Origin of the sequence: Pseudarthrobacter sp. fls2-241-R2A-168 (assembly GCF_030209335.1) — a bacterium.
Lineage (GTDB): Bacteria > Actinomycetota > Actinomycetes > Actinomycetales > Micrococcaceae > Arthrobacter.
This window is the reverse complement of record NZ_JARVSG010000019.1, coordinates 56,976-151,502: the sequence shown is the minus strand read 5'-3', so window position 1 is coordinate 151,502 and position 94,527 is coordinate 56,976. Positions and strand designations below refer to the sequence as shown.

Below are 94,527 nucleotides of genomic sequence, written 5' to 3'. Positions count from 1 at the left end.
TGACCTCTGGGTTATGAGCCCAGCGAGCTACCGAACTGCTCCACCCCGCGTCGCAAGAACTACTTTACCGGGAGGTGAACAGCAGGCCAAATCGGGAGGGCGTGATCTCCGTCTCGCCGGCCCGGCACCCGCTCCGAAAGGAGCGGGTGCCGGCTGCCGTCGTCGGAATCAGTACCCGTCCATCAGCTGCCCGGCGAAGGCGACGGCGTGGCTTCCGGTGTCGCCGAGGACGCCGGGGCCGGGGTGGCCTCAGGCGCGGCCACAGGGATCTTCGCCTCAGCCTGCACGGCCTTGTCCAGGGCCGCCGAAAGCCGCTTCTGTGCCTCGCCGTAGCCGGCGAAGTCGCCACCGGCCAGCGCGGACTGGCCGGCCTTGATCGCAGCGTTCGCTTCGTCCAGTGCAGCCTTCAGCTCAGCTTTGGCGTCCGCTCCTGCCGGAGCCGGAGGTGCTCCAGGTTCGGCGGGCGTCTGGCCGTTGTTGTCCGAGTCGCCTGCGGCTGCTCCGGAATCGCCACCGAAGAGCTGCTTCAGCGCCTCATCCAGGGTGGGGGCAAAACCGACCTTGTCGCCGAAGGCCACCAGGACGCGCTGCAACGTGGGGTAGGACGTCTCACCGGTGGACTTCAGGTACACCGGCTGGACGTAAAGGATGCCGCCGCCGACAGGAAGCGTCAGCAGGTTGCCGTTGAGCACGTCCGATGCGCCCTGGCGGAGCAGGTTGAGGGCCTGGGACACAGTGGGATCGGAGTTGAACTTGTTCTGCGCCTGGCCGGGGCCAGGGACCTGGATCTCAGGCGGAATCTGCAGCAGCCGCAGCTTGCCATAACTGTCGGCCTTCACGCCGGCCTGGTTGCCGGCATCGGAATCGGCAGCAAGGAAGCCGTAAAGAACGTTGCGGGCGTTTCCGTTGACGATCTGTGGAATGTACGACGACGTCAGCTGGAAAGCGGGCTTGTCCTGGTCCGGCATCTGCAGCGACATGTAGAACGGCGGCTGCTTGACGTCGGTGTCCACGGTGGGATCCGCCGGCACGCTCCAGGCGTCGTTGGTCTTGTAGAAGCTGGATGGATCAGTGACGTGGTACTGCCCCAAGAGCTGGCGCTGGACCTTGAACAGGTCCTCCGGATACCGGACGTGGCTCATCACATCGCCCGACATCTCCGAATACGGCTTCAGCGACGAGGGGAACACTTTCTGCCAGGACTTCAGCAGCGGGTCCTGGTCATCCCAGGCGTACAGGGTGACCGAGCCGTCGTAGGCATCCACCGTGGCCTTGACCGAGTTGCGGATGTAGTTGACCGTGCTGTTGGGCAGCGCGACGGCGCGTCCCGACGTGGTCTGCGTATCCTCGGTGGCGTTGGAGAGTTGCTCCTGCTGCGAGTAAGGGTAGTACTGGCTGGTGGTGTAACCGTCCACGATCCACTTCACGCGTCCGTCCACCACGGCAGGGTAGGCGTTCCCGTCCACGGTCAGGTAGGGGGCCACCTTCTCCACGCGCTCACGGGGATTGCGGTCATACAGGATCTGGGACTCAGCGTTGACGCCGTCCGAGAGCAGCAGGTCCGAGGACTGGAACTTGATGGAGTAAAGCACCCGGTTGAAGAACGTCCCAACGTTGGGGCCGCCGTTGCCTTCGAAGGTGTACTGGGTCTCCCCCTCCCCTTCGCGGCCGGAGGGCCTGTCCTGCTCACGGGCCGGGGCACCGTCCGGGCCGCCTACAATCGAGTATTCCGGCGATGACTCACCGAAGTAGATCCGGGGCTGGTAGGTCGAATCATCACCGAGCACACCAGTTGAGGGAATGCCCGACTGCAGGAAGTCCGGCTTGCCGTCCACGGTGAATTTGTTGCCCTTGGCTGCCACCACACCGTAGCCGTGGGTGTATACCACGTGCTGGTTCAGCCAGCCCTGCTGGTTGGTGGCCACGTTGGTGGGGTTCAGTTCACGGACCGCGATCACAGTGTCCTGGATCTTGCCGTCCACTTCGTAACGGTCCACGTTGAGGGCGTCGGGGAACTGGTAATACGGCCGGTACTGTTCCAGCTGCGAGAAAGCGTCCGAGATCAGGTTCGGGTCCAGCAGCCGGATGTTGGCCGTGGTCTGCGCGTCCGGTGCGAGGGCTCCGGTGCTGGCGGTGTTGGTGGCGTCATACCGGTTCACCTGGATGGCATCGAGGCCGTAAGCCTTGCGCGTGTTGTCGATGTTGCGCTGGATGAATTCTTTTTCCAGTGTCTCTTCCGACGGACGCACCTGGAACTGCTGGATCACCCAGGGGTAGACACCGCCGGCCAGGATGGACGTGATGACCAGCATCGCGGTGCCGATGACGGGCAGGCGCCAGCGGCCGATGACCGCGGCGACGATGAACAGGATGGCAACCAGCGCCGCTGCCACGGCGAGGATGGCCTTGGTGGGGATGACAGCGTTGACGTCGGTGTAGAGGGCACCGGCCCAGCGGCCGCCGTTACTCTGCACTGCTGAATAACGGTCCAGCCAGAAATTGATGCCCAGGAGCACCAGGAAAGAAGCACCAGCGACGGCGATGTGGATCTGGGCGGCGCGGCTGGTGAAGATGCCCCGCTCCATGAGCCTGATGCTGCCGTACAGGTAGTGGGTGAGGATTCCGGCGATTCCGGCGATGACCACCACGCTGATCAGGAATCCTGTGATGAAGCCGAGGAACGGCAGGGTCATCAGGTAGAAGCTGATGTCCAGGTGAAATTGCGGGTCCTGCTCGCCGAAGGGCTCCTGGTTGAAGAAGAGGAGGACCTTTTGCCACTGGCTGGCGGCGGCGCTGCCGGCGAACAGGCCGAAGAGGACGGGCAGGCCCACCATCACCACGCGGCGGACCGGTTCCAGCTGTGCCTGGTAACGGTTGAGGTTGTCCCGGATTTCAGAGTCCGGCGCGTACACCGGACGGGACTGGTATGCGATGCGGATGGCGAAGAAGACTGCCAGGAACATCACGGCGAATCCGCCCAGGAAAATGCCGATCCTGGCCAGGTTCTCGGTGACGAACACTTCGATGAAGCCGAGCTGGCGGTACCAGAGGACGTCGGTCCAGACGTTTGCGAAGAAGATGAAGCCCACAACCACCAGGGCAACAACGATCAGGGTGGGCGTCAGCGCGCCGCGTCTTGAAGGGGGTTTACCTGTGGACATGGTGCTGGCGGGTCGGGACAAACTCGGTACCTCATAGCTGGTCGGTCAGATGATGCGTAGCGTGCGTGCGAGCGACGTCCTTACCGGTCAAACGCTGGTTCAGCCGTCATAATTGCCACGAGTGGCGGTAGAGCTTAGTTCCTGCCCAGTCTAGTTGGTTGTGCACGCCGGAAGGCCGGACGTGTCCTGGCCGGACCCGGCGAGTTCGACGGCGTGCCTCGCCTCTGCGAGGTTCCCGACCTTTATCACCTGCAGGCCGTCCGGAACATGCCCCACCACTTCCCCGCAGTTGGCGGCGGGGGCCAGGAACAGCGTGGCTCCCCCGGACCGTGCCCCTTGCATCTTCTGCCCGATACCGCCGATGGGGCCCACAGTTCCGTCCGGGGTGATGGTGCCGGTCCCGGCAATGTGTTTGCCGCCGGTCAGGTCGCCCGGGGTGACGGTGTCGATGATGCCGAGCGAGAACATGAGCCCCGCGCTGGGCCCTCCCACTTTGTCCAGCGAGATCTTCACGTCAAAGGGGAAGGTGAACAGGTATTTGAGCATCACGCCAAGGATGAAGCGGCCTTCGCCGTTGTCCTTGGGCGTAATGGCCTGGCTGACCTCCTGGCCGCCCCGTTCCACCACCACTGTGGCGGGCGCGCCTTTTCCTGCCGCCAGTTCCTCCTGGATGACGGCCAGGGAGGTGATCTCCTTGCCGTTGATGGTTTTGAGGATGTCCCCCGGCTCGATCTTCCCGGCCGCGGCGGAGTCATTGGACAGCCCTGCCGCCTGCAGCTGCTGCCCGAAGGGAATGTCCAGCTCATTAAGGGCGGACGCCACCGCGTTCTCCTGTGACGTGGTCATGGCCACCGAGCTCTGCTCCTGCGCCTCTTCCTTGGTGGTGCCCGTGGGATAGATCATTTCCACGGGATACACCGCTTTGGAACGGTCAAGCCAAGCGGAGAAAGCGCCCAGGATGCTCACCGGCCCGTTGGGACCGCCGTCGACGTAGACGGTGGTCAGGTCAAGGTTTCCGGCCGCCGGATAGGTTTCCCGGCCGGTGACGCTGATGACAGGGCTTCCCTGGTTCTGGCCCAGCGTGTTGAATGTGGGGCCGGGAGATTCAATGACATAGGGCACCGGCAGTGTTCCCGCGGCAATGCCCAGGCCGAGGGCGGCCATGCCGGCCACCATCATAGCGGAGACCTTTGGATGCCGGCGGGCCGGTTCAGTGAGTCCCGCGTCGGCGGGTGGGAACTGTCCTGACGGCGCACCCTCAGGTGCGCGGCCGGCGTCGTACTCATCTTTTTCCGCCTGCCAGGGGCCGGGCTGGAGGTCGGCAGCGTGGTCCTCTGAAGGGTGGCCGCCACGGGTTGTAGTCACTGGACCAACACTACGCGGTGCCCGGCGGCGGCAGTTCTTTGCCTACAGCGAACGGTAACGCGGTGCGGCAGACAGCCGACCGGCACCGGGGTACCGTGAAGGTTGAGCACCAGTCACACCGACGATCGGCGGGATCATGACCTCTAACCCACTTAATCCGTCCAACGGCGACGATACCCCCAAGGACCCGTTGACCGAGATGCTGCAAAACCTGATGGGCGGCAAGGGGATGGAGAATTTCGACCCCGCCGAACTGGCCAAGGCAGCCGGCCTTCCCAATGACCCCAACCTGCTGGCCCAGATGTTCTCCCAGGTGCAGGCCATGATGAGCGCGCCGTCCGAGGGGCCCGTGAACTGGCAGCTTGCCCATGAGAATGCCCGGCGGGTGGCAGCATCCAGTGCCGATCCGTCCGTGACCACACAGCAGTCCCGAGAGGTGGACGAGGCGCTGCGGCTCGCGGAGCTGTGGCTCGACCCCGTCACCGATCTTCCCGCCACCGGCCTGATCGGCCGGGCATGGTCCCGCGCAGAATGGGTCGAGGCCACATTGGGGACCTGGAAGAGGCTCACCGAGCCGGTGGCAAACAGCATCGCCAACGCGCTCTCCTCCGCCATGACGGAGCAGATGCCTGAGGAAATGAAATCCATGATGGGCGGGGCATCATCCATGCTCCAGAACATGGGCGGCGCGATCTTCGGCATGCAGCTGGGACAGGCCATCGGAGCCCTCTCCCAGGACGTGGTCAGCTCCACCGACATCGGCGTACCACTTGCCGACCTTGAAATGGCCCTTCTGCCCGTGAACATCGCCGCCTTCGGCGAAGGGCTCTCCCTGCCCGAAAACGACATCCGGCTCTTCCTCGCCGTCAGGGAAGCTGCCCACGCACGGCTCTTCGTCCAGGTCCCCTGGCTCCGGGGCCACCTGCTGGGCGCGATCGAGGCCTACGCCCGCGGCATCCACATCGACACGTCCCGGATTGAAGAACTGGCCCGGGACCTGGACCCCAGCAATCCGGAGGGCATCCAGGAAGCCCTGTCGCAAGGCGTGTTTATGCCACAGCGGACGCCTGCCCAGGACCAGGCGCTGGAGAAGCTCGAGACGGCGCTGGCCCTCGTGGAAGGCTGGGTGGACGAACTGACCGCCGCGGCCACGGACAAGGTGCTGCCGTCCGCCGGTGCGCTGCGCGAAACCGTGCGGCGCCGCCGGGCCACGGGCGGGCCGGCAGAGCATGCTTTCGCCGCTTTGGTGGGGCTGGAACTCCGACCCCGCCGGTTGCGGGAGGCCGCAACACTCTGGGCCACTTTGAAGGAAGAACGCGGCATTGAAGGCCGGGACGCGATCTGGCACCACCCCGACCTCCTGCCCACCGCTGAGGACCTGGACGATCCGAAGGGCTTCAGCGGCCGCCGCAAGCTGGCCGAGGCCAGTGACAGCGAAGTGGACGACGCCCTGCAGAAACTGCTGAGCGGCGGGTTTGACGCTACCCCGGCCGACGGGACCGAAGAGCCCGACAGCGGGGCGGCCGACGGCGGCGGTGACGTTGAGTCCGACGGCGGAGCCGAAGGTGGGCAGGGCGGAGCCGAAGGTGGGCAGGGCGGCCAGGATGGCCCCGACGGTGCGCCGAAAAGCTAAGCCGGCCTAGTCGGCGTCGTCCGTCCACGTTTCGCCGGACAAGGTTTCGCCGGGCCTCGTTTCGCCGGACAACGTTTCGCCGGACCAGGGCGCCTGCGCGGGTCCGGCGGCGCCGGCAACATCCGGCGTCCCGCTGTCCTTGAGCCCGCGTGCCATGGCGAAGGACACACCTTCCAGGAAGGCCTTCGCCCGTGCCGTCTCCGGATAGGCCTCGAGGAGCTTCCAGAACGCCGCGTTGTGCCCTGCCACCAGGAGGTGGGCGAGCTCGTGGAGCAGGACGTAGTCGATGACCCACTGGGGCATGGGACGCAGTTTGTCCGAAAGCCTGATGGTGCCTTCCGCCGGGGTGGCGGACCCCCAGCGGGAGTTCTGGTTGCTGACCCACCGCACCGACGCCGGCTTCGACCGCCCGCCGAGGTACCGTTCGGACAGCTGGGCGGCATGCGCGGCCAGGGCCGCATCCGAGGCCGGGCGTTTCCGGCCGGAGGCTGCGCGGCGCTCCCCCTGCTTGTGCAACTTGGCCAGCATGCGCTGGACCCATTCCCGTTCCTGGGCGGCCGTGAACCGCGCCGGGATGGCCACCACTGCCGTCCCGTTTTCCCAGAAAGCGGCAACCGTCCTGGTGCGGCGGGCAGAGCGGCGGACTTCAACGGGAGCGCCGTCCGCTGTGGTGATCACAGCGATGTGCTTTCGATAAGGACCCGGAGGACGTCTTCGCCGTAGCGTTCCAGCTTGGACGGTCCTACACCGGCAAGTGCAGCGAGTTCCTCCAGTGAGGATGGCTTTGCTTCGGCAATTGCTGTCAGCGTGGCGTCGGTGAACACCACAAAGGCGGGTACGTCGGCGGACAGGGCCGTTTCACGACGCCACGTCCTCAGGGCCTCGAAGGTCTGTTCCTCGTAGCTTGGGGGGCAGGAGTTGCAGCGCCCCACCTTCCGCTCGGCGCCCGTGCTGAGCATGCTGCCGCAAACCCTGCAGACTGCCGGGGCAGCAGCCTTGCGGCGCGGTGCCGGGCCTTTCCCGCGCGCACTGGAGCTGGCGACTGAATCGGGACGCAGCCCGTCAAGGAACCGGGAGGGCTTGCGGTTGGCCCGGCCGCCGGGGGTGCGGGCCGTGGACCAGGACAAGGAGAGGTGTTCGCGGGCCCGGGTGATACCCACGTAGAGAAGCCGGCGTTCCTCATCCACTGCTTCGGGCGAGTCGGCGAAGGAGATGGGCATGAGCCCTTCGCTGAGTCCCACCAGGAATACCGCGTCCCACTCCAGGCCTTTGGCGGCATGCAGGGAAGCCAGGGTGACGCCCTGCACCGTGGGGGCATGCTGGGCCAGCGAGCGTTCCTGGAGTTCGTTCACAAATTCAGCCAGCCCGAACTCCGGACCCCGCGACTGGACGAGTTCATCGGCGAGAGCCACCAGAGCCGCCAGGGACTCCCAGCGTTCCCGGAGTGCACCGCCGTTGTGGGGCGGTGAATCCGTGTAGCCGAGCGAGGCCACGATATCGCGGACCAGCTGGCCGAGCGGGTCGGGAGCCTCAGCGGAGACGGCGCGGGTGGCCGCGCGCAGCTGCAGGATGGCGTCGCGCACTTCCTTGCGGGCAAAGAAGCGCTCTCCCCCGCGCAGCTGGTAGCCAATGCCGGCAGCGGCGAGGGCCTGTTCGTAGGCCTCGGACTGTCCATTGGTGCGGAAAAGGACCGCCACCTCGCTGGCCGGGGTGCCGGCGTCGAGCAATGCCTTGATCTTCTGCGCAACAGTTGCGGCTTCCGCTTCGTCGTCCGAGCACTCGGTGAACTGCGGCGCAGGCCCGGCGGGACGCTGGGCCACGAGCTGCAGAGGGGCTGCCCACGCGGCGTCGGCCACGGGGCCGCCGCTGCGCCTGCCGGCGAGGAGATCGTTGGCGAGCTTCACTACCTGCGGAGTGGAGCGGTAGTCCCTGATCAGCTTCACTACATTGGCCTGCGGATAACGGGCCTTGAAGTCCAACAGGTGCTTCGGCGAAGCACCTGTGAAGGAGTAGATGGTCTGGCTAGCGTCCCCCACCACGCACAGCTCGTCCCGGCCGCCCAGCCAAAGCTCAAGGAGCCGCTGCTGCAGCGGGGAGACGTCCTGGTACTCATCCACCACAAAGTGCCTGTACTGCTCGCGCACGGTGGCAGCAACCTTCTCGTCCTCCTGCAGGATGCCCACGGTGATCAGCAGGACATCTTCGAAGTCGATGACATTGCGGTCTGTCTTGACGTCCTCATAGGACTGGAAGACCCGGGCCACGGCGGTGAGGTCAAACCCTCCGGGGGTGCCCCTGTCCTGCGCATTCTCGAGGTAGTTGGCGGGGGTCAGCATGGAGACCTTGGCCCATTCGATTTCCGAGGCAAGATCACGGATGGACGCCCTGTCCGTGCTCAACCGCAGCCGGCGGGCAGCCTCGGCGAGCATCTGGGCCTTGTGGTCCAGCAGGTTGGGAAGTGTCCCGCCAACGGCCTGCGGCCAGAAGAACTGCAGCTGGCGCAGTGCCGCGGCGTGGAACGTGCGGGCCTGGACGTTGCCTGCCCCGAGGTCGCGCAGCCGGCTGCGCATTTCAGCGGCTGCGCGCGCCGTGAAGGTTACGGCCAGCAGCCGCTGGGGCGTGTAGACCCCCGAGTGGACACCATAGGCGATGCGGTGGGTGATGGCGCGGGTCTTGCCGGTGCCGGCGCCGGCAAGGACACACAGCGGCCCGTTCAGTGTGCTGGCCACCTCGCGCTGTTCGGCGTCCAGGCCGCCGAGGATACGGTCCTCCAGCGATGCTGCGCTGTCAAAATTCTGTGTAGTCACTTTGCTGCTTTTTCGTCTCGACTACCGCGTGCTGGAGTCTGATGGGTAGATATGCTTCAGGCGCCTGTCAGGTCCTGAATGCGTCCGCCGAACCAATGCTCGATGAGGGAGCGGGCAATGGACAACCGGCTGGAGATGGTGATCTCGCCGGCGAGCACGGCTTCCTGGAGTTCCTCCCGAGTGAACCAGCGCGCCCTGGTGACCTCCACGCCGTCGGGCGTTGCCACGGCGTCTTCGGTGACGGCAGTAAATCCAAGCATAAGGGAGGCCGGGAACGGCCACGACTGCGAGCCAAGGTACTGGCACGCAGTTACCCTGACCCCAACTTCTTCGTGGATCTCCCGGACCACGGCCTGTTCCAGGGACTCCCCCGGCTCCACAAAACCTGCGAGCGTGGAAAAGTTCTTTGCATCACGTGCTCCGCCGCCGCCCAGGAGCAGGCGGCCGTCCGGGCCCACGACGGTGACGATGATGGCAGGATCGGTCCGCGGGTAGTGCTCGGAGGAATCCGCCGGGCAGCGCCGCACCCATCCCCCCGCCTCGACGTCTGTGGGGGTGCCACAGCGCGGGCAGTGCGTATGGGTGGCGTGCCAGTTGGTGATGGCGCTGGCTTCGACAAAAAGCGCCGTGTCTGTGGGGGTGAGGCCGGCGGCCACCTCGCGGAAGCCTGCCCAGGCAGCATTTTGAGGAATCCCGGCCGTCCCCGGTTCCACTGCCTCCGGCAGGACGAACAGCAGCAACTCGGTTCCAGGGGGAAGCTCCGAGTCCGGCAGGGCTGAGCCCAGGTAGACCGTCAACTGTGGGGCCGCATCTGCGGCGGCAAGGGCAGCGTGCAGTTCGCGGGCGTTCGGCAGGTACAGTCCCCCATCGTGGACCAGGCCCTGCCGGCCGGAAAGGACCACCGCCTTGGTGTCCGTTCCGGCAAGGAGTTCCTCCACCATTCCCGGCCGTGCCCGGGCCACCGATCCGCGGTCCACCAGCGCAGGCGGCACCGGGAGGACCGTGTCCATCAGGTGGTTCGCCGGCAGCCGGGCAGCTTTGCCGAGGTGGACCGGTGTGGCAGACTCCGCGTGGCTCATGTGTCCACCGTACTGACTGGGACCGACAAATGGATATTTGGGGGCGGCCGCCTGCTGCTCCAGGCTGCCTGGCCTGACCGGATTTGGACTCTATCTGAAGACTCGCCGTCCCCGGACCGGGGTCTTGGACTGCGCGCAATCTACCGTGGAACAGTGAGAAGAAAACCGATTGAACTGGCAGCCGTAGCAACAGCGGCAGTCCCCGGACTGACCCCAACGGCCGTTAGCTCTGCGCCGGATGATCCCGCCGACTTCGACTCCGCCCTGCTGCTCGATTCCGAGGGCAAGCGCTGGCGCGTCCGTTCGCCCCGGCATGCAGAGGCCAGCGCCAGGCTTGAAACGGAATTTCTTGTGCTGCGGGCCTTTGCTCCGGGCATCCGTGCCGAACTTCCCTTCCTGATGCCCACTGTGGCAGGCAGTGTGCGGCTGGGGACCCTGAGCACGTTTGTCTATTCGCACCTGGCCGGAAGCACGCGCAGCGTCGAGGAACTCACCGCCGGGCCGGATGTCCTGGCCCGCGAAATCGGTGTGGCCCTTGCTGCCATCCATGACCTTCCCCGTTCGCTGGTCAGCAATGCCGACCTGCCCGTCTACACCCCCAACGAGTTCCGCCAGCGCCGGCTCAATGAACTGGACCAGGCCGCCACCACCGGAAAAATCCCGCCGGCCCTGCTGCTGCGCTGGGAACATGCCCTCGAAGACGTGTCGCTGTGGCGCTTCAACCCCAGCGTGGTGCACGGCGACCTCCACGAGGACAACCTCCTGGTGGAAGGCCAGCGGGTCACCGCCGTGACCGGCTGGACCGACTTGAGGATTGGCGATCCGGCTGATGACTTCGCCTGGCTCGTTGCCTCCAATGAGCAGGACTTTGTTGATGCGGTGCTGGATGCCTACACTTCCAGCCGCAGGGATACCCCGGATAACCATCTGCTTCGGCGCGCAGCGCTGTCCGCCGAGTTCGCCCTGGCCCAGTACCTCGTGAAGGGCATCGCCTCGGATGACAGCGGCATGATCGCTGAGGCTGAGGACATGCTTTCAACCCTGGCCCGGGACATCGAAGAGTACGGCGGGCAGCCCATCAGTGTTGAGCCGCAGCCCGCGGCGACCGCCCCGGTTGGCGGCGGTACCGCTGCCCCGGCTGCCGGGCCGGAGCCTGTGGTGAGGGCGGCCGACGCCGGTCCAGCCGGTGCGGTGCCCTCCGTTACGGTGGTGCCGCTGCCCGTCCCCGCCCCGGTCCTGCCGGCGGTCCACGTCACCCCTATTCCGGTGGAGCCGCCGGCCGGGGTTGCCAGCGCAGACGCCGCCGTTGACGGTGGGGCCGGGAAGGACAACGGCGACCGGGGCCAGGAGGATCCTGGCACCACAGCTGAAGCCGCTGCAGGGCCGGACGATACGTCCACGGCGGCGATCTCCATCGTCGATCCCACCAGGAATTAGGGCGGCGCCGAAGGACTGAGGGCTGCGCTGACGATCCGCTCCAGCTCGCGGGCTGATCCGAGATCGTGTGGCCTTACCACCTCGTTGTCTGCAACGTAGAAAAAGGCGGCCCGCACCTCCTCCAGCGGTACATCCTTCAGCCGCGCCCAGGCCAGCCGGTACACGGCAAGCTGCACGGCTTTCGTCTTCAGTGCGCCAGCGGAGGGCCGCCGTCCGGTTTTCCAGTCCACCAGGTCCCACCTGCCGTCGGCATCGCGGAACACTGCATCAATCCGCCCGCGCACCACAACATCTCCCACGCGCGTCTCCACCGGCACTTCGACAAAGGCCGGTGACCGGTTTGCCCAGGGGGACGCCTTGAACGTTGCCACCATGGCGTCCAGGTCATAGGCGGCGTCGATGTGGTCATCGGAACCGGGAGCTTCGTCCAAGTCGAGCATGCCTGCAGCGCCGAAGTATTCCTCCACCCATGAGTGGAAGGCCGTTCCCTTCCGTGCTGACATCCCGGGTTCCCGCGGCACGGGCCTGCGGAGCCTCCCCAGCACTGCAGTTGCGTCCTCCCGCAGCTCCACCAGTGTGGAGGCGGAGATGTGGCCCGGAAGGTGCACATCGCGGCCGGCGGACCTCCTGGACCGGCGTTCCAGCAGCAGCGCTGCTTCCCGTGCCCATCCCCGCGCCACCCCGCTGAGCTGCTTGCTCTCGGATGTGTCACCGTCCTGTTGCGCCGCCCCGCCGAGAGCCGTAGAAGGCTCCTGTCCGTGGTGTTCCAGTGCGGCGAGCACCTTGGCTGCTGCGGCCTCCATGGCCTCGCGCCGTCCGGAGGACAGGCGCAGGCGGTCCCCTGTGCGCGGATCCACCGGGCCCTCGAGGGGATCGTAGGGCCAGCCGGCAACTTCCGTCTCCAGGGTCAGCGGGCTGGACTCCGGCAGGGAAGCTTCATCCTGCGACGCCGGATGGACTACCGCGGCAGGAGCCTTGCCGCCAGCAACAGTTGCCAGCGGCTCGAGCTCGGCAAGGAACGGCGACATGTCCGCCCGCCCTGCCCGGGATCCGACCCACGCGGAGCTCGATACCCACAGCACGTGCTTGGCCCTGGTGTACGCCACATACGCAAGGCGGCGTTCTTCCGATTCCCCGTGGGCCTGGACCGCGGCCTTGAATTCCTTTTCCGCGTCCAGCCAGCCCTTCTGGTCCGGCTGGTCGAGGTCCCACTGCGGAAGATCTGCCCTGTCGCCACGGAGCGGCCAGGGCAGGGCGGCCGAGCCGCTGCTCCAGCGGGAGTCCCTGTCGCTGGGAAAGGCCCCCGCATTAAGCCCCGGAACAAAAACGACGTCCCATTCCAGGCCCTTGGATGCATGGACCGTGAGGAGTTGCACGGCTTCGCGGTTGACGTCGGAGGCCGGCGCTTCCAGCCCGTTTTCCTCCGCAGCCGCAGCTTCCAGCCACGACAGGAAAGCCAGGATATCCACCCGCTGGGACGTCCGCAGGAACCCGGCGGCTGCGTCCTGGAACGCATCGAGGTTGCGGCGGGCCTGGTGGATGCTGATGCCCGGCCGCGCCGCCACCTCGATGTCCAGCAGCATGGCGCGCTCCACTTCACCCAAAAGGGTGGTGAGGTCATCGCCGAGGTAGCCCCGGAGCTGCCGGAGCTCGGCCGACAGGCGGGCAAGCCGGCCGCGCGCGGCACCGCTGAGCGAACGGCCGTGGGCAGACGTCCACCCCTCCCGCGGCAGCCAGTCCAGGGCTTCCACCAGGCTGGCACCGTCCGTCAAGTCCCCCTCAAGGACGGCGTCGCTGCCGTCGTCGGGCTGCTCGTTCATGGACCGATCGTTACCAGTCTGCACGGCCGGCTGCCCGCGCCGGCGCGCCAACTGGCTGGACCAGTCCCGCAGGGCCATCAGGTCAGCCGGACCGATGCGCCAGCGGGCACCGGCAAGGAGCCGCATCAGGGAATCGGATCGGCCGGGGTCTGCGAGGACACGCAGGGTGGCCACCAGGTCTACGATCTCCGGGGTGTCCAGGAGTCCGCCAAGCCCCACGATTTCGTAAGGGATACCACGTGCCTCAAACTGGCGCCGGACGGTTTCCATCTGGGCGCGGCGGCGGCACAGCACGGCGATGGCCGGGGGCACGGGCGTACCGTCCGGCTTCAGCTCAAAGTCCGTTACCCGGTACTTGAGGACGTCGTCCGCCACTGCGGCCGCTTCGTCCACATCGGTGCCGAACCGCCCCAGGACCACAGTGCCGTCGACGGCGTACGGGCTGGGCTGCAATGGCGGGACGTCAGCGGCTGCCGTCCCGCCTCCGCCGGGTGCGCTGCCCCCGCCGGCCGGTCCGCGCGCTGCGGCTGCCTTACCCAGGGACTCGGACATCACGTTTGCTGCCGACAGGATGGACCGCCCGTTCCGCCAGGCTGTGGTCAGGTAGGACGTGGGTGCCGGAGCCCAGTTCCCGGGTGCATCCGCAGGTCCGGTGCGCACTGGGAACTCTCGGACGAAATGGAAGAGCTGCCCCGCCGACGCCCCGCGGAAACCATAGATGGACTGGTTCGGGTCGCCCACCGCAGTCACCGCATGGCCGCCGCCGAAGAGGCGCGAAAACAGCACCAGCTGCGCGTACGAGGTGTCCTGGAATTCGTCGAGCAACACCACTTTGTAGCGTTGCCGTTCCATCTGTGCCGCCAAGGGAACATCCTGCGCCACCTTGGCTGCGAGCGCCACCAGGTCGCCGAAGTCCAGCGCTCCCCGCGCCCGCTTGGCCGCCGCGTAGCGGCCCACCATGTCCGCCACGCTGGCCCGGGTGCGCAGCATCCCGGCAAGCTCGGCCGCCGCCTGGGGAGGGTTCTTCTTTTTGTCTGCCATATACGGAAGGGACTCAAACTCCGAAAGCCGCGCCATCAGCCAGGCTTCCACGTCCTCGGGCTCCTGGAGGTGCTCCGCGCATTCGCCGGCGAGTTGGATAACGGCCTTGACCAGGGTGGATTTCGCAGCGCGGAAGTGGGTGTATTCGCCGTCGTATGCTTCCACCACTTCGCTGGCCAGCTGCCACGCCTGCGCGCCGCCGAGGAGGACCACGTCCCGTTCCACGCCGAGCCGCAGCCCGTAGTCGGACACGATGCCGCTGGCGAAGGAATGGTAGGTGGACACCTTGGGTTCCAGCGAATCGCTGGAGACCGGCTGCTGAGGGAACAACCGGAGCCCGCCGTCCTGGCCGGCCAACCGTTGCAGGGATGCCAGCTTTGCGCGTATCCGCGAGGCCAGTTCGCCGGCGGCCTTCCGGGTGAACGTCACGCCCAGTACTTCCTCCGGCCGTACCCAGCCGTTGGCGACCAGCCAGACCACGCGGTCAGCCATCGTGGCTGTTTTGCCCGACCCCGCGCCGGCGATGACCAGCCGGGGCGTCAGCGGTGAGCTGATGATGGCGGACTGCTCCGGCGTGGGAACGTTTTTCTCCCCCAGCAGCCCGGAAAGCTCTTCCGGGGTGAACCGCGGTTCGGGAACACCAGGCCTGTCCACGTTTGGATCCGGGCTCATTCCGTAACCTGCCTTCCCCGCACGCACAAAGGACACACTTCCGGCAGCCGGCAGCCATGGCCGCCGTGGCTCCCCTTGGAGGGGTCATGCCTGGCTTCGAATGTGCTGCCGCCCATCACGGCAGCGGCCTCCGTCACCATGTCCATGGCCCAGTTCTCCTGCGGATCCAACGGATCCTGCTGTTGGATGGCGGGACTCTTGGCCCCGGTCCCCAGCTGGGCAAGGACTGCGCCGCCTGGAATATTTGGGGCACTGCCCTCCCCGTTGTCGAAGCCCCCTGCGAGGACCGCAGCCTGGTAGGCGCCAAGCTGCGGATGAGCGGACAGCTCCGCCTTGCCCGGCTGGCGCTTACCGGTTTTGAGGTCCACGATGACCAGCCTGCCTTCACGGTCGATTTCCAGGCGGTCCACCTGCCCCCGAAGGACCGCTGCCCGGGCCGGGCCATCATCAACAGCCACCTCCGGGAGGGTCACATCAAAGTCCTGTTCCACGCCCAGCAGGCTCCGGCCCTCACTCCTCATCACCAGCACGTACTGGGCAAGCTTCCGCACCATCGCTTCCGCGCGCTGGTAATCCAGCCGGCCCTCCCAGTTGTCCTTCATGCCCAGGGCCGGCCAGCGGCGGACCAGCTCGGCCACATACTGTGCCCCCGATGCATCCGGAAGTTCCTGGGCGATGGCATGGACAAGCGTGCCCAGGCTCCTGGCGAAGTCGGTGGCGGCCTCACCTCCGGCGGCCTGCACGAACCAGTCAAGCGGGGACTTCCGGACTGTCTCCACCTTCGACGGCGACACAAACACCGTTCCGCCGGCCGGAACCACAGCTGCGGACGACGTCAGCGGCGGCAATGCCCACCAGCTGTCCGGATGCGCACCGGGGACCGGCGGCTCCGCAGCGGCCAGCCCCGCGAGGACCTTCACCGCTTCAGCAGCCTCAGCTTCATGCCTTCCGTCCAGCTGGGCATACTGCCGGAGTTCGGCCACGAGTGCCCGCAGGGTCATGGGACGTTCCACCGGTGTGAATGCCCTGCCTTCCTGGCCCGGATCCAGCGGAGCCACGTAGTCCAGGAACGAAGACGGCTGATCGTCTTCGGAGGAGACGGCGGTGCAGATCAGGAGTTCACGTGCCCGGGACACGGCCGTGGAAAAGCTGCGCAGTTCGTCGTAGCGGATATCCCGGAGCCGGCTCAGCGGGTCCCGCTGCATCGCATAGTCAACTCCATGCTCCACCGCATCGGCGTAGAGGGTGCTGCCCAGAAGCTCGCCGCGGAGCCGGGTATTGGGCCACACACCTTCCTGGAGGCCGGCCACCAGGACTACCGGCCATTCCCTTCCGGCTGCGCTGGCGGGCGTCATGAGCTCGACGGCGTCATCCACCTGGGCCCTGGCAGCCAGTGTGTCCATGGGGAGTTCCTGGTTCAGCAGGTATTCCAGGAACTGCTCCGGTCCGGCACCGGGCACCTGGTCGACGTAGCGCTCCGCTGTGTGGAACAGCGCCATCATGGCATCGAGATCGCGGTCGGCGCGGGCTCCGTGCGGTCCGCCCGCGAGCGCCGTCTCGGTCCAGGCGGCAGCCAGGCCGGTGGAGTTCCACAATGCCCAGAGCACTGACTCGGCGTTGGCGCCCGGTTCGGCGGCGGCCTGGCGGCCGGCTTGAATCATGCGTGCCGTGCGGCGTGCGGCCCGACCCTCCAGGCCAAGGGTGGACAGGGCACCGGGCTCCAGGAGGGCCTCAACGAGCAAGGTATCGCTGGCGCGTCCGCCTCCCCCCAGCAGCTCTTCGCGCCTCAATGATTGCCGCAGCCGGCGCAACTCGATGGAGGTGGCGCCCCCCACCCGCGACGTCAGAAGGGATACAGCCGTTTCGGGGGTCAGCAGGTCAGGATCGAGGGCAACGGCGAAGGCATCCAGCAGCGGACGCACTGCGACCTCATCCCGGACGGCAGATTCCGCTACCGGAACACGGACGGGAATCCCCTGGCCGGACAGATACCGCTGCAATTCACTGACCTGCGCCCCGTTCCGCACGATCACTGCCATCTCGGACAGGTCCCGGCCGTGGTTGATGTGCTGGTCAAGGATCCGCTGGGCAACGTACCTGAGCTCGTGCACTGGGGACGGCACAAGGTGGGCCTCCACCGCTCCGTGCGGCCGGCCCTGCACCGGCTCGAGCTGCCTGGCCAACTGTCCTCCGGCCCGCTGGGAAATCCGGCCCGCAACCCCCAGCCACGCTTCGGTCAGTTCAGGGGCGTGCCTGTGCGCATATCGGAGCGGACGTTCCAGGACCGGAATGCCCGGTGCGAGCAGCCCCGGCAGTTCCGCGACCAGGTCCGGCCGGGCTCCGCGGAACCCCTGGACTACTGTGTCCGGCGACGAGGCCACGTAGCAGTCCTGCCCACGGGCGATGTCCGCCAGCAGCTCGAAGACAGCGGGGTTGGCTTCCTGGACATCATCCACCACGATCAGCTGCAGCCGCGCACGCTCGGCGGCGAGGAAATCCGGGGCATCCTGGAAGACCTGGCGGGCAGCTGTAATGATGCCGGCAGGATCAAAAGCCTCAGGCATCCGCAGGTCAAGGACATCCCGATACTCGGCGTACAGAGCCGCGGCAGCCGACCAGTCCGGCCTGCCGCACCGCCGGCCAAGGTCCGCGAGGTCACCGGCGGTCAGGCCCGATTCGATAACGCGGTCGAAGAGCTGGCGCACCTCGTGCCGGAAACCCCGTGTTTCCAGCGCTCCTGCGAGATCGTCAGGCCAGGGCAGTTCCAGTCCCGGCAGGCGGTGGCCTTCAAGGAGTTCCTTGATGATGAGGTCCTGCTCCGGTCCGGAAAGGAGCCGGGGCGGCCTTGCGAGCGGCAGCACACCCTCGGCCTTGGCCCGGCGGATCACGTCAAAGGCATAGGACGCCCACGTCCGGGCGGGGGTGGTGCTGAGGCTTCTGTCGAGCCGGGCCGTGAACCGGTCCCGGAGGGAATCAGCCGCGAGCCTGCTGGGAGCCAGGATCAGTATCCGTTCGGGATCCAGGCCGTCGCGGGAGACCCGTGTGACTGCCGCTTCGATGAGGACAGTGGATTTACCCGTTCCGGGCGCTCCCGGAACCAGCACCGGCCCGGACCCCTGGGCCACGTCAACAGCCGCCTGTTGATCGGGCGTCAGCGACGGCGCCTCGGCATGGAGGTGCCGCGGCGGCAGCAACCTGAGGCCCGCAAAGCCCGGCGCACCCTGGCGCCCTGCATCCGCAGCCAGGGCGCCGTCGTCGTGCACGGCGCCCGGAAACGCATCGAATCCGGTGCCGGAATCTGCCGGTTCACGGTACTCGTCAAGCGGATCTGTAAAAGGAACTGTTACTGTCACGCCGACATTCCATCATCAGCCACCGACAATTGCCGGAGCGCGCGCTCAAGCTGGGCCGCAATTGTGTCGATGTGCTCAAAGTCTCCATCATTCGGGGCCCATCGCGCAGCTGCCAGGTCCACGCGCCAGGAGCCTTCCCCCGTTCGCAGGTAGGCCTCATAAGCGCCGCGGAGGGGGGTTCCCTCCTGCCGGTAGTGGCGGAGCGCTTCCGCACCATGGCCTTCGGGCGCGTGTCCGCTCGCTTTGAGGATCCGCCACCAGGGAACGCCACTGCCGTAGTGGCTCATAACCGAGCCAACCTGCCTGGGCCCGCCCGATCCCAGGAGTTCGGCGACGTCACCGTACGAGACTGCGGACCCCGGCGGTACCAGCCGCACGATGGCCAATACCGCCTCCACATACTCAATCCGCATTGATCCAATCTATCGGCAGTGGCGCTCCCGGGAATTGTCGGCGGTCCCCCTTAGCGTGGATTCATGAGCACCTGGAACACCCTCCCCCGCGCAGCCTTCGACCTCGAAACCACCGGACGCAACTCGCGTGCGGCCCGAATTGTCACCGCATCTGTCACAGTGGTGGACCACCAGGGCGACGTCATCGCGGAGCATGAGTGGCTGGCGGATCCGGGCGTCGACATTCCCACCGAGGCCAGTGACGTCCACGGCATCACCACTGAGCAGGCCAGGCGCGACGGCCGGCCGGCCCATGAAGTGACCCAGGAACTCGCGGCCGTACTCCAGGCCCTGTTCGACGACGGCGTCCCCGTCATCGCGTTCAACGCCAGCTACGACTTCACCGTGCTCGCGGCCGAATCAGCCCGCTACGGGGTGCCGCAACTTACCCGGTTTCCGGTCCTGGACCCGTACATCATGAACAAGCAGGTGGACCGCTACCGCAAGGGCAAGCGCACCCTCACGGCGTTGTGCGAAGAGTACGGTGTGGTCCTGGACAATGCCCACACGTCTGCTGCGGATGCCCTGGCAACACTGCGGGTCCTGGACGCCATGGCCGGCAAGTTTCCCAAACTCAGCATGCCGGCCAGTCAGCTGCACCAGCTTCAGGTGGATTGGGCTGTGAGCCAGGCCGAGGACTTCCAGGGCTACCTGCGCAAGACCAAACCCGCTGCCGTTATTGAGGGCGACTGGCCTGTACTCCCGCCGCAGGACGCCAGCACCGGCGGTTTTTAGCCAGGCCGGCCGATTCCCACAGAGATATCAGTCACATCGCTTCATAACCGGGCGGAATTCTTCACCTCAGGATTCGCTGGGCAGGCTGCTCTTAAAGCAGCTGCAAGCAGCTCGGAGAGCTTATCCGAACTTTATTCGGCCTTTCTGCGCTGCTGGCTCCTGATTATTCAGCCCACGGCCGCAAAAGGGCGAAGTGAGACAATTTAGTTTTGCGGTCACCCCTGCCCTGGCCCAGCTTGACCAGCACCGGGCAGGTGCCAGGCGCCACCAGCGCAGCCTTGCGGCCCGGTTGACTTATGACTCAATGAAAGCGACTACCTGATGAAAATCAAAGCGATGAAGTGGCTGACAACCGCTCCCGTGGCAATCGCCCTGGCGGTTTCCCTGGCAGCGTGCGGCTCAGGATCCGCCCAGCCGAGCGGCACCCCCACGGACGCCCTCGCCGGCAGCGACCAGCAGACGCTGGACAAATACACCACCGCCAGCGTTACCCCGGTGGACCAGATCGACAAGACCAAGCTGGGCCTGAACACCGAAGGCAAGCTCGAGGTGGGCACCCTCTCGGACGCCCCGCCGAACATCTTCATTGACCCTTCCGGCAAGTTCACCGGCTACGACAACGAACTGCTGCGCGCCATCGCCGGCAAGCTCGGCCTTGAGGTCGAATTCGTTGCCACGGACTTCTCTGCCCTGCTCTCCCAGGTTTCCACCAAGCAGTTCGACGTCGGGTCCTCCTCCATCTCCACCACGGACGCCCGCCGCCAGAATGTTGGATTCACCAACGGCTATGACTTCGGCTTCATGGCCGTGGTTGCCAAGACCGACAGCGGCATCAAGGGTTTTGCCGACCTGAAGGGCGATCTGCGCATCGGCGTGGTCCAGGGCACCGTCCAGGATGACTACGTCACCAACACCCTCAAGCTTGAGCCGATCCGTTTCCCGGACTACGCCACTGTTTACGCCAACGTGCGCAACGGCCAGGTGGACGCCTGGGTGGCCCCGTCGCAGCAGGCCACCGGCCAGGTCAAGGAAGGAGACGGCACCGCGATCGTCGAATCCGTCGTCAACACCCAGAACTTCACCGCCTACGCCGTGGCCAAGGACAACCAGCCGCTGATCGACGCGCTGAACTCCGGCCTGGACGCTGTCATCGCCGACGGAACCTGGACCAAACTGACCAAGGAATGGTACCCGGACCGCGAGATGCCGACTGACTGGAAGCCGGGCAGCAAGGCCGCCACGGTTCCCCAGAGCTGATTGAGCCGGGACGTTTATGGATCTCTTGGACCAGCTGGCTGACACCTTCTTCAACTGGGAGGAAATGGCCAAAGTCATTCCCGCCCTGCTCATGGTGGGCTTGCCCAACACCCTGATCCTGGCCGTTGCCTCCGGCATCCTCGGCTCCCTGCTGGGGCTGGGGCTGGCCATGATGGGTATCTCCCGCAATGCGGGAGCCCGTTGGGTGGCACGCATTTACACCGACATCTTCCGCGGCCTCCCGGCCATCCTGGTGATCCTGGTGATCGGGATCGGGCTTAGCCCCATTGCCCGGGAAATCACCGGGTCCCGGAACCCTTACCCGCTGGGCATCCTTGCCCTGACGCTGATCGCGGCCGCCTACATCGGTGAGATCTTCCGCTCCGGCATCCAGAGCGTGGAGAAGGGGCAGTTGGAGGCCTCGCGGGCGCTGGGTTTCAGCTACGGCAGTTCGATGCGCCTCGTGGTGGTGCCGCAGGGCATCCGGCGGGTCCTTCCCGCGCTGGTGAACCAGTTCATCTCGCTGCTCAAGGATTCCTCGCTGGTGTTCATGCTCGGCCTCGCTGCTTCCGACCGGGAAATCTTCCGGATCGGCAACGACGCCATGGCCAACACGGGCAACCTCTCACCGCTGGTGGCAGCCGGTGTGCTGTACCTGATCCTGACCGTCCCGCTCACCCACTTCGTGAACTTCATCGACAACCGGCTGCGTACCGGCAAGCCGGAAAAGAAGGAACCGGATGAGCTGGCGGCACCTATCGGCAAGGGGGCACAGGCATGACGGAATTCGCTTCCGGAACCCTGACCGGCAAGAACCTGCACCTCTCGTTCGGGCACAACCACGTCCTGCGCGGCATTGACCTGCACGTGGAGAAGGGCACCACAGCCTCCGTGATCGGCCCGTCCGGTTCCGGCAAATCCACGCTCCTTCGGGTGATGAACCGGCTGATCGAGCCGGACCAGGGCGATATCCTCCTCGATGGCCGTTCGGTCCTGAAGGACAATCCGGATGAGCTCCGGCAGCGGATCGGCATGGTGTTCCAGCAGTTCAACCTGTTCCCGCACAAGACGGTGGTGGACAACGTGTCCCTGGCGCTGCGGAAGCTGCGCAAGCTGTCCAAGGACCAGGCCCGCGCCGAAGCCTTGGAGCAGCTGGACCTGGTGGGCCTGAAGCACAAGGCTGAAGCCCGTCCGGCGAACCTCTCCGGCGGCCAGCAGCAGCGCGTTGCCATCGCCCGCGCACTGGCCATGAAACCGGAGGTGATGTTCTTTGACGAGGCCACCTCCGCGCTGGACCCCGAACTGGTCAAGGGCGTCCTGGCGCTGATGACCGACCTCGCGAAGGGCGGCATGACCATGGTGGTGGTGACCCACGAAATGGGCTTCTCCCGCAATGTGTCGGACACCGTGACATTTATGGACGCCGGCGTGGTGGTGGAGTCCGGTCCGCCCGAGAAAATCTTCAGCGCCCCGGAAACCGGGCGCCTCAGGGGCTTCCTCTCGGACGTCCTGTAGTTCTGATTCCGAAAAGAAAATCCCCGGTTGCGGAATGCAACCGGGGATTTCTTTTATCTCCACCGAGATGGCATTTAACGGCAGTTCCACGCTGCGGGACTACCGTTAAGTGCCATCTCGCGGGAGAGGAGCGGACGACGGCGGGACTCGCCCGGGTGTTTACCCCTGGGCGGCTGCGGCAGCCTTTGCCGCGGCGGGCAGGGCGTCGAAGATCCGGTTCATGGCGGCGTCGTCATGCGCGGCGGACAGGAACCAGGCTTCGAAGACGGACGGCGGCAGGTAGACGCCGGATCCCAGCATGGAGTGGAAGAACGGCGCGTACCGGAAGGTTTCCTGCGCCTGGGCGTCGGCGTAGTTGTGGACTCCGTGGGCCGAGGTGCCGAACGCCACAGAGAACAGGTTCCCGGCGAACTGGATGGAGTGGTCCACCCCGGCGGCGTCCAGGGCATTGGACAGTGCGGAGGACAGCTCCAGCGAACGAACGTCGATGAAGGAGTAGACATCCCGGGTGGCGTGGGTCAGCGTGGCCACGCCGGCGGCCATCGCCACGGGGTTTCCGGACAGGGTGCCTGCCTGGTATACGGGGCCTGTGGGGGCGAGGTAGTCCATCACGTCGGCACGGCCGCCGAGGGCCGCCGTCGGCATTCCTCCGCCGATGACTTTGCCGAAGGTGAGCAGGTCCGGCGTCCACGGCTCGGCCGCATCGGCTGCGCCGCCGGTCAGTCCCCAGTAGCCGGAGTAGCCGGTGCGGAAGCCGGTGAGGACCTCGTCCACGATGAGCAACGCGCCGTGCTCCCGCGTGATGCGGGACAGCCCAAGGTTGAAGCCTTCCTCCGGCGTGACCACACCCATATTGGCCGGCGCGGCTTCGGTGATCACGGCGGCGATGTTCGGGCCGTGGGTGGCGAACGCTTCCTTGACGGCCGCGAGGTCGTTGTACGGCAGCACCAGGGTTTCCGCGGCCGTAGCCTCGGTAACACCGGCGGAACCGGGCAGGGCGAGGGTCGCCACGCCCGAGCCGGCAGCGGCGAGCAGGCCGTCCAGGTGGCCGTGGTAGCAGCCGGCAAACTTGATGATGAGGTTGCGGCCGGTGAAGCCGCGGGCCAGCCGGACAGCCGTCATGGTGGCTTCGGTGCCGGTGGAGACCATCCGGAGGCGTTCAACGGCGGGTACGCGCTCTTTGACGATTTCCGCCAGGTTGGCCTCATCAGGGGTCGATGCGCCGAAGGAGAGGCCGCGGTCCACGGCGGCGTGGACGGCCTCCAGCACGGCGGGGTGCGCGTGGCCGAGCAGCGCCGGGCCCCACGAGCAGACCAGGTCCACGTATTCCTTGCCGTCGGCGTCGGTCAGGTACGGGCCTTTGGCGGAGACCATAAAGCGCGGCGTCCCGCCCACGGACCCGAAGGCGCGGACCGGGGAGTTGACCCCGCCCGGCATCAGCTGGCGGGCGCGGTCGAAGAGTGCCTCGTTGCGAGGATTGCTGGAAGTCATGGTTCCTATTCTCTCAGTTTGCCGGCTGGCTATCGGCGGCCAGCAGTTCTGCCACCCGGGGCATCACCTGCGTACCCAGCAGCTCGATGGAGCGCATCATCGCCGAGTGCGGCAGCGGGCCGTTGCTGTATTTGAAGTCGAAGCGGTCCACGCCCAGGTTCTGCTTGAGCTGGACAATTTTTTGCGCCACCGTTTCCGGCGAACCGACATAGAGGGCACCCTCGGGAGCGCACAGGGCCTCGAACTCGCCCCGTCCGGCGGGTCCCCAGCCGCGTTCGGCTCCGAGCTTGTTCCGCAGCTTCAGCCAATGCGGGAAGAGTTCCTCCCGGGCCTGTTCGTCGGTCTCAGCCACGTGCCCCGGGGAGTGGGTGGCTATTTGCTGCATGGGGTGGCCGTATTTGGCCATGGCGTCCCGGTACAGGTCCACCAGGGGCCGGAAACCGCGCGGCTGCCCGCCGATGATCGCGAAGATGATGGGGTAGCCGTACTGCGCGCAGCGGAGCACGGATTCAGGGGTTCCGCCCACGCCGATCCAGGTGGGCAGCAGGTGGTGCTCCAAGGGCGGGTATACGCTCAGGCCGGCGAGGGCGGGCCTGGTGCGGCCTTCCCAGTGCACCGGCTGCTGTGCCCGGACCTTGTCGAACAGTTCGAGCTTCTCCTCAAACAGGACCTCGTAGTCGGCGAGGTCCAGTCCGAACAGCGGGAAGGATTCGATGAAGGAGCCCCGCCCCAGCATCACCTCGGCCCGTCCGTTGGAGAGCGCGTCCACGGTGGAGAATCTCTGGAACACCCGGATGGGATCATCGGAGCTCAGCACCGTGACGGCCGATCCGAGGCGGATCCGGGTGGTCCGGGCCGCGGCTGCCGCCAGGAAGACCTCGGGCGCGGACACCGCGTAGTCCTTGCGGTGGTGCTCCCCTACCCCAAAGGCGTGAAGTCCGACGGCGTCCGCCAGTTCCGCCTGTTCCAGCAGCTGGCGCAGCACCCGGGCATGCGGCTGCGGGCTGCCGTCCGGGTTCTCGCCAACGTCGCCGAAGGTGTTCAGCCCCAGCAGGATCCGTTGCGGGCCAACGGGCGCTGTGGGGCTGGCCGGGACTTCAGTCATCAGGACTCCTTCAGCCAGCCGGCCAGTTCGGCGGCCCAGTAGGTCAGGACCATGTGGGCCCCGGCGCGGCGGATGCCCAGCACCGATTCGGTGATGGCGGCGCGGCGGTCGATCCAGCCGTTGGCGGCGGCTGCCTCGATCATCGCGTACTCCCCCGAGATCTGGTAGGCGGCCACCGGTACCGGGCTCATGGCGGCCACGTCGGCAACGATGTCCAGGTAGCTCATGGCGGGCTTCACCATCACCACGTCCGCTCCCTCGGCGAGGTCCAGTTCCACCTCCCGGAGGGCTTCGGTCCGGTTGCCGGCGTCCATCTGATACGTCCGCCGGTCACCCTTGAGCTGCGAGTCCACAGCTTCGCGGAACGGACCGTAGAAGGCCGAGGCGTACTTGGCGGCGTAGGCAACAACCGAGGTGTTGGTGTGCCCGGCCTGGTCCAGCGCTGACCGGATGGCGGCTACCTGGCCGTCCATCATTCCGGAGGGGCCCAGCATGTGGGCGCCGGCGTCGGCCTGGGCCACTGCCATCCGGGCGTAAATCTCAACGGTCCGGTCGTTGTCCACGTAGCCGTCGGCGTCCAGCACCCCGCAGTGCCCGTGGTCCGTGAACTCGTCCAGGCACACGTCGCTCATGATCACCAGGTCATCGCCGACCTCCGCCCGGACATCCCGGATGGCCTTGTTCAGGACCCCCTCAGGATCAAGGGAGGCAGTGCCCTCCGCGTCCCGGGTTTCGGGGATGCCGAACAGCATGATTCCGCCCAGGCCCAGCTCAACGGCTTCCGCCGCGGCCCGTTTCAGCGTGTCAGTGGTGTGCTGCACAACGCCCGGCATGGACGTGATCGGGTTGGGCTCAGCCAAGCCTTCACGGATGAACGCGGGAAGGATCAGCTCGGCGGGCGCCAGCCGGGTTTCAGCTGTCAGCCGGCGCATGGCCGGGGTAGTGCGCAGGCGGCGGGGGCGTTGGCTCGGAAATGTCATGTTCGACGTCCTTCACGTTGTCTGTGGAAAGTGTTTGTACCCGCTGGCGGATGTCCGCAACCTGCGGCCCACCGCCGTCATCCCGGGGCGAGCGCCGTCTCGACGGCGGCTACGAGCCCCTGCGGCGTGGGCTCTGCGGCGATGGCCGCTACAGAAAGGCCAAGCGCGGCGGCCTGTTCCGCCGTCGACCGTCCAATGGCCACCAGCCGGCAGCCGTGCAGCGGCGAGAGCGCATGGATCCGCCGCACCGCGCTGGGCGAGGCGGCCACCACGGCGTGAATTTGTCCGGCTTCGATTTCCGCGGCCGCTGCTTCCGGCGCCAGCAGGGAGTACGACGGCGGCACCTGGCCGGGTCCCCCGTCCTCCGCCGGGATGGCGAGCCTGCGCTCCGCTGCCGCCGGGTAATCAACTGTCCGGTAGGCGGTGACCGCCGTGACGAGGCAGCCTGCGGCCGTCAGCCCTTCGGCGAGCCGGGCCGGTGCGATGTCCGCCTGGGGCAGCAGGACCTTCCCGGCACCGGCCGGCCATACTTCAAGGAGCCCCGCCGCAGATTGTTCGTCCCTGGGCGTCAGTTCCACCGGCAGGCCGGCTCTTTCCAGGAGGTTCCGGGACGCCGGCCCCACGGCTGCGATCCGGGTGCCGGCAGGAATCCACTGCCGCAGGCTGAGGCCTCGTTCGGCCGCCTTGGCCAGGAGTACGTGGACTGTGGTGGCGCTGGTGACCACCAGCCAGTCGAAGGCACCGGCGCCCAGTGCATCGCAGGCCACGTCCAGTGAATGCTGGTCCGCGGCGCGTTCGAAGTCGATCAGCGGCAGCAGCACCGCCTGCGCGCCGGCTTCCTGAAGGGCCGCCACAAGAGGCAGCGAACGTTCCGGGCTGCGGGTGATCAGGACCCGCACTCCATCAAGCGGTTTGCCAGCTGGCGTGCCGGGACTGGAACCGCTGCCTGATGCGTTTGCGGGCATACTCATGCCTCCTCTGGAAGGGGACTCCTGACGGGGCGGAAAAGCAGTCCCATGGCGGGCTCAGGAAGCCTGCAGGTCTGCAATGTCGGCGGCACCGGCGGCCAGGAGGACCTCAGCGAGTTCGATGCCCAGCAGTGTGGCGCCCACTTCCGTCAGGCCGTCGGTTGCCCGCTTGTCCCTTACTGAAGCGGTGCCGTCCACGGCGCACACTACGGCTTCGAGGTGGAGCATGCTGCCCTTGCGGTAGGCGTACGCGCCCACGGGTGCCGCGCACCCTGCCTCGAGGCGGGCCAGCAGTGCGCGTTCGGCAGTGACAGCCAGCCGGGTGTCCGGATCATCCAAGGCGGCCAGTGCCTGTGCCAGGACTTCCTTGGAGCCTTCTGCAGAGCCCGGCCGGGGCGGGGCGTCGGCGGTGCGGCACTCGATGGCAAGCGATCCCTGGCCGGCGGCGGGCAGCATGACGTCTGTTTCGAGGAACTCGCTGACGGCGTCCAGCCGGCCGATGCGTTCCAGGCCGGCGGCGGCCAGCACTACAGCATCGAGGTCGCAGGACTTTCCCGGAACCACCTCGGAAGTGGCGTTGCCCGGCAGCCCGGGGACCCTGCCCAGGCGGGTGTCCACGTTGCCGCGGATGTCCTTGATGTCCAGGTCCGGGCGGGCGGCGCGGAGCTGGGCGGCCCGGCGGGGTGAGCCCGTCCCTACCGTCGCTCCGGACGGGAGATCGGCAAGCTTGAGCCCGTCACGGGCGCACAGGACATCGCGGACGTCCACCCGCTTCGGGGTGGCCGCCAGGCTGAGCCCCACGGCGGCGCCGGTGGGCAGGTCTTTGAGTGAGTGGATCGCCACATCGCACTCGCTGCGCAGCAGCGCGTCGCGCAGGGCGGCGACGAAAACGCCGGTGCCGCCCATCTGCGACAGGGAACCGGTGAGGACATCGCCGTCGGTCCTGATGTGGACGAGTTCCACCGGGAAGCCTCCGACGGCGGCCAGCTGGTCCGCCGTCTGCTGCGTCTGGGTGAGTGCTAGTTTGCTGGCGCGGGTTCCGATGCGGACCGTCACTGCTGCGGCGCTCCCCCGGCAGTATTGGAAGCGGCGGCGCCTGCCTGGCCGGCTGCGGCTTCACCCGGGTACGGGTCGTGGCCCGTGCCCACGGTGGTGTCCGCACCGGCGATGGTTGGCTTTTCGCCGCGGAAGTTTGCGCAGCAGCCTGGCCGGCAGACGTCGTACCAGGGCCCGAGGGAGGTGACGGCAGGACGTTCACTGATGTTGTTGGCCACCGTCCGCTCGGAAATCAGGTCCACGAGGCCGTTGACGAACTTGCGGTGCGTGCCGGGTGTGGGCACGCGGGTGGCGGCAAGGCCAAGGTCGGCGCAGGTTTCCAGGGCTTCGGTATCCAGGTCCCAGACGACTTCCATGTGGTCGCTGACAAACCCGAGCGGCACAATAACAATGCCCTTCACGCCCTGCCCGGCCAATTCCTCGATGGCGTCGTTGATGTCCGGCTCCAGCCAGGGCACGTGCGGGGCGCCGGAACGGGACTGGTACACCAGGGACCAAGGTGCGGTGAGGCCGGATTCCTCTTCGACACGCTGCATTACTGCGGCAGCGGTGGCCAGGTGTTGGGCCACGTAGGCCGAACCCTCGTCGAATTCGCGCGGTTCGCCCTCTGACCGGCCTGCAGCCTCGGCGTCCCGGGTGGGGATGGAGTGGGTGGCAAACAGGATCTGGACCGGCGCGTCCGGGGTGCCGGCGGCGGCGAGCTGCTCGCGGACGGAGGCCAGGCCGGCGGCAGTGCCCTCGATGAAGGGTTCCACGAAGCCGGGGTGGTCGAAGTACTGGCGCACCTTGTCCACCTCGAGCCTGCCGTCCAGGCCGGTTTCGGTCAGTGCCATGCCGATGTCCTCGCGGTACTGGCGGCAGCTGGAGTAACAGGAGTAGGCACTTGTGGTGACCATCAGGAGGCGGCGGTGCCCGGCGTCGTACGCATCCTGGAGGGTCTGCGGGATGTAGGGGGCCCAGTTGCGGTTGCCCCACAGCACGGGAAGGTCGATTCCGCGGGCGGAAAGTTCGGCCTCGAGGGCTGCCTTCAGTTCACGGTTCTGCTGGTTGATGGGGCTGATGCCGCCATTGGCGCGGTAGTGGTGTGATACTTCCTCGAGGCGCTCGTCCGGGATGCCGCGGCCGCGGGTGACGTTGCGGAGGAAGGGGATGACGTCCTCCTGGCCCTCGGGACCCCCGAAGGAGGCCAGCAGGACGGCGTCGTAGTTCTTTGGCGCCATTCGTCCTGCCTCGGTGACGGGGTTCACCGCCGTAATTTCGGCCGGTTCACGCGCTTCGAGCGGGCTCATGCGAGCACCTCGGCGACCTCTGCGGCCGAAATGCGGCGGCCGGTGTAGAACGGAATTTCCTCGCGGACGTGGTTTCGGGCCTCAGTGGCGCGCAGGTGGCGCATGAGGTCCACCAGGTCCACCAGCTCGGGCGCCTCCAGGCCCAGGATCCACTCCCAGTCGCCCAGGGCGAAGGAAGAGACCGTGTTAGAGATGACCTGCGGGAAGTCGCGGCCCAGCAGGCCGTGGTCGCGGAGCATCTTGCCTCGCTCGGCCTCCGGCAGGATGTACCACTCGTACGAGCGCACGAAGGGGTACACGCAAAGCCACTCGGCCGGCGCGACGCCCCGGGAGTATGCAGGAGTGTGGTTCTTGGCGAACTCAGCCTCGCGGTGCACACCCATGGCTGACCAGACAATCTCGGTTCCGGCGAACAGCGTGCTGCGGCGGATGTCCCGGATGGCCTGCTGAAGGGCTTCAGGCTTGGGTCCGTGGAGCCACACCATCACGTCCGCGTCTGCACGCATGGCCGAAACATCGTAGCTGCCGCGGTGTGTCACTCCGCCCTGGGCCAGCCGTTCCAGCAGCGCTTCAAAGTCCGTGGCAGCATCAGCGCTGCGGATCAGGGTTTCGGAGCGCTTGAAGACCGTCCAGAGGGTGAAGAACTGCTCGGCTGATTCTTCGGTTTTAGTGACAGATTCGGCAGAAGTGTGGCTCATGGTTACAAGTTTGCCCCTTCATACCCGCCAAGTCGAAACCAGCGAGTTCTACACAGCGTAGAAGTGCTTAATGTCACATGCCCGCCCGTTTCCCTCCGGGCCGGGGGCCGGTCCTAGGGATTCCGCAGGCGGAAAAAGACCAGCCCCGCAGCCCCGGCCACTCCCACCAGTCCCGAGCCCAGCCAGACCAGTGCGCTCTTGGGCTCCGCCTGCGTATTCAGCTCTGCATTGCTCCGAACGCTGCTGGCCTGGGTGGCTCCATAGGACGGCGTCCACTTCGAATCGGGCTGCGGCACTACATAGAGCGGCGCCTGCGCGGCTGTTGCCGCACTGGAGGCAGTCCCTGCGGTTGCCTCGGTTCCTGGCTGGCGGTTGGCGGTCCCGGGAAGATCCGCTGGGCCTGATCCGGCCGGGCTGGGCTGCTCTGCCGTGGCTCCGGCCGCACCCGCCGGAGTTTCCTGTGCATCAGGAGCTTGCCCGCCGGGGGCAGGCACGGCAGGGGCAGCAGCTGACGGGGTGGCAGCAGCAGGCGTCCCTGGCGCCGGGGTTCCGGCGGCGGAAGATGCCGGGGCGGGGGCCTGGGCGGAGGAAGCGGGAGACGCAGAAGGTCCCTGCGGCGCGGCGGAGCCCGAAGGAGCGGACGTGGCAGGCCGGGTGGCCGTCGGAGTGCTGGACGTTGGAGCGCCCGCCGTCGGAACGGGTGAGGGCTTAGTGGTAGTCGCCGGCGCCGACCTCAGATTGGGCGACAGTGTGGCGGTGATGGCCGGAAGGAGCGCCGAGGGAACGGCCGAGACTGAAGCGGAGGCAGTGGCTGCCGCACTTGCATCAGGGGTGCCGTTACGGGCGGCGCTGCGGCTCTTGTCGCGGTTCCGCCCGGCTGCGTCCCCTCGCGCCTCGGCAGACTGCGCCGTCAACGGGACCACCAGCGGAAGGGATGCTGTGTCCACGGCCGGAGCCGCAGGGTCGCCGGGATCGCCTGTTCCTTCCTTGGCTTGGGACGCCGCGACGCCTGTGGACAGAACCAGTACCGCTCCGATTGCCGCGGCTGCAGCGCCGCGCCGGATTCCCCCATGGATACCAGTCCGGGACATTGAAAGCTCGGACTTGTGTTGAACCATAGTCATCGACCCTAACGATGCCCCGAGGGGAAATGAAAGCCGGCGAAAGCCCGGAACGGCGGCCACCGGGAGGTCCGTGAAAGGGACTCGCCGGGCTGACCAGTAACAACGTTCAGGCAGTGAGCTTCCGGATCTGGTCTTTTGTGTCGGATACCACTGCGGCGAGTCCGTTGCCCGCAACCCAGCCACCCACCAGGGCCAGGCCGCCGGCTGCGGTGCAGGCTTTCCGGATCGCGTTCACCCGCGCACGGTGCCCGACGGCGGCAAACGGCAGGGACCCGGGCCACCGGACAACGTCCCAGTCCACAACGTCCTGCTGGCTGATCCCAACGCCCAGCAGCGCCGAAGCGTCGATCAGTGACGCGGCCAGGAGCTCGTCATCGGTATCAAGGCCGGGGGGCTGGTTGCCCGTCCCCTCGACGCGCCCGTATGAGAGCCGAAGGACATGCCGTCCGGGACCCGCGGCTTCCGCGAGCCAGTCCCATTTGCCGGTCGCGTGCGTCAGGGCCTTGGCCCGGATGCCGGGTGTCTGGGGCGCAACGAGGATGCCGGTGCCGCGCGGACGGCTGTCCAGCTCAGGCTTGTCCAGTACCAGCGTGACAAGCTGCACGTCGGGCCCCGAGCCCGGCTTCTTGCCCGCGATGGAGGGAACCGCTGGCTCCAGCAGGCCGACCGCGGCCGGACCATCGACGGCAACTGCCAGCAGGCCGGCGTCGTACGTCTTTCCGGCGGCCTCCACGCGCCAGCCTTCCGCTGTCCTGGCTACGGACACAGCACGTGCGCCGGTCAGGAGCGTGACGTCCCGGGCGCGGAGATCGCCGACCAGCGCGGTGACCAAGGTGTGCATGCCGCCTTCCAGGCCGGCGACGGCGGAACCTGCCTTGGCGGGTCCGGCACTGTTGCGCCGTTGGGCGGCTACGGCGGCGGCCAGCGAGCCGTGCTTGCGGAGTCCGTCCCGGAGTCCCGGTGCCACCATGTCGACGTCGAGCAGGGCGGGATCGGCTGAGTGGACGCCTCCCACTACCGGCGCCACGAGACGCTCCAGGACCCGGCCGCCCATCCTTGCCTTCACCAGCGCGGCCACGCTGACAACGTCCGCGGCCGCGCCTGCGGAGACGGGCAGGATCCTGTCCAGCGACGCCCGCAGGGAACCAAGCAGGCCCAGGGTGCGGCGTACTTCCGGGTCCCACGGGTTGGCGGGGATGCCCAGGACACCGGTTTTGGGAAGTTCGCGGGGTCCGTCCGGGAGCTGCACCCAGGCGCCGCCGGGCCGAGGCTGGACGACCCTGCTGGAAAGGCCGAGTTCGCCGGCCAGGGCGGCGACGGCGTCGGAGCGGGTGGCGAAGGATTCGGCCCCGCTGTCCAGAGTAAGGCCGGCAACCGAGTGGCTGCCCACGCAACCACCCCACTCCTGGCCCGCTTCAAGGACGGTTACCCGGTGCCCGGCGGCGGCCAGTTCCCGGGCGGACAGCAGCCCTGCGATCCCCCCGCCCAGCACCAGGGCGTCCACGGTCCCGGCCTTGTTGGCATCCAAAATTTACTCCGGGGAAATGGAGTGGATGAGCTCTACAACCCGGGTCAGGACGGCAGGGTCGGTTTCCGGAGGGACGCCGTGGCCCAGGTTGAGGACGTGGCCCGGAGCCGCTGAGCCTGCCTTGATGACAGCTCTCACGTGGGCCTCGAGGATCTCCCACGGGGCGGACAACAGGGCGGGGTCGATGTTGCCCTGCAGGGGGACGGACCCGCCGAGCCGGCGGTTGGCCTCATCCAGCGGAAGGCGGTAGTCGACCCCCACCACGTCCACGCCCACATCGCGCATGGCCACCAGGAGCTCGGAGGTTCCAGTGCCGAAGTGGATCAGCGGCGCGCCAAGGTGCCGCACATGGTCGAGAGCACGCGCGGAGGCAGGGGCTACGTACTTGGTGTAGTCGGCCAGGCCCAGGGAGCCCGCCCAGGAGTCGAAGAGCTGACCGGCGGAGGCACCCGCCTCGAGCTGGGCGCGGAGGAACATCCCGGAGGCGTCAGCAGCCCAGTCGGCCAGCGCGCTCCACGTTTCGGGGTCAGCGTGCATCATGGTCCGCGGCCCGAGGTGGTCGCGGGAGGGCTTGCCTTCCACCATGTAGGCCGCCAGGGTGAAGGGGGCCCCGGCGAAGCCGATCAGGGGTGTTTTGCCGAGTTCGGCCACCGTGAGACGCACAGCTTCCCGGATGGGTTCCAGCGCCTCCCACGTCAGCTGCGGCAGAGCGGCAACGTCAGCCGCTGTCCGCACCGGCTTGTCCAGGACCGGGCCGACGCCGGGAACAATGTCCACGCCCACGCCGGCCAGCTTGAGCGGAATAACAATGTCGGAGAAGAAGATGCCGGCATCGACGTCATGGCGGCGGACCGGCTGGAGCGTGATCTCCGACGCCAGTTCCGGGCGGAGGCAGGAGTCCAGCATGGCGATGCCTTCGCGGACCTTCAGGTATTCCGGAAGGGAGCGCCCTGCCTGCCGCATGAACCAGACGGCGCGCCTGGACGGCTTGCCGCCCCGGTAGGCCGTAATCAGCGGCGAGTCAGCCGTGCGGCCGTCCATGAGCGGATGGTCTGCGGCGAGGGCGCCGGCAGCGGACATGGCAGGGCTGGAAGTCATGCCTCCGATTGTGCCCAATAACGGCGTCAAAAGATAACGACAGGCTGTCACCCTAAAGCCCACTGCCCGCCCCGTGTCAGGAATCACAGGCCCCGGCTGCCGCTCCCGGGCCGGACAGTTGTTCTACCGCGGAACGAAAAAGCTATGATTGACCTGCTGTGGTTCTTTTTTCATTGGTGGCTACACACGCCGACATCGATCTTGAGACCGTTGCTCAGTTGAGCAACGGTGCTTCGGAGATCGCCACATCCGCCCTCTCCGGATCGCCGGCAGTGACGGGTGCGGTTGTCCTTGCCACCTGCAACCGGTACGAAATCTACGGCGAGGCCCCCCATCCGGACGATGTGGAAGCCGCACGCGCCGCCCTCGTTGCCCAGATCAGCGAAGCCAGTGGACTGAGCGAACCGCTCGTCTCGCGCTCCTTCAGTACCCGCACAGGCCCCGAAGTCACCCAGCACCTCTTCGCGGTGAGCGCCGGACTGGACTCGGCCGTCGTCGGCGAACGCGAGATCGCCGGCCAGGTGCGGCGCGCGCTCATCACCGCGCAGCACGAAGGCACCGCGAGTTCGGGCCTGGTCCGGCTGTTCCAGGCCGCGTCCAAAACGGCCAAGGACGTGGGCGCCCAGACTGCCCTCGGATCCCGGGGCCTGTCCATCGTCTCTGTGGCCCTCGACCTCGCCACCGATCTTTCGGAAAACCCTGACTGGACCACCAAAAAGGTGGTGGTCTTCGGGACCGGCGCCTACGCCGGCGCCACCATGGCGCTGCTGCGTGAGCGTGGCTGCACCGACATTTCCGTTTTCTCCTCCTCCGGCCGTGCCGAAGGGTTTGTAGCCACTCGCGGGGGCACCGCCCTGGACGAAGAGTCTCTCCGGCCGGCCGTGGCCGCCGCGGACGTCATGATCGGTTGCAGTGGTTCGGATACCCGGGTTGAGGCGGACGAACTGGCCCTGGTCCGTGCAGATTCGCCCCAGCCGCTGATTGCCATTGACCTCGCCCTCACCCATGATTTTGACCCCGGCGTCGGGGAGCTGGACGGTGTGGAGCTGCTGACCCTGGAGTCCGTGCGCCTTGCCGCGCCGCAGGAACAGGCAGAGTCCCTGGCCCAGGCAAGCGGCATCGTCAGCGGTGCTGCCAAGGCCTTCGAGCAGGAGCGGGAGGCCCGGTCCGTGGACTCCGCGATCGTTGCCCTGCGGCGGCACACCATGAACGTGCTCGACGCCGAAATGGAGAAAGTCCGCGCCCGGCACGGCTGCACCGCTGCTGCCGAAGAAGTGGAGTTCGCCCTCCGCCGCATGGTCAAGCAACTGCTCCACGTCCCCACCGTCCGCGCCCGCGAACTGGCCGCCAATGGCCAGCAGGACGAATACGTGGCCGCACTGGAAGCGCTCTACGGCATCACCGTTGAGCAGCCCGCGGCCCGCGCAGTCCCCCAGGCGGAGTGCCCGGTGGACCATAGTGACATCGGCCGCGAAACGGCCTGACCACCCCAGGCGACCCTCTCACCTAATGCGCCTTTTTTACCAACGCTCTCTCACTTGATGCGTCTTTTCCGTCAGCGCTCTCTCACTTGATGCGCCCTCTTCAGCGATCCTCTCTCACTTTCCTGAGGAAAGTGAGAGAGCGTCCTTCGAAAGGGCACCTTAAGTGAGAGAGCGTTCCTAAAAAGCAAGCGTTAACTGAGAGAGCGTTGCTGGTTTGGGGGCCTCAGTAGACGGGCTTGTGGGGTTCCACGTCGCGCACCCAGGCAAGGATTCCGCCGTCGAGATGGCTCACCCGCTGGTAGCCCGCCTTTTGTGCCGCGGCCAGCACGTTGGCGGACCGGGTGCCGGCTTTGCAGTGGAACACAATCTCTTTGTCCTGTGGAAGCTCATTCCACGCCTCGCCGGCCAGGATCCGGCCCTGCGGGATCAGCGTGGCGCCGTCGATCCGGACAATGTCGTACTCCCCCGTTTCCCGCACGTCCACCAGTTCGAAGTCCTTCAGCCCCGCCTTCCGCGAAGCGAGCATGGTGGCCAGCTGCGTGGGCGTGACGGTGTGTTCGGTATCCGACGGGGCCGCCGGCGTGATGCCGCAGAATGCCTCGTAATCCGTCAGCTCCGTGATGGGCGCGGCCGCGGGGTCTTTCGACACACGGATCTCGCGCCAGCTTCCGCCCAGGGCGTCAAAGAGTGCCACGCGGCCCAGCAGTGAACGTCCGACGCCGGTGATCAGCTTTACTGCCTCCGTCACCATCAGCGATCCCACGGCGGCGCAGAGCATGCCGAACACGCCTCCCTCACCGCATGAGGGCACGGAGCCTGCCGGCGGCGCCTCAGGGTAGAGGTCGCGGTAGGTGGGGCCATGCTTCTCCCAGAAGACACTCACCTGGCCATCGAACCGGAAAATTGAACCCCAGACGTAGGGCTTGCCCAGGACGGCGGCGGCATCGTTGACCAGGTAGCGGGTGGCGAAGTTGTCGGCGCCGTCCAGGATCAGGTCGTAGTCGGCGAACAGCTCCAGGGCATTGCCGGCATCGAGCCGGACATTATGCAGCCGGACGTCCACCAGGGGGTTGAGGGCGGCAATGGAGTCCCGTGCCGACTCGATTTTGGGCCGGCCCACGTCCGCTACCCCGTGGATGACCTGGCGCTGCAGGTTGCTGAGGTCAACGGCGTCGTCGTCGATGATGCCCAGGGTCCCCACTCCGGCCGCGGCGAGGTACAGCAGCGCCGGTGACCCCAGCCCGCCGGCACCTATCACCAGCACCTTTGCATTCTTGAGCCGCTGCTGCCCCAGCGCGCCGATCTCGGGAATGATGAGGTGCCGCGAGTAGCGTTCCACCTCGGCAGCAGTCAGCTCACCGGCCGGTTCAACCAGCGGATCCAGTGAAACTGTTGAAACATTTGCGGTGAATGTCGAAGCCATACTTCAATGTATGCCCCGGGATACCGCCGGGTCATATTACCCCGAAGTAGAGTGGGGGTAACAGCAAGGGAAAGAAGGACAACTGTGGTCCATGAAGCACGGGCCGGCCGCCCGTCCGCAGCCGAACCGCACACCGCCCCGCGCCCCGCCGGGCAACGGTCCGCCCGGCTTCCCAGGGACGAAAGACGCGCACAGCTCCTTTCCGCAGCACAGGAAGTTTTTGTGGCCAATGGCTACCACGGAGCGGCCATGGACGAGATCGCAGAGACCGCCCACGTCAGCAAACCCGTCCTCTACCAGCACTTCCCTTCGAAGCGTGAACTGTACCTGGCCCTGCTGGAAAGCCACCTGGCGTCCCTGACCGAGCTGATGCTGGGGGCCCTGAACTCCACCACGGACAACGATGAGCGCGTCCAGGCCGTCATGCGGGCCTATTTCCAGTTCATCGCCAATGATGACCAGGCCCACCGGCTGGTGTTCGAATCGGACCTGATCAATGATCCCGATGTCAGCTCGCGGCTCGAAACCTTCAACCGGACCTTCGCCGATGCCATTGCCCGCGTCATCGCCGAAGACACCAAACTTCCGCATCTGGAAGCCGAACTGCTGGGCCGGGGGCTTGCCGGCATGGCCCAGGTTAGTGCGCGTTACTGGCTCGAAACGGATGGAAACCTGGACCTCGATGTGGCCAGCGACCTCATTTACCGTTTAGCTTGGCGCGGAATCTCTCGCTTCCCCAAAGAGTCCTAGACTACAAATAAGACATAACCGAGAAACGTGAACTGGCTGGGAGGCCCCCTGTGGAAGTAAAGATCGGCGTTCAGAACGTTGGCCGCGAAATTGTGCTCGAGTCAAACGAGGACGCAGACTCCGTGGCCAAGGTTGTCGAGGAAGCCATCAGCAACGGCGGTGACCTGCGCCTCAAGGATGACAAGGGACGCCTGATCATTGTTCCCGGCAAGGCCCTGGCATACGTGGAAATCGGCGCCGAAGAACAGCGCCGCGTAGGTTTCGGCCAGTTCTAGCCGCTGCCGTCCGGGCAGGGCGGTTATTTACGAGGAGGGCCATGCTTTCGCTGACCATCGTGGTGCTGGTGACAGCCGCCGCAGGTTTCATCGTCTGGGCCAACGACAAACGCCACACCAAGTACGGCGTTGGCCTACCCGCAGGCGTTGCCGTTGGCGTGGGAGCGTTGAGCTGGATCAGCCTGATGGCCGCCGGTTTAGGCTACCGTCCGGGGCTGACCTGGATGCCGTGGGTCCTGCCCATGGTGCTCGGAGCAGCGGCGGCCGTGGCTGCAGTCATCTTCCTGGGCCGCGTCCGGGCCAAGCGGGATCTGGAACGGCTCACCGCAATCCTGCGGCTCTAACGGCAGAACCCCAAAGTAAACGCCGGTGACCACTGCCCTGGGCAGTGGTCACCGGCGTTTAAGCGCGAGGCATGATCAGGCGCCTGCTGGATACTTCGCAGGCTCCGCAACGGCATGGACCGCGGCAGCGGCCTCACTGACAGCCTCAGCCGCCCCGACGTCGCGCGCCGTTACCTCTCCCCCGGCGTCATGGGAGGTGTAACGGAGGAACACCCTGTTGTACCGCCAGTCCAGGTCCGGGTGGTGGTTTTGTTCTTCGGCCAGGCGTCCGACGGCGGCAATCAGCTCAAGCGCCGCAGCCGACGTCGGCACTTTGTACACGGTGAGGAGGGCGCCGTTGTGGTAGCGCCAGTCGGGCAGGACGGCCAGGGCATCCTCGAGCCGCTCAGGTGAAAGAACGTCGTTGCCGGCCATGACTGCTCCTTTGTTCCGTTGCGCTGGCCGGCAGCCCGCTCGCTGGAAGGGCTACAGGAACTCGGCCCGGCCTTCCATGGCCGATGACGCCAGTGCATGTTCCCGGCGCGGTATCCTGCCGGCCGCTTTCGCCAGCCTACCGGCGATCACCGCGTGTTTGAAGGCCTCCCCCATGAGGGCAGGCTTCTGGGCGCGGGTCACCGCCGTGGCCAGCAGGACAGCGTCGCAGCCCAGCTCCATGGCCAGGGCCGCATCCGAGGCAGTGCCGATGCCCGCGTCCAGGACCACCGGAACCGAGGCCCGGGACACAATCAGTTCGATGTTGTGCGGGTTCAGGATACCCAGGCCGGTACCGATAGGTGATCCGAGCGGCATCACCGCAGTGGCCCCGAGGTTCTCGAGCCGGAGGGCAAGGACAGGATCGTCGTTGGTGTAGGCGAACACTTTGAAGCCCCGGTTGACCAGCTGTTCCGTGGCGTCCACCAGTTCGACGGCGTCCGGCAGGAGCGTCTGCTCGTCCGCGATGACTTCCAGTTTCACCCAGTCGGTTTCCAGTGCCTCGCGGGCCAGCTCGGCCGTGAGCACGGCGTCCCGGGCGGTGAAGCAGCCGGCGGTGTTGGGCAGCACCCGGATGCCGTGGTCCACGAGCAGCTGGAACAGAGAGCCTGTCTCCGCCGTCGAATAGCGGCGCATGGCCACCGTGGTCAGGCTTGTCCCGGAGGCGAGGAGCGCAGCGCCGAGGCCGTCCAGGCTGGGTGCGCCCCCCGTGCCCATGATGAGCCGGGATTCCAGTTCGACGCCCTCAATGACCAGCGGATCGTGGAGCGCGGCAGAGGTTGCAGCAGTGATGGTTTCGCTCATGGGTCAGCCTCCCTGCACAGCCGTGACGAGTTCGACCTCGTCGCCGTCCGCGAGCGCAGTGGCGAACCACTGGCTGCGCGGAACTACCTGGGCGTTGTGCGCCACGGCCACACCGAGCTTCTGCCCATCCGTGGCCTGCCCGTCTGCACCGAGGGGACGGCCGGTGACCTGGCTGACGAGTTGGGTGATGGAAGCACCATCCGGCACGGGGTGCGGGGTTCCGTTCAAGGTGATGTTCATACTGATTCCTTTGTGGGCGGTTGGTGGCTCAGGCGGCCGGTTGGGAAGCGGGTAGTCGCGGCGGGTGTGGCGTTGAAGCGGGCCGGGTTGAAGGGTGCCCAGCGGGGATCCTCGCGGCCGTCCAGGAGGTCCCGGCAGACGGCGGCTGCGGCCGGCGTCAGGTGGACGCCGTGGCGGAAGAACCCGGTGGCCACGATGAGGCCGGGGACGTGTCCGGCCTGTCCCGCAATGCCGTGCGTTGTGGGCACGCGCCCCAGCAGCGGGGCATTGTCCGGGGTTCCGGGCCGGGCGCGGGCGGTGCATTCCAGCAGTTCGAGTTCGGCGACGGCGGGAACCAGCACCTGCGCGTCGCGCAGGAGCTGGTAGACGCCACCGGCGGAAACGGCATGCGCAGTAGCCGGCGCGTCTTCGCGCTGGGTTGCCCCAATGACCACGGTGCCGTCCCGCCGGGGAACGATGTACACCGGAACGCCGTGGACCAGTCCGCGGACGGTGGAGGTCACTAACGGCTGCAGGTGCCGGGGCACGGCGAGCCGCAGGATGTCCCCATAGACGGGCCGCAGCCGAAGGTGCAGGCCTTCCGGGAGTGATTGAAGTTCTGCCGCGTGCAGCCCGTTCGCCACCACGGTCTCTGCGGCCAGGATGGTTCCCCCGCAGGCCAACTGCACGCCGGCAACGGCGCCGTCCTGCCACAGCAGCCCTCGTGCTTTGTCCGGCACCGAGTAGCCGTCGACGGCGCCTGCTACAGCTGTGCCATCGCCCCCGGTCCCGCTGTGGGCACCCTCGCCACTGGTCCTGTTCGCGTCACTGCCGCTGCCGTGTCCGCCGTGGCCGGCGAGCGCCTGGCGCAGGCAGTCCACCAGCAGCCGCGGATCCACCTGGTGATCGGCCGGGGTGTCCAGCGCGCAGGCGATCGCCGGGCTGAGCAGTGGCTCCCGTTGACGGGCTTCGCGGACGGTGAGCGGTTCCACGGTGAGGCCGTTGGCCTGCTGTACTCCGCGCAGGTCCATCAGTGCCCGGCGGTCAGCGGCGTCGGCACCCACGGCGAGGGTCGGCGTCGTGATGTATCCCGGATCAGCACCCGATGCTGCGCGGAGCCCGGCAATAAAAGCGGGCCAGCGCGTCGAACTATCCAGCATCAGCTCCAGAAGGCCCTCCTCCTGATAGTGCAGTTCGCTGACGGGGGCGAGCATTCCGGCGGCCGCCCGGCTGGCCCCGGAACCCGGTGCGTCGTCGATGAGCACCACGGAGCGCCCCGAGCGTTGCGCCTCCCAGGCGATGCCGTGGCCGATCACTCCGCCGCCAATGACGGCGACGTCAGCCCGGATGGTGCCGCCGGCGGGCGCGGCCTGTTGTTCCGTTGCGCCGCGGCCAGATAGTGCACCCATGTGTCTCCTTCCCTACGCCGGTACTAGCCGGATCAGGTCAAGCGGTCGGCTCTGACGCCCTCTCAGCCCGGCGCTTTGTGACAGCTGCCGCGGGCTCCCGCAGTACGAGGCAAGTGTAGAGGAACTAGGCTTGCCCCCATGAATGTGTCCCACACTCCTGCCGCCGGCACCGATGTCCTCAGCACCACTAAAATCAGCAACGGCCTCAGCTCCGCGCGCCTATACCTCTGCACGGATGCCCGCAAGGACCGCGGCGATTTCGGGCAGTTCGTGGATGCCGCTTTTGCCGGCGGCGTGGACATCATCCAGCTCCGGGACAAGACCATCGAGGCCGCAGAGGAGCTGGAACTCCTGGCCGTGCTGAAGGAAACCGCGGAGCGCCACGGCCGGCTGTGGGCTGTCAACGACAGGGCTGACATAGCAGTGCTGTCCGGCGCTCCGGTGTTCCACATCGGCCAGAAGGACCTTCCCCTCGCTGCCGCGCGCACCCTGCTCAACGGCAACGCAGCCATCGGACTGTCCAGCCATGCACCTGAGCAGGTGGACGCGGCTCTCTCGGCAGCGTCCGGACCCGCGGGGCTGGACTACTTCTGCGTGGGCCCCGTGTGGGCAACGCCCACCAAACCGGGGCGGGCCGCCGTCGGGCTTGAGCTGGTGAAGTACGCTGCCGCGGCGGCCAGTGCTGCGGGACAGGAAGGACAGCCCGACGCCGGTGTCCCCTGGTTTGCCATCGGCGGCATCGACCACGGCAACGTTGAGCAGGTAGTGGAAGCAGGCGCCCGCCGCATTGTGGTGGTCCGGGCCATCACGGAGGCGGACGATCCCTCGGCCGCCGCCGCATCGCTCCTCGCAGCCTTGGATGCCCCCGGTTCCTGAGGCTGTCCGGTCTCCGGCGATACGGTTCACTGACCATCCGGTCCGCTGACGCCCGCTACCCTGGTTTTACCGTGCGCCCTTCCCGGCCCGGATGCCTGCATTATCGCCGGAATTCGAGTTAGGCTGATTTTCGTGTCACACCATCGGCTGGCTCCCAACGTCCACGAGCACAACAACGCGCTCGAGGCGGCGCTCAGTGCGCTGCGGACCGAACTGGAGCTGCCTGGCGCCTACCCTGACGACGCCGTGGCGGATGCCAAAGCGGCCGTCGAATCCCTGCAGCTGCCCGCCTACGACCTCACCGCCGTCGAGTTCGTCACCATTGATCCCGCCTCCTCCACCGACCTGGACCAGGCACTGTTCATCGAGCCCGACGGCGACGGGTACCACGTGCTCTACGCCATCGCCGACGTGCCCGCATTCGTCACGCCCGGCGGACCGTTGGACGCGGAAACAAGGCGCCGCGGACAGACGTTCTACGCCCCCGACGGGCGGATCCCGCTGCATCCGGAAATCATCAGTGAACAGGCCGGCAGCCTCCTTCCGGACCAGGACTGCTCTGCATTCGTCTGGGATTTCCGCCTGGACAGTGCCGCGGAGGTCACGTCCGTCGCCGTCAGGCGGGCCCGTATCCGCAGCCGGGCCAAGCTCAGCTACAAGGGCACGCAGGCGGAACTGGACGCCGGAACGGCTCCGCCGGTGCTGAAGCTCCTTAAAGAGGTGGGGCTCAAGCGCGTGGAACTGGAGCGTGCCCGCGGCGGCGCCAGCCTGAACATGCCCGACCAGGAGATCGTCCAGCTGCCCGACGGCGGCTACCGGATCGCTGCTGCTCCCCAGCTGCCCGTGGAGGACTGGAACGCCCAGATCTCGCTGATGACCGGAATGGCAGCGGCCCGCCTCATGCTCACGGGAAAAGTGGGCATCCTGCGCACCATGCCATCGCCCGATGAGCGCTCGCTGAACCATTTCCGGCTGCAGACCGAAGCCCTGGGCAAGCCCTGGGACGGTGAAGTCAGCTACGGCGAGTACCTGCGGAGCCTGGACCCCACCGATCCCCGCCAACTGGCCATCATGCACTCCGCCGGGATGTTGTTCCGCGGCGCTGCCTACACGGCCTTTGACGGGTCCGTGCCCGAAGATGCCGTCCAGTCCGCCATCGGCGCCGCCTATGCGCACACCACTGCCCCGCTGCGCCGCCTGGTGGACCGCTTTGTCCTGGTCATCTGTGAGGCGTTGAGCAACGGCGGCAAGGTACCGGGCTGGGCACGGGATGCCCTGCCAACGTTGCCGGAAATCATGGCCGGATCCGACCAACTGGCGTCGCGGATGGAGAAAATGGCCCTGGACACTGTGGAGGCGGCCCTGCTGGTCAACCACGTGGGCCAGGAGTTCGACGCGATCGTCATTTCCGGTTCCAAGCCCCAAAAGGACAACGGGAAAAACGGCAACGGCAAGAACGGGAACGGCAACGGGAACGGCGGTTCGGGGACCATCCAGATCGCGGACCCCGCGGTTACGGCCCGCTGCGCCGGCGAGCTGGAGCCCGGAACAAAGGTCCGCGTGCGCCTGGTCTCCTCGGATATCGCCACCCGGGAAGTCCATTTCGAGCTGGTCCAATAGCAGCACTGGGGCGGTGTTGAAGGCCCAAAGCCGGTATTTGGGCTCCCTGCCGCTAGACTGAAGGAGTAGAAATGGATGCCCGGTCGTTGATTTCCTTGATTTGAAACCAACAAACCCGCCCCTACGCGATCTTGAGATTTACCCGTTGGTCACCAGTGCCAGCATTTAGATAGCCCGCGATCGGCTTCCACTGGAATTGCTTGTGCGCCCGAGCGTGCTCCGGAACAGCCTTACGGCAGGCCCGTTGAGCAGGCAGCGCCAATGCCCAAATGAATAAGGAAACTCCCCAGTGAGTGAATTGCATACCCACCAGCTCCTGACCGACGAGTCCGGCACCGAAACCATCGAGCCCGAAGAAACCATCATCTCGGATGAGAAGCCGCATGAGATCGCGGAAAAATCCTTCGCGGACTACAACGTGCGTGCCGACATCGTGGAATCCCTGGCCGACGCCGGAATTACACACCCGTTCCCCATCCAGGCCATGACCTTGCCGGTGGCCCTGTCCGGCCACGACATCATCGGCCAGGCCAAGACCGGTACCGGCAAGACCCTCGGTTTCGGCATCCCCGCGCTGCAGCGCGTGGTGGGCCAGGACGATCCCGGTTATGACAAGCTCGCGGTCCCCGGTGCGCCGCAGGCCCTGGTCATCGTTCCTACCCGCGAACTCGCAGTCCAGGTGGCCAATGACCTGCAGACCGCGTCGCGGAAGCGCAACGCCCGCATTGCCACCATCTACGGCGGCCGCGCCTATGAGCCCCAGGTGGAAGCCCTGAAGCAGGGCGTAGAGGTTGTGGTGGGCACTCCTGGCCGCCTCATCGACCTCTTCAAGCAGAAGCACCTGAGCCTGAAAAACGTCAAGATCGTCATCCTGGACGAGGCCGACGAGATGCTGGACCTCGGCTTCCTGCCCGACGTCGAAACCCTCATCGCCGCAACGCCGGCCGTGCGCCAGACCCTGCTGTTCTCCGCCACCATGCCCGGCCCGGTCATCGCCATGGCCCGCCGCTACATGACCCAGCCCACCCACATCCGTGCCGCGGACCCGGAGGATGAAGGCCTGACCAAGCGCGACATCCGCCAGCTGATCTACCGCGCGCACAGCATGGACAAGATCGAGGTGGTGGCCCGCATCCTCCAGGCCAAGGGCCGCGGACGCACCATCATCTTCACCAAGACCAAGCGCACTGCCGCCAAGGTGGCCGAGGAACTGGTGGACCGCGGGTTCGCCGCCGCCGCCATCCACGGCGACCTCGGCCAGGGCGCCCGCGAGCAGGCCCTCCGGGCCTTCCGCAACAACAAGGTGGACGTCCTCGTGGCAACCGACGTCGCCGCCCGCGGCATCGACGTCGACGACGTCACCCACGTCATCAACTACCAGTGCGTCGAAGACGAAAAGATTTACCTGCACCGCGTGGGCCGCACCGGCCGTGCCGGCAACAAGGGCACCGCGGTCACCTTCGTTGACTGGGACGACATGCCCCGCTGGGGACTGATCAACAAGGCCCTGGGCCTGAGTGTCCCGGAGCCCGTGGAAACCTACTCCTCCTCGCCGCACCTCTTCGAGGAACTCGATATTCCCGTGGGCACAAAGGGCCGCCTGCCGCGTGACAAGCGCACCCTGGCCGGCGTGGACGCCGAGGTCCTCGAAGACCTGGGTGAGACCGGAAAAAAGAACAGCCGTGGCGGCCGCGACGCAGGTCGTACCCGCGACGGCCGTGACCGGGACAACCGCGGCCGTGAGGGCCGTGGCGGAAACCGCGAAGGCGGCCGCACGGGCGGGGACACCGGCCGCTCCGGTGAGCGCCGCCGTCGTACGTCCGATGCGGCCGAAAGCCCTGCCGCCGCCGGTGAGGCCCCCGCCGCCACCGAAACGGAACAGCCCTCGCGGACCCGCCGCCCGCGGACGCGGACCCGCCGCCGCAACGGTGAGGTCGTGGCCGGCGACAAGGCCGCACAGCCTGGCAGCACCGAGGCCTAAACCCCTTTATGACTGACACTGTCTGGGCGCCGGACGGCAGCAGCCTGGTGGTTCACGCGGACAACGCGGACTTCCTCCCCTCGCTGCCGGACGGCGCCTTCACACTGATTTATGTGGATCCGCCGTTTAACACCGGCCGGCCGCAGCAGCGCCAGCAGACCACCATGGTGGCCAATGCTGAGGGCACAGGCGACCGGCTGGGCTTTAAGGGGCGCTCCTACGACACCATCAAGGGCGCGCTGCACCGCTACGACGACGCGTTCAGTGATTACTGGTCCTTCCTCGAGCCGCGGCTCGTGGAGGCGTGGCGCCTGCTGGCCGACGACGGCACCCTGTACCTGCACCTGGACTACCGCGAGGTGCACTACGCCAAGGTGATGCTCGATGCGATCTTCGGCCGGGAATGCTTCCTGAACGAGATCATCTGGGCCTATGACTACGGCGCCCGGGCAAAAAACCGGTGGCCCACCAAGCACGACAACATCCTGGTGTATGTGAAAAACCCGGCGAAGTACCACTTCGACAGCGCCGAGGTGGACCGCGAGCCGTACATGGCCCCGGGGCTGGTGACTCCTGCCAAGCGTGAACTGGGCAAGCTGCCCACTGACGTCTGGTGGCACACCATCGTCTCCCCCACCGGCAAGGAAAAAACCGGCTACCCCACGCAGAAGCCCGAAGGCCTGGTCCGCCGCGTGGTGGCAGCCTCAAGCCGGCCCGGCGACTGGTGCCTGGACTTCTTCGCCGGCTCCGGGACACTGGGGGCCGTCTCCGCGAAGCTCGGCCGGAGGTTTGTGTGCGTTGACCAGAACCAGCCCGCCATCGACATCATGGCCAAGCGCCTCGGTGCGCACGCCCAGTTCACGTCCTTCCCGCCCAAGTAAGTAGCGCCAAGTGTCGTTTTGACGCTCCAAAACGGCACATAGCGCTACCCAGTTGGGGGCAGGGGGTCAGGGGCGGACGACGGTGGTTCCCGTCCCCAGCTCCTCGATCCTGGCGAGGACCTCAGGGGCGGTGACGTTTTCGCCGAGCAGGTTCGGTTTGCCGGTCCCGTGATAGTCCGAGGACCCGGTGATCAGCAGGTCATGCTTTGCGGCGAGCCTTCGCAGGAACCCGCGGCCTTCCTCAGGGTTGTCGCGGTGGTCGATTTCCAGGCCGGCCAGTCCGGCGTCGATCATCTCCTGGTAGACGCGCTCCCCCACGATCCGGCCGCGCGCGGAGGCTACCGGGTGGGCAAACACGGGAACTCCTCCCGCTGCACGGACCAGTTCGACGGCGGTGGCCGGGTCCGGCGCATAGTGCTGGATGAAGTAGCGGGACCGGGAGGTGAGGATGGACGCAAACGCCTCGGACCGGTCCTCCACCACGCCGGCCGCCACGAGCGCGTCGGCGATGTGCGGGCGGCCCAGGGTGGCGCCCGGCGCCACATGGTGGATGACGTCGTCCCAGGTAAGCGGGTAATCCTCGGCCAGCAGGGTGACCATCCGCTCAGCACGGGTCAGCCGGGCATCCTTGGCCTTGGTGATTTCCTCCAGCAGCCCTGGATGGTCCGGATCATGCAGGTAGCTCAGGAGATGGACACTGATTCCCTGCTCAGTCCGGCACGAGACCTCCATCCCAGGCACCAGCGCAACGCCATACTCCACGGCAGCAGCGGAAGCCTCGGCCCAGCCCGCGGTGGAGTCATGGTCGGTCAGCGCCACCACGTCCAGCCCCGCACGGGCAGCGGATGCCATCACGTCGGCCGGTTTTTCCGTGCCGTCGGAAACATTGGAGTGGGCATGCAGGTCAATCCTCACCTGCCCAGCCTAGTTGACCCCGGCTCCCATGATCATGCAGGTATTCGCACAAGCCTTCATGCTGGTGAGACGATGGTGCCGTGAACGATGCCGATAACACCCCCGATTCTGCTTCCCAGCCCCTGGACGAGCGCGTCAACAACCGCTCCCAGCGGCCCAGTTCCGACGCCTTCAAGGCTTTTATGGCCAGCAACTGGGCGCCGTCCAGCCAGGAACTCCCGGCGCGCGACGCCGTGGCCAGCTACGCCGCCACCCGGCGCAAGGCCATCTCCGGACTGTTCAAAGGCGAACGTCTGGTCGTCCCTGCCGGACCCTTGAAGGTCCGCTCCAACGACTGCGACTACCGCTTCCGCCCCCACTCCGGCTTCGCGCACCTCACCGGGCTCGGCCTTGACCATGAGCCGGACGCCGTCCTGATCCTGGAGCCTGTAGAGGAAGGAAAGGGCGACGACGGCGGGAACCACCGTGCCACGCTGTACTTCCGGCCCCTGGCCGGGCGCGATACCGAACAGTTCTACGCCGATTCGCGCTCCGGCGAGTTCTGGATCGGAGCCCGCCCCACGCTGGCCGAATTCGAGGCCCGCCTGGGCCTGGCCACTGCCCATATCGACCAGCTCGAGACGGCCATCACCAAGGATGTGGGCGCCCCGGAGATCGGCGGCATCTCCATCCGCCTGGTACGCAAGGTGGACGAAAACATCGACGCCCTGGTGGACACTGCCCGGTACAACACCGCCAAGGACCCGGACAACCTGGACCTCGCTGTGCTGGATGCCCTGGATGAGAAGCTCAGCGAAGCCCTCTCCGAGCTGCGCCTGCTCAAGGACGAGTGGGAGGTCGAGCAGATGAAACTCGCCGTCGCCGCCACTGTGGAAGGGTTCGAAGAGGTAGTCAAGGCCCTCCCCCGCGCTCTGACACACGCCCGGGGTGAACGGGTGGTGGAAGGCGCCTTCTTCGCCCGCGCCAGGGAGGTGGGCAATGAACTCGGCTACGACACCATCGCCGCCTCCGGCAACAACGCCACCGTCCTGCACTGGACCCGCAACACGGGCAAGATCAACGCCGGCGAGCTCCTGCTGGTGGACGCCGGGGTGGAAGCCGACTCGCTGTACACCGCGGACATCACCCGGACCCTGCCCGCCACCGGGGTGTTCAGCGACGTCCAGCGCAAGGTCTACGAGGCTGTCCTCGACGCCGCGGACGCCGGTTTCGCTGCTGCTCAGCCCGGCACAAAATTCCGCGACATCCACACCGCTGCCACCACCGTACTGGCCGAGCGGCTCGCCGAATGGGGCCTTCTTCCCGTCAGCGTGGAAGAGGCCATCAGCCCCGAGGGCCAGCAGCACCGCCGCTGGATGCCGCACGGCACCAGCCACCACCTGGGCCTCGATGTCCATGACTGCGCACAGGCCAAGCGGGAGCTCTACCTGGACGGCATGCTCACCGAAGGCATGGTGTTCACCATTGAGCCCGGCCTGTACTTCAAGGAAGAGGACCTCGCAATCCCGGAAGAGTACCGCGGCATCGGCGTCCGGATCGAGGATGACATCCTGATGACCGCCGAAGGCCCCGTCAACCTCAGCGCCGCCCTGCCGCGCAAGGCCGAGGACGTGGAGAACTGGATGGCCGGCATCTACCGCGAAACCGAGGGGACACACTAGCTCCCCGTATTACCCAAAAAGCGGGGCCACCGGATTCCTCCGGCGGCCCCGCTTTTGCGTTGTGGGAACGGCTACTGCCGCGAATCGCCCGACGGATGCTGCTCATCCACGGGACGAGGCTCCTCAAGGGGGCCCTGGTCGCCGGCCGGGCGCTGGGGCGCGGCCTGCGCATCGGCGGAAGGACCAGGCTGCGGCAGCCGGACGCCGTACTGGGGCCGGCCGTCGGGCAGGTCCGGGTAACGCCTGGCGGGCGCCGGGGAAGCCGGCTGCGCGACGCCGTCGTCCTGCTGCCCGGCAGAGGCGCCGTAGGCCGGGCTTTCCTGCGCAGATGAACCAGGGGCCTGCACAGAAGAACCGGTTGACTGTCCGTAGGGATCGTTCCAGCCGTTGGGGCGGGCGGGGCCCTGGCCCGGCTGCTGGTAGGGCTGGTTCTGGTAGTCGCGCTGGGTATAGGGACCGCTGCCTGCGGCGGCGTCCGAGCGCGTCATGGGCAGCTGCTGCAGGAGCCGCCGTGCTTCGTGTGCAGCCTCGGGCGCCACGATGACGTCATAGTTGGTGGCCACCACCTGGTTGGTGGACGTGAAGTCGCGCTTTCCCCGCTGCATCGCGTACGTGACAATGCCGAAGAGCATAAAGAAGGCTGCACCCATCAACACGGACGTCAGGATGGAAAAGTACCCCGGTGACGGCGCGAAGAAGGAGAGCATCACGCCAACGAACAAACCGAACCACATGCCGCTCAGCGCACCGGACAAGGCCACCCGCGGGTAGCTCAGGCGCCCCGTTACCCGCTCCACCATCTTCAGCTCATTGCCCACGATGGACACCATCTGCACCGGGAACTGCTGGTCCGCGAGGTAGTCCACCGCCTTCTGGGCGTCCAGGTAGGAAGTGTAGGAGCCGACGGTGTCGCCGGTGGGAACGGCCCTGGCTTCGTCCATGCCGTTGGGGCCGCCGGCCTTGGGAGCACCAAATATGTTTGCCATAGTCCCATTCTTGCCCATCAGCATGTGTGCTGCCTGTAAATTCCGCTAAAAGAGAGCAGACTCGGTAGCCTGTAGGAGTGAGTACAACACCTACCCGCGTCTTCGTGGCGCGCCTGCTGGGACTCGACGTCTTCGACCCGCTGGGCGACCGGCTGGGCCGGCTGCGCGATGTTGTTGTGCTCTCCCGCGGGACGCAGGGAGCCCCGCACGTGGTGGGCATCGTGGTGGAAGTACCCGGCAAAAAGCGCGTCTTTGTGCCCATGACCCGGATTACCTCGATCGACCAGACACAGATCATCTGCACCGGCCTGGTCAACCTGCGCCGCTTCGAACAGCGCGGCGCCGAAACACTGGTGGTGGCGGAGATGTTCGACCGCCGCGTCACCCTCCGCGACGGCAGTGGCGACGCCACCATCGAGGACATCGCCATGGACCAGAGCCGCTCACGCGACTGGTTCGTCAGCAAGCTCTTTGTCCGCCGCGGCCATTCGCTCTCGCCGCTAAGCCGGCTGCGGCGCAACGAAACCCTGATCATCGACTGGGCGGACGCCCTGCAGGGCCCCCGCACCGAGCCGCAGGCCGCCACCCAGTTCGTGGCAAACCACGAGGACCTCAAACCCGCCGACTTCGCCGAAGCACTGCAGGAAATGAGCGATAAACGCCGTTTCGAGGTGGCCAGCGAACTCCAGGACGAACGGTTGGCCGACGTCCTGCAGGAGCTTCCGGAGGATGACCAGGTGGAGATCCTTTCCGCCTTGGACGTTCAGCGCGCCGCCGATGTGCTGGAGGAAATGGACCCCGACGACGCCGCCGACCTCCTCGGTGAGCTTCCCTCGGCGCAGGCAGAGGAACTGCTCCAGCTGATGGAGCCCGAAGGCGCAGAGGACGTCCGGCGGCTCCTGGAATACGACGAGGACACTGCCGGCGGCCTGATGACCCCCGTGCCGGTGATCCTGCCGCCCGAAGCCACTGTTGCCGAGGCCCTTGCGCACGTGCGGCGCGAGGAGCTCTCCCCCGCGCTGGCTTCCTCGATCTTCATCGCCCGGCCACCGCTCGAGACGCCCACCGGCCGGTTCCTGGGCGTGGTCCACATCCAGCAGCTCCTCCGTTTCCCGCCGTTCGAGTCGCTGGGCAACCTCGTGGACAAGAACCTGGAGCCGTTGTCCGACCAGGCCCATATCAGCGAAGTGGCCCGGACCCTGGCCACGTACAACCTGAACTCCCTCCCGGTGGTTAACGATGCCGGCCGGCTTGTGGGGGCGGTGACTGTCGATGACGTTCTGGATCATCTGTTGCCCGATGACTGGCGCGCCCACGATGGCGAAGCCCCGATAAGAAGGCTCGGTGGCCGTATTGGCTGACAACAGCGTTCCAAAGAACCCCGGCCAGCGGCCCTCACCGAAGGCGGTGCCCGCAGGGAGCCTCGATACACCGCTGAGCGGCCGCCAGCGGATCCTGCCCAAATTCTCCCCGGACCCGGACGCGTTTGGGCACGCCACTGAAGGCTTTGCCCGGTTTATGGGCACGCCGCAGTTCCTGGTCTACATGACAGTGTTTGTGGTCATCTGGCTTGCCTGGAATACCTGGGCGCCGCTGGAATGGCAGTTCGACTCCCGTGACCTCGGGTTTACCCTGCTGACCCTGATGCTGTCCCTGCAGGCGTCCTACGCTGCGCCGCTGCTGCTGCTCGCGCAAAACCGCCAGGACGACCGTGACCGCGTCTCGCTGCAGCAGGACCGCCAGCGCGCCGAACGCAACCTGTCCGACACCGAGTACCTGACCCGCGAACTGGCCTCGCTGCGCATCGCCCTGCGTGAGGTGGCAACCCGCGACTACGTCCGCGCCGAACTGCGCTCGCTCCTGGAAGACATGCTGGAAGCCCAGGAAGAGCTCCGCACCCACGATTCAACCGGCCAGGGGCAGCACGAGTCTCCACGGGACAAGGTCCGGGAAAAGCTCAAGGAACAGCGTGAGCGGCAGCGGAACCCGCGCACCCAGCAGATTCCCCGGGTCAAACCGGGCCATTCAACCCAGGAACGTTAATTGAGCGCACCTACCGCCAGCCCCTCCCAGGAGGCTGTCAACGCCGCCCTGGCCACAGTCATCGATCCGGAGCTTCGCCGTCCCATCACCGAGCTTGGCATGGTGGAATCAGTGGAAATTGCCGACGACGGCCGGGTCACCCTCGCCGTCCTGCTCACCATCGCGGGGTGCCCGCTGCGGGACACCATCACCTCAGACGCCACCAAGGCGCTTCAGGCAGTCCCCGGAGTGACCGCCGTCGACGTGGACCTCAAAGTGATGACCCAGGAACAGCGTGACGCCCTCAAGGAGCTGCTCCGCGGGGCTGCAGGCCAGCGCGGCATCCCGTTCAACCAGCCCGATTCCCTGACCAAGGTCTACGCCGTGGCCAGCGGCAAGGGAGGCGTGGGAAAGTCCTCGGTGACCGTCAATCTGGCCTGCGCGCTGGCCGCCCAGGGGCTGCGGGTAGGCATCGTTGACGCAGACGTCTACGGATTCTCTGTTCCCGCGCTGATGGGGATCACCCAGGCGCCCACCCGGGTGGACGACATGATCCTTCCGCCCGTTGCCTACGGCGTGAAGGTCATTTCCATCGGGATGTTCGTCAGCGGCAACCAGCCGGTGGCCTGGCGGGGTCCCATGCTGCACCGCGCCCTGGAGCAGTTCCTGACCGATGTGTACTTCGGCGACCTGGACGCCCTGTTCCTGGACCTGCCGCCCGGCACCGGAGACATTGCCATCTCCGTGGCCCAGCTGCTGCCGAAGGCGGAGATCCTGGTGGTCACTACACCGCAGGCAGCTGCCGCGGACGTCGCCGAGCGTGCCGGCGCCATCGCCACCCAGACCGGGCAGAAGGTGGCGGGCGTTATCGAGAACATGTCGTACCTGGAAATGCCCGACGGCGGCCGGATGGATTTGTTCGGAAGCGGCGGCGGGACGGTGCTTGCTGAGAGGCTGACGGCCACCGTGGGCGAGGACGTTCCGCTGCTCGGACAGATCCCGCTGGATATCAAGCTGCGGGAGGGCGGCGACACTGGGTTGCCGATCGTCCTGGGCCAGGCAGAGACGCCCGCCGCTGAGGCGCTTTTGGCGATTGCCGGCCGGCTCGCTGCCAGGCCACGCGGCCTGGCGGGAATGAAGCTGGGGCTGCAGCCGCGCTGACCTTCCCGGAAGGTTGGCTAGGTGGCTTCCGTATCGTACGGTGCCGCTTCGCCGGGCGGCAGCGTCTGCAGCACCCGCTCGGGCCGTTGGGGAGCGGCAGTGTCAGCTGCGGCGACAGCAGCGGCACCCGAGACTGCGGCAACGGCTGCGGGCGCACCGGCGCTGACGGGCTTGGTGTCGTCGTCGAGCAGCGCTTCCTTGATGATGCGCCGGGGATCGTACTGGCGGGGATCGTACTTCTTCCAGTCGACATCGTCGATGTCGATCCCTACTTCTTCCTTGATCTGTTCGCGCGCGCCAGAGGCCATGCGGCGGACTTCCTTGACCAGGTTGGCAAGTTTCTGCGTGTATTCGGGCAGCCGCTGGGGGCCGATCACGAGGACGCCAATGATCAGCAGAAGGAAGAACTCCGGGCCGTTGATTCCAAACACTTTAGGAAGATTACCCTCTCCGGGCTGCCAGTGACGATTCCCGTCCGTAGCCGGCGGAATCCGTCCCCACTACGGGATAAAAAGGGCCACAATCTTGTTCAATCCGCGCTGCAGCCGGGTTGCCAAGGGCTCCCCGCCCTGGGACGGCGGCCTGTCCACGGCTTCGGCAAAAACACCTTCGGCCGCGCGCTCGCTCAACTGCTGCAGGATGGGAACGGCATCGTCGGCTTGCTCGGCCGGCAGGTTGGACTGGTAGGTGAACGTCCGTCCCGGAGCCCGGTAGGTGGCCGACCAGGGCGAGGACGCGAGGACCTGCAGCGGCTCTCCGCCCGCCTCAGCCGCCGGATCAGCTTCCGGCCCTGCACTATGGCGTTCAGTGACCGTTGCGTAGTGCGTCCCGTCGGAAAGCTTCAGCTCGACGGCGGGCCCGCCCTCCAGCACCATTGCCTTTGCTGACTCGAGGTGGAATCCCATTGCCTCAAGGTCCGGGCATACCCAGCCCTCGGTCCGCAGGGCGGACAGCCGCTCAGCGCTCAGTGGCCTGCCGTCGGCCGGTGTCTGCGATGACACGTGGGCGAGGGTGGCGGCCGCCATCGTTCCACCGGGGCCGGCAGGGTCACCGGCGACGGCAAAGGCACCGGCCGCGAGGACGCCGGCCGCAGCCACTGTTCCGCCGGCAGACATCGCCAGGATACGGACGGCTGCCCGTGGGGCCTGGCGGTGGGTGTGGGGAAGCGGGGGCTGCGCCGCCAACTCCTGGGTCCTTGCGAGGAGCCGGGCGGTCAGGTCATCGCTTGCCGGCGGTATGGGGGCTTCCCGCAGCCGCTCCAGGTACTGGCGCTCCCGGCGCAGGACGGAGGCGCATTCGTGGCATGACTGGATGTGGCTGGCGGTGCGCTGATGCCTGCGGCCGAGCGGAAACTGGGGCCTCATGCGCCGTTCAGAGGATGCCGGCAATGCGCGGCAGCGACAGCTTGGGCCGGGACTGCTGCGGACGGGGATCGCGGTGGGCGAGCTTCTCGCGGAGCATGGTCCTGCCGCGGTGGATCCGCGAGCGGACTGTACCGAGCTTGACGCCCAGGGCTTCCGCTACCTCGTCATAGGACAAGCCTTCAAGGTCGCAGAGCACCACGGCGGCACGGAAGTCCGGCGGGAGTTCCTCAAGCGCCGCCTGGACGTCGAGGTCGAGGTTGTTCAGCTCAAAGCTCTGTTCCGGGCCGGGTTCACGCCCGGGGATCCTCGACTCGGCGTCCTCGGCCAGGGCATCGAAGCGGATGCGGGTTTTCCGGCGCGCCTGGTCCAGGAAGAGGTTGGTGGTGATGCGGTGCAGCCAGCCGTCCAGCGTTCCGGGCTTGAAGTTCTCCAGCGAGCGGAAGACGCGGACAAAAACCTCCTGGGTAAGGTCTTCGGCGTCGAACTTGTTTCCGGTCAGGCGGTAGGCCAGCCGGTACACCTTGGCGGAGTGGTTGGTCACCACTTCCTCCCAAGTGGGACGGACCCACTCAGCCTCGGCATGATGTGCTGCAGGGACAGGTGCCACAACTGATGATGACATCGTCCACTCCCCTCGTGGAATGCTAACGCCCGGATACTGTTGACATCTCTGATTCGGCGCCGACCACCCTATGGATGAGCGGATAATAATCATTTCAAACTTCGCTGGGAATTTCCTGACTGCCGGAAAACTTCAGCCGTAGGCGCAACAGCCCGCCTTCCCGGTTGCCGGCACCGGACACAGTAGGCTGTAGAGGATACTCCCCCCTGCCGCCCAGAAAGCGAACATCCATGAGCGCCGACAAGTCCACCAGCTGGTCCTATGCAGAAGATCTGCCCGCTGAGGATGAGGTCATGCTTCGGGCCCGGGAGCGCTCCTTCGAACTCGGCGTGACCCCCATCGGACCCGGCGTCGGAGCCGTCCTCACCGTACTGGCAGCGGCCTCCAAAGCCCAGACCGCCGTCGAAATCGGAACCGGAGCCGGGGTTTCGGGCGTCTGCCTGCTCCGGGGCCTCGGTCCGCAGGCTGTCCTGACCACCATCGATGTTGACGTCGAACACCTCAAGGCCGCCCGCGAAGCCTTTTCCGAGGCAGGCAGCCCCGCCAACCGGACGCGCACCATCTCCGGCCGCGCAGGCGACGTGCTGCCGCGGCTCACGGACAGCGCGTACGACCTCGTTTTCATCGACGCGGACAAACCCGGTCTTCCCGGCTACGTGGAGCAGGCCATCCGGCTCCTGAAGCCTGCCGGGCTGCTGGTCATCAACGACGCCCTGGACAAGGACAAGGTAGCCAACCCTGCCGGCCGCGAAGCAACCACGGTGGTCCTGCGCCAAGTGGGCAAAAGCATCCGCGACGACGACCGGCTGGCGTCAGCCATGCTTCCCACCGGCGACGGCCTGCTGGTAGCAGTCAAAAAATAAGACAGGATCCGCAGCCTTTCGAGGCTGCGGATCCTGTCCGCATGATTATTCGGTGACGCCGACCAGGCATTCCCTAAGGTTGGCCGCTTCGGCAGCATTCAGTTCGACCACCAGGCGCCCGCCGCCTTCGAGCGGGACGCGCATGATCAGGCTGCGGCCCTCCTTGGTGACTTCCATTGGGCCGTCGCCGGTGCGTGGTTTCATAGCCGCCATGAGGAATTCCCCTCCATTTAGTCCCAGGACTGATCAGCCCGGGCGGGCTGTGTCCGCATGTAGATCAAGCTGCCATGACGGAGTGGGTGGACACCGCCAGGGCCGCGCGTATTCTGAAATGCTTTTTGTCCTTGCTTACCTACCATTATCGCGGAATTACCCGCGCGTAGCTAATCGATGGACATTTCCGGCAGGGCGGAATTTGCACCCTGACCTGCAAAGAAGTCGAAAATCCTACGGCGGATAATCGCCTCCGCCCGGCAGTTGGGCCCAGGCCCACAGCCACACGATCCACACAATCTGCAGCAGCACGAACATCACCACAACAGTCCCCCGGTAAGCCTTGGACCGGGACAGCAACGCGGCCCCCAGCGCCAACGGAAAAAGCGGAAGCAGCATCCGGAAAGTACTGGTCTGCGGGTGGAGGAACGTGACCAGGTACCCCATGTAGCAGGCGCACCACAGCCGGAGTTCGACGCCGAGACGGACCACCGTGGGCACGTACAGCATGGCGGCGAAGAGGGCAACAAAAACGAACGGCGCCAGGATGCCCAGCACGGGACCGAAGAGGTCCACTCCGGTATCGAACCAAGGCTTGAAAGGAACCAGGTCGTGGCCCCGCCACACGGTTTCGGTCTTGGTATAGGCCTGGATGTCCCCGGTGGCAGCCCAGGCAGCGGCGGGCCAGGCCAGCGCCGAGGCGCCCGCTACCGCCGTCAGCGTGGTGAGGGCCACGAGGTCCGGCGTTGTATGCCCTGCCGTTTCACTGCGCCGGAGGCGCTGGACAAGGCGGAAGATCAACAGGATGCCCAGCGCCGCAGCGAAAGGAACTCCCACCGGGCGGGAAAGGCACAGCAGTACCACCACCGGAATGGCCCACAAGTACTCCCGCCGGATCACCAGCAGCAGAGCACCGGCGAGCAGCAGCAGCGACAGCGGCTCGCCGTAGGGGACCTGGAGCACGGCTGACACAGGGAACGTGGCGAAGAAGGCCACCCCCCACAATGACGTCCCGTGGGACGCCAGATGCCGGAACAGCATGTAGACCACCAGCGCAGCGCCCAGGCCGGACAGCATCGCGATAACGGTCAGCGAGGCGGCGGGACTCAACCCCGTGAGGCTGCCCAGCCCGCCGGCCAGGGACGGGTACAGCGGATAAAACGCCCAGGTGTTCTCCTGCACGTTGCCTGCGGCGTCCACGGGAAGGGTGGCGGGGTAGCCGCCCTCGATGACCCTGGCGTACCACCGGGCGTCCCAGATGTTGATGAAATTCCAGTAGTCAGGTTTCGGCGCGAACCAGGGGTTGGGTCCCTGATGCAGGGCCGCTGCCATAAAGATTCCGGCGCTGACGAGCCGGGCCATGACATAGATGGCGGTGACCTGCAGCCACCAGGGCCAGCCGCGGACGGCCGCGCGGTAGCGGAGCGCCAATGAGTGGACCGACGCCGAGAGTCCCGTTCGGCGGCCGGTGGCAGTACTCAAGCTTGGCCCTCCCCTGCGGCCGGCTGCCCTGCTGACGGCTGCCCTGCAGCGGGTTCACGTGTGCCGGAAACAGGAGTGCCGGTAACAGGAGTGCCGGACTCAGCTGCTTCCGGGCCTGCTGCTCGCGGCAAGGCCTCCAGCGTCCCGGTCCCCGCGGCAGGGGTCTGTCGGTCTACCTCCGCCAGCCGGGCCTTCAACGTTTCCACTTCATTCCGGCTGGCCGCCAGCTGGTCCCGCAGTTCGTCTAGCACCTGGTCCACCTGGTCCATCCGGTAGCCCCGCAGCCCCAAAGAGAAACGGACGCTGTCCACGTCCTGGGGCGCGGCGTTGGCGGGCAGAAGGACCGGCGGCAGGTTGGCCGGTGGCTCCTCCGGGCCGCCAATCAGCACGGCCGGCAGCTGGCGGCCGCCCTGCTTTCCAGCCCGGCCCCCCACGCTTGTCCAGATGACGGCGCCGATCAGCAGCACGGCAAGGAAGACCAGGAAAAAGCTCACAACCCCATCGTGCCAGACCTGGCGGCCGTGGTTACTCCGGCCGCTGTTCCCCGTTCAGTGAAGGGGTAATTCCCACGCCCAGCACGCGGTTCACTGCTTCAGCCGGATCATCCACCACCTGTATCAGGTCCAGGTCCTTTGCCGAGACCATGCCTTCTGCCACCAGGGTTCCCTTGATCCACTCAATCATGGGACCCCAGAAGTCCACGCCAAGCAGCACGATGGGGAACGAGGTCACCTTGCGCGTCTGCACCAGGACCATGGCTTCAAAGAGTTCGTCCAGGGTGCCAAGGCCGCCGGGCAGGACGATGAATCCCTGGGCATATTTCACGAACATGGTCTTGCGGGCGAAAAAGTACCGGAAGTTGATGCCCAGGTCCACCCACTGGTTCAGCCCCTGCTCGAACGGAAGTTCGATGCCCAGTCCCACGGACACCCCGTTGCCTTCAACGGTGCCGCGGTTGGCCGCTTCCATCGAACCAGGTCCGCCGCCGGTGATAACGGCGACACCGGCTTCGGCCAGCTTCCGGCCCACCTCCACGCCCATCTCGTAATAGTGGCTGCCGGGTTTTGTCCGGGCGGATCCGAAGACGCTCACGGCCGGGCCGAGGTCTGCCAAGGCTCCGAAACCCTCCACGAACTCGCTTTGGATCCTCATGACGCGCCACGGATCGGTATGCACAAACTGCCCGGGCCCCTTGGTATCAAGCAGATGCTGGTCGGACATTTCCACCGCCGCCTGCTTGCGGCGAAGCTCAAGGGGCCCCTTACGGCGCGGCTGGATGTTTTTGGCCGGATCTGCACTGATGCTCATTCCCCTAGGCTAACCTGCCGGTGGGAGGTATCTCTTGAATCACGATCCGCAGGAACCTGGGGTGATTCCCGTCATAAGGTGCCGTTGTTCGCTAGATTCTTCCTATGACTACTCATGTGCCCGGCGATGCCCTCGTCTCCCTGAACGCCGTAAACAAGCATTACGGCCAGCTGCACGTTTTGAAGGACATCAATCTGCAGGTCCGCAAGGGCGAGGTTGTTGTGGTCATCGGGCCTTCGGGCTCCGGTAAGTCCACCTTGTGCCGCGCCATCAACCGTCTTGAAACCATCGAAGGCGGCACCATCAGCATCGACGGAAAGGTCCTCCCCGAGGAAGGCAAGGAACTCGCCCAGCTCCGCGCCGACGTCGGAATGGTCTTCCAGTCGTTCAATCTCTTCGCGCACAAAACCATCCTCGAAAACGTCACGCTCGGCCCCATCAAGGTCAAGGGTGTTGCGAAGGCTGCCGCGGACAAGGACGCCATGGCGCTGCTTGAACGCGTGGGCGTCGGCCACCAGGCTCCGAAGCTGCCCGCGCAGCTGTCCGGTGGCCAGCAGCAGCGCGTCGCCATTGCCCGCGCCCTGGCCATGAAGCCCAAGGTCATGCTGTTCGACGAACCCACCTCGGCGCTGGACCCCGAAATGATCAACGAGGTCCTGGATGTGATGGTCCAGCTCGCCAAGGAGGGCATGACCATGATCGTGGTCACCCACGAAATGGGCTTCGCCCGCAAGGCCGCAGACCGCGTGGTCTTTATGGCCGACGGCCAGATCGTTGAGGACGCCACGCCTGAAGAGTTCTTCACCAATCCCAAGAGCGACCGTGCCAAGGATTTCCTCTCCAAGCTCCTGACGCACTGAAACACCTACGAACAAACACTCCCAGTTCGCACCCAGGCCGTGACCCACGGCCACCAATGAAAGGAATGTCATGAAGGCATTTTTGACCCGGCGGAAGTCATTTGTTGTGGCGGCTACCGCTGCCCTCGCTTTGTCCCTCAGCGCCTGCGGCGGTGGTGACGCCGGATCCTCCAGCAACCCCAGCCCCGTGGCGAAGCCCACATTCGCTGCGGGCACCACCATGGAAAAACTCTCCTCCGCCGGCACCATCAAGATCGGCACCAAGTATGACCAGCCGCTCTTCGGCCAGGTTGGCCTGGACGGCAAGCCTGTGGGCTTCGACGTTGAAATGGGCAAGCTGATCGCCGCCAAGCTGGGCATCCCGGCAGACAAGATCGAGTGGTCCGAAACGGTGTCCGCCAACCGCGAACCGTTTATTGAGCAGGGCAAGGTTGACCTGGTCATCGCCACGTACACCATCAATGACAAGCGCAAGCAGGTTGTCAGCTTCGCCGGACCGTACTACGAGGCCGGCCAGGCACTGATGGTGAACAAGGACAACGACTCCATCAAGAAGCCCGAAGACGTCAAGGGCAAGAAGGTCTGCTCCGTCACCGGTTCCACCCCGGCCGCAACCATCGTGGACAAGTACGGAGCTGAGCTTGTTCCCGCAGCCACCTACTCCGCCTGCCTGGAGCCCCTGCGCAACAAGCAGGTTGAAGCTGTCACCACGGACAACGTGATCCTCGCCGGCTTCGTGGACAAGGAACCGGACGCCTTCAAGCTCGCATCGGACGAAACCTTCACCAAGGAGCCCTACGGCATCGGCCTGAAGAAGGACGATACCGAGTTCCGCAACTGGATCAACGACCAGCTGGAGGCATTCGAGAAGGACGGCTCCTACAAGAAGGCCTGGGAAGCAACCGCAGGTTCAGTCATCAAGACTGCCCCTGAACTGCCCGAAATCAACCGTTACTAAGTAACGCAGTGGTTGCCGGGGCCGCATAAAGGCCCCGGCAACCACGGCCTTCACACCCGTCCACGCCCACAGCCAAAGGATCCAATGGACGTCATTCTTGAAAACCTGCCCTTGTACTGGAACGGTTTTCTCCGCACGCTTTTCCTCTCCGTAGTTTCCGGGGTCATCGCGCTGGTGCTCGGGACCCTGCTCGCGGCAGCCCGGGTTTCCCCCGTGGCAGCGCTCCGCGGCTTCAGCACCGTCTATGTGGAAGTTCTCCGGAACACTCCGCTGACCATCGCTTTCTTCTTCGCAGCCATCGTCCTCCCCCGGCTCGGAGTGAAGTTCGAGCAGTTCGAAATAGCCGCAATTATCGCCCTCAGTACTTACACCGCAGCGTTCATCGCCGAAGCTGTCCGCTCAGGTGTCAACAGCGTCCCTGTGGGCCAGGCCGAGGCCGCCCGGAGTATCGGCATGAACTTCGGGCAGGTCCTGAACCTCATCATCCTTCCGCAGGCTTTGCGGACGGTGATCCCGCCGCTGATCAATATCCTGATCGCCCTGGTGAAGAACTCCTCCGTTGCCGGCGCCTTCTTTGTCCTTGAACTGTTCGGCTACGGCCGGCAACTGGCCAACGCGAACGGTGACGCCGTGATCCCCGTCCTGCTCGGCGTAGCCTTCTTCTATCTGCTCCTCACCGTTCCGCTGGGCATCCTGGCCAGTACGGTGGAACGAAAGGTGGCGATTGCCCGATGAGCTCGGTACTCTACGACGTTCCCGGCCCTAAAGCCCGCCGGATCTCCCTGATTGGTTCAATTGTCGGTTCGCTGCTGATCCTGGGCTTGCTCGCCTGGATCATCATGACCTTCGCCCAACAGGGGATTTTTGAGGGCCGCAGGTGGCAGATCTTCACCCGCGGCGATGTCTGGACGCTGCTGGGCAACGGCCTGGGCGCCACGCTCAGCGCCGCCGCACTGGCCGCCGTGATCGCCTTCCCCCTGGGACTGGCGCTCTGCCTGCTGCGCATCTCGGATGTGGCGTTCATCCGGATTCCCATCCGGGTGGTGCTGGAGTTCCTCCGCGGCATGCCCGTGGTCCTGATGATGCTGTTCGTGCTGCTGGGGTTTGGCACCTCGGCGTTCGTCGCCGTCGTGACCGGCCTGATCCTCTACAACTCGGCAGTGTTCGCGGAGATCATCCGGGCCGGCATCCAGTCGCTGCCGAAGGGGCAGCGCGAAGCGGGGCTGGCCATTGGCCTGACCAGCTTCAAGTCCCGCATGCTGATCGAACTGCCGCAGGCAATACGTCGCATGATGCCTTCGCTGGTGGCGCAGATGGTGGTGCTCCTCAAGGACACGTCCCTGGGCTACATCGTGGCGTACGGCGAGCTCCTGCGTGCCGTACAGGTGATGGCAGACTTCCTGGGAACCCAGTTCCTGTTCCCCATCTTCTTTGTGGCCGCGGCGATCTACATTGCCATCAACATCCTCGTATCCCGGATTGCGGTCATGATTGAGCGCAGGGGTTCGAAGAAGGCAGCCGGCGGTGTGGCCAAGGCCGAGCCCGAAAAGGCCGAAGCTCCCGTTCCCTGACAGGTCAAACAACAATGGCCCGGACCGCGCCCCTGTTGGGGAACGCAGTCCGGGCCACTGCTGTTTAGGGCACCCTGCTGTCTAGGGCAGCGGGGACCACGGCCCGTAAGTGTCAGCCTCCCAGCCAGTCCTCGAGCGCCTGCAGACACTTCCGGATCGCATCCGCATCCACGTGTTCGTTGTCTTTGTGCGCCAGCAGGGCGTCCCCCGGCCCGAAGTTCACCGCCGGGATTCCCAGCTCGCTGAAACGCGCGACGTCGGTCCAGCCGTATTTGGGCTTGGGTTCGGCACCCACGGCGGCGACAAAGGAAGCGGCGGCGGGGTGCTGGAGCCCGGGCCGTGCCCCGGCGGCAGCGTCAGTGCGGACCACGTCAAAACCTTCAAGGAGTTGCCGCACCACTGATTCGGCCTGATCCGGCGTTTTGTCCGGGGCAAACCGGTAGTTGATCTCCACCACGCACCGGTCCGGAATCACATTTCCGGCCGTTCCGCCGTTGATTCTTACGGCATTCAGGCTCTCGCGGTAATCCAGTCCGTCCACGTTCACTGTCAGGGGTTCGTAGGCAGCCAGCCGGGCCAGGATCGGCGCTGCCGCGTGGATGGCGTTGCTGCCCATCCAGGCCCGGGCGGAATGGGCGGACTCCCCCACCGTTGTTGCTTCGAACCTGCTGGTGCCGTTGCAGCCGCCCTCCACGGTGCCGTCAGTGGGTTCGAGCAGGATGGCGAAGTCGCCATCAAGCAGATCGCCGTGGTTCCGGACCAGCCTGCCCAGGCCGCTCTTGACGGCCTCCACTTCCTCGTGGTCGTAGAAAACGAAGGTGACGTCCCGCTTCGGCGCGGTCCCGCCGTCGAACATCCTGGCAGCCAGCGCGAGCTGTACGGCCACGCCGCCCTTCATGTCGGTGGCGCCGCGCCCGTACAGGACACCAACGCCGGGGACCCCGGACTCCCAGCTGGACGGAACCGTCCCCAGGGACCCCTCGGCCAGGGGCAACGGAACGGTGTCCAGGTGTCCTGCCAGGATGACGCGTTCGGCGTTGCCCAGCTCGGTCCGGGCAATGATGGCATCCCCGTCCCGCACAATGTGCAGTTGCGGGATGGCGCGCAGGGCGGCTTCGACCGCGTCAGCCAGTTCCGTTTCATTGCCGGACACACTGTTGATGTCCATGATCGCGGCCGTCAGGAGCGCAACGTCCTGGCGGAGGTCGAGGGGAAGGATGGAAGATTCCGGAGCGGTTTCGGCAGTCACGAAGCCAGTCTAGTTCGGAGCAGGTCCCCGCCCGTCGATAGACTGGGGCAATGACTGAGACTGCTTCCTCCGCCGTGCCCGAAACCCAGACTGCCCCCACTGAAGAACGCTCCGCCTATGGCTTCGGCGTGGCCACCATTGCCGTTGCCAATGGTGATGCCACCGTCCTGGACGTCTGGTTCCCCGCACCCTCGCTGGGCGTCGCTGCCGAACACCTGCGGGCAGTGGAAAACGCGGACGAGGCACTCACCCGGATCGCCGACGCCGGTACGGACGAGGACCGCGGCACCGAGCAGAAGGTGGTCTTCGTCCAGATCAACCTCGATGAGGCCCCGGCCGATACCGCTGACGCCTACCTGCGCCTGCACCTGCTCTCGCACCGGCTGGTCCGCCCGAACACCATCAACCTGGATGGCATCTTCGGCAAGCTGCCCAACGTTGTCTGGACCAACTTCGGTCCCGCCGCTGTGGACGGCTTCGAACTGACCCGGGCGCGGCTGCGCCGCCGGGGCGCCGTGACCGTTTACGGCATCGACAAATTCCCGCGCATGGTGGACTACGTTGTGCCCACCGGCGTCAGGATTGCCGACGCCGACCGCGTCCGCCTGGGTGCGCACCTGGCCGAGGGCACCACGGTGATGCATGAAGGCTTCGTCAACTTCAACGCCGGCACCCTGGGCACCTCCATGGTTGAGGGCCGGATTTCCGCAGGCGTGGTCACCGGTGACGGCAGCGACGTCGGCGGCGGCGCGTCCATCATGGGCACCCTGTCCGGTGGGGGCAAGGAAAAGATCACCATCGGCGAGCGGGTCCTGCTCGGGGCCAACTCCGGCGTGGGCATCAGCATCGGTGATGATTCGGTGGTGGAAGCCGGCCTCTACGTGACGGCGGGGACCCGAGTGCGCGTGCCCGGCCCCAAGGACGAAGTGGGCGAGGACACCACCAAGATCGTCAAGGCTGCCGAACTCTCCGGTGTCCCCAACCTGCTCTTCCGCCGCAACTCCACCACGGGCGCCGTGGAGGTACTCCCCCGTGCCGGCCAGACCGTGGAACTGAACGACGCCCTGCACGCCAACTGATCCCTTCATGGCACGAAGACGCGGCCTGCGCCGCCTGCTGGTGCTGCTGCTTGCCCTCGCACTCGTGGCCGGCGGCGTCTATGCAGCGGTGTTTTTTGTGCAGCGCTCCGAGACCCTCGTTTCGGAGCGCTGTACCGCCGTCGTCAACGGCAAGACGGCGGAACTGGCTCCGGACCAGGCTGTCAACGCTTCCCTGATCACCGCTGTTGCAGTCCAGCGCGGCCTCCCGCCCCGGGCGGCCACCATAGCCTTGGCTACCGCCATGCAGGAGTCCAAGCTCCGCAACATCGAACACGGCGATCAGGCGGGCCCGGATTCCCGGGGGCTGTTCCAGCAGCGGCCTTCCCAGGGCTGGGGAAGCGAAGAGCAGATCATGGATCCCATTTACGCGACGAACGCCTTTTACGACGCACTGGTAAAGATCCCCGGCTACGAGTCGATGGAGATCACCGAAGCTGCGCAACGGGTGCAGCGATCTGCATTTCCCACCGCCTACGCCCAGCACGAGCAGATGGGGCGCTTTTTTGCCTCCGGGCTGTCCGGCCAGACCCCCGAAGCGATTCGATGCACCCTCCGTTCGGCAGGTGCCGCGGGAGATCCGCAGGCCGTTTCTGACCAGCTTTCCCAGGCTTACGGACTCTCTGCTTCCGCGGTTGACGGCCAAACCCTGGTGGTGGAGGCTGACGGCAGCCAGGCTTGGTCCGTGGCGCAATGGGCCGTAGCCAATGCCAAGACCCTCGAGGTCACACAGGTGGAAGTTGCCGGGCGGACCTGGGAGCGCGACGAGCGGGACGGCTGGCGGGAGTCGGCGGTCCCGGACGGCGAGGTGCGGATTACAGTCTCGCCGGCAGGCACGGGGGCCTGAGGCCCGTCCGGCCTTTTGCTAGACGAGGATTTCCACCACAGGCTGGACGTAGCTGCGGAACAGCTCCGGCTGGCCCATCAACTGGTGGCTCATAATGATTTTGTCCGGCTCCAGGTACCAGGCCCGCTGTTCGTTCAACGGCAGTTCAATGATGGTCAGCTTGAAGTCGCGGGCGTTGCGGCCCACTTCCATCAGCCGGTCATCCACCATGTCCTCCAGCAACTGGTCTGCACCGTTGGCGGCCCTTTCAGCTTCAAGCTCGGCATACTCGCTCCGGCGTTCCCGCGCCCAGGTCAGGGCCGAGCCGAAATGCGCCTGGAGTACCCGCTGCAGGGCGGGCGAATTGCCGAAAGCCTCGAACTCTGGCGGGGAAAGTTCCGGCGACGTCTGCGGATGCGCCTTCAGCAACTGTTCCCACCACGCCTCCCATTCCGTCTTGAGCCCGTTGAAGCCCCCGACGTCGGCAGTCAGGTGGGAATGGTCGGCATGACGGATCTTGGGAGCTGCATGGGAAAGCGCCGGGTGGCCCGCGCCGTCGAGTCCGGCGGCATCGCGGATATACAGGGCGATCATCATCGGTCCGGACGTGTCGGTGGTGATCTGCCACCCGGAACCGGTCTTTTGCTGCATCCGAGGTCCTTCCCTGGCGCGCTCCTGCCGGGTCTGGTGATCCGGTGTTGCGCCCCCGGCTATCAGTCTATTCCCCTGAGTTGCCGAGGTTAACGAAATTCACGGCGCCAACCCGTCAAGGTGCCGCTCCAGGACATCGGTGCACATGTGGGCAGTCATCCAGCCGGGCTGCAGGAGGGCATGCATGCAGAGGCCATCCAGCGTGGCAAGGAGTCTTTCCGCCTCCACCACCAATACTTCCTGGGATTCCCCGGGCAGCAACGCAGTGATCACGCGGCCCATCACGGCGGCCACCTCGCGGTGGCTCCGGTCCGCCTCCGCGGCAAGAAAAGGCTTGATCCTGGCGGCGTTGCGGAATGCTATCCACACGCACGCCTCCACTGCCCGTTGTTCATCCAATGGCAGGAGTTCGCCCAGCAGTGTTAAAACAGCGGCGCGTCCTTCGGCGCTTGCCCGCGGGTGGTCCTGCAGCCCGGGCAATGCGGCCTCCAGCCTGGCCACAATGCTGTCAATCACGGTCGCGAAGGAGAAGGCCAGCAGTTCATCGCTACCGGCAAAGTAGTGCCGAACGGAGCCGACCGCGAGCCCGGCCTCGTCTGCCACTTCCCGCAGGGAAGCCCTTTCCAGTCCGTCGACGGCGATGATCCGCCAAACTGCTTCCACCACTTCCTGGCGCCGGGCTCCGGCATGAACGATTTTAGGCACTCCTCCTATTTAGCACACTTGTGCCTCGTCACAGGCCTGTCAGCCGGTTGGCCCGTAAAGCACCGTCATCCTGCCTGGAAATTGGCCCCGACCGGCGCGACCGGCACCACTTGGGATAGCGTTGAGAGCATGAAAATTCTGGTTACAGGGGGCACCGGGTACATCGGTTCCCACACTGTTTTGTCATTGCAGGAAGCCGGCCACGACGTGCTGGTCGTCGACAACCTGGTCAACTCCAGCGAGGAGTCCCTCCGCCGGGTTGCCGAGATCACCGGCAAAACAGCACAGTTCCACCACGTGGACCTCGTGGACGAGGCCGCCGTCGAGAAGGTTTTCGCTGAGAACGACGTCGATGCCGTGATCCACTTCGCCGGGCTCAAGGCAGTCGGCGAATCGGTCCGCGAACCCCTGAACTACTACTACAACAACCTCGTCGGAACCCTGAACCTGATCCGGACCATGGACCGGCACAACGTCCGCTCCATCGTCTTCAGCTCCTCCGCCACCGTCTACGGCGAACACAATCCCATCCCGTACGTCGAGAAAATGGAAATCGGCGCCAACAACCCTTACGGCCGCACCAAGGAACAGATCGAGGACATCCTCTCCGACCTCGGGGCTGCCGACACCCGCTGGCACATCGCCCTGCTGCGCTACTTCAACCCCGTCGGGGCCCACCCCTCGGGCCGGATTGGCGAAGACCCCCAGGGCATCCCCAACAACCTGGTCCCCTTCATCGCCCAGGTCGCGGTGGGCAGGCGCGAGAAACTCATGGTCTTCGGCGGCGACTACGACACCCCGGACGGGACCTGCCTGCGCGACTACATCCACGTGGTGGACCTCGCCGAGGGCCACCTCGCCGCCCTGAACCACATCACCGACCGCACCGGGGTATTCCGCTGGAACCTCGGCTCGGGCACCGGCTCCTCGGTCCTTGAGGTCCTGCGCTCCTTTGAAAAAGCCGTCGGCAAGCCCATCCCCTACGAGATCACTGGCCGCCGCGCCGGCGACCTGCCCGCCTTCTGGGCCGACGCCACCTCAGCCCTCGCCGACCTCAGCTGGTCCACCACCAAAACCATCGACCAGATGTGCGAGGACCACTGGCGCTGGCAAAAAAACAACCCCCAGGGATACAACTCCTAGCAGCAACGCGGGGTCACTACTTGCCCTTCGGGGACCCCATATTGGGCCGTTAGTGACCCCGTGTTGCTTTGCTGGTGATTAACGACGAACGGCCGCCCACCTCGATGAGGTGGGCGGCCGCCGTCGTACTGGAGTCCGCGGGACTAGCGGGCGGGGTAGTCCCGCTCGGGCTCGCCGATGTAGAGCTGGCGCGGGCGGCCGATCTTGGTGTTCGGGTCGCTGATCATTTCGCGCCACTGGGCAATCCAGCCCGGGAGGCGGCCGATGGCGAAGAGCACGGTGAACATCTTCTCGGGGAAGCCCATGGCTTTGTAGATGAGGCCGGTGTAGAAGTCCACGTTCGGGTAGAGCTTGCGCTGGATGAAGTAATCGTCGTTCAACGCCTTCTCTTCCAGGCGCAGGGCGATGTCCAGCAGTTCGTCGTTGCCGCCGAGCTTGCTCAGGATCTCGTGAGCGGTGGCCTTGACGATCTTGGCGCGGGGATCGTAGTTCTTGTAGACGCGGTGCCCGAAGCCCATGAGGCGGACGCCGTCTTCCTTGTTCTTGACCTTCTCCATGTAGTCCTCGGGCTTGGTGCCCTCGGCCTGGATCTGGCGGAGCATCTTCAGCACGGCCTCGTTGGCGCCGCCGTGGGCCGGGCCGAAGAGGGCGTTGATGCCTGCGGAGACGGATGCGAACAGGTTGGCGTTGGAGGAACCCACCAGGCGGACCGTGGAGGTGGAGCAGTTCTGCTCGTGGTCCGCGTGCAGGATCAGGAGCAGGTCCAGTGCCTTGGCCACGATCGGGTCCACCTCGTACTGCTCTGCCGGAAGCCCGAAGCTGAGGCGCAGGAAGTTCTCCACGAGGTTGTGCGAGTTGTCCGGGTACAGCATGGGCTGGCCGATGGACTTCTTGTGGGCGTAGGCCGCGATGACCGGAAGCTTGGCCATGAGGCGGATGGTGGAAACTTCCACCTGCTCGGCGTTGAACGGGTCCAGGGAGTCCTGGTAGAACGTGGACAGCGCGGAAACGGCCGAGGACAGGACGGGCATGGGGTGCGCGTCCCGCGGGAAGCCGCCGAAGAAGCCCTTGAGCTCCTCATGCAGCAGCGTGTGCCGGCGGATCTTCTGGTCGAATTCGTCCAGCTCCGTGGGAGTGGGCAGGTTGCCGTAGATCAGCAGGTAGGACACCTCAAGGAAGCTGGAGTGCTGTGCCAGCTGTTCGATGGGGTATCCGCGGTAGCGCAGGATGCCAGCATCGCCGTCGATGTAGGTGATAGCCGAAGTTGTGGCTGCTGTGTTCATGAAGCCGGGGTCAAAGGTGACTGCGCCCGTCTGCTTCAGCAGTTTGGAAACGTCGTAGCCTTCGTTTCCTTCAACAACCTGGATGCGCGGCAGCTTGAGCTCGCCTCCTGCGTGGAGCAGGGTCGCAGCATTGTTGGTCTCAGTCATGGAGTCCCCTTCATGAGGCGTCTGGGCCTCTGTCGAAAGCTTGATCCAACATCAGGTGAGCCGCGCACGAAGCCTGAGAGGACAGGTTCCAACACCCGGGCTGCCTTCTTGTAGAAAGCCACCATTGATAGTCACTTAAAAAGTACCCGCTCCTTGGCGGGTGCCACTAATCCGCGACGTTCCAAAAGGCCCTAAAATGCGTCAGATGTGTCCGGAGTCACACCATTGTTACGGACCTAGCGCCGGCCGGGGCAGCCGCGCTGATTACGGCGCCGAAGCCAGCCGGGCCACGGCGGCGTCGATCCTCTCGTCTGTTCCGGTGAGGGCCACACGGACGTATCCATTGCCCGCCTCACCGTAAAAGACGCCGGGACCCACCACGATGCCGCGCTCCGCCAGCCGGGCTACCGTGTCCCAGGTACTCGCACCCGCCGTCGACCAAAGGTAGAGGCCGGCGTCGGACTCCTTGATCTCCAGCCCGAAATCCAGCAGCGCCGGAACCAGCCGTTCCCGGCGGCCGCGGTACAGGTCCTTCTGGGCCTCAACATGCGCGTCGTCGCCCAATGCCACCCGCATGGCTTCCTGCACCGGGTAGGGAACGATCATGCCCGCGTGCTTGCGGCTGTTGACGAGGTTGGGCATCAGGTCCGGATCGCCGGCCACAAATGCTGCCCGGTAGCCGGCCACGTTGGACTGCTTGCTCAGCGAGTACACGGCCAGCAAGCCCTGGTGGGATCCGCCGGCCACCCGCGGGTCCAGGATGCTCGGTACAGGCTGGCCGCCGCGCTGGACATCCCAGTCGCCCCAGCCCAGCTCTGCGTAGCATTCGTCGGACGCCACCACGGCGCCCACTTCACGGGCCTGTTGTACGAGCGCCTTCAGGGATTCGACGCCGCGGACGCTGCCCGTGGGGTTTCCCGGGGAATTGACCCAGATCAGCCGGACACGCGAGCGGGTGGCGTCGTCGAGCTCGTCCAGGTTGTCCGTGGCCACGGAGGTGACGCCGGCGAGCGTTGCGCCGATATCGTACGTGGGGTAGGCAACCTTGGGGCGTACGACGACGTCCCCCGGCTTGAGCCCGAGCAGGAGCGGGAGCCAGGCCACGAGTTCCTTCGAGCCGACCGTGGGCATGATGTTGCGCGGGTCCAGTCCGGCAACACCGCGGCGGCGTTCGAACCAGGCGGCAATGGCTTCCCGCAGGGCAGGCGTGCCATGGACCGTGGGGTAACCGGGGGCGTCGGCGGCGGCCTTCAGTGCGTCCTGTATCAGCGCGGGCGTGGGATCCACCGGAGTACCAATGGAGAGGTTGACGGCTCCCCCGGCATGCTCCGAGGCCTTCGCGAGATACGGCGCCATGGCCTCCCACGGGTAGTCGGGCAAGTCAAGGCCAAACGTATTCACTGCTGCGGTCACCGTTCCAGCCTGCGTCAGTGGTCTTGGTTCTGCGGGGGCAGTGCGGCGATCATCGGGTGGTCCTTGCCGGTGTTGCCGATCTTCGCTGCGCCGCCCGGTGAGCCGAGGTCGTCGAAGAACTCAACGTTGGCCTTGTAGTAGTCGGCCCACTCGTCCGGGGTGTCGTCCTCGTAGTAGATGGCCTCCACCGGGCATACCGGTTCGCAGGCTCCGCAGTCGACGCATTCGTCCGGATGGATGTACAGCGAACGCTCACCCTCATAGATGCAGTCGACCGGGCATTCTTCGATACATGCCTTGTCCTTGACATCTACACACGGCTGCGCGATTACGTACGTCACGTCCCTTGCCTCTCCACGTTGGTTCCGGCGTCCCGCCGGCTGTTGCGTCCGGCAACCTGGCCGGACTCTTGACATCTGAGCCTATTATCTCCCAGCCCGTTACTACGAACCTAGCCGGGCTCCTTGTGTGAAGCCATTTAGTATGAAGTGGTGAGTCTACCTGTCCCCTCCCCCGCCGGATTCCTCCTTGCCGCCGCTTCCGGAACACGGGTGGTGGTGCGGTACCGCATCGAGGGCGGGCTCGCTGATGCACTGGGACACCTGGTGGCGTGCGACGCCGGTGCGTGCACCATCCGCACCCGGCAGGCCGACGTCGTGATCCCCCTTGAGGTTGTTGTGGCAGCCAAGGAGGTTCCGCCGGCGCCGGAGCGGCGAAGGCCGCGCGCCTGAGCCGACCCTCAGTGCGCAGGGACTGCCCCTGCGCGACGAAGCCGGGCCTCACTGCGCACGGCGGTACGAAGAAAGCCACCGGCGGGGTGCCGGTGGCTTTCTTTGGTACTACTGTGCTGGCTAGGCCTTGGCGCGGGCGCGGTTGGCCTTTGCACGCTCGTTGGTGTCCAGGATGACCTTCCGGATGCGGATGGACTCCGGCGTTACCTCGACGCACTCGTCTTCGCGGGCGAATTCCAGCGACTCTTCGAGGGTGAGGTCACGCGGCGGGGTCAGGTTCTCGAAGGTGTCCGACGAAGCGGCACGCATGTTGGTGAGCTTCTTTTCCTTCGTGATGTTGACGTCCATGTCGTCGGCGCGGGAGTTCTCGCCAACAATCATGCCCTCGTACACCTCGGAGGTGGGCTTGACGAAGAAGGAACCGCGCTCCTGCAGGTTGATCATGGCGAACGGGGTCACCACGCCGGCGCGGTCAGCGACCATGGAGCCGTTGGTGCGGTACTCGATGGGGCCGGCCCAGGGCTCGTAGCCCTCGGAGATGGAGGCCGCGATGCCGGCGCCGCGGGTGTCCGTGAGGAACTTGGTGCGGAAGCCGATCAGGCCACGGGCCGGAACGATGAATTCCATCCGGCACCAGCCGGTGCCGTGGTTGGCCATGTTGGTCATGCGGCCCTTGCGGGCTGCCATCAACTGGGTCACAGCGCCGAGGTACTCTTCGGGTACGTCGATGGTCATGTGTTCCATCGGCTCGTGGATCTTGCCGTCGATGGTCTTGGTGACAACCTGCGGCTTGCCCACGGTCAGTTCGAAGCCTTCGCGGCGCATCTGCTCCACGAGGATGGCCAGGGCGAGCTCGCCACGGCCCTGGACTTCCCAGGCGTCAGGACGCTCGGTGGGGAGCACCTTGATGGAGACGTTACCGATCAGTTCCTTGTCCAGGCGGTCCTTCACCTGGCGCGCGGTGACCTTGGCGCCCTTGACCTTGCCGGCCAGCGGGGAGGTGTTGATACCGATGGTCATGGAGATCGCGGGATCGTCCACGGTGATCAGCGGCAGCGGCTGCGGGTTCTCGGCGTCGGTCAAAGTCTCGCCGATGGTGATTTCCTCGATGCCGGCAACGGCTACAATCTCGCCGGGGCCTGCAGACTCAGCCGGAACGCGGTCCAGGGCCTTGGTGGCCAGCAGTTCGGTGATCTTGACGTTTTTGAGCTCACCGTTGGCGCGTGCCCAGGCAACGGTCTGGCCCTTGCGCAGCGTGCCGTTGTAGATGCGGAGCAGCGCCAGGCGGCCCAGGAACGGTGAAGCGTCCAGGTTGGTGACGTGTGCCTGCAGGACACCTTCCGGGTTGTAGGTCGGCGCCGGGATGTGCTCGATGATGGTCTTGAACAGCGGCTCAAGGTCCTCATTGTCCGGAGCGGCACCGTTGGCGGGCTGCTCCAGGGAGGCGCGGCCAACCTTGGCGGCGGCGTAAACAACCGGGACCTCAAGAACCTTGTCCAGGTCCAAATCCGGGACTTCGTCGGCAAGATCCGACGCCAGGCCGAGGAGCAGGTCCATGGACTCGTGGACCACTTCGTCGATGCGCGCGTCGGGGCGGTCGGTCTTATTGACCAGCAGGATCACGGGCAGGTGGGCGGCCAATGCCTTGCGGAGCACGAAGCGGGTCTGCGGCAGCGGACCTTCCGATGCGTCAACGAGCAGCACAACACCATCAACCATGGACAGTCCGCGCTCCACCTCGCCGCCGAAGTCGGCGTGGCCCGGGGTGTCAATAACGTTGATGGTGATGGTCTCGCCGTTGGACGACGGACCGTTGTAGGCCACGGTGGTGTTCTTGGCCAGGATGGTGATGCCCTTTTCGCGCTCAAGGTCACCGGAGTCCATCACGCGGTCTTCGAGGTGGTTGTGCTCGGCAAAGGAGTTGGTCTGCTTGAGCATGGCATCGACCAGGGTGGTCTTGCCGTGGTCAACGTGGGCCACAATCGCGACGTTGCGGAGGTCACTGCGTGATGCAGTGGCTACCGCGGTGTTGGTGGTGGTTTCAGACATGCGTAATGGCTCGATTCAGTGGTGAAAGTCAGCTGTTGTATCGCGACATTTCCAACTGGAACGCACGACGGATCATGCCCTTTGCACAGGGCTGCTTCCCCCAGTCTAGCGTCTGCGGCATTAATAGGCCTAAATTTTCTGCCAGCCAGCAGGGCCCACAGCCGCCCTGCGTCAACGCGGCCGGCGAAAATCAGTGACCAAAATCACTGGCCAAACCTGCGCCCATGCCACATGATTGCTCTGACACTCCATGCAAGCCCGAAAGACACCACATGCGAAAAGCCCAGGCCCGGACCCGTTCTGCGGCGTCTGGAGCCGCCGCCGTGATTGCGGTGTCCTGCCTCCTTGCCTTGTCCGGCTGCGGAATGCCGGCCGGGTCTTCTGCCTCTTCCCAAGCGCAGGCCGCCGCTGCGGGGCAGCCCGGGACTGCCGCAGCACATCAGGCTGCGGCCGGTTCACGAATCCTCAATCCGGCTAATGGGCGGCTTGAAGCCGTGGTCCCCAACATCAGCAGGACGGTCCTCCTGATTGGGGACTCTCAATCGGAACCAACCGATGGCTGGCCCCGCCAAGGCCTGGAGGCCGCGGGGTACCAGGTGTACTACTGCGGGCGGGGCGGCACCGGGTTCGTGTCCTCCAACGGAAAAACGGGCAACTACATTGATGCCCTCCTGCGGGGTGACTGGCTCCTGCCTTCCGGTACACCGGCGCTCATCGTTATCCAAGGCGGCGGCAACGACGCTACAACCGGAGCATCGGACAGCCGGATCACCGGCAACGCGGAGCGTCTGATCACTGAGCTCAGGACCCGCTACCCGGGAACCCGCATTGCCATGATAGGGACGCTGGCCCGTGGCGAAGGCAACGGGGGCGGTCGCCGGACGGAGGTTGATACGTTGCTGGGCTCGGTAGCCGCCGCCCACAACCTCCCCTTTGTTTCGGTGGGCGACTGGCTCACCAGGTACGGCCTGGCCAAGGACCTCGCGGACTCAGTGCATATGAATCCCAATGGCCGCCGCGCACTGGGGGTCCTGCTGGAGCGCCGGCTCCGGGACCTGGGTTTGGAGCGGAAGCTGACCGTGGACCAGACGCCGGCTTTGGCGGCCGGAAGCGGGACTGATTCCTTCCAGGACTGACGGGGCTTAAACGAGTGGAGCCGGAGCCAACAGGCTCCGGCTCCACTCGTTTAACGGGAGGAAAGGCGGCTAGGCGACTTCCGGCGGAAGCATCAGCTTCGCACCTGGGATGGCATTGAGGAGCGCCTTCGTGTAGTCCTGCTCGGGGGATTCGAAGACGTCGTCCGTCGAGCCGGTCTCCACCAGGCGTCCCTTTTCCATCACGCAGACATGGTCGGCAATCTGCCGGACCACAGCAAGGTCGTGGGTGATGAAAAGGTACGTCAGCCCCAGGTTGGCCTGGAGGTCAGCCAGCAGGTTCAGTACCTGTGCCTGCACCAGCACGTCCAGGGCGGACACCGCTTCGTCACAGATGATGACTTCCGGGTCAAGGGCAAGCGCACGGGCAATGGCAACACGCTGCCGCTGGCCGCCAGAGAGTTCGTTCGGGTACCGCTGCATGGCCGATTGCGGCAGTGCCACCTGGTCCAGCAGTTCCCGGACCTTTTTCTCCCGGCTCTCCTTGTTGCCGATCTTATGGACCCGCAACGGTTCTTCGATGGTCCGGAAGATGTTGTACATCGGGTCGAGCGAACCGTAGGGGTCCTGGAAGATGGGCTGTACCCGGCGCCGGAACTTGAACAGGTCCCCGGGTTTGAGGGCTGACGTGTCCACGCCGTCGAACAGGATCCTGCCTTCGGTGGGCTTCTCCAGTTGGAGGACCATCTTGGCTACTGTCGACTTCCCGGAGCCCGACTCCCCCACGATTGCCGTGGTGGTTCCCCGCTTCACATCGAAGCTGACGCCGTCCACGGCCGCGAAGTCCGACGATTTACCCAGTCCCTGGCGGAGCTTGTACACCTTGCGCAAGTCCTGGATCTGGAGGACGTTATCCGCCGCGGCGGGCTCGGCTGCCGGGGCAAGCAGGTCCGAGGCCTCCACGCCCTGTTCCCTGGCAGCCTGGATCCTTCGGCTGGCCAGGGACGGTGCGGACTCCACGAGCCTCCTGGTGTAAGGATGCTGCGGGTTTTGCAGCAGTTCCAGGGAAGGCCCTGCCTCCACCACGCGGCCCTGGTACATCACCACTACCTTGTCGGCCCGTTCGGCTGCCAGCCCCAGGTCATGGGTGATGAGCAGCACGGCGGTGCCCAGGTCGGTAGTCATCGTGTCCAGGTGGTCCAGGATCTGCCGCTGCACGGTGACATCGAGGGCCGAGGTGGGCTCGTCCGCGATCAGCAGCCGGGGCTGGCAGGAGAGCCCGATAGCGATCAGGGCGCGCTGCCGCATGCCGCCGGAGAACTCGTGCGGGTACTGTTTGGCACGCCGGTGGGCGTCCGGCAGGCCGGCCTCGGAGAGTACCTTGGCGACGTCATCCGGACCGCTGGGCTGGCCATTTGCCCGGAGCGTTTCGCGAACCTGGTAACCGATCTTCCACACCGGGTTCAGGTTGGACATCGGGTCCTGCGGCACCATGCCGATGGTGTTTCCGCGCAATTCGATCATGCGCTTCTCGGGTGCATGCGCGATGTCTTCGCCGTCGAGCAGGATCTGGCCGCCGGAAACCCGGCCGTTGGATGGAAGCAGGCCGATCGCAGCCAGCGCGGTGGTGGACTTGCCGGAGCCGGACTCCCCCACAATGGCCACGGTTTCGCCGGGCATGATGGTCAGGTGTGCATCGCGGACCGCCTGGACTTCCCCGCCGCTGGTCTTGAAGGTTATGGCGAGGTCGCGGATCTCCAGCAGCGGCCTGGTTCCCGAGGTGCCGGCCTCCGCGATGCGTATTTCTGGAGTTGTCATCTCTTTGTCTCTCATCGCTGGCGGCTCTTGGGATCAAGGGCGTCACGTACCGCGTCGCCCAGCATGATGAAGCTCAGTACCGTAATGGAAAGAGCCGCGGCCGGGTACAGCATGATTTCCGGCTTGGTTCGGATCGATGCCTGTGCGCCGGCGATATCGTTACCCCAGGACATGATGCTCTGGGGCAGGCCGATCCCCAGGAAGGACAGCGTTGCTTCGGCGACAATAAAGACGCCGAGTTCCAGGGTGGCCAGGACGATAATCGGAGCGAGGGCGTTCGGCAACACATGCCGAACCAGTGCGCTGAACCTGGAGACGCCCAAAGCCTGGGCTGCCGTGACGAAGTCCGCATTGCGCACCTCAATGACGGCGCCGCGGGTGATGCGGGCCATCTGCGGCCACGCCAGGAGCGAGATCACAAAGACCACGGTCCAGACGCTTTTGTTCTCGCGGAAAAAGGGCAGCTGGGTGATGACCAGCGCACCGAGAATGAGCGGCAGCGCAAAGAAGATGTCGCCCAGGCGGGCCAGCACGGCGTCGATCCAGCCACCGTAGTAGCCGGCGAGGGCACCGAAGGTGACGCCGATGACCAACACGCACAGCACCGAGAGGATACCGACGGACATTGACGCCTGGGTGCCATGAATGACGCGGGAGTAGATGTCGCAGCCCTGGAACGTGAAGCCGAAGGGGTGCCCGGCCATGGGGCCGCCCTCCGAATTGGCCAGTTCACAGCCTTCATTGGGGGCAACGGACGTGAACAGGCCGGGGAACAGCGCAACCACTGCCAGGGCCAGGATGAGCAGCGCCGAGATAATGAACAGCGGACGACGGCGGAGCTTGCGCCAGGCGTCCGACCACAGGCTGAGGGGTGCTTGGTCATTCTTGACCGCATCCGTGGCCAGCAGCGGGGTTTCCTCGATGGGGGCCACATAGTGGCTGTTATTACTGGTCATAGCGGATCCTCGGGTCAAGCCAGGCATACAGGAGATCTACAAGCAGGTTGGCCACCACAAACACCAGCACCAGCACGCTGACGATGGAAACGATGGTGGGTCCTTCGCTGCGGAGGACTGCCTGGTACAGCTTGTTGCCCACGCCCGGAACGTTGAAGATGCCTTCGGTGACAATGGCGCCGCCCATCAGGCCGCCCAGGTTGGCGCCAAGGTAGGTCACCACGGGTATAAGCGAGTTACGCAGGATGTGAGCCAGGACCACCCGGGGCCGCGAAAGGCCCTTGGCGGTGGCAGTCCGGACATAGTCAGCGTTCATGTTTTCACTGACCGATGTGCGGGTAAGGCGGAGCACATAGGCGAAGGAAACCAGCCCCAGAACCACAGCCGGGAGCAGCAGGCTGCCCCAGTCTGCGTTGGCGCCTACCGTCGGTTTCGCCCAGCCCAGCTGCACGCCGAAGACGAGCTGGAACACAAAGCCGAGGACGAAGGTGGGAACCGCGATGACCACCAGGGACGCCACGAGAACGGTGGAGTCGAACCAGCCGCCACGGCGCAGGCCGGCGAAAACACCAAAGGCCACACCGAAAACGGCCTGGATGGCGAGTGCCTCAATCGCCAGCATGGCGGTCACGGGGAAAACGCGTGCGAGGCTTGCCGCGATGGGCTGGCCGGTGAAGTCGTTGCCGAGGTTGAAGGTGAAGAGGTTCTTCAGGAACAGCCCGTACTGGACCCAAAAGGGTTCGTTGAGGTGGTACTGGCTGCGCAGCGTGTCGATAACGGCCTGCGGAGGCTGGCGATCGCCGAACAGCGCCGCAATGGGATCGCCAGGTAAGGCGAACACCATGTAATAGACAAGCAGGGTTGTGCCGAGGAAAACAGGGATCACTTGCAGGAGTCGGCGCAGAATAAAGCGGACCACCGGATCACCAGCCTTCCGGATGGGAAGAATACAGTGTCATTGGTGCCTTCCTGCCGTTGCAAGCCAATGGGGGCCCGGCCGTAACCGGACCCCCCAATGTGCCTGGCGGCAAGCTAGATCTGGGACTACTTTGCCGTGATATCGAAGTAGCGGATGCCGCCGTTCCAGCCGGTCTCGGCCTTCACAACGTTATTGCTCCATACGATCGGCCGTGCCTGATCCCAGAGCGGCAAGCCCGGAAGGTCCTCGAAGAGGACTTCCTGCGCCTGGTTGAACTTCGCGTTTGCCTCGTCAGGAGTCTTGGAGGCGAGGCCCTCCTGGAGGAGCTTGTCGAACTCGGGATTGGAGTATTTCTCGTAGTTCGACGGTGCGCCTGTTGCCCAGACAGGACCCAGGAAGTTGTACAGCGACGGGTAGTCACCCTGCCAGCCGGACCGGGTCAGGCCGGGCAGCTGCTGCGACTTGCGCAGGTTCAGGACTTCAGCAAACTTGGCGAACGGCTGGATTTCAGCCTGGATGCCGAGGTTGTTCTTGAACCCGTTGGTTACCGCATCAATCCATTCCTTGTTGCCGCCGTCAGTGTTGGAGGCAATCTGGAGCGGCTTGGAGTTGTCGTACGGCTGGATCTTTTCAGCCTGCGCCCACAGGTCCTTCGCCTTGGCGGCGTCGAACTTCAGGACTTCGCTGCCCTTAAGGCCCTCCTTGAAGCCGTCGATGACCGGCGGGGCGAATGCCTTGGCCGGCGTACGGGTGCCATTGAAGACCACCTTGGCAATTTCCTCGCGGTTGATGGCGTAGGACAGGGCCTGGCGGCGGAGCTTGCCGGCTTCGCCCTGGAAGTTCGGGTTGTAGCCCGGGATGTTCAGGGTGGAGTTCGTAGCCACGGCTTTGGTGGCGTTACGGTCCGGGAAGTCCGAAACGTAGGTCTTCAAAGCGTTAGAGGGCAGAACATCTGTAACGTCAAGGTTGTCGGACTGCAAGTCCGTGTAGGCGGGGCCCGGATCGGTGTAGAACTTGAAGGTCACGCCACCGTTCTTTGCTGCGCGCGGTCCGCTGTAGTCAGCGTTCTTCACCAGCGAGATGGACTGGTCATGAACCCACGCCCCCTCTTTTTCCATCTTGTACGGGCCGTTGCCGATCGGGTTTTCGCCGAACGCTTTCGGGTCCTTCAGCGCGGCCGACGGGAGCGGTGCGAATGCGATGTAACCGAGGCGCAGTGACCAGTCAGCCTCTGGCTGGGCCAGCTTCACCGTGATGGTGGAGTCGTCGGTGGCTGCCAAACCGGTCATGGTCTCAGCCGTGGGAGCCGGGGTGGTGGTGGTCTTGCCGTCAGCCGACTTCTCGGTGGTTACTGCCGACACCTCGGCGTACCCCTCGATGGATTCGAAGAAGAACCCGTTCTGCTGCAGGTTCTTGGAGTTCGCGGCAAAGTTCCAGGAGTCCACAAAAGTCTTGGCGGTGATGGGTTCGCCGTTAGTGAATTTGGTGCCCTGCTTGACCTTGATGGTCCAGTTCTGTGAGTCAGAAGATTCAATGGATTCGGCAAGGGAATTGACCGGCTTGCCATTCGGATCGTAGGTGCGAAGGCCCTCGAAAAGAAGTTCGACGGCGCGTGCACCGTAAACTTCACCAGTGTTTGCCGGCAGCAACGGGTTTTGTGGTTCGTTGCTGTAAGCGGTGATGACCTTGTTCGGGTCGCCGGCAGATTCGCTGGCACCGTCATTGCTGCCGCCTCCAGCGCCGCAGCCGGTCAGGGCAAGCGCGGCGATTGCCACGATGCCCAGTGCTTTGGAAGTGCGCGTAAAACGCATTCCGCCTCCTATGAGTTGTGGGAGAAACGAGGGGAATCTTTGTGCTTCCCCGCAGGCGAGACCCAGCGTTGAACTGTGACGCAACCTACATATACGAGTAGCCTAACTGCACGAAGTCCAGATACTGGTACTCCGTTGCCAAACCGTGACCGGGCCGCTCCAGGGATCTAGCCGGTAAACGGAAGTTGTGCAAGTCACATGCTACTCGCCGGTACGATTATCGGCGAATCGAAAGTGTGAAGCGCGCCACGACGGCGGCGAAAGCGCTTACGGGGTCTTGGTGAGACGCCAGTCCCAGACGTTCCACCAGACTCCGAGCGGTCCCGGGCTTGGCTTGAGGCCGGTGACGCGGGCACTGTAGGCCGTGGTGCCGACGGTCTGGTAGAGCGGCAGCCCGTAGGCGTTCTCCCACACCTGCTTGTCGATTTCGGCCAGCAGTTCGTCCTGCTTGGCAAGGTCAGTGGTGCCCGCGAGCTGTTCCATCGCTTTGTCCGCTTCGCCGTCGGAAAATCCATTGAAGTTGCTGCCGGCACCGGTGCGGAAAATCTGGGGAACACGGCTGACGCCCACCCCGGTGCCGATCCACCCGAGCAATGCAGCATCGTAGCTGCCGCCTCCCAAGGCCTTCGCCCAGTCGGCGCTGCCCTGTCCGGCGTCCACCACCTGGAAGCCTGCCAGCGCTGCGGAATCGCGAATCAGGGCAAAAGCCTTGGCCCGGTTGGGGTTGTCGCGGTTGTACAGGATGCGGACGGTGGGGGTTTCGCCATCCAGGAGCGCCTTCGCTCCATCGACGTCCACGTCCGCGTAGTCGCCGGAGCCGTTGTTTTTTACGGTGTCCGCGTACTTGGGCTGTCCGGGCAGGAACACGTGTGAGTCAAGGGGCTTGGGGTCTGGCAGGAGGCCGCCGACGACGGCATCAACAATGGCCTGGCGCGGCACTGCCTTGAGGAAGGCCTTCCGGACGTCTGCGTCCGCAAAAGGTCCGGAAAAATTCAGGTCCAGGTGGTCGTAGCCGGATTGGCTGTAACGGTCCACCGTGTTCCCCTGCTCGGCGAGGCCGGCGAAAAGACTGTCCGTTTCGGCCGAGGGCTGCGGCGAGATGATGTCCGCCTGGCCGTTCCGCAGGGCATCCACGGCGGCAGGCAAAGCTCCGGTAAACCGGACGTTGATCTCATCGAGCCAGGGCTCCTGGCCCCAGGTGTAGTCCCGGTTGCGGACCAGCTTCATGGACGACTCCGGGACAATGTCCCGAACGATGTAGGGCCCGCTGGAGAGGTAGACCGAGGGGTCCGCAGGCAGTGACTTGGCATCGAATCCGGAGTTCCAAAAGTCGCTGACCCGCTTCAGCGCAGTGTTGGGCGCGGGCTTCTCGACGTCCCCTCGAGGTGAATCCTTGATCAGGTCGATGAGGTCCTCCTCATCGTTCAGGCCGCTTTTTGCGGCCACCACATGGGCCGGCAGACCGACGTCGAACGCCACCTCCCAGTCCGCGTACGGCACGGAGTACTCCAGGGTCATGGAGCGTCCGTCCTCCCCGAGCTCGGGGAGGACCGTCCCGGCCAGCCCGCTGGTGTCGGAGGCGGTGGAGAAGTACGTGGTTCCTGTTCCGGCCATGGGATCGGCATCATTGAAGTAGCCTGAACCCGCAGCCCAGGCCAGCAAGAGGTCGCCCGAATCGATCGCCTCGCCGTCGGACCATTTCACGCCCTCGTTGACGGTGTATTTGACCTTCAGGGGATTGTCGGAAACCTTCTCGAACCGCCCGAACTTTTCGTTCCGCACCACTTTGGACGCATCGTCGAGGTAGTAGAAGCCCGAATGCGTGATCGAGCCGATCTTGGAGTTGATGTCCGTGTTGCCGTCGGCGCTGTAGGGATTAAACGACGAGAACGCATTGACTTCGGCGACGGTGACACTGCCGCCGCGCTTGGCCTCCCCCACCACAACCGGGGTGGTGCCTCCGCCGCCTGAGCAGCCCGAAAGCACCAGCGCAGACGCTGCCGCCGCGGTGATGAACTGCATCAGACGCCTGACCGGCATGCCGCCTCCTTGTTTTACTTTTCCCGGGCGGTCCAGCCGGAAGCGCCGGGAGTACGCCCCTGTAGTCAGGATAAGGTCCCCGGCGAACCCACCAGCAATTGAAGCGAACGTATCTTATGTACCCGCCACTATCGTGGCGAAACACCTAGACGTTGAAGCGGAATTCCACTACGTCGCCGTCGGCCATCACATATTCCTTGCCTTCGATCCTGACCTTGCCCCGCGATTTGGCCTCGGCCATGGATCCGGCTTCGATGAGGTCATCAAAAGAGACCACTTCGGCCTTGATGAATCCGCGCTGGAAGTCGCTGTGGATGACACCGGCAGCCTGGGGTGCGGTGTCGCCGCGGTGGATTGTCCAGGCGCGGGCTTCCTTGGGACCGGCGGTGAGGTAGGTCTGGAGTCCCAGGGTGTGGAAGCCGACCCTCGCCAGCTGGTCCAGCCCGGATTCGTCCTGGCCGTTCATCTCCAGCATCTCGCGGGCTTCTTCCTCGTCCAGTTCCACAAGGTCGGCCTCTAGCTTGGCATCGAGGAAGATGCAGTCAGCCGGGGCAACGAGGGCGCGCAGTTCTTCCTGCTTCTCCGGGCTGCCGAGGATTCCCTCGTCGGCATTGAAGACGTAGATAAAAGGCTTGGCCGTCAGCAGGCTGAGCTCTTTGAGGTGTTCCATCTCCAGCTTGTCGCTCTTGATGGAGGAGAAAATGGTGTCGCCGCGCTCAAGCACCTTCTGTGCGGCCAGGATGGCGTTCAGCTCTGCGGCTTCGCGCTTCTTGATTTTGACTTCTTTTTCGATCCGCGGAATGGCTTTTTCGATGGTTTGCAGGTCCGCGAGGATCAGTTCGGTGTTGATGGTCTCCATGTCCGAGCGGGGATCCACCTTGCCGTCAACGTGGATGACGTCCGGGTCATCGAAAACACGCACCACCTGGGCGATGGCCTCCGCTTCGCGGATGTTCGCCAGGAACTGGTTGCCGAGGCCTTCGCCCTCGCTGGCGCCCTTGACGATGCCGGCGATGTCCACAAAGGACACGGCTGCGGGCAGGAGGCGCTGGGAGCCAAAGAGTTCGCCGAGCTGCTGGAGCCGCGGATCCGGCAGGCTGACGACGCCTACGTTGGGCTCGATGGTGGCGAACGGGTAGTTCGCTGCCAGCACCTGATTGCGGGTCAGTGCGTTGAAGAGGGTTGATTTGCCGACGTTGGGCAGTCCGACGATGCCAATAGTAAGAGCCACGAGCATTGATTCTACCCGCAGCGGACATCCTGCCGGTTCGCCTGGGGCCGCCGGAAATGTCGCTTCGGCAAAATGTCACAGCCCCATGCGACAGTGGGCACATGGATGCTTTCGCGTTGATTCTGGCTTTGTTCATGCTGTTACTGGGCGCCCTGGCGGGCGCTGCGGCCACCTGGTTTGCGCTGCGGAAAAACAACCGTGCAGTGGAGGAGGACTTCGACGCCGTCTCGTCGCGGCTTTCGGAAGTCAGCGCTCAGTTCGCGGCGGCCGACGCCGAACGGCGGCTTCTGGCGGCACAGAACCGGGAGCTGGGCGAATCGCGGTCCCAGGACGGCAGTGTACTTCGTGCCCTTGCGCCCGTGGCGGAGAAACTGACAGCAGTGCAGCAGCAGGTGGCCCTGCTGGAGCGGGACCGGCTGGAACAGTACGGCCAGCTTGCCCAGCAATTGCAGGAAGCGCGCCTCTCGGACGAGCAGTTGATCCGGTCCACGCATGCCCTGGAATCTGCACTGCGGTCAAACAGTGCCCGTGGCCAGTGGGGCGAAGTCCAGCTGCGCCGCGTGGTGGAAGCCGCCGGAATGCTGCGCCATGTGGACTTCATCGAACAGGTTCACAGCACTGGCAACGAATCATCCGTTCGCCCCGACCTGGTGGTCCAGCTCCCCGGCGAAAAGCAGTTGGTGGTTGACGCCAAGGTCCCGTTGTCCGCATACCTGGAGGCCCAGGACCTCGGAGCACATGATTCCAGGCCAGGCTCGTCCGGGACCGTTTCCGCCACCGGCCACCGCTCGCAGCAGATGCTCCTGGCCGCGCATGCCAAGGCTCTGCGGGCCCATGTGGACGCATTGGGCAATAAGAAGTACTGGGACATTCCCGGCAACTCGCCGGAACTGGTGATCTGCTTTATCCCGGCCGAATCCATCCTCGCGGCCGCACTGACCTCCGACGCGGAACTCCTGGATCACGCATTGTCCCGGAACGTGGTCCTGGCCTCCCCGAGCACCCTGCTGGCTGTGCTGAAATCCGTTGCGTTTACCTGGCGGCAGGACGTCCTCACGGACAGTGCCCGCGAACTGTTCGATTTGGCCCGGCAGTTGTACGACCGGATGGGTACCCTGGGCGAGAACGTCACCAAGCTGGGGTCATCGCTGAAGACCTCCGTGGACCGTTACAACTCGATGGTGGGCACGCTGGAAGCCCGCGTCCTTCCGACCGCACGCAAGCTCAACAGCCTGGAGGAATCCGGCCTGGTCACACCGCCTGTTGTGGAGGTGACGCCGCGGGCAGTGGCTGCCCCGGAACTCCAAAGCGAGGACGAAGCCGCCTGAAAAGCGTTCAGTTACAGGTTCGGCCTGGCAGCAACAGCTGCCAGGCCCGAACTCCCATATTTTTTTAGCTGAGTCTTTTAGCCCGGGCTCAGCTGCCGATGTCAGCTGCGGGACTTGCGGCCACCCAGGGCGCGGCTGACGTCGCCAGCCTGCTTCAGCGTTGCCCGGAGCTCCTTAGGCAGGGAGAAGAGGAGGTCTTCTTCGGCCGTAACCACTTCCTCCACGGTGCCGTAGCCGTAGTCTGCCAGCAACCGCAGCACGTCCTGCACCAGCACTTCGGGTACGGACGCGCCGGACGTGACGCCAACGGTGGCTACGCCCTCAAACCAGGCCTCATCAACTTCATTGGCGAAGTCAACGCGGTAGGAGGCTTTGGCCCCGTATTCGAGGGCCACCTCCACCAGCCGCACGGAGTTGGACGAGTTGGCCGAGCCCACCACGATCACCAGGTCCGCCTGCGGCGAGATCTTCTTGATGGCCACCTGCCGGTTGGTGGTGGCATAGCAGATGTCGTCGCTGGGGGGATCCTGCAGCGTGGGAAACCGGTCCTTCAACAGGCGGACGGTTTCCATGGTCTCGTCAACGCTGAGGGTGGTCTGGGAAAGCCAGATGACCTTCTCCGGGTCCCGGACCTGCACTTTATCCACTTCGTGCGGGCCGTTGATGATCTGGATATGTTCCGGAGCCTCGCCGGCCGTTCCTTCGACTTCCTCGTGGCCGTCGTGGCCGATCAGCAGGATGTCGAAATCGTCCTTGGCGAACCGGACAGCTTCCTTGTGGACTTTGGTGACCAGCGGGCAGGTGGCATCGATGGTGCGCAGGCCACGGTCCTCGGCGGACTGGACCACAGCGGGTGAGACACCGTGCGCTGAAAAAATCACCAGGGCGCCTTCGGGCACCTCATCCGTTTCGTCGACGAAGATGGCGCCCTTTTCCTCCAGGGAGCTCACCACATGGACGTTGTGCACAATCTGCTTGCGCACGTACACCGGAGGGCCGTAGTGTTCCAGGGCCTTCTCAACGGCAATGACGGCACGGTCCACGCCGGCGCAGTATCCACGAGGAGCAGCGAGCAGCACCTTCTTGGTTCCGGACACGGGGGCTGCAGCAGCTACTTCCTCAGGAGAGCGGCGCCGACGCGGAATGGTGGGCATCGAAAGGGAAACAGCTGAGGGGGTCATTACTCCATGCTACCGGGTTGCCCGTGCCCGCTTCCGCGGTATGAACCCGGCCACAATGCCCACCACCAGCAGCACGCCGCCCGTGATTGCCGTGGCCAACGTCCAGCCCCCGAAGTCCTGGACGGCAGCAGGAACAAACCCGTCCCTGAACATGTTTGCCACTTCGCTGCCGCTGTCCGTTGCCAGCACGGCGGCCGAGCCCAGCTGCGAGCCCACTGTCCAGACCGCGGACAACACCAGTGCACCCACTCCGGCACAGACCAGTACAGCCCATCGGCGGCGCGCTGCTACCAGTGCCAGAAGCAAGGCCACCACCGCTCCCCCGGCCAGCAGGTAGCCGGCAGGTGCATAGGTGCGCAACCGCTCGGTCCATTCCTTCTGCTGGGGCTGTCCCACATTAATCAGGGTCTGGTCCGGAGGGTCGAGAGGGAGCCGGGTGGTGCGCGAGATTTCTTCAGCCCCGAGCGCCACCAGCGGCGCCACATCCAGTGTGAGAGACGAGGCGGACGCCGATTCCTCGGTTCCTGCCTGCGGTTCGGCAAAACTGAGCCGGTGGCTCCTGCGCAGCGTTTCTTCCCAGGCCGCCGGGTATCCGGGGAGACCTGTCATTGACGCGGCGGCGTCCTCAAGTGCCGGCCGGACCAGGTCGGAGAGGAAGCCGGGAACAGCACTGGTATCGATGGTTCCGACCGCCGCCGCGGCGAGGCCCTGCTGGAACTCCGAGTCCCTCCCCAGCGGGGCAGCCAGTTCCACGAAGCCCTGCTCCTGGACGATGTTGCGGTCCAGCCAGATGGCAGGAACCGCCACCGCGGCAAGCAGTATGGCCAGCAGGGTGGCGAGGGCGGAAACAAAAGTGCGCACAGCAGATCCTTCGGGTCGATGGCGGTCAACCCATCCTAGGCGGGCCTGGTGGCCGGACACTGTCAGTCCCGGATGGTAGAGCTTATGGATAAGGTTGAATGACCGCCGCACAACAGACGAAGGACCCCATGCCCTCAGCTCCAGCCCCGCAAGGGGGCCCGCATGTCTGAACAGGCCTCGCTTCCCGTGCCCGGTCCGCAAGTGTCCGGTCCCACCACCCTTCCGGCCACCGCAGCGGAAACCAGCCCGGACAACCCCTGGCCCCTCCAGTTGCTGTCGCAGAAACTGAAAGCGCACATCGACCGCACGCCGTCAGCCTGGGTGGAAGGGCAGGTTATTGAACTGAACCGGCGCGGCACCAACGCTTACCTCACCCTGCGCGATGTCGATGCCGAAGTTTCCCTCCCCGCTTCCGTCTGGACCAAGGTGCTGGAGCGCCAGAACCTGCCCCTGGAACGCGGGTCCCGGGTGGTGGCCCTGCTGAAGCCTGAATTCTGGCTGAAGACCGGCCGGCTCAACATGCTGGTCCGCGACATCCGGCCGGTGGGCCTGGGTGATCTCCTGGCCCGGATCGAGCGGCTCCGCCAGGCGCTCTCCGCCGAAGGTCTTTTCGCCGACTCCCGCAAGAAGCCGCTCCCCCTGCTGCCGCACCGAATCGGTTTGATCACCGGCAGGGACTCGGACGCGAAGAAGGACATCCTCCGGAACGCCGCCCTGCGCTGGCCCGCCGTGGAATTCGAGATCCGGGAGGTGGCCGTCCAAGGCAACACCGCGGTGGCCCAGGTGATCCGTGCCCTCCGTGACCTGGACGGCCGCCCTGAGGTGGACGTTATTGTCATCGCCCGTGGCGGAGGCGCACTTGAAGACCTCCTGCCGTTCAACAGCGAGGAACTGGTCCGCGCCGTGGCTGCTGCCGCCACTCCAGTCGTGAGCGCCATCGGCCATGAAGCGGACCGGCCGCTGCTCGACGACGTCGCCGACCTTCGCGCGTCCACCCCCACGGACGCGGCCAAGCGGATCGTCCCGGAGGTTTCGGAAGAGCTGGCCGGGGTGCGCCAGGCCAGGGAACAGCTGCGCCGGTGCATGGAGCGCCTGGTGGACCGGGAAGCCGACCGCCTGGCGTCGCTGCACTCTCGGCCGGTGCTGGCAGCTCCCGAACGACTGGTAACGGATCGTTCCGAAGAGATCGAACGGCTGCTCCGCAGGTCCTCCGCCGCGGTGAGTTCCACCGTGGTCCGTGCCGCGGACCAGCTGGAACACCTCAAAGCCCAGGTGCGCGCCCTCTCGCCGCAGAAAACACTCGACCGGGGGTACGCCGTCGTCGAACTCGCCAACCCGCAGGCGGCCGGCCGCAGCAATGCAGGGCACGCCGTGGTGCGCCGGCCGGCAGAGGCGCCGGCGGGAACACAGCTGTCCGTGCGTGTGGCGGAAGGCCGCTTCGGCGCGGCGTCCACGGGGACGCTTGAGTCCGTGGGAACACTTCACCAGCCCCGACCCGAAACCGGAGAACCGAATGACTGAGCCCACGCCAGGAAACGACGTCGCAGCGCTGAGCTACGAGGAAGCCCGTGAGCAGCTCATCGCTGTGGTGGGCAGGCTGGAAGCGGGAGGTGCAAGCCTGGAGGAATCCCTTGCACTCTGGGAGCGGGGCGAGGCGCTGGCCGCGCGCTGCGAGGAATGGCTGGAAGGTGCACGGAAGCGGCTGGCCGCCGCCCGCGACCAACCAATGTAGCTCCAGCCAATGTAGCGCCAGCCAATGTAGCGCCAGCGGACGGAAGGCCAGCCAGCCGGTCCAAACGTCAGGACTGAAGGATCAGCTCCCGCTCGGCGTCGACGTCGAACTCTGCCTTGGGCCACTCAAGGTTCAAGCCGGACAGCGCTCCCAGCAGAAGTTGCTGAACGGCGATGCGCGCGTACCACTTCTTGTTGGCGGGGACCACATGCCACGGTGCGTCCGCGGTGCTCGTCGCGTCGATGGCGGCCTGGTAGGCATCCATGTAGTCCTGCCAGAGGGCCCGTTCGTCGAGGTCGCCGCGGTTGTATTTCCAGTGTTTGGCGGGGTTGTCCAGCCTGGCCAGCAGCCTTGCCTTCTGCTCGTCCCCGCTGATGTGCAGCATCACCTTGACCACCTTGGTGCCGGATTCCGTCAGCCGTGCCTCGAACTCGTTGATGGCCACGTACCTGCGCTTGATCTCATCCGGAGTGGCCCAGTCATGAACGCGGTGAATCAGGACGTCTTCATAATGGGAACGGTCAAAAACGCCCACCATGCCGGCGGCAGGCACTTCCTTTTCGATGCGCCACAGGAAGTCGTAGGACTTTTCCTGGTCCGTGGGCGCCTTGAACGCCTTGAACTGCACCCCCTGCGGGTCCATGGCCGCCATGACGTGGTTGACGATTCCGCCCTTGCCCGCAGTATCCATGGCCTGCAGGATCAGCAGGATGCGCTTGCGGCCGCCGAAACGGGACTCTGCGAAGAGCTTTTCCTGCAGCTCGGTCAGCTCATCGTCCAGGTCAGCCAGGAGCGCCTTGCCGTCCTGTTTGCCGCCGCTGTAGCCGGGGGTGGAGTCGGGATCCACGCCGGCGAGCGAAAACCCCTCCCCTGCCCGAAGGGTCTCGGAGGGGTGCTGATCGAACTGGACGACGCCGGCCATGGGGAATCCTTTCCGCGAAGGTTCACGGGTCCGAAGCGCCCGTGAACCACAGGCTAGTTCCCCTGATACCTGCTTAGGAAGTCCCCCATCCGCCCCACGGCCTCTTCAATGTCCTTGACGTTGGGCAGGGTGACCATGCGGAAGTGGTCCGGGCGCACCCAGTTGAAGGCCCGGCCGTGAGAGACGAGGATCTTCTGCTCCCGAAGGAGGTCGAGGACAAACTTCTCGTCGTCCCTGATGTGGTAGACCTCCGGGTCCAGCCGCGGGAAGAGGTACAGCGCGCCCCTCGCCTGCTGGGTGCTGACGCCTGGGATGGCGTTGAGCATGTCGTAGGCTTTGTTGCGCTGCTCCAGCAACCGCCCGCCCGGCAGGATCAGGTCGTTGATGCTCTGGTAGCCGCCCAGCGCCGTCTGGATGGCGTGCTGGGCCGGGACATTGGCGCACAACCGCATGTTTGCCAGGAGGCTGATGCCCTCGAGGTAGTCGGCCGCGTCCTTCTTGGGTCCGGAAATGGCCATCCAGCCCGCCCGGTAGCCGCACACGCGGTACGCCTTGGACAGGCCGCTGAAGGTGAGGCAGAGGACGTGGTCCCCGGTCAGACCGGCCAGGTTCACGTGCACGGCGTCCTCGTAGAGGATCTTTTCGTAGATCTCGTCGGCGAAGATGACCAGGCCGTGCTTCTCGGCCAAAGCCACGATCTTCCGCAGCGTCTCTTCGGGGTAAACCGCGCCGGTGGGGTTGTTCGGGTTGATCACCACAATCCCCTTGGTGCGCGGGGTGATCTTGGCTTCCAAGTCCTCAAGGTCAGGCTGCCAGCCGGATTCCTCGTCGCAGAGGTAATGCACGGGTTTGCCGCTGGCGAGCGCCACTGATGCCGTCCACAGCGGGTAGTCCGGCGTGGGGATGAGGACTTCGTCGCCGTCGTCGAGCAAGGCCATCAGGGACATGGTGATGAGTTCGCTCACCCCGTTGCCCAGGTAGATGTCATCGACGTGGATGTTCTGGATGCCGCGGGTCTGGTAGTACTGGGAGACGGCGGTGCGCGCTGAGAAGATGCCCCGGGAATCGCTGTAGCCCTGGGCATGCGGGAGGTGGCGGATCATGTCCACCAGGATGGCGTCGGGCGCCTCGAAGCCGAAGGGTGCGGGATTGCCGATGTTCAGCTTGAGGATTCTGTGGCCCTCCGCCTCCATCTGCTGGGCGGCCTGGAGAATCGGTCCACGGATGTCGTAAAGGACGTTGTGAAGCTTCGTGGACTGCTTGAATTCTGCCATTCCTCAAATATGCCACAGCAGGGATGTACTTCCAGTGAGACCTCAGCCACACACGCCGCAGAGCCGCACCCGGCGGCACCTCGTTGGACCAGCCAACCTCAAAAGGAAGTACGACGGCGCCTGCCGGACTCGCGAAGTCCGTCAGCCGCCGTCGTACGGGCAAAAGCAGGCGTTGATTCCTACTTGACGATGCCCTTGTCCTTGAGCCAGGCTTCAGCCGCTTCCTTGGCCCCCTGTTTCTGGCTGCCGCTGACGGCCCGGTTGAGGTTGATCAGGTCATCGGTGGTGAGGATCCTGGACACCGAGTTGATCGCGTCCTTCGCCTTGTCCGTCATCTTGGCTTTGTTGTACAGCGGGACGACCTGCTGGGCGATGAAGTTGTTCTCCGGGTCCTCCAGGACCACAAGGTCGTTGTCGGCGATGGAAGGTGTGGTGGTGTAGATGTCGGCCACCTGTACCTGGTCCTCCAACAGGGCCTTCAGCGTCACCGGACCGCCGCCGTCACTGAAAGGCTCGAGCTTCTTGGGCTCGCAGTTGTAGTTCTTCTTCAGCCCGGGCAGGCCGTAAGCGCGCTCCGCGAACGTGGCAGGGGCGCCCACCACAATCTCGCTGCAGACCTTCGCCAGGTCCTCGATGGACTTCAGCTGGTACTTCTCTGCGGTCGCCTTGGTGACCACCATGGCGTCCTTGTCTTCGGCCTTGGCTGCGTCAAGGACGGCCAGGCCGTCGGGCAGCTTGCCCGGCAGGGCCTTGGCGATCTCGTCCGCAGATACTTCAGTGGCTTCCTTGTCCACGTGCAGCAGCAGGTTGCCGGTGTAGTCCGGAACCACGTCCACCGAACCGTCCTGGACGGCCTTGAAGTAGACCTCCCGGGACCCGATGTTCGGCTTGGTGGTGGCCGTGACACCGCCGGCGTTCAATGCCCCGGCGTACAGTTCAGCGATGATCTGGCTTTCGGGGAAGTCGGCGGAACCGATCACCAGCGAGGTGGCACCCCCGGACGCGGCACCGGTGCTGGCCGGGGCATTCTTGAGTGGATCGGAAGATCCGCCGCAGGCGGAGAGCACCACGGCCAGTCCAACTCCGGCGGCCAGCCCGCCGAATGTGCGCCTGCCAAGGCCTTGTGGTCGGCTTTCTTTCATGATTTACCTCCTTGTGCCACAGCCTCCGCCAGGACGGGGTCTGTGCGATCGACCGCGGCCTGGTGGCCGAGGTGGGACTGCTGTGAGGGCCCTGGTGTCAGGAACACTCTCTGGAACAGGGACAGGACAAGGTCCACGGCGATGGCTAGGACGGCGATGAGCAGTGAGCCTCCCAGCATCCGCGGGAAGTCGCTGAGGACCAGTCCGTCGAACAGGTAGCGGCCCAGGCCACCCAGGTTGATGTACGCCACCACGGAAACGGTGGCGATAACCTGCAGCACGCCGGTCCGGAACCCACCGAACATCACCGTCAGCGCGTTGGGCAGTTCAGCCCGGAACAGCACCTGCAGTTCGGTCATCCCCATGGCACGGGCAGCATCCACCACGTTGCGGTCCACGCTGGAAATCCCGGCGTAGGTGCCGGCCAGGAGCGGCGGTACGGTGAGGATCACCAGCGCCCAGATGGGCGGCATCAGCCCAATTCCGGCCAGCAGCACAAACAGTGTCAGCAGGCCGAGCGTGGGCAGGGCACGCAGGGCGCCGGCGATGGCGACGACGGCCACCCTGCCCCTGCCGGTATGGCCCACATACAGGCCCACCGGAAGGGCGATGGCCGAGGCGATGAGCATCACGAGTCCCGTGTACTGCAGGTGTTCGGCCAGCCGTGCGGGAATGCCGGCGCTGCCGGTCCAGTGCAGGGGGTCCGCCAGCCAGGCGAAGGTATCCGTGAAGACGTTGCTCACGCGTTCCCCCCTCCGGTCTTTGGCTCGGCCAACAGCCAGGCTGCATCAGTTGCGTCCGGCGCCAGCGGCTGCCGGCGGCCCAGCTTCCCGGCCCGCTCCCACGGGGTGAGGATCCGTTCGAGCAGGACCAGGATGGCGTCCATGAGCAGCGCCAGGACCAGGATGGCAATAATGCCCACCACAACTTCGGTGACAAAGTCCCGCTGCAGGCCGTCAGTGAAGAGCATGCCCAGGTTGCCCACGCCCAGCAGTGCCGCCACGCTGACCAGGGAGATGTTGCTGACCGACACCACCCGGAGCCCGGCGAACATGACGGGGAGGGACAGCGGCAGGTCCACCTGCAGGAACCTGGCCAGGGGTTTATAGCCCATGGCGACGGCGGCCTGGCTGACGTCCTCATCCACGGAATCGAAGGCGTCCAGGGCTGCGCGGACAAGAAGCGCCACAGCGTAAATGGTCAGGGCCACCACCACATTGAGGGGATCAAGGATCCGGGTGCCAAGGATGGTGGGCAGGATGATAAAAAGGGCCAGCGAAGGAATGGTGTAGAGCAGCGAGGAGGCCGTGAGCACCACTGAGCGGAGCACCTGGTGGCGGCGCGCCAGCTGCGCCAGGGGAATGGAAATCGCCAGCCCCAGGACCATGGGCACGAGGGCGAGCACCATATGCTGGCCGGCCCGTTCCAGGACCATGCCGCTGTTTGCCAGGAACCAGTCCATCAGAGCGCTGCCTGCCGGACCTGGCGCGCCTCTTCGATGAGGGCCAGGACTTCACCGCCCCTGACGACGCCGAGCACCCTGCCTTCGGGATCCACGGCAACGCCCAGGCCCGACGGCGAGGACAGTGCCGCATCCAGTGCGCGGCGCAGGCTCTCGCCCGGCTTGAAAAGCGACCCGCCGGGAATGATTCCCGTTCCGGATCCCGGGCCGGTCCACCCCAGCGGACGCCCAGCCTCATCCACCACCAGCTGCCAGCCCCGGCCCGGCTCGGATTCAAATGCGCCAGCGGGCGAGCGGACCACCGTGGGCACCTGGTGCACCGCCACGCCGTCAGACGCAGTGAATCCAAGGTGCCGGAAGCCGCGGTCCCGTCCCACGAAGGAGGCCACGAAATCGTTCGCCGGAGCCCGCAGGATCTCCTCGGCCGTGGCGTATTGCGCCAGCTTTCCGCCGGTGGCAAAGACGGCCACCATGTCGCCCAGGACGGTGGCCTCATCGATGTCGTGAGTGACAAAAACGATGGTTTTGGCCAGGTCCTTTTGCAGCCGGAGGAGTTCCTGCTGCAGTTCGTCGCGGACCACCGGGTCCACCGCGCTGAAGGGTTCATCCATCAGCAGGACCGGCGGATCGGCGGCCAGGGCGCGGGCCACGCCCACGCGCTGCTGCTGGCCGCCTGAAAGCTGCGAGGGGTAGCGCTTGCCCAGGGCGCTGGCCAGCCCAACGACGTCGAGCAGTTCTTCAGCGCGCTTGCGTGCCTCCGACTTGGAGACACCGTTGAGCCTGGGCACCGTGGCGATGTTGTCCAGCACCGATCGGTGCGGCAGGAGTCCGGAGGACTGCATCACGTATCCCATGGAGCGGCGCAGTTCGGGCGCCGGAACGGAGGTGACGTCCTTGCCGTCCACGGTGATAACACCCGAGGTGGGTTCGACCATGCGGTTGATCATGCGCAGCGAGGTGGTTTTCCCGCAGCCGGAGGGCCCCACAAACACGGTGATGGAACCCGGGCTGATGGACATAGTGAGCTGGTCCACGGCCGGCTGCCCGCCCTGGTACTGCTTGGTGACGCTCTGAAACTCGATCATGGCCTGGTCCATGGCGCGGGCTTACCTGTTCTGTTGGACGGCTTCGAAAAGCAACGCAAATTTGTCACAGCACGCTGATAGTTACGGTAGCCCAAACCGGACCGGGCAACACCTGCATCACACCCCATTTCCGGCAAAGGAATCCCTACTGTAACCATTCGGGGCCGCAGCACCGGCGGATGGGCCGCCA

General features: G+C 65.6%; 84 protein-coding genes and 1 riboswitch. Of the genes, 31 read left to right on the top strand and 53 right to left on the bottom strand.

Translation table 11 applies throughout. The features are described from left to right. Positions 1-182: 182 nt before the first annotated feature. Together QRN11_RS13565 and QRN11_RS13560 are read right to left on the bottom strand one after the other, a co-directional pair. Positions 183-3,161 carry a UPF0182 family membrane protein gene (locus QRN11_RS13565; RefSeq protein ID WP_142059407.1) on the bottom strand — a complete coding sequence of 993 codons (2,979 nt, stop codon included), beginning with the start codon at positions 3,159-3,161 and terminating at the stop codon, positions 183-185. 150 nt (positions 3,162-3,311) lie between these two features. Continuing rightward, entirely contained in the window at positions 3,312-4,526 is a 1,215-nt protein-coding gene (locus tag QRN11_RS13560; RefSeq protein ID WP_502935033.1) for a YlbL family protein, read from the bottom strand. Between the two features lie 136 nt (positions 4,527-4,662). Here QRN11_RS13560 and QRN11_RS13555 point away from each other — a divergent pair, with 136 nt between their 5' ends. Next, complete coding sequence (locus tag QRN11_RS13555) at positions 4,663-6,159, top strand: zinc-dependent metalloprotease (protein WP_285251388.1); 1,497 nt, start codon at positions 4,663-4,665, stop codon at positions 6,157-6,159. Between the two features lie 6 nt (positions 6,160-6,165). Here QRN11_RS13555 and QRN11_RS13550 read toward each other — a convergent pair whose 3' ends face one another. From QRN11_RS13550 to nudC, 3 genes are read right to left on the bottom strand one after another with little or no spacing between them, the layout of a single operon-like run. Then, entirely contained in the window at positions 6,166-6,843 is a 678-nt protein-coding gene (locus tag QRN11_RS13550) for a M48 family metallopeptidase (RefSeq protein WP_285251393.1), read from the bottom strand. Continuing rightward, the gene (locus QRN11_RS13545; RefSeq protein WP_285251387.1) at positions 6,834-8,966 is read right to left on the bottom strand and encodes an ATP-dependent DNA helicase UvrD2; all 2,133 of its coding nucleotides are present in this window, start codon (positions 8,964-8,966) and stop codon (positions 6,834-6,836) included. The genes QRN11_RS13550 and QRN11_RS13545 overlap by 10 nt, the downstream gene beginning before the upstream one ends. A 56-nt stretch (positions 8,967-9,022) precedes the next feature. Further along, a complete protein-coding gene (gene nudC / locus QRN11_RS13540) occupies positions 9,023-10,045 on the bottom strand; it encodes an NAD(+) diphosphatase (RefSeq protein ID WP_285251386.1) in 1,023 nt (340 codons plus the stop codon). Between the two features lie 153 nt (positions 10,046-10,198). On the opposite strand from nudC, the gene QRN11_RS13535 reads away from it, so the two are divergent. Further along, entirely contained in the window at positions 10,199-11,482 is a 1,284-nt protein-coding gene (locus tag QRN11_RS13535) for a macrolide 2'-phosphotransferase (protein ID WP_142059398.1), read from the top strand. Here the strand turns inward: QRN11_RS13535 and QRN11_RS13530 are convergent. From QRN11_RS13530 to QRN11_RS13520, 3 genes are all read right to left on the bottom strand, one after another. Continuing rightward, on the bottom strand, positions 11,479-15,015 hold the full coding sequence (locus tag QRN11_RS13530) for an ATP-dependent helicase (RefSeq protein WP_285251385.1): 3,537 nt from the start codon (positions 15,013-15,015) through the stop codon (positions 11,479-11,481). The two genes, QRN11_RS13535 and QRN11_RS13530, sit on opposite strands and share 4 nt — an antisense overlap. Next, on the bottom strand, positions 15,012-18,260 hold the full coding sequence (locus QRN11_RS13525; RefSeq protein ID WP_502935034.1) for an ATP-dependent helicase: 3,249 nt from the start codon (positions 18,258-18,260) through the stop codon (positions 15,012-15,014). The genes QRN11_RS13530 and QRN11_RS13525 overlap by 4 nt, the downstream gene beginning before the upstream one ends. Positions 18,261-18,364: 104 nt before the next feature. Further along, a complete protein-coding gene (locus QRN11_RS13520; protein WP_285251383.1) occupies positions 18,365-18,781 on the bottom strand; it encodes an MGMT family protein in 417 nt (138 codons plus the stop codon). 63 nt (positions 18,782-18,844) lie between these two features. Between QRN11_RS13520 and QRN11_RS13515 the strand changes: the two genes are divergently transcribed. From QRN11_RS13515 to QRN11_RS13500, 4 genes are all read left to right on the top strand, one after another. After that, on the top strand, positions 18,845-19,555 hold the full coding sequence (locus QRN11_RS13515; RefSeq protein ID WP_142059394.1) for a 3'-5' exonuclease: 711 nt from the start codon (positions 18,845-18,847) through the stop codon (positions 19,553-19,555). 321 nt (positions 19,556-19,876) lie between these two features. Beyond that, positions 19,877-20,812 carry a substrate-binding periplasmic protein gene (locus QRN11_RS13510; protein WP_285251382.1) on the top strand — a complete coding sequence of 312 codons (936 nt, stop codon included), beginning with the start codon at positions 19,877-19,879 and terminating at the stop codon, positions 20,810-20,812. 16 nt (positions 20,813-20,828) lie between these two features. Further along, entirely contained in the window at positions 20,829-21,593 is a 765-nt protein-coding gene (locus QRN11_RS13505; RefSeq protein ID WP_091415441.1) for an amino acid ABC transporter permease, read from the top strand. After that, positions 21,590-22,327 carry an amino acid ABC transporter ATP-binding protein gene (locus QRN11_RS13500; RefSeq protein ID WP_285251381.1) on the top strand — a complete coding sequence of 246 codons (738 nt, stop codon included), beginning with the start codon at positions 21,590-21,592 and terminating at the stop codon, positions 22,325-22,327. The genes QRN11_RS13505 and QRN11_RS13500 overlap by 4 nt, the downstream gene beginning before the upstream one ends. Positions 22,328-22,486: 159 nt before the next feature. On the opposite strand, the gene hemL is transcribed toward QRN11_RS13500, so the two are convergent. The 10 genes from hemL to hemE form a co-directional block, all read right to left on the bottom strand. Then, on the bottom strand, positions 22,487-23,818 hold the full coding sequence (gene hemL / locus QRN11_RS13495; protein ID WP_285251380.1) for a glutamate-1-semialdehyde 2,1-aminomutase: 1,332 nt from the start codon (positions 23,816-23,818) through the stop codon (positions 22,487-22,489). A gap of 13 nt (positions 23,819-23,831) precedes the next feature. After that, the gene (locus QRN11_RS13490) at positions 23,832-24,923 is read right to left on the bottom strand and encodes an LLM class flavin-dependent oxidoreductase (RefSeq protein WP_285251379.1); all 1,092 of its coding nucleotides are present in this window, start codon (positions 24,921-24,923) and stop codon (positions 23,832-23,834) included. Further along, on the bottom strand, positions 24,923-25,903 hold the full coding sequence (gene hemB, locus QRN11_RS13485) for a porphobilinogen synthase (RefSeq protein WP_091415433.1): 981 nt from the start codon (positions 25,901-25,903) through the stop codon (positions 24,923-24,925). Before hemB ends, QRN11_RS13490 begins: the two co-directional genes overlap by 1 nt. A gap of 77 nt (positions 25,904-25,980) precedes the next feature. Further along, positions 25,981-26,868: a uroporphyrinogen-III synthase gene (locus QRN11_RS13480; protein WP_285251392.1), complete on the bottom strand. Its 888-nt coding sequence runs from the start codon at positions 26,866-26,868 to the stop codon at positions 25,981-25,983. 60 nt (positions 26,869-26,928) lie between these two features. Next, positions 26,929-27,927 (bottom strand): hydroxymethylbilane synthase, encoded by a 999-nt coding sequence (hemC, locus tag QRN11_RS13475; RefSeq protein WP_285251378.1) that lies wholly within the window; start codon positions 27,925-27,927, stop codon positions 26,929-26,931. Continuing rightward, complete coding sequence (locus QRN11_RS13470; RefSeq protein ID WP_285251377.1) at positions 27,924-29,216, bottom strand: ferrochelatase; 1,293 nt, start codon at positions 29,214-29,216, stop codon at positions 27,924-27,926. The genes hemC and QRN11_RS13470 overlap by 4 nt, the downstream gene beginning before the upstream one ends. Beyond that, positions 29,213-29,914 carry a hydrogen peroxide-dependent heme synthase gene (gene hemQ / locus QRN11_RS13465; protein WP_050054477.1) on the bottom strand — a complete coding sequence of 234 codons (702 nt, stop codon included), beginning with the start codon at positions 29,912-29,914 and terminating at the stop codon, positions 29,213-29,215. The genes QRN11_RS13470 and hemQ overlap by 4 nt, the downstream gene beginning before the upstream one ends. A gap of 113 nt (positions 29,915-30,027) precedes the next feature. Further along, positions 30,028-31,032: a hypothetical protein gene (locus QRN11_RS13460; protein WP_285251376.1), complete on the bottom strand. Its 1,005-nt coding sequence runs from the start codon at positions 31,030-31,032 to the stop codon at positions 30,028-30,030. 112 nt (positions 31,033-31,144) lie between these two features. Then, complete coding sequence (gene hemG / locus QRN11_RS13455) at positions 31,145-32,566, bottom strand: protoporphyrinogen oxidase (RefSeq protein WP_285251375.1); 1,422 nt, start codon at positions 32,564-32,566, stop codon at positions 31,145-31,147. Between the two features lie 3 nt (positions 32,567-32,569). After that, entirely contained in the window at positions 32,570-33,664 is a 1,095-nt protein-coding gene (gene hemE, locus QRN11_RS13450) for a uroporphyrinogen decarboxylase (RefSeq protein WP_285251374.1), read from the bottom strand. A 158-nt stretch (positions 33,665-33,822) separates the two neighbouring features. Between hemE and QRN11_RS13445 the strand changes: the two genes are divergently transcribed. Beyond that, positions 33,823-35,148, top strand: coding sequence for a glutamyl-tRNA reductase (locus QRN11_RS13445; RefSeq protein WP_091415413.1), 1,326 nt, complete (start codon positions 33,823-33,825; stop codon positions 35,146-35,148). Positions 35,149-35,371: 223 nt separating this feature from the next. On the opposite strand, the gene moeB is transcribed toward QRN11_RS13445, so the two are convergent. Further along, positions 35,372-36,571 carry a molybdopterin-synthase adenylyltransferase MoeB gene (gene moeB, locus QRN11_RS13440; protein WP_285251373.1) on the bottom strand — a complete coding sequence of 400 codons (1,200 nt, stop codon included), beginning with the start codon at positions 36,569-36,571 and terminating at the stop codon, positions 35,372-35,374. Positions 36,572-36,655: 84 nt separating this feature from the next. On the opposite strand from moeB, the gene QRN11_RS13435 reads away from it, so the two are divergent. The 3 genes from QRN11_RS13435 to QRN11_RS13425 are packed head-to-tail and all read left to right on the top strand — an operon-like array spanning position 36,656 to position 37,940. Then, positions 36,656-37,321 (top strand): TetR/AcrR family transcriptional regulator, encoded by a 666-nt coding sequence (locus QRN11_RS13435; protein WP_091415407.1) that lies wholly within the window; start codon positions 36,656-36,658, stop codon positions 37,319-37,321. A gap of 50 nt (positions 37,322-37,371) precedes the next feature. Next, a complete protein-coding gene (locus QRN11_RS13430) occupies positions 37,372-37,596 on the top strand; it encodes a DUF3107 domain-containing protein (RefSeq protein ID WP_091415405.1) in 225 nt (74 codons plus the stop codon). A 41-nt stretch (positions 37,597-37,637) separates the two neighbouring features. Beyond that, the gene (locus QRN11_RS13425) at positions 37,638-37,940 is read left to right on the top strand and encodes a hypothetical protein (protein ID WP_285251372.1); all 303 of its coding nucleotides are present in this window, start codon (positions 37,638-37,640) and stop codon (positions 37,938-37,940) included. A gap of 75 nt (positions 37,941-38,015) precedes the next feature. On the opposite strand, the gene QRN11_RS13420 is transcribed toward QRN11_RS13425, so the two are convergent. The 4 genes from QRN11_RS13420 to QRN11_RS13405 all read right to left on the bottom strand — a co-directional run bounded on the left by QRN11_RS13420 (position 38,016) and on the right by QRN11_RS13405 (position 40,843). Further along, positions 38,016-38,354, bottom strand: a complete 339-nt coding sequence (locus QRN11_RS13420) for a 4a-hydroxytetrahydrobiopterin dehydratase (protein ID WP_285251371.1) — start codon at positions 38,352-38,354, stop codon at positions 38,016-38,018. Positions 38,355-38,405: 51 nt separating this feature from the next. Further along, on the bottom strand, positions 38,406-39,215 hold the full coding sequence (locus tag QRN11_RS13415) for a thiazole synthase (protein WP_285251370.1): 810 nt from the start codon (positions 39,213-39,215) through the stop codon (positions 38,406-38,408). Between the two features lie 3 nt (positions 39,216-39,218). Then, positions 39,219-39,455 carry a sulfur carrier protein ThiS gene (gene thiS, locus QRN11_RS13410; protein ID WP_091415395.1) on the bottom strand — a complete coding sequence of 79 codons (237 nt, stop codon included), beginning with the start codon at positions 39,453-39,455 and terminating at the stop codon, positions 39,219-39,221. Further along, a complete protein-coding gene (locus tag QRN11_RS13405) occupies positions 39,452-40,843 on the bottom strand; it encodes an FAD-dependent oxidoreductase (RefSeq protein WP_285251369.1) in 1,392 nt (463 codons plus the stop codon). The genes thiS and QRN11_RS13405 overlap by 4 nt, the downstream gene beginning before the upstream one ends. Beyond that, positions 40,836-40,954, bottom strand: a riboswitch (TPP riboswitch). (Overlaps the previous gene by 8 nt.) Before the next feature lie 27 nt (positions 40,955-40,981). On the opposite strand from QRN11_RS13405, the gene thiE reads away from it, so the two are divergent. The 4 genes from thiE to QRN11_RS13385 all read left to right on the top strand — a co-directional run bounded on the left by thiE (position 40,982) and on the right by QRN11_RS13385 (position 46,201). After that, positions 40,982-41,719 (top strand): thiamine phosphate synthase, encoded by a 738-nt coding sequence (gene thiE / locus QRN11_RS13400; RefSeq protein ID WP_285251368.1) that lies wholly within the window; start codon positions 40,982-40,984, stop codon positions 41,717-41,719. A gap of 132 nt (positions 41,720-41,851) precedes the next feature. After that, positions 41,852-43,339 (top strand): RNB domain-containing ribonuclease, encoded by a 1,488-nt coding sequence (locus QRN11_RS13395; protein WP_285251367.1) that lies wholly within the window; start codon positions 41,852-41,854, stop codon positions 43,337-43,339. Positions 43,340-43,628: 289 nt separating this feature from the next. Next, positions 43,629-45,320, top strand: a complete 1,692-nt coding sequence (locus QRN11_RS13390; RefSeq protein ID WP_285251366.1) for a DEAD/DEAH box helicase — start codon at positions 43,629-43,631, stop codon at positions 45,318-45,320. An 8-nt stretch (positions 45,321-45,328) separates the two neighbouring features. Then, positions 45,329-46,201 carry a DNA-methyltransferase gene (locus QRN11_RS13385; protein WP_091415384.1) on the top strand — a complete coding sequence of 291 codons (873 nt, stop codon included), beginning with the start codon at positions 45,329-45,331 and terminating at the stop codon, positions 46,199-46,201. A 66-nt stretch (positions 46,202-46,267) separates the two neighbouring features. Here the strand turns inward: QRN11_RS13385 and QRN11_RS13380 are convergent, their stop codons facing one another. Further along, positions 46,268-47,116: a PHP domain-containing protein gene (locus QRN11_RS13380; protein WP_091415382.1), complete on the bottom strand. Its 849-nt coding sequence runs from the start codon at positions 47,114-47,116 to the stop codon at positions 46,268-46,270. A gap of 80 nt (positions 47,117-47,196) precedes the next feature. Between QRN11_RS13380 and QRN11_RS13375 the strand changes: the two genes are divergently transcribed. Next, positions 47,197-48,777, top strand: a complete 1,581-nt coding sequence (locus QRN11_RS13375) for an aminopeptidase P family protein (RefSeq protein WP_285251365.1) — start codon at positions 47,197-47,199, stop codon at positions 48,775-48,777. Between the two features lie 71 nt (positions 48,778-48,848). Here the strand turns inward: QRN11_RS13375 and QRN11_RS13370 are convergent, their stop codons facing one another. After that, complete coding sequence (locus QRN11_RS13370; RefSeq protein WP_285251364.1) at positions 48,849-49,763, bottom strand: YflT domain-containing protein; 915 nt, start codon at positions 49,761-49,763, stop codon at positions 48,849-48,851. 77 nt (positions 49,764-49,840) lie between these two features. Between QRN11_RS13370 and QRN11_RS13365 the strand changes: the two genes are divergently transcribed. Genes QRN11_RS13365 through QRN11_RS13355 form a run of 3 tightly spaced genes read left to right on the top strand, consistent with a single transcriptional unit; the run spans position 49,841 to position 52,946 of the window. Next, positions 49,841-51,124 carry a magnesium transporter MgtE N-terminal domain-containing protein gene (locus QRN11_RS13365; protein WP_091415376.1) on the top strand — a complete coding sequence of 428 codons (1,284 nt, stop codon included), beginning with the start codon at positions 49,841-49,843 and terminating at the stop codon, positions 51,122-51,124. Continuing rightward, the gene (locus QRN11_RS13360) at positions 51,108-51,806 is read left to right on the top strand and encodes a DUF1003 domain-containing protein (protein WP_091415373.1); all 699 of its coding nucleotides are present in this window, start codon (positions 51,108-51,110) and stop codon (positions 51,804-51,806) included. Before QRN11_RS13365 ends, QRN11_RS13360 begins: the two co-directional genes overlap by 17 nt. Continuing rightward, positions 51,807-52,946: an Mrp/NBP35 family ATP-binding protein gene (locus tag QRN11_RS13355; protein ID WP_285251363.1), complete on the top strand. Its 1,140-nt coding sequence runs from the start codon at positions 51,807-51,809 to the stop codon at positions 52,944-52,946. A gap of 17 nt (positions 52,947-52,963) precedes the next feature. Here the strand turns inward: QRN11_RS13355 and QRN11_RS13350 are convergent, their stop codons facing one another. The 3 genes from QRN11_RS13350 to sigE form a co-directional block, all read right to left on the bottom strand. Then, positions 52,964-53,377: a twin-arginine translocase TatA/TatE family subunit gene (locus QRN11_RS13350; protein ID WP_091415368.1), complete on the bottom strand. Its 414-nt coding sequence runs from the start codon at positions 53,375-53,377 to the stop codon at positions 52,964-52,966. Between the two features lie 69 nt (positions 53,378-53,446). Further along, the gene (locus QRN11_RS13345) at positions 53,447-54,310 is read right to left on the bottom strand and encodes an anti-sigma factor (RefSeq protein ID WP_285251362.1); all 864 of its coding nucleotides are present in this window, start codon (positions 54,308-54,310) and stop codon (positions 53,447-53,449) included. A 7-nt stretch (positions 54,311-54,317) separates the two neighbouring features. After that, positions 54,318-54,932 (bottom strand): RNA polymerase sigma factor SigE, encoded by a 615-nt coding sequence (sigE, locus tag QRN11_RS13340; RefSeq protein WP_142061599.1) that lies wholly within the window; start codon positions 54,930-54,932, stop codon positions 54,318-54,320. 230 nt (positions 54,933-55,162) lie between these two features. Between sigE and QRN11_RS13335 the strand changes: the two genes are divergently transcribed. Beyond that, positions 55,163-55,795 (top strand): O-methyltransferase, encoded by a 633-nt coding sequence (locus QRN11_RS13335; RefSeq protein ID WP_142061596.1) that lies wholly within the window; start codon positions 55,163-55,165, stop codon positions 55,793-55,795. A gap of 45 nt (positions 55,796-55,840) precedes the next feature. Here QRN11_RS13335 and QRN11_RS13330 read toward each other — a convergent pair whose 3' ends face one another. The 4 genes from QRN11_RS13330 to QRN11_RS13315 form a co-directional block, all read right to left on the bottom strand. Then, the gene (locus tag QRN11_RS13330) at positions 55,841-56,008 is read right to left on the bottom strand and encodes a DUF3117 domain-containing protein (RefSeq protein ID WP_083435355.1); all 168 of its coding nucleotides are present in this window, start codon (positions 56,006-56,008) and stop codon (positions 55,841-55,843) included. A 234-nt stretch (positions 56,009-56,242) separates the two neighbouring features. Next, positions 56,243-57,490 carry a putative hexosyltransferase gene (locus tag QRN11_RS13325; RefSeq protein ID WP_502935032.1) on the bottom strand — a complete coding sequence of 416 codons (1,248 nt, stop codon included), beginning with the start codon at positions 57,488-57,490 and terminating at the stop codon, positions 56,243-56,245. After that, positions 57,487-57,984: a DivIVA domain-containing protein gene (locus QRN11_RS13320; RefSeq protein WP_285251361.1), complete on the bottom strand. Its 498-nt coding sequence runs from the start codon at positions 57,982-57,984 to the stop codon at positions 57,487-57,489. The genes QRN11_RS13325 and QRN11_RS13320 overlap by 4 nt, the downstream gene beginning before the upstream one ends. A 31-nt stretch (positions 57,985-58,015) precedes the next feature. Beyond that, positions 58,016-58,798 (bottom strand): LOG family protein, encoded by a 783-nt coding sequence (locus QRN11_RS13315; protein WP_142061588.1) that lies wholly within the window; start codon positions 58,796-58,798, stop codon positions 58,016-58,018. A 104-nt stretch (positions 58,799-58,902) separates the two neighbouring features. Between QRN11_RS13315 and QRN11_RS13310 the strand changes: the two genes are divergently transcribed. From QRN11_RS13310 to QRN11_RS13295, 4 genes are all read left to right on the top strand, one after another. Then, positions 58,903-59,658, top strand: a complete 756-nt coding sequence (locus QRN11_RS13310) for an amino acid ABC transporter ATP-binding protein (protein ID WP_159826779.1) — start codon at positions 58,903-58,905, stop codon at positions 59,656-59,658. A 70-nt stretch (positions 59,659-59,728) separates the two neighbouring features. Further along, positions 59,729-60,616 carry a glutamate ABC transporter substrate-binding protein gene (locus QRN11_RS13305; RefSeq protein WP_142061583.1) on the top strand — a complete coding sequence of 296 codons (888 nt, stop codon included), beginning with the start codon at positions 59,729-59,731 and terminating at the stop codon, positions 60,614-60,616. An 84-nt stretch (positions 60,617-60,700) separates the two neighbouring features. Beyond that, on the top strand, positions 60,701-61,351 hold the full coding sequence (locus tag QRN11_RS13300) for an amino acid ABC transporter permease (RefSeq protein WP_091415348.1): 651 nt from the start codon (positions 60,701-60,703) through the stop codon (positions 61,349-61,351). After that, positions 61,348-62,187: an amino acid ABC transporter permease gene (locus QRN11_RS13295; RefSeq protein WP_285251360.1), complete on the top strand. Its 840-nt coding sequence runs from the start codon at positions 61,348-61,350 to the stop codon at positions 62,185-62,187. Before QRN11_RS13300 ends, QRN11_RS13295 begins: the two co-directional genes overlap by 4 nt. Before the next feature lie 112 nt (positions 62,188-62,299). On the opposite strand, the gene dapE is transcribed toward QRN11_RS13295, so the two are convergent. Further along, positions 62,300-63,436, bottom strand: coding sequence for a succinyl-diaminopimelate desuccinylase (gene dapE, locus QRN11_RS13290; protein ID WP_285251359.1), 1,137 nt, complete (start codon positions 63,434-63,436; stop codon positions 62,300-62,302). Positions 63,437-63,486: 50 nt separating this feature from the next. On the opposite strand from dapE, the gene dapD reads away from it, so the two are divergent. Then, positions 63,487-64,515: a 2,3,4,5-tetrahydropyridine-2,6-dicarboxylate N-succinyltransferase gene (dapD, locus tag QRN11_RS13285; RefSeq protein WP_285251358.1), complete on the top strand. Its 1,029-nt coding sequence runs from the start codon at positions 63,487-63,489 to the stop codon at positions 64,513-64,515. A 7-nt stretch (positions 64,516-64,522) separates the two neighbouring features. Then, the gene (locus tag QRN11_RS13280; protein WP_091415338.1) at positions 64,523-65,380 is read left to right on the top strand and encodes a transglycosylase SLT domain-containing protein; all 858 of its coding nucleotides are present in this window, start codon (positions 64,523-64,525) and stop codon (positions 65,378-65,380) included. Between the two features lie 18 nt (positions 65,381-65,398). Here the strand turns inward: QRN11_RS13280 and QRN11_RS13275 are convergent, their stop codons facing one another. Both QRN11_RS13275 and QRN11_RS13270 read right to left on the bottom strand, forming a co-directional pair. Then, positions 65,399-66,010, bottom strand: coding sequence for a hypothetical protein (locus QRN11_RS13275; protein ID WP_091415335.1), 612 nt, complete (start codon positions 66,008-66,010; stop codon positions 65,399-65,401). A gap of 99 nt (positions 66,011-66,109) precedes the next feature. After that, entirely contained in the window at positions 66,110-66,715 is a 606-nt protein-coding gene (locus QRN11_RS13270) for a TetR/AcrR family transcriptional regulator (RefSeq protein WP_285251357.1), read from the bottom strand. Positions 66,716-66,844: 129 nt separating this feature from the next. On the opposite strand from QRN11_RS13270, the gene galE reads away from it, so the two are divergent. After that, on the top strand, positions 66,845-67,858 hold the full coding sequence (galE, locus tag QRN11_RS13265; protein WP_285251356.1) for a UDP-glucose 4-epimerase GalE: 1,014 nt from the start codon (positions 66,845-66,847) through the stop codon (positions 67,856-67,858). 143 nt (positions 67,859-68,001) lie between these two features. On the opposite strand, the gene QRN11_RS13260 is transcribed toward galE, so the two are convergent. The 3 genes from QRN11_RS13260 to fdxA form a co-directional block, all read right to left on the bottom strand. Beyond that, the gene (locus QRN11_RS13260) at positions 68,002-69,288 is read right to left on the bottom strand and encodes a citrate synthase (protein ID WP_142061562.1); all 1,287 of its coding nucleotides are present in this window, start codon (positions 69,286-69,288) and stop codon (positions 68,002-68,004) included. Between the two features lie 264 nt (positions 69,289-69,552). Continuing rightward, the gene (gene dapC / locus QRN11_RS13255; RefSeq protein WP_285251355.1) at positions 69,553-70,701 is read right to left on the bottom strand and encodes a succinyldiaminopimelate transaminase; all 1,149 of its coding nucleotides are present in this window, start codon (positions 70,699-70,701) and stop codon (positions 69,553-69,555) included. A gap of 14 nt (positions 70,702-70,715) precedes the next feature. Then, positions 70,716-71,042 carry a ferredoxin gene (gene fdxA / locus QRN11_RS13250; protein ID WP_009356972.1) on the bottom strand — a complete coding sequence of 109 codons (327 nt, stop codon included), beginning with the start codon at positions 71,040-71,042 and terminating at the stop codon, positions 70,716-70,718. A 150-nt stretch (positions 71,043-71,192) separates the two neighbouring features. On the opposite strand from fdxA, the gene QRN11_RS13245 reads away from it, so the two are divergent. Then, positions 71,193-71,432 (top strand): putative acetyltransferase, encoded by a 240-nt coding sequence (locus QRN11_RS13245; RefSeq protein WP_285251354.1) that lies wholly within the window; start codon positions 71,193-71,195, stop codon positions 71,430-71,432. Positions 71,433-71,552: 120 nt separating this feature from the next. Here the strand turns inward: QRN11_RS13245 and typA are convergent, their stop codons facing one another. After that, a complete protein-coding gene (gene typA / locus QRN11_RS13240; protein WP_091415324.1) occupies positions 71,553-73,481 on the bottom strand; it encodes a translational GTPase TypA in 1,929 nt (642 codons plus the stop codon). A gap of 272 nt (positions 73,482-73,753) precedes the next feature. Here typA and QRN11_RS13235 point away from each other — a divergent pair, with 272 nt between their 5' ends. After that, positions 73,754-74,617: an SGNH/GDSL hydrolase family protein gene (locus tag QRN11_RS13235; RefSeq protein ID WP_285251353.1), complete on the top strand. Its 864-nt coding sequence runs from the start codon at positions 73,754-73,756 to the stop codon at positions 74,615-74,617. Between the two features lie 69 nt (positions 74,618-74,686). Here QRN11_RS13235 and QRN11_RS13230 read toward each other — a convergent pair whose 3' ends face one another. The 6 genes from QRN11_RS13230 to ychF all read right to left on the bottom strand — a co-directional run bounded on the left by QRN11_RS13230 (position 74,687) and on the right by ychF (position 83,350). Then, positions 74,687-76,393 (bottom strand): dipeptide ABC transporter ATP-binding protein, encoded by a 1,707-nt coding sequence (locus QRN11_RS13230; RefSeq protein ID WP_285251352.1) that lies wholly within the window; start codon positions 76,391-76,393, stop codon positions 74,687-74,689. 11 nt (positions 76,394-76,404) lie between these two features. Continuing rightward, the gene (locus QRN11_RS13225; RefSeq protein ID WP_285251351.1) at positions 76,405-77,349 is read right to left on the bottom strand and encodes an ABC transporter permease; all 945 of its coding nucleotides are present in this window, start codon (positions 77,347-77,349) and stop codon (positions 76,405-76,407) included. After that, positions 77,339-78,268 carry an ABC transporter permease gene (locus tag QRN11_RS13220; protein WP_091415314.1) on the bottom strand — a complete coding sequence of 310 codons (930 nt, stop codon included), beginning with the start codon at positions 78,266-78,268 and terminating at the stop codon, positions 77,339-77,341. Before QRN11_RS13220 ends, QRN11_RS13225 begins: the two co-directional genes overlap by 11 nt. Positions 78,269-78,393: 125 nt before the next feature. Next, complete coding sequence (locus tag QRN11_RS13215; RefSeq protein WP_091415311.1) at positions 78,394-80,079, bottom strand: peptide ABC transporter substrate-binding protein; 1,686 nt, start codon at positions 80,077-80,079, stop codon at positions 78,394-78,396. Positions 80,080-80,346: 267 nt separating this feature from the next. After that, complete coding sequence (locus tag QRN11_RS13210; RefSeq protein ID WP_285251350.1) at positions 80,347-82,119, bottom strand: ABC transporter family substrate-binding protein; 1,773 nt, start codon at positions 82,117-82,119, stop codon at positions 80,347-80,349. Positions 82,120-82,264: 145 nt separating this feature from the next. Next, the gene (gene ychF, locus QRN11_RS13205) at positions 82,265-83,350 is read right to left on the bottom strand and encodes a redox-regulated ATPase YchF (RefSeq protein WP_091415997.1); all 1,086 of its coding nucleotides are present in this window, start codon (positions 83,348-83,350) and stop codon (positions 82,265-82,267) included. A gap of 101 nt (positions 83,351-83,451) precedes the next feature. On the opposite strand from ychF, the gene QRN11_RS13200 reads away from it, so the two are divergent. After that, positions 83,452-84,678 (top strand): DNA recombination protein RmuC, encoded by a 1,227-nt coding sequence (locus QRN11_RS13200; RefSeq protein WP_285251349.1) that lies wholly within the window; start codon positions 83,452-83,454, stop codon positions 84,676-84,678. Between the two features lie 101 nt (positions 84,679-84,779). Here the strand turns inward: QRN11_RS13200 and QRN11_RS13195 are convergent, their stop codons facing one another. Further along, positions 84,780-85,859, bottom strand: coding sequence for a 4-hydroxy-3-methylbut-2-enyl diphosphate reductase (locus tag QRN11_RS13195; RefSeq protein ID WP_285251348.1), 1,080 nt, complete (start codon positions 85,857-85,859; stop codon positions 84,780-84,782). A gap of 9 nt (positions 85,860-85,868) precedes the next feature. Continuing rightward, the gene (locus QRN11_RS13190; protein WP_285251347.1) at positions 85,869-86,720 is read right to left on the bottom strand and encodes a hypothetical protein; all 852 of its coding nucleotides are present in this window, start codon (positions 86,718-86,720) and stop codon (positions 85,869-85,871) included. A gap of 162 nt (positions 86,721-86,882) precedes the next feature. Between QRN11_RS13190 and xseA the strand changes: the two genes are divergently transcribed. Beyond that, on the top strand, positions 86,883-88,241 hold the full coding sequence (gene xseA, locus QRN11_RS13185; RefSeq protein WP_285251346.1) for an exodeoxyribonuclease VII large subunit: 1,359 nt from the start codon (positions 86,883-86,885) through the stop codon (positions 88,239-88,241). Continuing rightward, positions 88,234-88,452 carry an exodeoxyribonuclease VII small subunit gene (locus tag QRN11_RS13180; protein ID WP_091415297.1) on the top strand — a complete coding sequence of 73 codons (219 nt, stop codon included), beginning with the start codon at positions 88,234-88,236 and terminating at the stop codon, positions 88,450-88,452. Before xseA ends, QRN11_RS13180 begins: the two co-directional genes overlap by 8 nt. A gap of 67 nt (positions 88,453-88,519) precedes the next feature. Here QRN11_RS13180 and QRN11_RS13175 read toward each other — a convergent pair whose 3' ends face one another. The 6 genes from QRN11_RS13175 to QRN11_RS13150 form a co-directional block, all read right to left on the bottom strand. Beyond that, positions 88,520-89,374: a polyphosphate kinase 2 family protein gene (locus QRN11_RS13175; RefSeq protein ID WP_285251345.1), complete on the bottom strand. Its 855-nt coding sequence runs from the start codon at positions 89,372-89,374 to the stop codon at positions 88,520-88,522. A 53-nt stretch (positions 89,375-89,427) separates the two neighbouring features. After that, positions 89,428-90,648, bottom strand: coding sequence for a pyridoxal phosphate-dependent aminotransferase (locus QRN11_RS13170; RefSeq protein ID WP_285251344.1), 1,221 nt, complete (start codon positions 90,646-90,648; stop codon positions 89,428-89,430). A gap of 179 nt (positions 90,649-90,827) precedes the next feature. After that, on the bottom strand, positions 90,828-91,790 hold the full coding sequence (locus tag QRN11_RS13165; RefSeq protein ID WP_285251343.1) for an ABC transporter substrate-binding protein: 963 nt from the start codon (positions 91,788-91,790) through the stop codon (positions 90,828-90,830). Then, entirely contained in the window at positions 91,787-92,533 is a 747-nt protein-coding gene (locus QRN11_RS13160) for an ABC transporter permease (protein WP_285251342.1), read from the bottom strand. The genes QRN11_RS13165 and QRN11_RS13160 overlap by 4 nt, the downstream gene beginning before the upstream one ends. After that, the gene (locus QRN11_RS13155; protein ID WP_285251341.1) at positions 92,530-93,252 is read right to left on the bottom strand and encodes an ABC transporter permease; all 723 of its coding nucleotides are present in this window, start codon (positions 93,250-93,252) and stop codon (positions 92,530-92,532) included. The genes QRN11_RS13160 and QRN11_RS13155 overlap by 4 nt, the downstream gene beginning before the upstream one ends. After that, on the bottom strand, positions 93,252-94,349 hold the full coding sequence (locus QRN11_RS13150) for an ABC transporter ATP-binding protein (protein ID WP_285251340.1): 1,098 nt from the start codon (positions 94,347-94,349) through the stop codon (positions 93,252-93,254). Before QRN11_RS13150 ends, QRN11_RS13155 begins: the two co-directional genes overlap by 1 nt. Positions 94,350-94,527 lie beyond the last annotated feature (178 nt).

Coding starts and splice junctions, on each gene's coding strand:
- QRN11_RS13565 (WP_142059407.1), bottom strand. CDS start 3,161: ATGTCCACAGGTAAACCCCCTTCAAGACGCGGCGCGCTGACGCCCACC.
- QRN11_RS13555 (WP_285251388.1), top strand. CDS start 4,663: ATGACCTCTAACCCACTTAATCCGTCCAACGGCGACGATACCCCCAAG.
- nudC (WP_285251386.1), bottom strand. CDS start 10,045: ATGAGCCACGCGGAGTCTGCCACACCGGTCCACCTCGGCAAAGCTGCC.
- QRN11_RS13530 (WP_285251385.1), bottom strand. CDS start 15,015: ATGAGCCCGGATCCAAACGTGGACAGGCCTGGTGTTCCCGAACCGCGG.
- QRN11_RS13520 (WP_285251383.1), bottom strand. CDS start 18,781: ATGCGGATTGAGTATGTGGAGGCGGTATTGGCCATCGTGCGGCTGGTA.
- QRN11_RS13515 (WP_142059394.1), top strand. CDS start 18,845: ATGAGCACCTGGAACACCCTCCCCCGCGCAGCCTTCGACCTCGAAACC.
- QRN11_RS13510 (WP_285251382.1), top strand. CDS start 19,877: ATGAAAATCAAAGCGATGAAGTGGCTGACAACCGCTCCCGTGGCAATC.
- QRN11_RS13505 (WP_091415441.1), top strand. CDS start 20,829: ATGGATCTCTTGGACCAGCTGGCTGACACCTTCTTCAACTGGGAGGAA.
- QRN11_RS13500 (WP_285251381.1), top strand. CDS start 21,590: ATGACGGAATTCGCTTCCGGAACCCTGACCGGCAAGAACCTGCACCTC.
- hemL (WP_285251380.1), bottom strand. CDS start 23,818: ATGACTTCCAGCAATCCTCGCAACGAGGCACTCTTCGACCGCGCCCGC.
- QRN11_RS13490 (WP_285251379.1), bottom strand. CDS start 24,923: ATGACTGAAGTCCCGGCCAGCCCCACAGCGCCCGTTGGCCCGCAACGG.
- hemB (WP_091415433.1), bottom strand. CDS start 25,903: ATGACATTTCCGAGCCAACGCCCCCGCCGCCTGCGCACTACCCCGGCC.
- QRN11_RS13480 (WP_285251392.1), bottom strand. CDS start 26,868: ATGCCCGCAAACGCATCAGGCAGCGGTTCCAGTCCCGGCACGCCAGCT.
- QRN11_RS13470 (WP_285251377.1), bottom strand. CDS start 29,216: ATGAGCCCGCTCGAAGCGCGTGAACCGGCCGAAATTACGGCGGTGAAC.
- hemQ (WP_050054477.1), bottom strand. CDS start 29,914: ATGAGCCACACTTCTGCCGAATCTGTCACTAAAACCGAAGAATCAGCC.
- QRN11_RS13460 (WP_285251376.1), bottom strand. CDS start 31,032: ATGGTTCAACACAAGTCCGAGCTTTCAATGTCCCGGACTGGTATCCAT.
- hemE (WP_285251374.1), bottom strand. CDS start 33,664: ATGACTTCCAGCCCTGCCATGTCCGCTGCCGGCGCCCTCGCCGCAGAC.
- moeB (WP_285251373.1), bottom strand. CDS start 36,571: ATGGCTTCGACATTCACCGCAAATGTTTCAACAGTTTCACTGGATCCG.
- QRN11_RS13425 (WP_285251372.1), top strand. CDS start 37,638: ATGCTTTCGCTGACCATCGTGGTGCTGGTGACAGCCGCCGCAGGTTTC.
- QRN11_RS13420 (WP_285251371.1), bottom strand. CDS start 38,354: ATGGCCGGCAACGACGTTCTTTCACCTGAGCGGCTCGAGGATGCCCTG.
- QRN11_RS13415 (WP_285251370.1), bottom strand. CDS start 39,215: ATGAGCGAAACCATCACTGCTGCAACCTCTGCCGCGCTCCACGATCCG.
- thiS (WP_091415395.1), bottom strand. CDS start 39,455: ATGAACATCACCTTGAACGGAACCCCGCACCCCGTGCCGGATGGTGCT.
- QRN11_RS13405 (WP_285251369.1), bottom strand. CDS start 40,843: ATGGGTGCACTATCTGGCCGCGGCGCAACGGAACAACAGGCCGCGCCC.
- thiE (WP_285251368.1), top strand. CDS start 40,982: ATGAATGTGTCCCACACTCCTGCCGCCGGCACCGATGTCCTCAGCACC.
- QRN11_RS13385 (WP_091415384.1), top strand. CDS start 45,329: ATGACTGACACTGTCTGGGCGCCGGACGGCAGCAGCCTGGTGGTTCAC.
- QRN11_RS13370 (WP_285251364.1), bottom strand. CDS start 49,763: ATGGCAAACATATTTGGTGCTCCCAAGGCCGGCGGCCCCAACGGCATG.
- QRN11_RS13345 (WP_285251362.1), bottom strand. CDS start 54,310: ATGAGGCCCCAGTTTCCGCTCGGCCGCAGGCATCAGCGCACCGCCAGC.
- sigE (WP_142061599.1), bottom strand. CDS start 54,932: ATGTCATCATCAGTTGTGGCACCTGTCCCTGCAGCACATCATGCCGAG.
- QRN11_RS13335 (WP_142061596.1), top strand. CDS start 55,163: ATGAGCGCCGACAAGTCCACCAGCTGGTCCTATGCAGAAGATCTGCCC.
- QRN11_RS13330 (WP_083435355.1), bottom strand. CDS start 56,008: ATGGCGGCTATGAAACCACGCACCGGCGACGGCCCAATGGAAGTCACC.
- QRN11_RS13315 (WP_142061588.1), bottom strand. CDS start 58,798: ATGAGCATCAGTGCAGATCCGGCCAAAAACATCCAGCCGCGCCGTAAG.
- QRN11_RS13310 (WP_159826779.1), top strand. CDS start 58,903: ATGACTACTCATGTGCCCGGCGATGCCCTCGTCTCCCTGAACGCCGTA.
- QRN11_RS13305 (WP_142061583.1), top strand. CDS start 59,729: ATGAAGGCATTTTTGACCCGGCGGAAGTCATTTGTTGTGGCGGCTACC.
- QRN11_RS13300 (WP_091415348.1), top strand. CDS start 60,701: ATGGACGTCATTCTTGAAAACCTGCCCTTGTACTGGAACGGTTTTCTC.
- QRN11_RS13295 (WP_285251360.1), top strand. CDS start 61,348: ATGAGCTCGGTACTCTACGACGTTCCCGGCCCTAAAGCCCGCCGGATC.
- dapD (WP_285251358.1), top strand. CDS start 63,487: ATGACTGAGACTGCTTCCTCCGCCGTGCCCGAAACCCAGACTGCCCCC.
- QRN11_RS13280 (WP_091415338.1), top strand. CDS start 64,523: ATGGCACGAAGACGCGGCCTGCGCCGCCTGCTGGTGCTGCTGCTTGCC.
- QRN11_RS13275 (WP_091415335.1), bottom strand. CDS start 66,010: ATGCAGCAAAAGACCGGTTCCGGGTGGCAGATCACCACCGACACGTCC.
- galE (WP_285251356.1), top strand. CDS start 66,845: ATGAAAATTCTGGTTACAGGGGGCACCGGGTACATCGGTTCCCACACT.
- QRN11_RS13260 (WP_142061562.1), bottom strand. CDS start 69,288: ATGACTGAGACCAACAATGCTGCGACCCTGCTCCACGCAGGAGGCGAG.
- typA (WP_091415324.1), bottom strand. CDS start 73,481: ATGTCTGAAACCACCACCAACACCGCGGTAGCCACTGCATCACGCAGT.
- QRN11_RS13235 (WP_285251353.1), top strand. CDS start 73,754: ATGCGAAAAGCCCAGGCCCGGACCCGTTCTGCGGCGTCTGGAGCCGCC.
- QRN11_RS13230 (WP_285251352.1), bottom strand. CDS start 76,393: ATGACAACTCCAGAAATACGCATCGCGGAGGCCGGCACCTCGGGAACC.
- QRN11_RS13225 (WP_285251351.1), bottom strand. CDS start 77,349: ATGACCAGTAATAACAGCCACTATGTGGCCCCCATCGAGGAAACCCCG.
- QRN11_RS13215 (WP_091415311.1), bottom strand. CDS start 80,079: ATGCGTTTTACGCGCACTTCCAAAGCACTGGGCATCGTGGCAATCGCC.
- QRN11_RS13210 (WP_285251350.1), bottom strand. CDS start 82,119: ATGCCGGTCAGGCGTCTGATGCAGTTCATCACCGCGGCGGCAGCGTCT.
- QRN11_RS13200 (WP_285251349.1), top strand. CDS start 83,452: ATGGATGCTTTCGCGTTGATTCTGGCTTTGTTCATGCTGTTACTGGGC.
- QRN11_RS13195 (WP_285251348.1), bottom strand. CDS start 85,859: ATGACCCCCTCAGCTGTTTCCCTTTCGATGCCCACCATTCCGCGTCGG.
- xseA (WP_285251346.1), top strand. CDS start 86,883: ATGTCTGAACAGGCCTCGCTTCCCGTGCCCGGTCCGCAAGTGTCCGGT.
- QRN11_RS13180 (WP_091415297.1), top strand. CDS start 88,234: ATGACTGAGCCCACGCCAGGAAACGACGTCGCAGCGCTGAGCTACGAG.
- QRN11_RS13175 (WP_285251345.1), bottom strand. CDS start 89,374: ATGGCCGGCGTCGTCCAGTTCGATCAGCACCCCTCCGAGACCCTTCGG.
- QRN11_RS13170 (WP_285251344.1), bottom strand. CDS start 90,648: ATGGCAGAATTCAAGCAGTCCACGAAGCTTCACAACGTCCTTTACGAC.
- QRN11_RS13165 (WP_285251343.1), bottom strand. CDS start 91,790: ATGAAAGAAAGCCGACCACAAGGCCTTGGCAGGCGCACATTCGGCGGG.
- QRN11_RS13155 (WP_285251341.1), bottom strand. CDS start 93,252: ATGGACTGGTTCCTGGCAAACAGCGGCATGGTCCTGGAACGGGCCGGC.
- QRN11_RS13150 (WP_285251340.1), bottom strand. CDS start 94,349: ATGGACCAGGCCATGATCGAGTTTCAGAGCGTCACCAAGCAGTACCAG.